Below are 113438 nucleotides of genomic sequence, written 5' to 3'. Positions count from 1 at the left end.
CGCTGGAGCGACTGCAGGCGCTCATCGATCCAGCGGCACCAAAAAAGGTAAAGGGCCCCATGTATGGCTAATCCGAACCTTGCCATGTTGATGGGCATGGCACAGGCCTTGGGGCCGCTGTGTGACCGGGTGGTTTTTGTGGGGGGCTGTGCCACGGGTTTGTTGATCAATGACCCTGCGCTACTCAATGTGCGAGCCACGGAAGATGTAGACGCCATCGTGGAGGTTGCGACACTGGTGGGCTACCACGCCTTGGCAGCAGAGTTGATGCAGCGCGGCTTCAAACAAACGATGGCAGACAACACGCCGCCATTTCGCTGGTACTGGAACCGCATGCAGCTGGACTTGGTGCCGTTGGATGAAAAGGTGCTGGGCTTCGCCAACCGCTGGTACCGCCCAGGGTTCGACGCCGCTGTACAAGCCGAGCTTGCGCCGGGAATGAAGCTGCGGCACCTCGCAGCTCCCTACTTCTTGGCAACCAAGTTTGAAGCCTTTCACGACCGCGGCAACAATGACGTGTATGCCAGCCACGATCTGGAAGACATACTCACCGTGGTGGAAGGAAGAGCGGAGCTGGTCGCGGAGCTATCTGTTTCAGCTGAGGATGTTCGCAACCATGTGGCGGCATGTGTCCTCAGACTTTTTGACCACCCGGATTTCGGCAACGCACTGGGCGGTCTCTTGAGTCAGCCCAACCGCGAGCCGCTGGTGCGCGCACGACTGCAACAATTCGCCGACCTGAGAACACTATGAACGCCACGACCAATACCCTGGTCCAGAAACTCTGGAACTACTGCAACGTGCTGCGCGACGACGGCATGAGCTATGGCGACTATGTGGAGCAGCTGACCTATCTGCTTTTCCTCAAGATGGCCGACGAGCGCGCCCAACCGCCGCACAACCAGGCCAGCATCGTGCCGGGCGCGTATTCCTGGCCCTCGCTGTTGGCCAAGGACGGCGACGAGTTGTTTGACCATTACCGCCATGTGCTGGAGGCTCTGGGCCAGCAGAAGGGCACGCTGGGCCTGATCTTCGGCAAGGCGCAGAACAAATTTCAGGACCCGGCCAAACTGCGCCGTGTGATCGTGGACCTGATCGACAGCGAGACCTGGACCATCCTCGGCGTGGATGTGAAGGGCGACGCCTACGAGGGCCTGCTGGAAAAGAACGCACAGGACACCAAGAGCGGCGCGGGGCAGTACTTCACGCCGCGCGCACTGATCCAGGCCATGGTGGACTGCATCGCGCCGCAGCCGGGCGAGCGCATCACCGATCCGGCTTGTGGCACGGGTGGCTTTCTGTTCGCCGCGCACAACTACATGGTGGCGCACAACAAGAACCTCACGCGCGACCAGCTCAAGCACCTCAAGGAAAAAGCCTTCACTGGTTACGAACTGGTGCAGGCCACCGCGCGCGTCTGCGCGATGAACCTGTTGCTGCACGGCATAGGCTCGGAGAAATCGGTGCCGGTGGTGGTGGGGGATGCCTTGGCCACCGATCCGGGTGAGCGCTTTGACGTGGTGCTGGCCAACCCGCCTTTTGGCAAGAAAAGCAGCACGGTGATCGTGGGCGAAGACGGCCGCACCAGCACCGAGAAGGACACCATCGAGCGCGACGATTTCTGGGCCACCACCAGTAACAAGCAACTGAACTTCGTGCAACACATCAAGACCCTGCTAGCCACCCATGGACGCGCGGCGGTGGTGCTGCCGGACAACGTGCTGTTCGAAGGCGGGGCGGGCGAGACCATCCGCCGCAAGCTGCTGCATGAGTGCGATTTGCACACCCTGCTGCGCCTACCCACGGGCCTGTTCTATGCCCAGGGCGTGAAGGCCAATGTGCTGTTCTTTGACAAGAAGCCGGCCAGCGAGACGCCGTGGACGAAGCAGCTGTGGATCTACGACCTGCGCACCAACAAGCATTTCACGCTCAAGACCAGCCCGTTGCAGCGTGCCGATCTGGACGAGTTTGTGGATCTCTACAACGTGGGCAAGCGCCAGAAGCGCAAGCCTACTTGGAGCGCCGAGAACCCGGACGGGCGCTGGCGTGCCTACAGCTACGACGAGCTGGTGGCGCGTGACAAGGCCAGTCTGGATATCTTCTGGCTCAAGGACGAATCACTGGCCGACAGCGACAACCTGCCGCCGCCCGAGGTGATCGCCCAAGAGATCGTCGAAGACCTGCAGGCAGCCCTGGAGCAGTTCCGTTTGATCGCAGCCGACCTGCAGTCCGAAACCACTGGGGGCTGACGCCCGAGCGCAGCGCGACCTTTACTTCGCTGCAGGCGCCGCCCCAATCATCGGCAGCCTGATCACCCCCACTGCCAGCGCGGTGCCCAGCAGCACGACGCCGCAGCCCAGCGCCATCGCCAGGTTCACGGTTTCGTCCAGCAGCAGCCAGCCCCACAGCAGCGCGAACACGGGGATCAGGAAGGTCACCGAGATGGTGTTGGTCGGTCCGACCCGCTTCATCAAGCGGAAGAACAGGATGTAGGCGACGCTGGTGCAGAGCAAGGCCAGCAGCGTGACCGCGACCCAGGCTTTGGCGCTGGGTAGCGTGGTCGGCTGCAGCGCGAGCGCGGGCAGGGCCAGCAGCAGGGCGGCGAAGAACTGGCTGCCGGTCGCGACCGCGAGCGGGCTGGCCGCGCCCAGGTAGCGCTTGGTGGCGCTGGCGGCGATGCCATAACAGAGTGTCGCGGTCAGGCAGGCCAGGATGGCCAAGCCGCCGCCGCCGGGCGTGAACGAGGCCTTGTCCCAGGCCAGCAGCACCACGCCGCCGAAGCCCAGCGCCAAACCGACCAGGCGCGAAGCGTCCAGGCGCTGCCCGAACCAGGCCCAGGCTACCAGCGCGCCCCACATCGGCGTGGTGGCGTTGAGGATGCTGGACAGGCCCGCGTTGATGGACAAGGCCGCGAAGCTGAACAGCGCGAAGGGGAAGGCGCCGTTCAAGAAACCGACCAGCAGCAGGCCCTTCCAATGGACGCGCAGGTCCGTGAGTCCTTCGCGCAAAGCCATCAGCGGCAGCAGGAGCAAGGATGCACCGGCCACGCGCACCGCGGCGGTGGCGACCGGGCCGAACTCCGGCGCGGCCACCCGCATGAACAGGAAAGACGCCCCCCAGATGGCGGCCAGCACCATCAACTCCAACACATCACGTTGCTTCAAACAATTGCTCCAAAGTTCATGGACGGCGACAGGACCGTCCGGGATCGTGCGCTGGAAGATACCGCAGTGACCGGACCGGTCGCCATGCTTGTGGGCCAGGCCCCTTCCAAGGTCAGCAGCGCCTGTTTGCGCGGCAGGCCACCGGCATAACCGGTCAGCGCGCCGTTAGCGCCGAGCACCCGATGACAGGGAATGATCACCGACACAGGATTGCGCCCCACCGCCGCAGCCACCGCGCGCGCCGCGTCCGGTCGGCCAAGCCGACGGGCCAGTTCGCCATAGCTCACCGTGGTGCCCGCCGGGATGGCGAGCAAGGCGCGCCAGACGGCTTGCTGGAATGGCGTGCCCGAGGGCGATACCGGCAGCGCGCGCAAGGGCTTGCCAGTGAAATAGTCGCACAGGTTTGTGACGGCGTCTGTCAACAGCGTGTCATCGTCGAGTCGCGGTGCCGACAGCGTGCCGGGATGGTATTTCTGGCCCTCGAACCAGAGGCCGGACAGGCCCTCTGCGTTGCGTGCGATCAGCACAGTGCCCAGCGGCGTGTTCAGGGTGGTGTGGCACAGGTGATTCATGAGAGAACTCCAGGTCGACGGGTGTTGGATGGGGTGCGCTGTTTGGGCGCTGTCTCACGTGCGGTTGACGGCGCGGTCGTCGGTGTGGCTTTGCGAGCGGTGGCTTGGCGGCTGCTGCGAGGGTCTGCGCTCTGTGCGGCTTCGCGCCACAGTTGCAGCACTGCGTAGCTGCGGTAAGGCGCGTAGGGTTCTGCCGCAGCGAGGACTTCCGACGGCTTGAGCGGCCGTTGGGCGCGTTGTTCCATGCGCTGCTTCAGCACCACGTCCGAGGGCGGGAAGGCATCGGGCCAGCTCCAGCCGCGCATCAGCATGTAGTGCGCGGTCCAGGGGCCCAGGCCGGGCAGCTCGGTGAGTTCGGCGATGGCCGTGGCCACCTCGCCGCGCCCCTGGGCAAACGCCAGCGTTGGCCAGCGTTGCGCCAGGGTGATCAGCGCCTGCGCACGCCGCGCCGGCAGGCCCAGCGAGGCGATGTCGTCCACGGTCGCGGCGGCGAGCCGCTCCGGGGGCGGGAAGGCGTGGGTCACGCCGTCGGGGGCGCCCAGCGTCGCTGGCAAAGCCTCGCCGAAGCGTGTGATCAGCCGTGTGGCCAGTGTGCGTGCCGCAGCCACCGTCACTTGCTGGCCCAGCACGGCGCGGATCGCGAGTTCGAAACGGTCCAAGGTGCCTGGCAGCCGCAGACCGGTCGCCGGGCTGCCCAGTTCCTCGCCGAGCGCGGTCGCGATCGCGGCCGGATCGGCGTCCAGGTCCAGCCAGCGGCGCAGTCGCGGCATCAGCGTGGCGATCGCCGGCCACAAGGAGGCGCTCAATCGCACCCGCAGCTGCGGGCGTTCGGCATCGTCGGGTGGCAGACGGACCTGGACCCAACCCAGCAAGTCCTCGGCGTTGGGGCGGCTCAGGCGCACGCTGCGCAGCACCGTCATCGCGTCGAGATCGACGTGTTCGACGCCCGGCACCGCGCGCGCCGCCAGGAACTGCAGCAGCGCATGGCCGAGCAAGGGCGGACGCAAGTCCAGCCGCAGTTCAACGGTGTCCGGCGTTGGTGCTGGGGCGTCGTCCAGGTGCCGGCGCAGGGCGCTGGGTTTGAGCTGGTAGTGCTCAGCGAAGGCCGCGTTGAAGCGTCGCAGACTGCCGAAACCGGCCGCCAATGCAACTTCGCCGACCGGTAGGGTGGTGTCCGTCAGCAGGTGCTTGGCGAGCAGCAGCCGGCGCGTCTGCAGGTACTGCAGCGGACCGACACCGTGCACGGCGGTGAAGACGCGCCGCACGTGCCGTTCGCTGACACCGAGATGGGCCGCCAAGGCGGGCAGGGCGGGCAGGGCGGGCAGCGACGCGGTCTCGGGCGCGCACTCGTCCAGCCAGCGGGCGGCCTCGCGGGCCAGCACCTCGGTGGCGTCCATCGCGCTCCAGCGGCGGGCGGCGGGCGCCAGCTCGGGGCGGCACTTCAGGCAGGGCCGGAAATGCGCCGCTTCCGCCAGCGCGGCGGTCGGGAAGAAGCTGCAGTTCTCGCGTTTCGGCGGGCGCACCCGGCAGATGGGGCGGCAGTAAACCCCGGTGGTGCGGACCGCGACGAACCAGACGCCGTCGAAGCGCGCGTCCCGCGCCAGCAGGGCCGGGTAGCAGCGGTCGGGGTCGAGTGCGGTGTGCATGGACTGGATCATAGGCAGTTGGCTTGGACTGGACTCGCCGTTTTCGGACCTGTTGCTGCTGAACCCCGGCGTGTTGCGTGAACCCGCGCCACTAGAATCAACCACGCTGTCTGGACGCGTGCCGCCATGCCTGCATCAGCACGTTCAAGCCCTTCACCTCCGTCCTCTACTTACGCCCCCATGAGCCCGCAATGGAAAAGCCTGGACCCCCGGTCCCTGCCCGGTCATCTCGCGCGGCGGCTGCAGCAGTTGGCCGTGGCCTTGTTCAACCAGGAGGTGGCGGAACTGGCGCTCACGCCCGTACAGTACTCGGCGCTGCATGCCATCTGCCAGCAGCCGGGCATCGACCAGAAAACATTGGCGCAATCCATCAGCTACGACGCGGCCACCATTGGCGGGGTGATTGACCGGCTGGAGGCTCGGGGTCTGGTGCTGCGCAACGTGAGCCCGGAGGACCGCCGCGTGCGCCTGATCAGTCCAACGGAGGAGGGCTTGCGCATCCTCAAGGCGGTGATCCCGCGCGTGCTCACCACGCAGGAGCGTTTGCTGGAGCCGCTCTCTGCCGCCGAGCGCAAGGAACTGGTGCGCTTGATGGCACTGATCATCGAGGCCCAGGCCGAGCTCAGCAGCACGCCCGAGCGCGACTGATCGATTCTTTCCAAGGTTCGGGCAGTCCCACGCCCACCGGTCCACGGTGGAGGTCCGACAGCAGGGACGCGTGCAAGGTCCTGGATGGCCCTCTTGACGGCAATTAAGATGCATGCATATAGTATGCATGCATATTAAATTGCCCGAATCATCTCGGGCCTGTCCGGAGATCCACCATGCAATTCCACCTCGACGGCTTTCGCGCCGGTGACCCCCACATCCATCCGGCTTCCCCCCTGGCGCTGCCGCGCACCGAGGCCCTGCCCGCGCAGGTGGACGTGCTGATCGTGGGCTGCGGTCCGGCGGGCCTGACGCTGGCCACGCAGCTGGCGGCGTTTCCGGAAATCCGTACCGCCATCGTCGAGCAGAAGGAGGGACCGCTGGAGAAGGGTCAGGCCGATGGCATCGCCTGCCGGACCATGGAGATGTTCGAGGCTTTCAACTTCGCTGAGCGGGTGTTGAAGGAGGCGTGCTGGATCAACGAGGTGACGTTCTGGAAACCCGATCCGCACCGCCCGGACCACATCGTGCGTCACGGCCGCGTGCAAGACACGGAAGATGGCCTGTCGGAGTTTCCTCACGTGGTGTTGAACCAGGCCCGCGTGCACGACTTCTACCTGGAGACCATGCGCCATTCCCCCAGCCGACTGGAGCCGCACTACGGCCGCAAATTGCTGGGTATCACGGTCGACGCGCAGGCGACGGACTACCCCGTCACCGTCACGCTGGAACGCGTCGATGACGTGCACGGGCGGCAGCGCGAGACGGTGCGCGCGCGCTACGTCGTGGGTTGTGATGGTGCGCGCAGCGCCACGCGCACGGCCATCGGCCGTGAACTGGTGGGCGAGGCCGCGCACCAAGCCTGGGGCGTGATGGACGTGCTGCCGCTGACGAATTTCCCCGACATCCGGCACAAGGTGGCCATCCAGTCGAACGAGGGCAGCCTGATGATCATCCCGCGCGAAGGCGGGCACCTGGTGCGTTTCTACGTGGAGATGGACAAGCTGGGCGAGGACGAGCGCGTGGCCCAGAAGCAAATCACGGTCGATCAGCTCATCGGCGCGGCCCAGCGCATCTTCCAGCCGCACACATTGGAGGTGAAGGAGGTCGCCTGGTGGTCGGTGTACGAAATCGGCCACCGCATCTGCGACAAGTACGACGATGTGCCCGCGGGGCGCGAGTCCGTGCAATTGCCACGCGTGTTCATCGCGGGGGATGCCTGCCACACGCACAGCCCCAAGGCGGGTCAAGGCATGAACTTTTCCATGCAGGACACGTTCAACCTGGGCTGGAAGCTGGCCGCCGTGCTGCGCGGTCTGTGCCCGCCCTCGCTGCTGCACAGCTACAACGCCGAGCGCCAAACCGTGGGCCAGCAGCTGATCGACTTCGACCGCGAGTGGGCCAAGATGATCAGCGAGAAGCCCGCTTCAGAAGACGCAGCCTCTGCCCCGGGTGCTGATCAAGGTCGGCGCGGCGGTGTGGACCCCAAGGAGTTCCAGAAGTACTTTGAGCAGCACCTGCGCTTCACCGCGGGCATGGGCACGAAGTACCGTCCCTCGCTGATCTGTGGTGATGGCGCGCACCAGGCCTTGGCCACGGGCTTCGAGGTCGGCACGCGCTTTCATTCGGCCGAAGTTCTGCGCATCACCGACGCCAAGGTCGTGCACCTGGGCCACGCGGGCAAGGCCGACGGGCGCTGGCGCCTTTACGCTTTTGCGGGCAAGGATGACGCGGCGGACGCGCAGACCGGCGTGCGCGCGCTTTGCCGTTTTCTGGAGACCGCGCCCGAATCACCGGTGCGGAGGTTCACTCCCGTGGGCCAAGACCCAGACGCGGTGTTCGACCTGCGCGCCATCTTCCAACCCAGCCACTGGGACCTGGCCATCGAGACCATGCCCGCGCTCTTGTGGCCGCGCAAGGGGCGTCACGGTCTGCGCGATTACGAAAAAGTGTTCAGCGCGCAAATCAAACCGGGCAAGCCCGCGCCCGACATCTTTGACTTGCGCGGCGTGGACCGCACGCGGGGCGCCCTGGTCGTGGTGCGACCTGATCAATACATTGCCTTGGTGCTGCCGCTGGACGCCCATGCGCAACTGGGCGAATTCTTCGCGGGTTTCATGCGGCCAGCTGCTTGAGCACAGGCAGCTCCTGCGGGGCTTTCAAGCCGGGATAGGGCGTCGAGACGCTGGGCATGTTGGCCGCGGCGACCGCCCGATCCGACGGCAAACGGAAGCTGGCCACGGTGCGCACCAGGGTCTGAGATTTTTCGTGGAGGCCGCGCGCCGAGACAGACATTTCTTCCACCATGGCCGCGTTGTCCTGCGTGACGCGGTCCATGAAGACGATGGCCTCGCTCACCTGCGTCACACCCACGCTTTGTTCCTTGCTGGCGCTGGCGATTTCTTCCACCACGGTGCTCACCTGACGGATGCTGCTGACCATGCGTTCCATGGTCGCGCCCGCAGTTTCAGCCAGCTCGGTGCCTCGCGTGATCTGCTCCACGCTGCCGGTGATCAGGGTCTTGATCTCCTTGGCGGCCTCGGCGCTGCGGCCTGCGAGGTTGCGCACCTCGCTGGCCACGACCGCGAAGCCGCGGCCCTGTTCACCCGCTCGCGCGGCTTCGACCGCCGCGTTCAGCGCCAGGATGTTGGTCTGGAAGGCAATGCCATCGATGACGCCGATGATCTCGGAGATCTTGCGCGAACTCTGGTTGATCCCCTGCATGGTTTGCACCACCTGGCCCACGACCTCTCCTCCGTTCATCGCGACGTCGCGGGCCTGGCGGGCCAGTTCGTCGGCGCGCGCGGCATTGTCGGCGTTCTGGCGCACGGTCGCGCCGAACTGCTCCATCGCCGCAGCCGTCTGCTCCAGTGAGCTGGCCTGGCTTTCGGTGCGCGAGGCCAGCTCGGCATTGCCTGCGGCGATCTGCTCGGAAGCCAAGGAGACTTCCCGGGCCTCTTCCCGGACCGTGGCGACGATGCCGCGCAGGCTGCTCTGCATGCGCGCGATGGTCGCGAGCACGCTGCGCTGATCATCTTCGCGCACCGCGAGGGACGTCGACAAATCACCCGCCGCCACCGTGCCGACGAGCTTGCGCATCTCCGCGGGCTCGGTGCCGAGGTCATGCTGCAGATTGCGCTCGATCAGCAGCCCAGCGACCACGGCCAGGGCGAGCACCAATCCGCACACCGCAATCAGCAGCGCACGTTGACTTTCATAGGCTTCGCGCGCGGCGGCCACCCGCTGCTCGGCGCGAGAGGCGGTGAACTTGGCATAGCTGTCGGTGGCCTCGATCAAGCTCGCGAGCAGCGGGCGGCATTCTTCGTTCATCTTGCGGATGGCCTCCTCGCGCTGGCCGCGCACGGCCAGGTCGACGATGTTCAGCGCCACGGGGGCGTAAAGCGCTTCCACCGCCGCGATGTTGCGGATGAATTCGCGCGCCTGAGGCGAGGCTTCAGGATCCTGCGCCAATTCCGTCAAGCGCTTGAGAGCGACGGTGGCTTCCTGGTGCGCTTGCTGAGCGATGCGCTGTTCTTCGTTGATGTCCTCGGTCCGGGTGACCAGAACGAGGTTGCGTGCGGCGATCGCGCGCTGGTCCACCGCCGCGCGGACCTGTGCGGCAGTGAGGGCCCGTGCGTTGATGCCAGACACGTAGTTGTCGAAGCGCGCGTTCGCCTCGGAGAGTAGATAGATGGCGAGCCCGACGGCCAGCAGAACGATGGCTACCACCGAGCCAAAGGCCAGCATGAGTTTGTTGCGTATGGACATGAAACGGAAGAGGGGAGGGCTGTGATGTGGCGGCACCTGCCTGAACAGTTTCACCGGGCGCCGGGCTTCGCGAGCAGCATGTGCACGTCGCCGAGGGCGCGCTCCTCAAAGCCGCCTTCACAGTAGCAGAGATAGAAATCCCACATGCGGATGAACGTGTCCGGATAACCGAGTAGGCGAACTTCGTCCAGCCGGGCCATGAAGCGCTCGCGCCAGTGACGCAGCGTGGTGGCGTAGTGGGGTCCGATGTCGTCGAGCCGCACCAGCTTCATGTCGGTCTTGGCCGTGATGGCGTTGAGCATGGCGGTGATGGACGGGATGGTGCTGCCCGGGAAGATGTGGCGCTGGATGAAGTCCACGGACTTGCGCGCGGCCTCATAGCGCTGGTCGGCGATGGTGATGGCCTGCAGCAGCATCAGTCCGTCGTCCTTGAGCAGGCGGGCGCATTGCGCGAAGTAGTCGCCGTAGAACTGGTGGCCCACGGCCTCGATCATTTCCAGCGACACCAGCTTGTCGTACTGGCCGGTCAGGTCGCGGTAGTCCTCCAGCAGCAAGGTGATGCGGTCCTGCAAGCCCGCGGCGGCCACGCGTTCACGCGCCAGTTCGTACTGCTGGCGCGAGATGGTCGTGGTCGTCACGCGGCAGCCGTAGTGCGTCGCCGCATGGATGGCCATGCCGCCCCAGCCGGTGCCGATTTCGAGCAGGTGGTCGTCGGGTCCCAGCTTCAGGTGCTGGCAGACCCGGTGCAGTCTCGCTTGTTGGGCCTGCTCGAGCGTGGTCTGCGGCGTCTCGTAGTACGCGCAGGAGTACATCATGGTCGGGTCGAGGAAAAGGGCGAAGAGGTCATTGCCCAGGTCGTAATGCGCCGCGATGTTGCGGCGCGAGCCGCTGCGCGTGTTGCGATTGGCCCAGTGCAGGACCTTTTGCAGCGGCGCGGTCAACCGGGCCAGCCCGCCTTCCATGCCGTCCAGCACGTCCCGGTTCTGCAGCATGATGCGCACCAGGCCGGTCAGGTCGTCGCAACGCCAGTAGCCCGCCATGTACGCTTCACCGGCTCCGATGGAGCCACCAAACGCCAGTTCGCCCCAGAAGCGCGGGTCCAGCACCTCGAGTTGCACGCTCAGCGGGCAGCGGGCGTCGGGCAGGCCGTAGTCCGTGCGCTCGCCCTGATGGATCAGGCTGACGCGGCCATGCCGCAGTTGCGCCAAGCGCTCGCGCACCCCGCGCTCGGCCAAGCCATCGAGGAAGTGGGGCTTGGGTGTGTAGCCGGCGATGGAGGCGGGCGCGCTGGGGGTGGCAGTGTTCGCGACGGTGTTCATGGCCTGGGTTCCTGTGGGGTGGCGGCGGGTGCCGAAACCGGATCGGGCACGCGCTTGCGGGGATGGATGTGAAAAGGTGTGCGCTTGAGCCAGAGCTTGAGCGCTTGCCAGTGGATGCCGACGATGACCTGCATGGTCATGGCCGGGTAAAACAACAGGGCGCGGGCGAGGTTGGCGCCGGTCAGCGGCTTGCGTTCAAGGGCCAAGGTCGCGTCGAAGACTTTCTGGCCTGCTTGCAGGTTCTCCATGTGCACCGAGAGGGTCTGGCCTGGCGACGTGAAGCGCCAGTCGTAGTCCTGCTCCATGGGCATGAAGGGGGAAACGTGGAAGTCCTTGGTGAAACGGTGGCGGTGCACGTCCGGTTTGAGCGTTTGCTCGTCCTGCGACAGCACGTAGCTGTGCCGTTCTTTCCAGGGCGTGTTGGTGATCTCGGCGACGATGGTCTCCACCCGCGTGTCGGCCGCGTCGTGCACGTAATAGAACGTCACCGGGTTGAAGACATACCCGAAGTAGCGCAGATGCGTGAGCATGCGGATCGGGCCGGTCGGACGTTGTCCCGTGGCCTGGGCCACGCGCTGTCGCACGGCCTCGTCCAGTGGGATGGCCGGATCGCCCAGGTAGTCCTCGCGCCGGTAGCGGGCCAAGGCCATGCGCCGCGTGGACCAGAACCAGCGGCCTGCGAACACGCGGTCGAGCTCGGCCAGGTCAAGGTAGACCATGAACAGACCGTAGCGGAACTCATGCGGTCGGGGTTGCAAACGCCGGTGCCGCACGCGACCCGCGTAAAGCGCGCTATGCATGGGCCCGAGCCTTGAAATGCTCCAGGGCCGCCAAGGCACTGACCACGCCGTCTTCGTGGAAACCATAGCGCCAGTAGGCGCCGCAGAAATAGGTGTTCAGCGGGCCGTTGATCTCGCCTTGGCGCGCCTGCGCGGCCACGCCCGCGCGGGTGTACAGCGGGTGCTCGTAGGGGATGCGCTTGATCACCTTGGCCGGATCAATCGCGTCGCCGTGGTTGAGCGTGACCAGGAAAGGCGTCGGCGCATCCAGCGACTGCAGGATGTTCATGTTGTAGGTCAGCGCGACGCGGCCGGTGTCCTTGGGCAGCACGTGGTAGTTCCACGCGGCCCAGGCGCGGCGTGTGCGCGGCAGCAGCCGGGCGTCGGTGTGCAGCACGGCCTCGTTGGGCTGGTAGCGGATGGCGCCCAGCACCTCGCGTTCGTCCGCGCTGGGGTCGGCGAGCAGGCGCAGGGCCTGGTCGCTGTGGCAAGCCAGAAACACCGCGTCGTAGCGCTCGGCGGCCTGGCCTCGCGCCTCCACCCAAGCGTGGTCACCCTCGCGGCGGATCGACTGCACCGGGGTGTTCAGACGGATGCGATCCCGGAAGGGAGCCACCAGGGCTTCAACGTAGCGCGCGGAGCCGCCGCGGATCACGCGCCACTGGGGGCGCTCGTTCACCGAGAGCATGCCGTGGTTGTGGAAAAAGCGCACGAAGTAGCGGGCTGGGAAAGCCAGCATGTTCACCGGGTCGGTGGACCAGATGGCCGCGCCCATGGGCACGACGTAGTGCTCGATGAAGCCGCGTGAGTAGCGGCCGCGTTCCAGGTAGTCGCCCAGCGTGATGTCTTCGGCCTCCTCCTGCAGCAGGGCCGGGGCCTCGCGGTTGAAGCGCAGGATGTCGCGGATCATGCGCAGGAAGGAGGGGCGCAGCAGGTTGCGCCGCTGCGCGAACAAGGTGTTGAGCGTGGTGCCGTTGTATTCCAGGCCGCTGCGCTCGTCGCGCACCGAGAAGCTCATGCTGCTGAGCTGCGTGGCCACGCCCAGTTCATTCAAGAGGGCGATGAAGTTCGGGTAAGTCCAGTCGTTGTAGACGATGAAGCCGGTGTCGACCTGGTAGCTGCGTCCGCCCTGCTGGACTTCGTGGGTGTGGGTGTGGCCGCCGACATGGGAACCCGCTTCGTACACCGTGATGTCGTGCTCGCGCGCCAGATGGTGGGCGACCACGTTGCCGGCGATGCCGGAGCCAACGATGGCGATCTTCATGCCGGGTCTCCCGCCTGGTCTTCGTGGTCGGGATGCGCCGTGCGCCCGCCAGCGCGGATGGCCGCAGGCACGGGACGCAAGTCGCGGATCAGGCCAACGGCGGCGAGCGCGCGCAAGCCGTAATAAGTGAGGTCGATTTCCCACCAGTAAAACCCCTGGCGCGCCGAGCCTGGGTAGCGGTGGTGGTTGTTGTGCCAGCCTTCACCGAAGGTCAGCAGGGCCAGCCAGAAGTTGTTGCGCGAGGTGTCGCGCACGGCGTAGCGACGGCTGCCGACCTTGTGCGCCATCGAGTTGACCAGGAAGGTCGCGTGGTAGAGCACGACGGTCGAAATGCAGAAGCCCCAGACCAGCAGCATGGGGCCATCCGTGCCCAGCGCGGGCCAGGCGGCGGCCAGCCATTCGCCCGTGCCGTAGAGGCTCACGGCCAGCAACACCGGAACCAGCACGTCGAAGCGGTCAAGGAAGCGCAGCTCGGGGTAACGCGCCAGGTCCGATACCTGCGCCATGCGGGTGGCGAAGTTCTCCCGCGCGAGGAACCAGCCCATGTGGGACCACAGCAGGCCGTGGTGGTGCGGGGAATGCGCGTCGGTGACCCGGTCCGCGTGCGCGTGGTGGTGCCGGTGGTGCGAGGCCCACCAAAGCGGTCCGCGCTGGGCGGCGCTGGCGCCGAGCAGGGCGAAGATCAGTTGCATCGCGCGCGAGGCTCGAAAAGCCTTGTGCGAGAAGTAGCGGTGGTAGAAGCCCGTGATGGCGAACATGCGCACGGCATACAGCGCCAGCGCCACGGCCACGGCAGTCGCGCTCACGCCAGTCCAGAACACGGCCACGCAACCCAGGTGCAGACCGATGAAGGGCAGCACGCGCAACCAGTCCACATGGCGCCCGGGGGCTCCCGCCGTGGGCAGACTCTCGGTGACGGATTGGTTGTCGAACCAGGCAAGCAGGCTGCGCATCATTGCTCCTTGGCCGAGGGCCAGCGCTGTGGCACCTTTTGCAGCCGGTTGACGTCGTAGCCCAGGTCGGCGACGTGACGCACGAGGGTAGCGTAATCGCTCTCTGAAATCGAGGGAGTGCGCGCCATGATCCAGACATAGTCGCGAGCCTGGCGCGCGATCACGGTCTGGCTGTAGTTGGCGTCCAGGTAAGTGATGCGGTAGTCGGCCTTGATCGGCCAGACGAAGCGCATGCCCCACAAGGCATTGCTGGCATCCAGCACGAAGCCGCGAGGGTTGTAGATCTTTTCAGTGCCGTCGAAGGCCTCGGCGCGGAATCGGAAGGTGGTCGCGATGGTGCCGTCCGAGTCCAGCCGATAACTTTCGACGGCGTTGTGCGCGCCGCGCTCGATGAAGGTCGGAATGTTGGCGATGACGTACCAGTCGCCCATGAAGCGTGGCAGGTCCACCTGAGGCACCGTGGGCATGGGCGCCACGGGGCTGCTTTGGCAGCCTGCCATCAAGCCGACGAGGCCGCTCAGGCCGAGCGTCGCGAGGAAGGGTTTGAGTCGTTGCAGCATGGTGGTGTCGTTTTGGGAGAGGTTTGCGTCACAGGCGCTGGTAGCGCAGGGTGCGGCCGCCAGCGACTCGGGACTCAAGCTGGACCCAGTCATCGGCGCTGGTGTACCAAAGGTCGATTTCCAGTTTTTCGCCGCGCAAGGCGTAGCGACGGGTGTTGGTGGGTGTGCCACGCACATTCAGCGTCTCCTCGCCCCGTGCTTCGATGCGCACCTCCTGCCACAAGCCGTTCTGGCTGTTGAGCAGTCGCGTCTGCTTCAGCATGCGCGGGTTCCAGTAGGCGAAGCTCATCACGCAGTCAGCCACTTGTTCGCGCCCCTTGGGGCCGTCCACGGCGAAACCGCCCGAGCGGCGTTCACCCTGAACGGAGAGGATGTCGCCATTGTCGTCGGTGCGTGCTTCGATGCGAGCCAGGCAATCCCCCTGCCAGACTTCACGCGCTTGGTGGTCGTAACGGTAGGCGTTCAGAAAAAGAAACCGAACGGTGAACTTCGCGTCGCTGCGAACCTCGCGCTCGCCGCGCTTGGTGTCGTCCGTGACGCGAAAGCTGTGGTTGCCGACTTCGTCACCATCGAGCAATACCCGAAACTGCCAGACGCGTTCGCTGGACCAGGCTGTGTTCGCGCCCAAACCGAGCCCAAGACCCAACAGCAGTGGCACGAGGGCCGAGCGCAGGCCCAACCGCAGCCTCATGGCCATCGCGCGCAAGGTGCGACATGCAGGCGCGTGCTTGGGCAAAGGCAGAGTCATGCGCGCTCCTTCGGAAACCATGGCAGGAAGGCGTTGGTGCGACGGATGTAGTCGGCATAAGCAGGCCGACGTTCAGCGATGTCTTGTTCCAGCAGGGCCACGCCCGAGACCTTGAGCAGCAGCACGGTCATGAGCAATGGGCCAAACACGGTCCACCAGCCGCCAGCGGCGACGGCGATCAGGAAGAAGCCCCACCACAGCAATGCTTCGCCGAAATAGTTGGGGTGGCGGGTGTAACGCCACAGGCCGGTGTCGAGCACGCGACCCCGCTGGGCCGGGTTGCTCTTGAAGCGCGCGAGTTGCGCATCGCCCACGGCTTCAAACAGCATGCCGATCAGCCAAGCGGCCGCGCCCAGGACGTCCAGCCAACCCAGCGGCGCGGAACTGCCCAGTGCCGAGAACAGCGGTGCGGCGATGATCCAAGCCAGCGCCACTTGCAAACCGAAGACCAGGTAGAGGCTCTTGACCGTGAAGCCCGGCTCATTGCGCGCGCGGATCACCTGGTAACGGTGGTCCTCAGGCTGGCCCCAGTTGCGCCAGGTCAGGTAGACCGACAGACGCAGTGCCCAGATCAGCAAGAGGCCCAGCAGCAGCAGGGCGCGTGGGCCAGGGCTGGCCATGCCGGTTTGTGCGATCACATGGACCCAAGCCCCAAGCAGGAAGAACAGGGGCCAAAGGCTGTCAACGATGCTGACGTCTCGCTTCACGAGGCTGAGCAGCCAGCCAGCAAAGCCCAGCAGGCTCATGGCGAGCAAAGCCCAGAGGGCGGCATTCCAGTCAAACATGAGAAGGCTCCAAGGGTTTCGTGGGTGTTGCGCCGAAGCCGTCGAAACGGCGCGCGAGCACGCACAGCAAGGGTGTGATGAGTGCCCATCCGATGGCCAGCAAGGGCAGGGCGAGATGGGAGTCAGGCAGGGACAAGGCGCCGAGCTTGGCGCCCCCCAGGTAAGCCAAGGGCCCGCCCACGGCGCCGAGAATGGCGGCCCCAAGCAGGTGTTGCTTGAGCCAGGCCAGGCTGACGTTGAGCGTCATGCCGAAGAGCACCCACAGCGCGACCATCCAGTAAGCTGCCGTGCCGTCGATCAGCACGCCGTTGGTGAACTGCACCAGACCGGTGGCCGCCAAGGCGGTATCCCAAGTCGCGCCGACCCCGGCCGCGATCAAGGCCAGGCGCAATTCAGCTTGTGGATGGTCGGCTTGGCGCAGGTGCCAGGCCAGGGCCAGCAGCACGAACACCACGCCCGCCCAGGGCCAGCCTCGCGCCGCGCCCAGCACGCAGACCAGCCAGCCGGTCTGATAGATCAGGAAGTTGATGATTTTGCGCACAAAGGTCTCGTCGTCGGGGTCAAGAAAAGAAGGCCGGTCCGGTGAACACCGTCATTTCACAGCTTGGCAGGTCATCGATCTTCGTGGCCGTCACGGACTCAGGCGGCGGGCCGTTCGAACAGGTAGTGGCTGACCCACCATTGCTGACCCTGTTCGTAGCCAAAGAGTTCCGCGCAGGCCATGAAGAAGATCCGCCAGCGCTGGAACCAAAGGGCCGCTTGATCCTGGCCATAGGTGGCGGCCAGCACAGGCATCACGTCGGCGCGTCGCTCGTCGATGTTGCGCAGCCAGGCGTTGGCGGTCTTCTCGTAATGGGTACCATCCCAGCGCCAGCGCTGAACCAGCCGCAAGTTGCGTTGGAAATGCAAGGCCATGTCATCGCTGGGCATCATGCCGCCGGTGAAGAAGAACTGGCTCATCCAGTCACTCTCGTCGCGCACTTCAAAAGCGTAGGGCACGGACCGGTGCACGAAGACGTGCATGAAGAAGCGACCTGCGGGCAGCAGCCAGTCGTGCACGCGACGGAAGATCTCGTCCCAGTTGCGCATGTGCTCCAGCATCTCGACCGAGACCACGCGGTCGTAGCGCTCCGGGGCCTCGAAACGGTTCATGTCGCAGGTGATGACGTTCACGTTGCCGAGCTGGCGGCGTTTCGCCTCGGCCATGATGTGCTCGCGCTGCGAATTGGAATTGGACACTGCGGTGATGCGCGCCTGCGGGTAGTGTTCCGCCATCCACAAGGTCAGCGAACCCCAGCCGCAGCCGAGTTCGAGGATGCGTTGGCCATCGGCCAGCCCGGCGTGTTCGCAGGTCGCGGCCAGGCCGCGTGCCTCGGCCTCATCCAGGGTGCTCACGCCCTCGGGCCACCAGGCCGAGCTGTACTTGCGGTGCTGGCCCAAGGCGTGGCGAAAGAACTCCGCGGGTACCTCATAGTGCTGGGCATTCGCGGCCTCGGGCACCAAGGCCACGGGCAGGTGGGGCAGGGCGGAGATGAAACGGGTCGCCCGTTCGGCGCTGGCCTCGGCGTCGTTGGCATCGATTTCCAGCAGGCGCTCGCGTGTCAGGCGGCGGATGCCATAGCGGATCAGCGCATCGGGCAGAAGGCCCTGTTCGGCCCAGCGCAGCGCGAGGGACACGGGCGCTTTGGAGGGCGGTACGTTCTGGGTCAGGGCGGTCATGGGTTTACTCCGTGGGGTTGAGGGTGAGGTGCAGCAGGCGCAGTCCGTGGGCGATGTCCGTGCCCAGGGGGATGGCGCCCGCGGCGCGCAATTCGTCATGCTGGTGCACCGAAGTCGGGCCACCGACGAAAACGGGGATGACGGCGTCGCGCACCAGCGCGGGCAGGGCTTCGACGAGCAGCGCCTGCGGTGCGTCGATGGAGCTGGACAGCACGATGCCTGCGGCCTGCGTGCGTTGGGCCGCGTGAGTCAGTTGGTCCAACGGCATGTTGGCGCCGAGCAGCACCATGCGGTAGCCCTGCTCGTGCGCGGCCAACGCGAACAGCAGCAAACCGATTTCGTGTTGTTCGCCCGGCAGGCAAGCGGCGACCAGCTTGGGCCCCAGCACCGAGCGGCTGCGGTGGTGCAGGCGCGCGCCGAGCTTGATGCGCATGTACATGCCAAAGAAATGTTCTTCCGCGATGCCGCCCGGCTGGTTGTTGTCCCAGCGTTGGCCCAGCTCGACCAGCAGCGGTAGCAGCAGCCGCGCCGTCACTTCCTCTATGGCATGCACCGCCAGCAGTTCGTTGTAGAGCGTTTCCAGCCGTGCTTCGTCGAAACGTGAAATGGCGTCCACCATCTGGGACCTTGCCCGAACCCAAGGGCCTTCATCGATGGCTGACGACGCGTTGGATTGCGCTTGCGCGGCCAGCGCCTCGCTCACGTGGCTGATCGTGACACCTGAGTCCACCAGGGCGAGGATGCGGCGCACCGTGTCGATGTCTGAACGGGTGTAGACCCGGTGTCCGGTGGCCGTGCGTGTGGGGCGGATCAGGCCGTGCCGGCGCTCCCAGGCGCGCAGGGTGATCGGATTCACACCGGTCAACGTGGACACGGTGCGGATCGGAAAAAACTCCTGGGCGGTGGGGTCCTGCGACGGATCGGTGGACATGCAGTTCTTGTACAAAAGTTGTACAGACTTTATCCGAATGCCGAAGCCGTAGGGTGATATGCGGGAATTTCGATCAAAAAGTTATACAAAAATGTTACAAATATGGATATGCATCCAGTTGTGAACGAGGGTCTTAGGGGCGCTTGTACAAGGCCTGCCATCCTTGGGCGGCGTGGCGGGGCCTCGGAAAGCCCCGCTGTGTGCGCTCCGGCAGGCGCGGGCTGCGCGCCTCAGAAGAACGCCAGTGTCAGTCCAGTGAGGCGCTCCAGCGCTCACCCCAGCCGCTGGCGCCCGATTGCAGTCCTCCGCGTTCAAGTTCGATCTGGCGTCGGTCGCGCTTGGTCGGTCGGCCTTGGGTCAGGGACAGCGCGGGCTCGACGGCGAGGCGCTGTTGCTCGGCGATGGCCGTGCGTTGGGCGATGGATTCGGGAGTCTCTTCGTAGAGCAAGGCGGCCACCGGGGCTGGACCGCGTTGCGCGCTCAAGGCCCGAACGCGCACGGTGCGTCCGATCGCGCCTTGGCGCAGTTCCACCGTGTCGCCCGGCTTGAGATCGCGCGCGGGTTTGGCGACCTGACCGTTCACGCGCGCCCGGCCCTTGCCGATTTCTTCCGCGGCCAGGGCCCGGGTCTTGTAGAAGCGCGCAGCCCAGAGCCACTTGTCCAGCCGCATCGTGTCCGGGCCCGCGCGTTCGGACGGTGATGGATCGGTGTGATGCGAGGCGCGATGGGGGGTCATGCGGGGGCGTGTCGGTGCTGCGCGCGATTCTAGGGCTCGCGCCACGAGCGGGGTGCTGGTCCCGATTTCTTGCTCGGTCTCTTCATTCCAGGCTCATGGTCCGTCGGAACGTCCGAGTGTTATGTCCGAGTGTCACGTCAGAGTGCGTGGCCTTCACGCGTCGGCAAGGACGATTACGTACAACTACGCAGGGCTGGAAAACCCTCTGGGGCGCCCGGGTGAAGCTCCAGACAATGCGGCGGCGCAAGAGGCGCGGTCTCGACCTGCGAGCCACATAAGGGTCGTGCCGAGAGATCAACCCACGCACAACAAGCACGAGAGGAGACATCCATGCAACGACGTACCCTGGCCGTGGTGGCCCTGCTGGCCACCCTGGTGGCCGCATCGGTCCAAGCGCAGACCGGTGAAATCCGCATCGCCCAGATCCACAGCAAGACCGGTCCGCTAGAGGCTTATGCCAAGCAGAGCAATGTCGGCCTGATGATGGGACTGTCCTACGCCACCGGCGGCACCATGACGGTGGCTGGCAAGAAGCTGGTCGTGATCGAGAAGGACGACCAGGGCAAGCCCGACGTGGGCAAGAGCTTGCTGGCCGCGGCCTACGCCGACGACAAGGTGGACATCGCCGTTGGCCCGACCGCCTCGCCCGTCGCGCTCGCCATGCTGCCCGTGGCCGAGGAGTATCAGAAGATCCTGCTGGTGGAGCCCGCCGTGGCCGACTCCATCACCGGCGACAAGTGGAACCGCTACATCTTCCGCACCGGCCGCAGCAGCAGCCAGGACGCCGCCGCCAACGCCATCGCGCTGGACGCACCAGGCAACGTGATCGCCACCCTGGCCAACGACAACGCCTTCGGTCGTGACGGCGTGAAGGCCAGCAAGGACTTCATCAAGAAGGCCAAGGTCGTGCACGAGGAATACCTGCCCGTGGGCACGACGGACTTCACGGCCGGCCTGCTGCGCATCGTGGACAAGCTCAAGAACGAGAAGGGCCGCAAGTTCATCTCCGTCATCTGGTCGGGCGCGCCCACGCCCTTCCCGAAGATCGCCGAGATGGATCTGAAGAACCGCTACGGCATCGAGCTCGCCACCGGCGGCAACATCCTGCCCGCCATGGTGGCCTACAAGCAGTTCCCTGGCATGGAGGGCGCGCTCTACTACTACTTCGGCATTCCGAAAAATCCGATCAATGACCACATGGTCAAAGAGCATCAGAAGCAATTCAACGCACCGCCGGATTTCTTCACTGCGGGGGGCTTCTCGGCAGCCATGGCCATCGTCACGGCGCTCAAGAAAACCAATGGGGATGCGAACGCCGAGAAGCTGATCGCCGCCATGGAAGGCATGAGCTTCGACACGCCCAAGGGCAAGATGACCTTCCGCAAGGAAGACCACCAGGCCCTGCAGAGCATGTACCACTTCCGCATCAAGGCCGACCCGGCCTATGCCTGGGGCGTGCCGGAGCTGGTGCGTGAGATCAAGGCAGAAGACATTGATCTGCCGATTCGCAACAAGCGCTGAGCGGCTACTGCGCAGGCCGATGGCGGCGTTGCAGTAGGGGAAAGGAAGGGGCCCATTTCCCTTCCTTGCTCGGAATCCTCACGTACCTTAAGTACGTTCCGGTTCCTGTGCTCCGTGCGCCTTGCCCTCGGCCTGTTCACTACGCCGCTTTTTGTTCTCGTTCCCATGCTTGAAACTCAAGACCTCACCGTCCGCTTCGGCGGTCATGTCGCGGTCAACGCCGTGTCCTGCGCCTTCGCGCCTGGCACGCTGACCGCCATCGTCGGCCCCAACGGCGCCGGCAAGACCACCTACTTCAATCTGATCTCGGGTCAGATTCCGGCCAGCGCGGGCCGGGTGCTGCTGGATGGGCGCGATCTGACCGCCTTGTCCGCGCCGCTGCGCACGCGGGCCGGCCTGGGTCGCGCCTTCCAGCTGACCAATCTCTTTCCCAAGCTCAGCGTGCTGGAGAACGTGCGCCTGGCGGTCCAGGCCAAGGCGGGCGCGGGCCTGGACTTCTGGCGCATCTGGAGCGACCGGCGCGATCTGCTGGAAAAGGCCGAGCAGATTCTGGAGACGGTGGCCTTGACCGCGCAACGCGACGCCAGCGCCGCCAGCCTGCCGCACGGTGACCAGCGCAAGCTGGAAGTGGCCTTGCTGATGGCGCTGGAGCCGAAGGTCTTCATGTTCGACGAACCTACGGCGGGCATGAGCGTGGACGAGGCACCCGTCATCCTGAACCTGATCCGACAGCTCAAGCAGGACAAGACCAAGACCATCCTGCTGGTCGAGCACAAGATGGACGTGGTGCGTGAACTGGCCGATCGCATCATCGTGCTGCACAACGGCGAACTGGTGGCCGATGGTGAACCGGCGGCGGTGATCGCCTCGCCCATCGTGCAGGAAGCGTACCTGGGCGTTGCCAAGGAAGAAAAATTATGAGCCCCCACGCTCATCACTTTGCGTATTCGCTGCCCCCCGAGGAGGTGCGAATCTCCCTTGGGGTGACCCGGTGGGAGATTCAATGACCAACCTGCTTGAACTACAAGGCGTGCACACCCACATCGGCGCGTACCACATCCTGCACGGCGTCGATCTCGCCGTGCCCGCGAACGAACTCACCCTGCTGCTGGGGCGCAATGGCGCGGGCAAGACGACCACGCTGCGGACCATCATGGGTCTGTGGCGCGCCAGCGCGGGCCGCATCACGCTCGCAGTGGACCAGGACAACACGCCGCGCGGGTTGGACATCACGCAGCATCGGACGCCAGAGATCGCCCAGAATGGCGTGGCCTACGTGCCCGAGAACATGGGCATCTTCTCCGACCTCAGCGTGAAGGAGAACCTGCTGCTGGCCGCGCGGGGCGCGCGCTCGGTGGACGACATCGACACCCAGCGGCTGGAGTGGATCTTCGGCTTCTTCCCCGCGCTGCGGAAATTCTGGAGTCACCCCGCGGGCAAGCTCAGCGGCGGGCAAAAGCAGATGCTGGCCGTGGCGCGCGCCATCGTCGAACCACGCCAACTGCTGCTGATCGATGAACCCAGCAAAGGTCTGGCGCCCGCCATCGTCCAGAACATGATCACGGCCTTCAAGGAGCTGAAGGCCGCGAAGACGACCATCCTGCTCGTGGAGCAGAACTTCAATTTCGCCAAGCAGCTGGGTGACAGCGTGGCCGTGATGGACGACGGGCGCGTGGTGCACAGCGGCAGCATGAAAGCCTTGGCGGAGGATGAAGCCTTGCAAGCGCGTCTGTTGGGTTTGTCCCTGGGAGCACACGCATGAACTGCCCCCACGCTCATCACTTCGTGTATCACTTCGTGTGTTTGCGACCCCCCGTTTCAGGTGGGTCCTGCGCTTCGCTTGGACCTGGGGCCTTCGCCTCCCTTGGGGCGGCCCGGCGGGAGGCTCAATGACCATGCTGAAAGACTTCGACTGGAAGCCCTTGGCCCTGGTCCCCGTGCTGTCGGTGCTCGCGCTGCCTGCCGTGGGTAGCCCGTCGACCTGGCTCACGCTGACGGTGGCGGGGTTGGCGATGGGCCTGATCATCTTCATCATCGCTTCGGGCCTGACCCTGGTGTTCGGCCTGATGGACGTGCTCAACTTCGGCCATGGCGTGTTCATCGCGCTCGGCGCCTTCATCGCCGTTTCGGTGCTGGGCGGCATGGGCAGTTATGTGCAGGCCGAGAGCCTGTGGCTCAATCTGCTGGCCTTGCTGCCCGCCATGCTGGTGGCCATGGCCGTGGCGGGCGCCCTGGGCTGGGCCTTCGAGCGCTTGATCGTGCGCCCCGTATACGGCCAGCACCTGAAGCAGATCCTCATCACCATGGGCGGCATGATCATTGGCGAGGAACTGATCAAGGTCATCTGGGGGCCACAACAGATCGCGCTACCGCTGCCGCCGGCCTTGAGCGGCGTGCTCTACGTTGGTGATGCGGCGGTGGAGAAATACCGCCTGCTCTGCGTGCTCGTGGGGCTGGCCGTGTTCGCGGTTCTGGCCTGGACGCTGAACCGCACCAAGATCGGCCTGCTGATCCGCGCTGGCGTGCAGGACCGCGAGATGGTCGAGAGCCTGGGTTACCGCATCCAGCGCCTCTTCATCGGTGTCTTTGTCGCGGGCAGCGCGCTGGCGGGCCTGGGCGGTGTGATGTGGGGCCTGTACCAGCAGAGCGTGACGCCGCAGATGGGCGCCCAGGTCAATGTGCTGATCTTCATCGTCATCATCATCGGCGGACTCGGTTCCACGCTGGGGGCCTTGATCGGGGCCTTGCTCGTGGGCTTGATGGCGAACTACACGGGTTTCCTCGTGCCCAAGGTGGCGCTGTTTTCCAATATCGCGCTGATGGTCGCCATCCTGTTGTGGCGGCCCCAGGGTGTCTACCCGGTGGCGAACAGATGATGCTGTCCCGTCTTCTTTCCAACGACCTGCCGCGCAGCCGCGTGCTGGCGGTGTTGCTGCTTGTCCTGGTGCTCGGTCTGGCCTTCGCGCCCTTCCTCGTGCCGGGTGTCAAGGCGCTCAACGTAGCGGCCAAGGTGCTGATCTTCGTCGCGCTCGTGGTCAGTTTCGACCTGCTGCTGGGCTACACCGGCATCGTGAGCTTCGCGCACACCATGTTCTTCGGCATCGGCGCCTATGGCGTTGCGATCGCTTTCACGCACCTGGGCGCGACCTGGGGCGCGCTGGCCGCAGGCGTCATCGGTGCCTTGCTGATTTCCTTGCTGCTGTCCCTGTTGATCGGCTTGTTCTCGCTGCGGGTCAAGGCCATCTTCTTCGCCATGATCACGCTGGCCGTGGCCTCGGCCTTCCTCACGCTGGCCTCGCAGCTGTCGGACATCACGGGTGGTGAAGACGGCCTGAGCTTTCGCGTGCCGCAGCTGCTCACGCCGGGCTTCCGTGTCTTCGAACAGGACGTGCTGGGCGTGGCGGTCAATGGGCGCATCGTCACCTATTACCTGATCTTTCTGACCGTGGCGCTGATGTTCCTGGCCCTGTTGCGCATCGTCAACTCGCCCTTTGGCCTGGTGCTTCAGGCCATCCGCGAGAACGACTTTCGTGCCGAGGCGCTGGGTTACCGCACCGTGGTCTACCGCACCCTGTCGAACGTGATCTCGGCCGGCTTCGCCACGCTGGCCGGTGGCCTGCTCGCGCTCTGGCTGCGCTACAACGGGCCGGACACTTCCCTGTCCTTCGAGATCATGCTGGACATCCTGCTCATCGTCGTGATAGGCGGCATGGGCACGCTGTATGGCGCCATCCTCGGCAGCACGCTCTTCCTGCTCGCGCAGAGTTATCTGCAGGACGTGCTCAAGGCGCTGGGTTCGGCCATGGAAGGTTGGCCGCTGCTGCCCGCCATCTTCACGCCCGACCGCTGGCTGCTTTGGCTGGGCCTGCTCTTCGTGCTCTCGGTCTATTACTTCCCGACCGGCATCGTGGGCCGGCTGCGGGAGCGCGCGAGTCTGCGCACTTTGAACAAGGCGCAAAAGGAGGAAAGCCAATGACCCAGCCCAGCTCCAACTACCTGCGCTGCGAAGGGCGTGAACTCCATTACATGGATTGGAACGCCTCCAGCGGACGGACCGCGATCGCCTGGCACGGCCTGGCTCGCACCGGTCGAGACATGGACGAACTGGCCGCGCACCTGAGCGCCAACGGCTATCGGGTGATCTGCCCGGACACGATAGGGCGTGGCCTGAGCCAGTGGAGCCCCGATCCCGTGCACGAATACTGTCTGAGCTTTTACGCCAAGCTCGCCCTGTCCTTGGCTGACCAGCTGGGCCTGAGCCACTTCGATTGGGTGGGCACCTCCATGGGTGGAGCCATCGGCATGGTTTGCGCGGCCGGGCCATTGAAGGGGCGCATCACACGCCTGGTACTCAACGACATCGGCACCGAGTTGGCCGAGGCCGCGGAGCAGCGCATCCGGGGGTATGCGGGCAAGCTGCCAGCCTTCGACACAGTGAGCGAGCTGGAAACTTACTTCCGCACCATCTACAAGCCCTATGGCTGGCTCAGCGACGCACAGTGGCGTCGCCTGACGGAAACCTCGGTCCGTCGCCTGCCCGATGGCCGTGTGACGCCGCACTACGACCCGGCCATGGCCGGGCAGTTCATCCATCATCCCGACGACTACAAGCTGCACGAGGAATACGCGCGCATCGAGGCGCCCGTGCTGCTGCTGCGTGGTGAGTCGTCCGACCTGTTGCTGCCCGAGACCGTGGCGGCCATGCGCCAGACCGGGCCCGGGTTGAACGGACGCCTGCAGGTCATCGAGGTGCCCGGCTGCGGCCACGCGCCCGCGCTCAACGTGCCGGACCAGTTGGGGGCCGTGCTCAAGTTCCTGCGCGCCTGAGGACCGGGACATCGTGGTCGTGCTTTGTGGACAATGCGCGCCAGGCCCGTTCCAGACCTTGGTGCATGCCGGTGGTCGCCGGCAGGTCAGGTTGGGCGTTTCTGAGAGGAACCCATGGCTTTGACCATCTACGGCATCCAGGCGTCACGCGCGCTGCGTCCCTTGTGGGCCGCGACCGAGCTGGGCCTGACCTTCGAGCATGTGCAGACCGACTACCGGCAAGGCAATAGCCGCACGTCGGACTTCCTGGCGCTCAACCCCAACGGGCGCGTGCCGGTGGTGGTGGACCATCGGCCCGAGAGCGAAGGCGGTGACATCGTCCTCTGGGAAAGCATGGCCTGTGCGCTCTACATTGCCCGTTACCACGGGCAGGCCGACGGCCGCAGCATCACCCCCGCCACGCCGCGCGAGGACGCCGAAGCCCTGCGCTGGTCCTTCTGGACCATGACGGAAGTGGAGAAGGATGCGCTCACCGTGCTCATGCACCGCCTCAGCATGCCCGAACCCCAGCGCAAGCCCGAGCTGGCCGACCAAGCCGAGCGCCGCCTGCATGTGCCCTTGCGCGTGCTGGAGACGCATCTGGCCGCGCAGCAGGCCAAGGGTGAAGCCCACATCGCCGCCGACCGCTTCACCGTGGCCGACCTCTGCGTGGCGAGCGTGCTGCTTTGGGTACGGGCGACGCGGACGCTGATGGACCAGTTTCCGCTGACGAGCGCGTGGCTCAAGGGGTGTTTGGCGCGGGAGGCCTACCAAGCCTTGAAGAAAAAGTAGGTACAGGGCATGGCACTGTGCCCACCAATCCCCAAGGCCAGACCAAGGCCACCTCGATGACACCCATGATCGCTCTCCTCATCATCGACATGCAGCGTGGCATGCGCGAACTCTCGGCCGGGTCTCGCAACAATCCGCAAGCCGAACTCGCCATCGCGACGATGCTGAGGGCCTGGCGCCAAGCGAAGGCCCCGATTGTTCATGTGCGGCATGTCTCAAGAACGCCCGGCTCTCCCTTCTGGCCGGGGCAGCCGGGAATTGAGTTCCAGCCCGATCTGCAGCCTCTGGATTCGGAGCATGTCGTCGAGAAGAACGTCCCGGATGCGTTCATCCACTCGGGGCTCGAACGCTGGCTCCATGTCAGGGGCATCGAGTCCGTGGCCATCGTGGGCGTGAGCACCAACAACTCCGTCGAAGCCACGGCACGGACCGCGGGGAATCTGGGGTTCACCACCTATGTGGCCTCCGACGCGACGTTCGCGTTCGCGAAATCCGACCACAACGGCGTCCTGCGCAGCGCCGAAGACGTGCATGCCATGGCCTTGGCGAATCTGAACGGTGAGTATGCGCGGGTCCTGACCAGCGTCGAGTTGCGAGAAAGGCTTCAGCGTTCCGGAGTCTCGCCCACTCCGTGAGACTCGCGTCTCGATGGCCTCATGGAGATCACATCCAGCCGCTAACGTGCCTTTGCGCAATGTGCCCCAAAGCCTTGATCCACTCCGCTTCATCATTCAGACAAGGGATGTAGCGGAACTCCTGCCCGCCCGAGGTCAAAAAGGCCTCCCGCACTTCCTGGTCGATTTCTTCCAGCGTTTCGATGCAGTCGCTGGTGAAACCGGGGCAGGCCACGTCCACGCGCTGCACGCCCGCGCGGGCCAGGGCCATGACCGTGGGTTCGGTGTAGGGCTGCAGCCACTTGGCCGCGCCGAAGCGGGACTGGAAGGTGACGAGGTATTGCTCGGGCGTCAGACGCAGCGCTTCGGCCAGCAGCCTGGCCGTCGTCTGGCATTCGTCGTAGTACGGGTCACCCAAGGTGCGGTTGCGCTCGGGCAGGCCATGGAAGCTCAGCACCAGTTTGCTGCTTGTTCCGTCCGGGCGACCGTGCTGCTGCCAATGGGCATCGATGCGCGCGGCCAGGGCGCTGATGTAGCCCGGGTCGTCGTGGTAGCGGTTGACGAAGCGCAGTTCGGGCAGGGAGCGGATCTTGCCGGTCCAGTGCGCCACCGCATCGACCACGCTGGCCGTGGTGGTGCCGGAATACTGTGGGTAGGCCGGCAGGATGAGGATGCGTTGCACGCCCTCGGCCTGCAGGGCGTCGAGCTGTTGCGCGATGGAGGGCGAGCCGTAGCGCATGGCGTAGCGCACGGTCACGTTCAGGCCAGCGGTCCGCAGCTGTTCATCCAAAGCGATGGCCTGCCGTTCGGTCCAGACCCGCAGGGGCGAGCCCGATTTGTCGCCGTCCCGCATCCAGATGCTGGCGTACTTCTTCGCCGACTTGCCCGGGCGCACGCGCAGGATGATGCCGTGCAGGATGGGCCACCACAGCAAGCGGGGGAGTTCCACCACACGCTGGTCACTGAGGAATTCGCCCAAGTAACGCCGCAGGGCTGCGGGCGTGGGCGCATCGGGTGTGCCGAGGTTGCAGAGCAGGACGGCGGTCTTGGGGCGGGACATGGAAGAGGGCGGCGGGGTCATGGTCGGGTTCAATCGTCGGGTTGCAGCAGCAGGATGCTGCGCGTGGACTTGCGCACGTCGTCGGCGTCCAGGTGCATGGTGTAGTAACGGCCGAGCACGTAGTCCACGGCTTGGTCCTTGTAGTGGGGGTCGAACAACACGCCGCTTTGGCCCACGGGGTTGATGCCTTGGGCTTGGCCTGGGGCGGCGAAATCGATCACGCGCCGCGTCGAGGGGCCGTGGTGCACGCTCCAGGGCGCCGGTCCGATCGGGTAATTGAGGTTGTTGGGTAGCTCGCGCCCGCCTGACACGGGGAAAGGGCCAACGTTGAACAGCAGGTTCAGCGGCTTCACCTGGCCCAGCGGGTGATTGTGGGTCAGCTGGTGGTTCGCGCTCCACGCCCAGTGGTTGATGGCTGACTTGCCGTGCAGCTTCACCAAATGGGTCAAGGTGGCCTCCCAGGCTTGCGCCACGATGTCGGCACGGGTTTCCTGGTCGGCCAGCGTGCTGCGGTCGTCCCACCACGGGGAGTTCTCTTCGGCGGCCAAGCGTGTCATCGCCACGTCGATCGCGCGGGTGCGCAGCAAGTTGTTGAACAGGGCAGGTCCCAATTCATCGGCCAGCGCTGCGCGCGCCAGTTCGTAGACGAACTGGTTGAACACCGTGGCCGCGATGCTGCCCGCCTCGTGTCGGCCGTCCCACTCGCTGAGCTGATTCAGCAGGACTTTTTGCTCGACGGTGTTGTCCTGTGAGTGCTCGGCCGCCGCGCGCAGCAAGGGCAGCAGCGGCCGCAGGATGCGTGCCGCGTAGCCACTCTGTTCATCCAGTTGCAGGGCTTGGCTGTCGGCCGTGGTCCAGCCGCTGCGTTTGCTGCTGAGCACGAAGTCCAGCCGACGCGCACGCTCCGGGTTGTTGTAGTAACCATAGACCGGCACCCCGCTGCGGGGCAGGGGCTGCTGGTTGCCCGAGACGATGTAGCCGCGAGCGGGATTTTCTTCCTGCGGGTTGTCAGCGAAGCGGTAGTAACCGGGCTTTTCGGCCTGGCCTTGCGTGCTGTCGAGGATGAAGTTGGGGTTGATGCCCGTAGGCCGCTGCACCAGCTTGGCGGCCGCCCACCAACCGATGTCTCCCGCCGCATTGGCCCACATGATGTTCAGGCCGGGTACGTGCAGCTTGCTGGCGGCCTGCCGGGCTTTGGCCAGGGTGTCCGCGCGGTTGAGCTCGTAGAAAGCCTCGAGGACAGGATTCTCGGCATCGTAGAAGGCCCACCAGAGCGCGATCGGTGTGGCCGAAGAGCTGGTGCCCAGCGTGTCCGCGAACACCGCGTTGATGATCGGACCGTAGGGGGACAGCCCCACCTGAACCGCCTCGGGTTCAGCGCCCTTGACCTCAATGACTTCCTGCCGGTTGCCCAGGTCCACCCATTGCCCCCGATACCAGATTTGGCGAGAGTTGGCTGGGTTGGAGCGCAAGGCCACCAAATCCATGTCGTCGTTCTGGAACATGGTCAGGCTCCAGCCGAAAGCACGGTTGTGGCCCAACAGGGCATAAGGGCTCAAGGCTTGGAAGTGGCCGTAGAGTTCGAAGCCGGGGGCGCTGAGGTGGGCTTCCCACCAAACCGCCGGCAGGCTGAAGGCAATGTGTGGATCGCCCGCCAGCATGGGCTTGCCGCTGGCGGTCCGCTGGCCGCCGATGGCCCAGGCATTGCTGCCTTCCATCAGCGGAACTCCGGCCAGTTCCAAGGCCTGCTGGCTGACCTCGCCCACGCGGGCCAGGGTCTGCCAGTCGGCGTCGCTCAAGGAGGCCAGACGGGGCGTCTGGTCCCGTCCTGACGCGTTCTTGGCGCCCGGGCGTGCCGGACTGGCCTGACCCAGCAATTGAGCCTGCGGGCTGAGCACGCCCAGCGGGTTCCAGTCCACATCGAAGATCCGCAGGTAGTCCGGGCCGAGCCGATCACGCACATAGGTCAGCACGGGCTCGGTGCGCAGAGCGGCGGCGAAGCTGTAGGCCAGGTAGCCGGTGACGGCCAGGGTGTCTTCGGGGGAATAGGGCAGCGGGTTGCGAATGCCCAGGATTTCAAACTCCAGCGGCAGCGGTCGCGTCTCCTGGAATTCGTTGATGCCGTCCAGGTAGGCCTGCAGCGCAGGCCAAGAAGGATGTCGCGGATTGATGGATTGCACCCGCGCCTCGGCCTGGGCGCGCAGGCCCAGGGTGCGGAAGAGCTTGTCGGTTTCCAACAGCTTGGGGCCCAGGATCTCCGACAACTCGCCCTTGGCCAGGCGGCGCATCAGCTCCATCTGGAACAAGCGGTCCTGGGCATGCAGAAAGCCCAGCGCGCGGTAGAGGTCGGTCTCGTTCTTGGCCTGGATGTGAGGCACGCCGCGCTCGTCCCAGCGCACCTGCACGGGGGCGGCGAGGCCACGCAGGTAGATTTCGCCATCGCGCTGTGGCAGCTTGCCGCGTGCATACCAATAGCCCAGGGCGCTCGCCAGCAGCAGGGCGATGAGCAGGGTGAGCAGGGAAACGGCGAGGAGCTTGAACAGGGTTTTCATGCGGAGCGTCGGGAGGAGGCCGTTGGCAACTCGGTGGGCCCTTGGGCGTTCGGACTGCGCGTTTGTATCACTCCGCAGCTACCCTGACAGCCCATGCGGTGACGCGGGGGCGCGGTCACAGGCCCCCGCCGCCGCGATGCCGCTGCGCACAGCGCCTTCCAGCGTGGCGGGATAAGGCCCCTCAACGTAGTCGCCGCAGGCATGTAGCCCGGCGGCGATCCGCGCGGGTGGCCGCGCCAGGCCAGGCGTGCAGGCGAAGGTCGCGCGTTTTTCCACGATGGTTCGCACGGCCTGCAGCGCCAAGCCCAGTTGTGCCTTCGCTTGTCTTAGCACCTGGGCCTCGATGTCCTCGCGCTCGCCCGTGCTGGCGCTGACCACGAAGGCGAGCAGACCCTGGCTCTTGCCCGAGGGGTCCAGCTGCCCACGGTCAAAAACGAACTGGGCCGGGCCTGTGGCGGCGCTGGGCAGGGCCAGCATGGGTGCGTGCAACCGAGCATCGGCGCCCCATGCGTAGACCGTGGCGATGGTGGTGTGCCGCAGTGCCTGGGCCTGCGCGGCCCAGTGGGGGTTGTAGGGGTGTGACAGCCGCGCCGCCTCTGGAGCCGGGCAGGCCAGGATGATGTGGTCCTGGCCCTGCAACGCGGCCAGATCCTGCACGCGCGCGCCCAGACGCACGGTGGCCCCCTGCGCCTGGAGCCAGCGTAGTGCAGGTTCGGGCAGCAGCGCGCCCAAGTCCCAGCGCGGCAGCAGCAGGTCGGCGCCCTGGGGTTCGGCAAACAGCGCGTCGCGCAGCACGCGCAAAAAGACCCGGGCGCTGGCTTCGTCGGCTGGGGTGTTGAGCGCGGACACGCACAGCGGTTCGATCAGTTCGGTCAGCACGCGCGGACCGATGGCGCCACGCGCCTGGGCGCAGAGTTCGGCCACGCTCAAGGTCTCATCACATTGGAAGCCCTGGGCTTGCCAGCGCAGCGCGGCGCGCAGCAGCGCCAGGCGCTCACGCCAGGGCCAGTCCGGATGCCGCAGCACGCCGGTCAGCACGGCCCAGGACGCTGGCATGAATCCCGGCAGGCGGGGCAAGCGCAGGCCTTGGCCGTCCGGACCGATCAGCGCCAGGGGCAGGCGCAGCAAGGGACTTTTGACCTGGGCCTCGGGGCCGGACTCCAGGTTCAAGCCCAGCGTGCGCAACAGCCGCAAGGTCTCGGTGTAGGCACCGATGAGGATGTGCTGGCCGTTGTCCAGCGTCAGTGTCTGGCCGTTGGGCAGGACCAAATCCACGCCGCGAGCCCGTCCTCCCGCCACGCGCGCGGCCTCATGCAGGGTGACGTGGTGGCCCGCTTGCGTGGCCGTGACGGCGGCAGCCAGACCGGCCCAGCCCGCCCCGACGATGCTGATTCTCACGGCCGCAGTGACCCTTGCGCACGCACGCTGCGCCAGGCCTGGCACTGAAGGAAAAGACTCACAGCCGGCCCAGGGCTTGGACTTTCCAAGCCAGCCAGAGCTTGCGCAAAGGTGTCAGGCTGATGCGCTGGTGCAGCACCTGAAAGCCATCGCGCGCGATTTCACGCAACAGGGTGCGGTAGATGCTGGCCATCATCAGACCGGGTTTCTGGGCCCGACGCTCCTCGGAGGGCATCTGGGCGTGCAGGCCGAGGGCTTCGTCGTACAAGGCCAGTGCGCGTTCTGTCTGGAAGCTCATGAGCGCTTTAAAACGCTCCGAGTACTGCCGGTTCAGGATTTCGTGCGCCTTGACCTCGAAGCGCTGCAGCTCGTTGATGGGCAGGTAGATGCGCCCCCGCAAGGCGTCCTCGCCCACGTCACGGATGATGTTGGTGAGCTGAAAGGCCAGGCCCAGGGTGTGCGCGTAGCGGGTGCGAAGCTCGTCCAGGGATGGGTCCACCCCGGCACGGCCAGAAAAAATGCCTGCGGCCACTTCGCCCACCACGCCCGCGACCAGATGGCAATAGCGTTGCAGGCCCGGGTAGTCCAGGTAGCGGCTCTGCTGCAAGTCCATTTCGCAGCCTTCGATGACGGCCAGCAAGTGCCGCGCCTCGATGCCGTAGGCGCGCACGTGCGGCATCAGCGCCTGCAAAGCGGGGTGGCTGGGCTGACCCTGCCAGGCGCGCGCCACTTCGGTGCGCCACCAGGCCAATTTGGCGGCGGCCACGCCCGGGTCGTTCACTTCGTCCACCACGTCGTCCACTTCGCGGCAGAAGGCGTAAAACGCGGTGATGGCCGCCCGACGGGCCGCCGGGAGGAACAGAAAAGCGTAGTAAAAGCTGCTGCCCGACGCTGCGGCCTTGTCCTGGACGTACTGCGCGGGGGAGGGAGACGAGGGAACGTGAACCGGCATGGCTCGGCATTCTCCCATGCCGAGCTTCATGGTTCGCACGCGGCTGGGTTTTGTGTGAAGTATGTTTAAGGGTTTTCCCTGGTGCCATCGCAGACGCAACGCGTTGTTAACAAGTGCCGGCCAATGCCGACAATCTATGTACTATCCGTAGGCGCCTGAAGCGTTGGCAGGCCCGGGCCGCAATCGGCCTCTTTTCCCTTGCTTGATCAGAAGAAAGACGATCCAGATGAGTCAACAGCTGTTCGCGCTGATGCGCCAATTCACCATTCGTTTCCGCATGTACGCCGCCATTGGTGTCGTGTTGGTGCTGCTGCTGCTGGTGGGGGGCGCGGGGATGTTCGGCATGTTCCGCATCCATCAGATCAGCGGCAAGGTCATCAACGAATCCCTGGATGCCGTGGATCGGGTGTCCAAGCTGCGCCTTGAAATGGCGCTGGCGCGCCAGCACGAGAAGGACATGATCATCCAGTACGAGCAGCCCGAGCGCGTGGGCGAGACCCGCACGCGATGGGAAGCCTCGGCAACCCGCATCGAGCAAGCCCTGAATGAGCTGGCCCAGACCCTGCAGGGCGAGCAAAAAGACCAGATCACCAAGGCGATGGAGCACTTCAAGCAGTACCACGCCCTGTTTGCGCACCTGTCGCGGCAGATCGAAAGCAGTGTGTACGACACCGCCACCGCCGCCAACCGCATGAGCATGCGCGCCGTGGGCGAACTGACCGCTACCGACAAGGCCCTCACGCAGCTGGACGAGGCCTTGCGCGTGGAAGCCAAGGAAGCCAACACCAACCGCAATGACCTGCTCGACAACATGCTGTTCATCTTCGCGGGGCTCGTGGTGATCAGCCTGCTGATCGTCGTGCCGCTGACGCTGCTGAACATGCGGGCCATCTGCCAGCCGGTCGAGCTGGCGCGTCAGCTGTCGCAGTCCATCGCCAGTGGCGACCTGACGCAGAGCCAGCAGGCCGTGGGCCGCGACGAGGTGTCGGATCTCTTGCGCGCCCTGGAACAGATGCGCTCCGAACTGGCCGGCATGGTGACCCAATTGCGCGATGCGGGCGAAAACATCGCGACGGCCAGCCGCGAGATCGCCACCGGCAACCACGACCTGTCCACACGCACGGAGCAGACCGCCAGCAATGTCCAGCAGACAGTGAGTTCCATCAGCGGATTGACGGGCCACGTCCAGCACACGGCCAGCGCCGCTCAAAACGCCAACCAACTGGTCGCCAGCGCCACGCAGTCGGCCCAGCGCGGTGGCAAGGAGATGGAAGAGGCCGTGCAGAGCATGTACAGCATCAGCACCAGCGGCAAGAAGATCGCCGACATCGTCGCAGTGATCGATGGCATCGCCTTCCAGACCAACATCCTGGCGTTGAATGCCGCCGTCGAAGCCGCGCGCGCGGGCGAGCAGGGTCGCGGCTTCGCGGTGGTTGCGGGCGAGGTGCGCAGTCTGGCGGGACGCAGTGCCGAGGCGGCGAAGGAAATCAAGCGTTTGATCGATGCCAGTGTCTCCGCCATCGACGGCGGTGCGCGTCAGGTGGAGGCCGCGGGCGCGGCCATGCAAGAGATCGTCTCGGGCGTGCAGCGTGTGCGCGACATCATGGGCGAGATCACCACGGCAGCTGACAGCCAGTCGCTCGGCATCGGTGAGGTGGATCAGGCGGTCCAGGAAATCGACCGCATGACGCAGCAGAACGCCGCGTTGGTGGAGGAGTCCACGGCGGCCGCTGAATCCATGCGCGAGCAAGCGGATCGCCTGGCCGACATCGTGCGTCAGTTCCGCTTGGCCACGTCGGGCACTGGCCGTTCCGCGTCGGGCGGGGCGGTGGCCGCCTCCGCGCGGCCCTTGCTGCTGACGTCTTGAGCGGCCGCGCGCGGCGCACACGCATTCTCAGGCTGAAGGGTTTCCGGTTCGCCGCATGGCACGGAACTCGCTGGGGCTCAGACCGGTGTGGTCTCGAAACACCCGGCTGAAGTGTGCGGGGTTGCTGAATCCCCAGGACAGCGCGATGTCGGTGATCGCGCGCTCTTTCATCACGGTGTCCGCCGCTGGGCGTGACAGCTCGCGGATGCAGCCCTCCAGGCGCTGCATCTGAATGTGGGTCGACAAGGTGCGCTCTTCGTCGGCCCATGCGTTGTAGAGATGACGCTTGCTGCAATGGAGTGCCACGGCCATGCGTTCCACCGTCAGCGCCGGATCACGCAGGTGCAAGGCGAGGTAGCCGCGTATCCGGTCTTTCAATGCCTCTCGCTGCGTGTGGTGGGTTTCCTGGCCGGATAACTCGATCAGTGACAGCCGCACGAGTTGAGCAATGAGTTCACCCGCGCCATGCGCGGCGTCCGCGCTCATGTGAGGCAATTCCTCGAACGTGCTGCGCATGGTGGAGAGCGCCACGCGGGCGATGCCGGTGGTCGCGCCTACCGGCCGCGCCACCAACGACTCCAATCTCAGCCCGCGCTCTGCGAGCTGAGCCTTGGGCAGCATCACGATCAGGTGTTCCACCTGGCCCGGGTTGTCGACGGTGTATCCCCGCGTGGTGTCGTAAAGCGTCCATGCACCGGGGCCCACCCAGGCTTCGCGGCCGTCCTGTTCCACGCGCGCGCGTCCTTGCAAGGGGGCGACGATCTTGAGGTACCCGGGTGCGATGTCGGCGCGTGCGAGTCGCGCGGTGCGATCCACGCGATGACGATGGGCTTCCAGCCGGGTCAGGATGATGTCGCCCGCGTGCGCGCGGGCGATGTGGCCGTCAAAGGCGCTGTCGCCATACAGGTCGCATTCGAGTCCACCGAACAGCGACCAATTCCAGTCGCGCCAGATGGAAGCCCGCTCGGTGGGGGCATAGGCATCGGTGCTCAAGGTCGCTGACTGCATCGTCGGATTATCGGATCGCCGTCCGAGTCGACAAGGGTCGCGCGGGTTAACCCCGATGCTTGTGCGCGCAGCGGCAATTACTTTGTGCACGCTCAGCAAAGCCCTGCTGCGGGCAGGTCCCTAGGATTGCAGAGCATCCAAGTTGGCGATCAGCCCCACACATCATAAGGAGACAAGCATGGCCCGAACCCAGGTTCAACAGAGCAAGCGCACCTTGATCAAAGGTGCCGCGGCCGCCGTCGGCGCCGCGACCTTCGCCCCGCAGTTGATGGCCCAGAGCGCACCCGTGCGCATCGGCTACACCATGGCGCGCACCGGGCCATGGACAGGTGGCGCGCAGACCAGCCAGGAGCCCAACTACCTTCTGTGGGCCGAGCAGCAGAACGCCGCGGGGGGCCTGGACGTCAAGGGGGTGCGTCGCAAGATTGAGCTGATCAGCAGCGACGACCAGAGCAATGTGGAAACGGTGGTGCGCACCTATGAAAAGCTCATGGGCAGCGACAAGGTGGATCTGGTCCTGCCGCCCTGGGGCAGTGGGGCTAACTTCGCCGTCGCGCCGCTGGCCAACCGCTACGGTTACCCCTTCCTCGCGCCCACCGCGCTGTCCAAGAAACTGGTGGACCTGAAGCTGCCTTACTTCTTCTTGCTGCTGCAGCAGCCAGCGCCGATGATCGGCGCGTTGGTCGACCTGCTCAAGGCGCAGGGCGTGAAGACCGCCGCAGTGATTTACGTCGACGACCTTTTCGGTCTCGAAAACTACGCCGCCTTGAAGGAGGCGGTGAAGGGCAGTGGCATCCGCTTGGTGGAGGAGAAAAGCTACCCGGGTAGCACCCAAGACTTGTCGCCTGTGCTGCGTTCCATCAAGGATAAGAACCCGGACGCCTTCATCGGATTCTCCTATCCGCCGGACACCATCCTGGCCAGCAAGCAGTCCAAGGAAGTCGGTTTCAATCCGAAGTTCTATTACGCCTCGGTGGGCACGGCCTTCCCGCTCTACACCAAGGTGATGACGGTCGCTGGTGCCGAGGGCGTGATGGGCATGGGCTCTTGGAACGCCAAGAGCAGTCCCGGCGCCAAGGCTTACTTCGACGCGCATGTCGCCAGCCAGAAGAAGGAGCCGGACCGCTGGGCCAGTGGCGCGGCCTGGGCCGGGCTGGAGATCTTGACCAACGCGGTCAAGAGCGTGGGCTTGGATCGCAAGGCCATCCGCGACTACGTGGCGAACACCACGCACCAGACCATCCTGGGCGAGATCAAGTTCTCCGGCAGCGAAAACGTGGGCACGCCCGGCACCGTGGGGCAATGGCAGAAGGGTGAGTTCGAGGTGGTGTGGCCGCCGGCGCGTGCGACGGCGAAGCTGATCTCCAAACCCAAGTGGTAAGCATCGAAGCACGACCGCAATCGCGGGGTGAAAGCTCCGCGAATGTCCATGGGCCCGGCCTATGCCGGGCCTCCTCCTTGATTTCGCTGCGCTTTCACCCCGCACTTCCGGTCTTTCAGCGCACAGGCGGCGCTCGCTAGTCCCATCCATCGTCATGTCATTCACCGCCTGGTTTGAACTCATCGTCTCCGGTCTGATCACCGGGGGCATTTATGCGCTGATTGCCCTGGGGCTGAACCTCCAGTACGGGCTCATGCGCATCCTCAACATCGCGCACGGCGAATTCCTGATGGTCGGCGCCTACCTCACCTGGCTGGTGCAGACGCAGTTCGGAATTTCGCCCTTGCTGATGGTCCCCGTGTCCTTTGCCGTGTTGATGGCCCTGGGCGTGGTGCTGCACTTTCTGTGCTTTCGGCGGCTGACCCGGACCTCGCCCAACCTTGATGTGTTCGAGGCGCGCAGCCTCATGGTGGCCTTTGGCCTGATGTTCCTGGTGCAGAACTTTGTGTCCTGGGTCTGGGGTGGGGATTTGCGCGGGTACGACTACCTGACCGAACCCGTCAAGTTCGGCGAGATGCAGTTCGCGGCCAACAAGTTGCTGATCTTTTTCCTCGCCCTGCTGTTCGCCGGCTCGCTGATCGTGTTGATGCGTCAGACCTTGCTGGGCAAGGGCGTCCGTGCCCTCATGCAATCGCCCACGGGCGCGCAGCTCATGGGCATCGACACGCAGAAGCTGCATCCGCTGATGTTCGGCATCGGACTGGGGCTCTCTGGCGTGGCGGGGGCCTTGTTGTCCATGGCCTACACCATCACGCCCTTCATGGGTCAGCCCTACACGGTCACGGCGCTCATCGTCATCACCCTGGGCGGCTTTGGCAGCATGGGCGGGGCCTTGGTGGGTGGATTGTTCCTGGGGGTGATCGAGGCACTGGGCATGCATTTCACGAACCCGTCCTTGAAAGCGTTGCTGTCCTACACGGTGTTCATCGCCGTGCTCTTGCTGCGGCCCGAGGGCCTGTTCACGCGCAAGAGCCGCAAGGCCTGACCTGTTGGCTTTCAATTCCTGATGCCTGTGATGACTTCAAGACACATCCTGATCCGTGACCTGCTGGTGTTGTTGACTTTCACCGGCTGGGCCCTGGCTCTACCGGCCTACGCCAGCGAATTCGTCGCTTCCATGGCGCTGACCTGCCTGATGTACGTGGCGCTCTCATCCAGCTGGGGCCTGTTCTGCGGCAGCACGCGTTACTTGTCACTCGCCACCTCGGCCTTCTTTGGCATCGGCGCCTACACCTCGGCCATCCTGCTGGGCGATTTCAACTGGATCACCGTCATCGCCATTGGCGCAGGCATCGCGGTGGTGGTGGCCATTCTCATGGGCGCGGCCGTGCTCCACCTGCGTGGAACCTATTTCGCGGTGCTGACTTTCGGCATGACGGAGCTCATCTTGCATGCGGTGACCTATTTCGAGAAGTCGGTCACCGGCACGGTGGGCCGGGTGCTGATGGTGGTGCCCGAGCGAGAGACCATTTACCTCACGGTGCTGACCTTGGCCGTGCTCGCGGTGGCCGCCTCCATCGTCGTGCGGCGCACGCGCTTCGGCCTCGCGCTGCTGGCCATCGGCGCGGACGAACAGCGTGCGCAGACCCTGGGCGTGAACACGCGGCTCGTCAAGATCGCGGGCTTCGCGCTGACGGCGGCGTTCGCGGGCGCCGTGGGCGCGGCCATGGCCGTGCGTTGGACGTACATTGATCCGCACACCGTCTTCAATCCCTTCATCGGCTTCCAGACCGTGCTGATCACCTTGATTGGCGGCGTGCTCACGCTGTGGGGGCCTTTGCTCGCGGCGATCATCTTCAGCGTGCTGGCCGAATCGCTGCGCCTACAGTTCCCGCAGATCTACCTGATGTCCTTGGGCCTGCTGCTCATTCTCTGCGTGCTCTACCTGCCCGGTGGACTGGCCTCCTTGCGCTGGACCACGTTCAAGAGCTGGTGGACCGACAGCCGCGATTGGGCCCGCGACCTCCGGCGCGATCTGTCGGGTGAAAAAGAACGTGAGAAGCAGCGCGCCGTGAAGCGCGCCCGGGAGAGCTACTTTGTCTAGCCTGTCGACACCGGCACCCGCGCTGTCCGCGCTGCGTGCCGCACATTCCACTGAGGTCACCTCGGCGGCCTTGGAGCATTCCGCTGGCGACCGAACACAAGAGTTCCTGCTCGAAGCGCAGGGTGTCACCGTGCGTTTCGGTGGCTTGACCGCCGTGGACTCGGTGAGCGCTTCTTTCGCGGCGGGCGAGTTGGTCGGCATCATCGGTCCCAACGGCGCGGGCAAGACGACGTTCTTCAACGCCATCTCGGGCGTGCAGCCGCCGACCGATGGGCGTTTGCTGTGCCAGGGTCATGACCTCACGGGCAGACGACCTCATCGCTACGCGGCACGCGGCGTGGCGCGCACCTTCCAGACGCCGCGTGTGTTCGGCGACATGACTGTGCTCGACAACATCGCCTTCGGCTTGAAGTTCGCGGGGCGTCGGCCGCGCAAGTACATCTTTTGGGGCGAGGAAAAGGACGTGCCCTGGGCGCTGCGTGACGCGACCAGCATCTTGCAACTGATCGGTTTGTCCGAGCAGGCCCGTTTGCCCGCGTCGGCCATCACGCCAAGCCAGCAGCGCTTGCTGGAAATTGGCATGGCGCTGGCCACGCGGCCCAGGCTGCTGTTGCTCGATGAGGTGGCGGCCGGTCTGACGGAGGCCGAAATCGAAGACATGGCGCGCCTGATCGGTCGCCTGCGCGACGAGCTGGACCTGACGGTGATCTGGATCGAGCATGCCGTGACCACCCTGTTGCGCCACGTGGAGCGGGTGATCGTCTTGCACCAGGGCAAGAAAATCGCCGACGACACGCCCGCGAACGTGGTGCGCAATCCCGAGGTCATCGAGGCTTACCTGGGCGATGAGATGGCCGAACCCGAGGCGAGTGAGGTAGCCGCATGATGTGGTACAGCGATACCCCCTTTGTGCTGGGTGACCAGAAACGCGCGCACCTGCAAGTGCGTGGACTGAGCGCGGGCTACGGCGCCTTCCTCGTGCTGCGTGATCTGCGTTTCGAGGTCAAGCCGGGACTGACTGTCATCCTGGGTCCCAACGGGGCGGGCAAGACGACGCTGTTGAAGTCCTTGATGGGATTGATCCCGCGTCAGGGTCTGGCGTTGCTCGACGGTGAGGAACTGCCCGACAAGACACACGAGGTCGTGCGGGGCGGCGTCACGCTGGTGGCCGAGGGTCGGCAGTTGTTTCCCCAGATGACCGTGCTCGAAAACTTGGAGCTGGGCGGATGGCTGATCTCCAAGCACGAGCGTGCGCGTCGCATTGAGCAGGTACTGGGTGACTTTCCCAAGCTGCGCGAGCGCGCTCAGCAGCTCGCGGGCACCATGAGCGGCGGCGAGCAGCAGATGGTGGCTGTGGCCCGCGCCATGATGTCTGCACCGCGCCTGCTGATGCTGGACGAGCCTTCGCTGGGCCTGGCACCGCGCATGGTCGATGAACTGCTCGCCATCGCCCGCCGCATCGCAGATTCCGGCACCACCGTCTTGATGGTGGAGCAAAACGTCAAGAAGGCGCTGGCCGTGGCCGACCGCGGGTATGTGCTGGAACGCGGCGTGCTGGTGGCCAGCGGTCCGGCTCGCCTGCTGGAGCGCAGCAACGTCATCCGAGAGGCCTACCTGGGGGCGGGTGCCGCCGACCAGACCACGGCGAGCGACGCCGTGCAGCGCCGCAAAACCCTGATCCATTCCGCCGCCGACGCCGCGGCCCCTGTTTAAGGAGAAACCATGTCCGATCTGTCCATGCTCATCAACGGCTTGAAAGTCACCGCCGAAAAAGGCGCCACCTTCGAGCGTCGCAATCCCCTGGATGGCACGGTGGCCACGCGCGCGCCTGCCGCGTCGGCCGCCGATGCCGTGATGGCCGTTGAGGCCGCGGCCGAGGCCTTCAAGACCTGGAGCCAGACCGGTCCGACCGAGCGACGCATGCTGCTGCTCAAGGCCGCGGATGCGATGGAGGCCAAGACGCCCAAGTTCATCGAGGCCGTGGGCGCTGAAACGGGCGGTACGGCCATGTGGGCCGGCTTCAACGTGCACTTGGCTGCGGGCATGCTGCGCGAGGCGGCGGGGTTGACCACGCAGATCGCGGGCGAGGTGATCCCCTCGGACGTGCCCGGCAGCCTGGCCATGGCCGTGCGCCAGCCCGCCGGCGTGGTGCTGGGCATCGCGCCCTGGAACGCGCCTGTCATCCTGGCCACGCGCGCCATCGCCGTGCCGCTGGCCTGCGGCAACACGGTGGTGCTCAAGGGGTCGGAGAACAGCCCGCGCACGCATCAACTCATCATCGAGTCCTTCATGGACGCGGGTTTCCCGCCCGGCGTGGTGAACTACATCACCAACGCGCCCGCTGACGCGGGTGCCGTGGTCGAGGCCATGGTGGCGCACCCGGCGGTGCGGCGGGTCAACTTCACGGGTTCAACCCGCGTGGGTCGCATCATCGCGATGACTTGCGCCAAGTACCTCAAGCCCGTGGTGCTGGAGCTGGGCGGCAAGGCGCCCATGGTGGTGCTGGACGACGCCGACCTCGACGACGCGGTCAATGGCGCGGCCTTCGGCTGCTTCGCCAACAGCGGGCAGATCTGCATGAGCACCGAGCGCCTGATCGTGGACGAGAAGATCGCCGACGCCTTCGTCAAGAAGTTCGCCGACAAGGCGAAGAACCTGCCCTTGGGCGACCCGCGCAAGCCCGAGCCCGTGGTGTTGGGGTCGGTTATCGGCATGAGCACGGTCGAGCACTGCAATGCCCTGATCGACGACGCGCTGGCCAAGGGGGCCAAGCTGCTGTGCGGCGGCAAGGCGACCAACACCCTGGTGCCCGCCACGCTGCTGGACCACGTGACCCCGGCCATGAAGATCTACCATGAGGAAACCTTCGGTCCGGTCAAGGCCATCGTGCGTGTCAAGGGCGTGGAAGAAGCCATCGCCTGCGCCAACGACAACGAGTACGGATTGTCTTCGGCGGTGTTCGGCGGCGACATCGCACGCGCCATGAACGTGGCGCGTCGCATCGACAGCGGCATCTGCCACGTGAATGGCCCGACCGTGCATGACGAAGCTCAAATGCCCTTCGGCGGTGTCAAGGCCTCGGGCATCGGGCGTTTCGGCGGTCGGCAGGGCATCAACGAGTTCACCGAACTGCGCTGGATCACGGTGCAGACGACCCCGCGTCATTACCCGTTCTAAGAAGATCAAGACCGAAGAACCACAAGAACTGCTTTTGACCTTCACCGCGCCCACCGGCAAGCCGGTGGGCGCGGTTTCTTTTTCAAATGGGCAGGCAAGCCCTCAGATCAGCATGCCACCCGAGGCTTCGACACGCTGCGCGTTGATCCAGTGGCTGCCGGGCGCAAGCAGAGCGGCGATGGCGCCGCCGATGTCGTCGGGCAGGCCGACGCGGCCCAACGCAGTCTGCGCGGCCAGGGCGCGATTGAGCGTGGCGTCATCACGCACCCTGCCGCCGCTAAAGTCGGTTTCGATGGCACCGGGCGACAGCGTGTTGACGGCGATGCCGCGCGATCCCAACTCCTTGGCCATGTAGCGGGTCATCACTTCGACGCCGCCCTTCATCATGGCGTAGGCCGAGCTGCCGGGGAAGCTGAAGCGCGCCAGCCCGCTGGAGATGTTGAGGATGCGGCCGCCGTCGGCGATCAGCGGCAGCAGAGCCTGAGTCAGGAAATACGGTCCCTTGAGGTGTACGCGGTACAGCGCGTCGAAGTCGGCCTCGGTCGTTTCCGCGAAGGCGGCGTGGTGGCCGAAGCCCGCGTTATTGATCAGATGGTCGAAGTGGGTCCGCTGCCATTGCGTGGCCAGCAATTCACGCAGACGGGTGGCGAAGGCTGGGAAGCTGGCGCTGTCACCCGTGTCCAGCTGCAGCGCTACGGCACGACGGCCCTCGTGTTGCACCTGGACCTGCGCCACGACGGCCAGCGCGTCGGCCTGCTGACGCTGGTAGGTGATGATCAGATCGCTGCCTTGGGCGGCCAAGGCGAAGGCGGCGTTGCGACCCAGTCCTCGGCTGCCGCCGGTGATGAGCGCGATGGGTGTGGATGTCTGTTTCATGGTCCTGCTCCTGGTGAGGTGGGTAAAGACAGGAGTGACTTTATTGATCGGCGATGATTTGATAAATCGTGGTGATTTGATAAATTTGTTCATCCAAATCGAACAATTGAGGGGTCGCTGATCCCGCCACACGCCCCCTCTCCCAAGGACCCCACCATGCTGCGTCCCGAACAATTGCAGATATACACCCGCGTGGCCGAGCTGGCCAGCTTCACCCAGGCGGCGGACAGCCTGGGCCTGCCCAAGGCCAGTGTGTCGCAGGCAGTGCAGCAACTGGAGGCCAGCCTGGGAACGCGGCTGCTGCACCGCACGACCCGCCGCGTGCAGACCACACAGGATGGCCAGGTGTTCTACGAGCGCTGCAAGGATCTGCTCGCGCAGCTGGACGACGCGCAATCCCTGTTCCGCACCGGTGGAGAGGCCTTGCGCGGGCGCCTGCGCGTGGACATGCCCAGTGGCGTCGCGCGCCAGCAGGTGCTGCCCCGGCTCGGGGAGTTCCTCGCGCTGCACCCCGAACTGGAACTGGAACTCAGCAGCACGGACCGGCGCGTGGACCTGGTGCGCGAAGGCTTTGATTGCGTGCTGCGCATCGGCACCTTGGACGACTCGGCCTTGGTGGCCCGGCCGCTGGGCTACATGGTTCAGCTCAATTGCGCCAGCCCGGCCTATCTGGCTCGGCATGGCACGCCCCAAACATTGGAGGATCTGGCGAACCACCGCGTCGTGCACTACCTACCGACATTGGGGGCTCGGCCCGTGGGGTGGGAGTACGTGGTGCAGGGCGACGTGCGTACCTGGCCCATGGCGGGTGCCTTGACGGTGAACGACACGGCGGCTTACTCGGCGGCTTGCGTGGCAGGTCTGGGCCTGATCCAGGCCCCGGCCATTGGCACGCGACCCTTGATCGAGCAGGGCTTGCTGGTCGAGGTGCTGCCGCAGTGGCGTGCGCCCGCCATGCCGGTGTCCCTGGTCTATGCGAACCGCAGGCAACTGCCGCGCCGCACGCAACTGTTCATGAATTGGTTGGCCGAGCTACTGGGGCCCAGGCTGGCGCGGACGCCCACCGATCCGGTGCCCGCCTAGCGCCTGCTCACGCTCACTTCTGTTGATGAATGAATGTGAGCAGGCCCTGGCTTCAGCAGACCCTGTTGGGGGGTGGGTCTCACAAGCCGCCTGGGTTAGCCCCGGCGCCAGAACGGGTGCCTCACGGCCCCGGGTTTGTGGCGCGCACGCGCATGACGAGGGCTCGCCACAGCAACGGCGCCGCGTCGATGGCGCTGATGCGTGGCCGCTGTCCCAGGGTGTCGTAGCCTTGGGACTCGATCTTGTCGAGGATGCGCAGGCCGCCTTGCACGACGAAGCGCAACTCCCACGCCATGCGGCCAGGGATGCGCTGCACCAGCGGGGCGCCTTGCTGCATCAGCCGCCGCGCCCAGGCGCAGCAGTCCGCGACCAGGGCCCGTGTTTGCGCCGTGCTGCGCAATGCTTGCAAGTCCGCATCAGTCACGCCATGGGCAAGGCGGTCGGCCGCCGTCAGATAGTGCCGTCCGCGCGGAATATCCCGGCTCAGGTCTTGCCAAAAATTGATGAGCTGCAAGGCCGTGCAGATCGCGTCACTCTGTGCCAGGGATGCCGGGTCGTCGATGCCATGCAAGTGCAGCACCAGTCGGCCCACGGGATTGGCGGACCGACGGCAGTAATCCAGCAACTCGGCACGGTCGGCATAGGCGGCGCCCGGCGGGTCGCCTTGGCGGATCGTCGCATCGGTTTTTTCCACGTCCTGCATGAAGGCTGACAGGAGGTCGGTCAGCGGCGTTTCTGGAAGCTGGAAATCATGGACGACGAGGCGCAGTGGGCCGAAGATGTGCGGCCAGCGTCCCTGCGTCGTCACGTTGGCGGCGGCTGAGTCAAAGCAGGTCAGCAGTTCGTCCCGGTAGGCGGTCAAATCCGCGAGCCGCTGCATGGCAGGGGCATCGCCCTCGTCTGCAATGTCGTCGGCTGTGCGGGCGTAGTGGTAGAGCGCCCGGATCGGCGCGCGCAGCCGAGGCGGACAAAGCAGCGACGCGACGGGAAAGTTTTCGTAGTGCTGTACGGAGGCAGTGGCGTTCACGACGGGTAGATGGCTTGACAAGCAGAATGGGTTTGAATAAATTACTGACTGGTCAGTCATTAGCAATCAAGCGACGGAATAATTCTCATGCGGTATCGTCTTTCACCTTCTTCGAGCCGAGTGGGCGGCATCGGCGTGACGCTGATGGCCGCGATTGTGCTTGCCGCCTGTTCCAAGCAGGCTCCGGTGGAAGAGCCGGTGCGTGCCGTCAAGGTGCTGACGGTGGGGGCCAGTCCCTTGCAGTCCACGCGTGAATTTGCTGGCGAGGTGCGCGCCCGCACCGAATCACGGTTGGGTTTCCGTGTCGCGGGCAAGATCGTTCAGCGTCAGGTGGATCTGGGCCAGCACGTGAATGCGGGCGATGTGCTCGCTCAGCTGGACGCGCAGGATTATCAGCTCACAGCCGACGCAGCACGCGCCCAGGCTGCCGCGGCCCGCACCAATCGCGATCTCGCCGCCGCCGACCTGCAACGCTACCGCGAATTGCGAGCGCAGAATTTCATCAGCGATGCCGAGCTGGACCGGCGCGAAGCGCAACTGAAAGCGGCTCAGGCGCAGCTGGATCAGGCCGAGGCCCAACTGACGACGCAAGGCAACCAGGCCCGCTACGCCAAGCTGGTGGCCGATGCGGCGGGTGTCGTCACCGCGATCGAGGCGGAGCCAGGGCAGGTGGTCGCCGCAGGCGCGCCGGTGTTGCGCATCGCTCAGGATGGCCCCCGCGATGTGGTCTTTTCCGTGCCCGAGGGGCAAGTGGCCATGATGGTCAATGGCATGCCGGTTCAGTTGCGCATCTGGGCCACAGGCGAAATGTTGCCCGGCCGCGTGCGTGAGGTTGCGGCCAGCGCGGACCCCGTGACCCGAACTTTCCTGGTGAAGGCCAGCATTGAAGCTGCGGACTCCGCTCGCAAGTTGCCACCCCTGGGGGCCACCGTGGCGGTACTTCCGTCCACTCCCGTTCCAGCGAAGAGCACTGGGACCAGCGCCACCACCATGCAAGCCATCAAGTTGCCCAGCAGCGCCCTGCGTCAGGATGGGCAAGTGACCGCCGTCTGGGTGTTGGACACGGCCAGCATGACGGTTCGTTCGCAGCCCGTCCAGGTTTCGACTGCCGATGGCAACGAGGCCGTGATTGCGTCTGGCCTGCAGCCGGGTCAACTGGTCGTGGCCACGGGGGTTCACGTGCTCTCGCCAGGTCAGAAGGTGACGATCTATCAACCGAAATCGGCTCAGGCTGCGGAGTGATGCGGTCATGACGCAGATGGAACCTAAAAAGGGCTTCAACCCCTCGCGCTGGGCTTTGGAGCATCCGGCGTTGACGCGCTACCTGATGGTGGTGCTCATGGTGCTGGGCCTGGCGGCCTATTTCCAGTTGGGACAAGACGAAGACCCACCCTTCACCTTCCGGGCCATGGTGGTGCGCACCAATTGGCCCGGTGCGACAGCTCAGCAGGTGGCCGAGCAAGTGACGGACAAGCTGGAGCGCACCCTGCAGGAAGTGCCTTACGCCGACAAGATTCGCAGCTATTCCAAGCCGGGCGAATCGCAGATCGTCTTCAACTTGAAGGATTCGATGCCGCCATCTGAAGTGGCGGATACCTGGTACCAGGTGCGCAAGCGGGTCAGCGACATGCGCCATACATTGCCAGCGGGCATCCAGGGGCCGTATTTCAACGACGACTTCGGTGATGTCTACGGGGTCATCTACGCGTTGGAGGCCGAAGGGTTCAGTTATGCCGAGCTCAAGGACTTCGCCAATGACGCCCGCCAGCAACTGTTGCGCGTGCCCGATGTGGCCAAGGTCGAATTGTTCGGCGCGCAGGACGAAAAGGTCTTTGTCGAGATTTCCCAGAAAACGGCGGCGCAACTCGGGCTGGACATGAACCAGGTGCTGGCCCAGCTGGGTCAGCAAAACGCCGTGGAGAGCGCGGGCGCCGTGCAAACGCCACTGGACGTGGTTCAGGTGCGCGTTGCCGGGCAGTTCAACGCGCTGGAAGAACTGCGCGAGATGCCGATCCGTGGCACCTCGGGCGCGCAATTGCGCATGGGCGATATCGCGACCATCACGCGCGGGTACGCCGATCCGCCATCGGTGAAGGTTCGCCATGACGGGCATGAAGTCATCGCCCTGGGTGTGTCCATGGTCAAGGGGGGTGACATCATTGCCCTCGGGAAGGCGCTCAAGTCGGTCTCTGCGCACATCGAAAAAACCTTGCCCGCGGGCGTGCGTCTGCTACAGGTGCAGGACCAGCCGAGGTCAGTGTCCGAATCGGTCAACGAGTTCGTGCACGTGCTGATCGAAGCCGTGGTCATCGTGCTCGCGGTGAGCTTCCTGAGCCTGGGCCTGCACAAGCGTGACAACCCCGTGGGGGGCACGTTGCCGCTGTGGCGCCGCTGGTACGTGGACATGCGCCCCGGCTTGGTGGTGGGCATCACCATTCCGCTGGTGCTGGCAGTGACCTTCCTGGCCATGCACTACTGGGGCATCGGCCTGCACAAGGTCTCGCTGGGCTCACTGATCATCGCACTGGGCCTGTTGGTGGACGACGCCATCATCGCCGTCGAGATGATGGTTCGCAAGATGGAAGAGGGCTATGACAAAGCCCGCGCCGCGACTTTCGCCTACGAAGTGACGGCCATGCCGATGCTGACCGGCACGCTGATCACGGCCACGGGCTTCCTGCCGATTGGCATGGCCAAGTCTTCGACCGGCGAGTACACATTCGCCATCTTCGCCGTCACAGGCATTGCCTTGGTGCTGTCTTGGCTGGCTTCGATCTATTTCGTGCCTTATTTGGGCAATGTGCTGCTCAAGGTCAAGCCCGCGGCGGCGGGGGCCGAGCATCATGAACACTTCGACACACCGTTCTACCAGGCTTTTCGACGCGCCGTCGACTGGTGTGTCCAACATCGTTGGCTGACCATCGGCGCGACCCTGCTGACCTTCGCACTCGGTCTGGTCGGAATGAGCCGTGTGCAGCAGCAATTTTTCCCTGATTCCGTGCGCCCGGAGATCCTGGTGGATCTGTGGCTACCCGAAGGGACCTCCTTCAAAGCCAACGAAGAGGTGACGCGCCGCGTCGAGCGCCGTCTGATGGCCGAGGAAGGCGTCACCGCCGTCAGCACCTGGGTGGGCTCGGGCGTGCCACGCTTCTACCTGCCGCTGGACCAGGTGTTTCCGCAGACCAATGTGTCCCAACTCATCGTCATGTCGAAAGATCTGAAGGTGCGCGAGTCGCTGCGGCTGAAGCTGCCGGTGGTGCTGGCCCAGGAGTTTCCCGAGGTGCGTGGGCGCGTCAAGCTGCTGCCCAACGGGCCGCCGGTGGCCTACCCCGTGCAGTTCCGCGTGATGGGGCCTGACCCGCTGGTGCTGCGCGCGCGCGCGGATGAGGTCAAAGCCCTCATGCGGGAGAACGCCAACACGCGCGGCGTCAACGACAATTGGAACGAGTCGGTCAAGGTGATTCGCTTGGAGGTGGATCAGGATAAGGCCCGAGCCCTGGGCGTGACCAGCCAGTCCATCGCGCAGGCCACCAAGACCACGCTGGTGGGTGCGACGGTGGGGCAATTCCGGGAAGGGGACAAGCTCATCGACATCGTGCTGCGTCAGCCGCTGGACGAGCGCGATGCCGTCACCGACCTGGGTAACGCCTACCTGCCCACGGCCAGTGGCCGGCAGATACCGCTGACCCAAATCGCCAAGCCCCAGTTCACCTGGGAACCGGGCGTGATGTGGCGGCAAAACCGTGATTACGCCATCACGGTTCAGAGCGACATTGCCGAAGGTCTGCAGGGGGCGACCGTGACGGCAGAACTGTTGCCCGCGCTCAAGACCCTGGAATCTCGCTGGCCCAACGGCTACCACATTGAGGTGGCTGGTACTGTTGAGGAGAGTTCCAAGGGGTCCAGCTCAATTGCGGCCGGTTTGCCCGTGATGCTGTTCATCACCTTCACCCTGCTGATGCTGCAGTTGCAGAGCTTCAGCCGGGCCCTGCTGGTTTACCTGACGGGTCCGCTGGGCATCGCGGGCGTGGCCGCGGCCTTGCTGCTGTTCAATCGGCCGTTCGGCTTCGTGGCGTTGCTGGGCGTGATCGCGCTCATGGGCATGATTCAACGCAATTCGGTGATCCTGATTGACCAGATCGAGCAGGAACGCGCGAATGGGGTGCCCGCCTGGGATGCGATCGTCGAGTCTGCCGTGCGGCGCTTGCGTCCCATCGTGCTGACGGCTGCGGCTGCGGTCCTGGCGATGATCCCCCTGTCGCGCAGCGTGTTCTGGGGGCCCATGGCGATTGCCATCATGGGCGGGCTGGTTGTGGCAACCGTCTTGACACTGCTGGCCTTGCCCGCCATGTATGCCGCGTGGTTCCGCGTCAAGCGTGACAAGCCGGCGCTGTACTGATCTTTCGCGGGCATGGCTACACCATGGCTTGACTTCGGCCGGTCGACGGCTGTGTATGGCACCACCCCTCTCCAAGGAATGTGAGGGTCGGCCCGGTTAAAATAGACGGTTCACCGATTTCGTAAGGCGGTGTTGCATGCTTTCGGGTCTGCGATCACCGCCTTTTGTCTTTCTTTGCGCGGGTGGCGAAATTGGTAGACGCACCAGGTTTAGGTCCTGACGCCCGCAAGGGTGTGGGGGTTCGAGTCCCCCCCCGCGCACCACACAGTGGCAATTCCTGGCGGCCCAAGCCGCTGCAGTTGCCCCGATCCGTCCGAATCGTCGATTTTTTGGAGTAGACCATGGCCGTTACCGTTGAAACCCTCGAGAAGCTCGAGCGCAAGATCACCCTGAACCTGCCTGTGGACGTGATCAAGACCGAGGTGGACGCGCGCCTCAAGAAGCTCGCGCGCACCGTGCGCATGGACGGCTTCCGTCCTGGCAAGGCGCCGATGAGCGTCGTGGCCCAGCGCTATGGTTTCTCCGTTCAGTACGAGGTCATGAACGACAAGGTGGGCGAGGCGTTCGCCGCTGCTGCCAACGAGGCCAAGCTGCGCGTGGCCGGTCAGCCCCGCATCACCGAAAAGGACAATGCGCCCGAGGGCCAAGTCAGCTTTGACGCGGTGTTCGAGGTCTATCCCGAAGTGAAGATCGGTGAACTCTCCGGCGCGCAGATCGAAAAGGTGAGCGCCGAAGTCAGTGATGCCGCGATCCAGAAAACCGTGGACATCCTGCGCAAGCAGCGCCGCACCTTCGCTCAGCGCGGCAAGGACGAAGCCGCGCAAGATGGCGACCGCGTGTCAGTGGACTTCGAAGGCAAGATCGATGGCGAACCCTTCCAGGGCGGCAAGGCTGACGGCTTCCAGTTTCTGGTGGGCGAAGGACAGATGCTCAAGGAATTCGAAGATGCTGTGCGTGGCATGAAGGCTGGCGAGAGCAAGACCTTCCCGCTGGCTTTCCCGGCCGACTACCACGGCCAGGACGTGGCAGGTAAAACCGCCGACTTCCTGGTCACGGTCAAGAAGATTGAGGCTGCGCACCTGCCCGAGGTGGACGATGCTCTGGCCAAGTCCCTGGGGGTGGCCGAGGGAACCGTGGCTGCCTTGCATGCCGACATCCGCAAGAACCTGGAGCGCGAGGTCAAGGCCCGTTTGGTGGCGCGCAACAAGCAAGCGGTGATGGACACCCTGATCGCCAAGGCTGAGCTCGACCTGCCCAAGAGCATCGTCGCTGCCGAGCTGGACCGCATGGTCGAGAGTGCCCGCGCCGACTTGAAGGCGCGCGGCATCAAAGACGCCGACAAGGCCCCCATCCCCACAGAGCTGTTCACGCCGCAAGCCGAGCGCCGCGTGCGCCTGGGCTTGGTGGTGGCCGAATTGGTGCGTGCCAACAAGCTGGAAGCGACACCCGAGCAAATCAAGGCGCATGTGGATGAACTGGCGGCCAGTTACGAGCGTCCGGAAGATGTCAAGCGCTGGTATTTCAGCGACAACCGCCGCATGGCTGAGGTCGAGGCCGTGGTGATTGAGAACAACGTCACGGAGTTCGTGTTGTCCAAGGCCAAGGTCACGGACAAGGCGATTTCCTTTGATGATCTGATGGGGCAGCCCGGCTGATCCCTGGCGTCGCATGCGGTTGGGGCCTGAGCCGGGGCTTGCAGTCCCGGCGGCAGGCCCCATTTGCTTGTAGGCGTGGTCTTTGCGCCGCGCCGTTCACGGCCCTTGCCGGATTTCCGTTATATAAATGGCGATAAAGTCCGGGTCTCTCATTTGGAGTCAACATGAATCTGCGCAACTCTGTCGCTCATCCCTCCGCCTACCACGGCGCCACCGAAACGCAAGCCCTGGGCATGGTGCCGATCGTGATCGAGCAGTCGGGGCGCGGCGAACGTTCCTATGACATCTACTCGCGCCTGCTGCGTGAGCGTGTGATCTTCCTGGTGGGGCCTGTGAATGACCAGACGGCCAATTTGGTGGTGGCGCAATTGCTGTTCCTGGAAAGCGAGAACCCTGACAAGGAGATTTCGCTCTACATCAACTCTCCCGGTGGCAGCGTGAGCGCCGGCATGTCGATCTTCGACACGATGAATTTCATCAAGCCTGACGTGTCCACCCTGTGCATCGGCATGGCGGCCAGCATGGGCGCCTTTTTGCTGGCGGCTGGCGCCAAGGGCAAGCGCTTTTCCTTGCCCAACTCCAAGATCATGATTCACCAGCCGCTCGGTGGTGCGCAAGGCCAGGCGACCGAAATCGAGATCCATGCCCGTGAAATCCTCAAGACCCGTGAGCAGTTGAACAAGATCCTGGCGGAGCGCACGGGCCAGCCACTGGAAAAGATCGAGCGTGACACCGAACGCGATTACTACCTCTCGGCTGACGAGGCCAAGGATTACGGACTGGTCGATCAGGTGATCGCGAAAAGGCCCTGAATTCCCGGGCAGCGCGGTTTTTGCGACGCCCATACCAGGTCCTTTTTCAAGGCCTGGGGGGCTCGTGTGAGCAGCTTGCGCGCTTGGTTATGATCTGCCCGGGAATCTCCCGGTGGGCAAGGAAGGTGATGAACATATGGCCGACAAAAAAAGCACATCCAGCGAAAAAACCTTGTATTGCTCTTTCTGCGGCAAGAGCCAGCATGAGGTACGCAAACTGATTGCCGGCCCCTCTGTATTCGTCTGCGACGAATGCATTGAGTTGTGCAACGAAATCATTCGTGATGAGCTGCCAGCGCCCAGCGACCAGAACGCAGGACGCGGCAGTTTGCCCACACCTGCGGAGATCAAGGCCAACCTGGACAATTATGTGATCGGCCAAGATGCCGCCAAGCGCACGCTCGCGGTTGCGGTGTACAACCACTACAAGCGTTTGCAGCACAAAGAGACCGCCCGCAAGGACGAGGTGGAGTTGGCCAAGAGCAACATCCTGCTCATCGGCCCCACCGGTTCGGGAAAGACCCTGCTGGCACAGACCCTGGCGCGCCAGCTCAACGTACCATTCGTGATGGCGGACGCGACCACGCTGACCGAGGCCGGTTATGTGGGCGAGGACGTCGAAAACATCATTGCCAAGCTGCTGCAGAACTGCAACTACGAGGTTGAGAAGGCTCAGCGTGGCATCGTCTACATCGACGAAATCGACAAAATCTCACGCAAGAGCGACAACCCGAGCATCACCCGCGATGTCTCCGGCGAGGGCGTGCAGCAGGCCTTGCTCAAGCTCATCGAGGGAACGATGGCCTCGGTGCCCCCGCAGGGTGGGCGCAAGCACCCGAACCAGGATTTCATTCAGGTGGATACCACCAACATTCTCTTCATTTGCGGTGGTGCGTTTGCTGGCTTGGAGAAGGTGATTGAGCGTCGCACGGAATCTTCGGGCATCGGCTTCGGCGCGGCGGTCAAAAGCAAGACCCAGCGCAGCCTGACGGAAGTTTTCAAGGAAGTCGAGCCGGAAGATCTGATCAAGTACGGACTGATTCCCGAACTCGTGGGGCGCATGCCCGTGGTCGCCACGCTGGCTGAGCTGAGCGAAGATGCCCTGGTGCAGATCCTGACTGAGCCCAAGAATGCGCTGGTCAAGCAGTACGCCAAGCTTTTCGGCATGGAGGGGGTGGAACTGGAGATCCGTCCCACGGCACTGGCCGCGATTGCCAAGAAAAGTCTGGCCCGCAAGACCGGCGCGCGGGGTCTGCGTTCCATCATGGAACAGTCCTTGATCGACACGATGTTTGATCTGCCGACCTTGAATAATGTGGAGAAGGTCGTCGTGGATGAGTCCACGATCGAGGAACACAAACCGCCTCTGTTGGTGTACCGCGAGGCTGCTAAGCAAGCCTGATTCAGAGGCCTGATTCCTTGGGACCGGCGAGCCGCCAATCCAAGGGGCGATCCAATCGGGGCAGTTTTTGCCCGAAAATCGCGCGAAAAGCTCAGGAATTGGGAAAGCTGTCGGTTTTCCATGGTTTCCTTCGTGGTTTCAGCAGGGCAAATCCTGCTTAACATCTCCTCAGCGGCTTAATATGCATCGCAGGGCTGGAAAAAGAGAATCATCCCCGCATCTATCCCTTCACAGCCTGCTCATCAAAAACATTGCGAGGACCCTCCATGTCCGGTCAAACTCATCTGCCGCCTGAACCCCTGGAATTGCCGCTGCTGCCCCTGCGCGACGTGGTCATCTTTCCCCATATGGTGATTCCGCTGTTCGTGGGGCGCCCCAAGAGCATCAAGGCCCTCGAAGCTGCGATGGAAGCGGAGCGCCGCATCATGCTCGTCGCGCAAAAAGCCGCCGCGAAGGACGAACCCCAAGTGTCGGACATGTTCGACGTGGGCTGCGTTTCTACAATTCTGCAAATGCTCAAGTTGCCCGATGGCACGGTGAAGGTGCTAGTTGAAGGGCAGCAGCGCGCGAGCGTTCAAAACATCACGGAAGGCGAAACCCATTTCACAGCGACCGTGGTGCCGGTGCAGGCCGCTGCCTCCGAGGTGATGGGTGAGAAGCTGAGCAGTGAAATCGAAGCGTTGCGCCGAGCCGTGATGCAGCAGTTTGACCAGTACGTCAAGCTCAACAAGAAAATCCCTCCCGAGATTCTGACCTCCATCTCCAGCATCGATGACCCCGGCCGACTGGCCGACACCATCGCTGCCCATCTCCCACTCAAGTTGGAGAACAAGCAGGCGGTGCTGAGTCTGTCCGAGGTGAAAGATAGGCTTGAGAATCTGTTTGAGCAGATCGAGCGCGAAGTCGACATCCTCAACGTGGACAAGCGCATCCGAGGCCGTGTCAAACGTCAGATGGAAAAAAACCAGCGCGACTTCTATCTGAATGAGCAGGTCAAGGCCATTCAGAAAGAACTGGGCGAGGGCGAGGACGGCGCGGACCTTGAGGAGATCGAGAAAAAGATCAAGCTCGCCCGCATGCCCGCCGAGGCGCGCAAGAAAGCTGAGAATGAGCTCAAGAAGCTCAAGCTCATGTCGCCCATGTCGGCTGAGGCCACCGTGGTGCGCAATTACATCGATGCGCTGGTCGGGTTACCTTGGAGCAAGAAGACCAAGATCAAGCACGACCTCGCGAATGCCGAAGAAGTGCTGAACCAGGACCACTTTGGACTGGAGAAGGTGAAGGACCGCATTCTTGAATACCTCGCGGTCCAGCAGCGCGTGGACAAGGTCAAGGCGCCAATTCTCTGCTTGGTTGGGCCGCCCGGTGTCGGTAAGACCTCGCTTGGGCAGTCGATCGCCAAGGCCACAGGACGCAAGTACGTCCGCATGGCCTTGGGGGGCATGCGCGACGAAGCGGAAATTCGCGGCCATCGTCGGACATACATCGGCGCCATGCCCGGCAAGGTGCTGCAGTCGCTGACCAAGGTCGGCACCCGCAATCCACTCTTCTTGTTGGATGAGATCGACAAGCTGGGCACGGATTTTCGGGGTGATCCATCGAGCGCCCTGTTGGAAGTGCTGGACCCAGAGCAGAACAACAAGTTCGGTGACCACTATGTGGAGGTCGATTTCGACCTGTCGGATGTGATGTTCGTCGCAACATCCAACTCCATGAACATTCCGCCCGCATTGCTGGATCGCATGGAGGTGATCCGGCTCTCAGGCTACACGGAGGATGAGAAAGTCAACATCGCTCAGCGTTACCTGAGCCCGAAGCAGCTCAAGAACAACGGCGTCAAGGACGAGGAGTTGCTGATCACGGAAGACGCGATCCGCGATATCGTTCGTTACTACACCCGTGAGGCGGGTGTCCGTTCTCTCGAGCGGGAGATCTCCAAGATCTGCCGCAAGGTCGTCAAGGGCTTGCAACTGAAGAAACTGACGCCCCAAGTTCAGGTCACCGCAGAGAATCTGCACGACTACCTGGGAGTGCGCAAGTTCACCTATGGCCGCGCTGAACAGCAAAACCAGGTGGGGCAGGTCGTTGGCTTGGCGTGGACGGAGGTGGGCGGCGATTTGCTGACCATCGAGGCCGCGCTCATGCCCGGAAAGGGCAATATCACCCGTACCGGTTCCTTGGGTGACGTGATGAAGGAATCGGTCGAGGCTGCTCGGACCGTGGTCCGCAGCCGAGCGCGCAGTCTCGGCATTCCCGACGAGTACTTCGAGAAGCGTGATCTGCATGTGCACGTGCCGGATGGTGCGACACCCAAGGATGGTCCCAGCGCCGGTGCCGCCATGACCACGGCCATGGTCTCCGCCATGACGGGCATTCCCGTGCGCGGTGAAGTGGCCATGACCGGTGAAATCACGCTGCGCGGCGAAGTCACCGCGATTGGCGGCTTGAAGGAAAAACTACTCGCGGCCTTGCGAGGTGGCATCAAGACCGTGTTGATTCCAGAAGAGAACGTCAAGGATCTTCAGGAGATTCCTGACAATGTCAAAAGTGGTCTGGACATCGTGCCGGTCAAGTGGATTGACAAGGTGTTGGAGATCGCGCTGGAGCGTCTGCCCACGCCATTGCCGGATGACGAACCCTCTGCCGCGGTGGAGGCTGGTGCGCCTGCCACTCCCGAGGCTGCTCAGGGCTCGATCAAACATTGAGTATCGGCCAGCGCGAAAAATTTCACGCTGGTCCACGTGATGTGGGGAAAATTCGTTCTATAATCATGGTCTCTTAACGCGGGAATAGCTCAGTTGGTAGAGCGCAACCTTGCCAAGGTTGAGGTCGCGAGTTCGAGCCTCGTTTCCCGCTCCAAGATTCCGAAAAGGGAAGCCCGATGCTTCCCTTTTTTATTCAGTCCCGGTGGCTCGGGGCTGGAAGTTTTGAAGGCGCGATAGCAAAGCGGTTATGCAACGGATTGCAAATCCGTCTAGTCCGGTTCGACTCCGGATCGCGCCTCCAGGTATTCAGCGCGGGAATAGCTCAGTTGGTAGAGCGCAACCTTGCCAAGGTTGAGGTCGCGAGTTCGAGCCTCGTTTCCCGCTCCATTTCTTTGGCCTCCCCGTGTTGCTGTTTGCTTCACAATCGGGCAGATCGCTCTGCCGCCTCGATGGTGAAATTGGTAGACACAGCGGACTTAAAATCCGCCGCAGCCTGAAAGGGCGCGTACCGGTTCGACCCCGGTTCGAGGCACCAAAAGCACCCACAACGACCCTCCCTATGGCCAGCAGCTACGACGCTCCGTTTGAAATTCATGTTCACGGTGATGTGCCTTTACGCGCAGACGTGGCTTTCGAGCAGATTCAGGATGCGCTCAAGCCCCTGTGGAAGTACGTTGGCGCTCGTACCTTGGCTGAAGGGGCGCACAGCCACTACGAGGATGAGCCGGGCATCCGTTTCGATGCTCAAGAGCACGTGCTGCGACTGTGCTGGACGGTGCTGGGCGACGAGAACTTTCGCCAGTCTCTTGACGAGATGTGCATGAGCCTCAACGAGTTGTCTCAAGCAGGCGCTGCGATTGAGATCACGTTCTACGATGTCGAGTTCGATGAGGAAGAGGCCGACCCAGAGACCGAGTCGCGTGACGACTTCCTCATGCTTTTCGTCGGCCCCAATCCTGGCGCCATCATGCAGGTTCAGCGCGACATCCTGGTGCAGGATGTGATCCATGTGATGGAGCGCCACTTCGACGCCTCTGAGTTGAGTGGCTTGGTCGGTGAAATCGACAACCTGTTCCGGGGCCGCTACGATGCCCTGGTCAATTCACTTGAGATCGGTAAACCCCCACGGGGTGCGGGCGGCCACGGCGGGGGGCGTAAGCCTCGGCACCTGCACTGATCCAAGGCGTCCCGGCTAGTCCTGCCTCCCAGGAGATTGCCGACGCGCGGTCCTCGCCCATATTGGTGATGCCGCCGCAAGAAGCTTGATGTTACGATCCTCGCAGGGTGCGTGGAGAACCTTTCATGCTCAAATGCATACGCGTCGAGTCGTTGAAACTGGGGATGTGGGTTGAAGAACTGCGGGGGTCCTGGCAGGAGCATCCATTCTGGCGCGACAGCTTTCTGCTGGCGGACCCCAAAGATCTGGAACGCATACTTGACAGTAGCATCCGCGAGGTCTGGATTGACAGCAGCAAGGGGCTCGACGTTCCCCCGGGGACGGAAGTTGAGACCGAGGAGCAGGTCGCCTTTGAGGCCCAGCTTGAGCTTAACGAAGTGGCTCGCCTTTCTCGGGTGACGGAGCCCTTGCCCATCAAAGAGGAATTGTCTCGAGCGGCCCTGATCTGTCAGCAATCCAAGCAAGCGGTGATGTCCATGTTCCAGGAAGCCCGCATGGGCAAGACGGTGGACGCGGCCCGTGCGCAACATCTGGTTGAAGAGATTTCCGACTCCGTTTCCCGTAACGCCAGTGCGCTGATCAGTTTGGCGCGGCTCAAGACCGCGGACGACTACACCTACATGCACTCTGTCGCGGTGTGCGCCTTGATGATCGCATTGGCCAGGCAGATGGGTCTGAGTGAGGGACAAACGCGATCCGCGGGGTTGGCGGGGTTGCTGCATGACCTGGGCAAGGCGGCGACTCCTCCCGGCGTGCTGAACAAGCCTGGCAAGCTGACGCCCGCTGAGTTCGAAGTGATGAAGCAGCACACCATCGATGGTTATCGCATGCTCCAGAACGTCGGCAACCTGGATCCGGTGGCTTTGGATGTTTGCCTACACCACCACGAGAAAGTCGACGGATCTGGCTATCCCAAGGGTCTGAAGGATTCGGAAATCAGCTTGTTCGCCAAGATGGGGGCCGTGTGCGACGTGTACGACGCCATCACCTCTGACCGTCCTTATAAAGCGGGCTGGGATCCCGCTCAGGCTTTGCATAAGATGGCCGAATGGTCTCGCGGACATTTTGATCAACGGGTGTTCCAGGCCTTCGTCAAGAGCCTGGGCATCTACCCGGTGGGGTCCTTGCTTCGCCTGACATCAGACCGCTGGGGGGCCGTGTTGGCGGTGGTGGTGGAGCAGTCCCCACAGGCTTTGACTAAACCGATCGTCAAAGTGTTTTATTCCGTGGACCGTACCGCTCATATCGCGCCTCAGACCGTGGACCTCTCATCTCCCCATGTGATTGAGCGCATTGTTGGACGCGAAGATCCCGTGGAATGGGAATTCGAGGGGCTGGATCAGTTCTGGGCTGTGGCGTGAGATGAAGGGCCGATTAGCCGGTTCCATCCCCTCGATGCGTCGTGCGTGGATGGAATCCACGACACCGGGGCGCTTGGGATAGCTTAACGACGTTGGTACTGCGTCGAGCCGTAAAGCACTTCCCGCTCCTTGGCACTGGGAGTCGGGGTCGGTTTGCGCAAATGTGCCAGGACTTCCAAGCCGCGTTGCACGGACGAGCGAGTGGCGATTTTGTTGAACCAGGCTTCCAAGTGAGGGTAGTCACTCAACGTAACGCCTTGGCCCTGCCAACCGCGTAGCCAGGGGAACACGGCGATGTCGGCGATCGAGTATTCGGAGCCGCCCAGCCAAGTGCTGTGCGCCAAGCGCTTATCGATCACACCGTAAATGCGCTTTGCCTCGTTGGTGTAACGGTTGATGGCGTACTCGACTTTCTCCGGAGCGTAGAGACGGAAGTGATGCGCTTGTCCCAGCATCGGGCCGACTCCTCCCATCTGGAACATCAGCCACTGCAGTACCTCGTATTTGCCACGTACATCGGCGGGCATGAACTTTCCGAACTTGCCTGCGAGGTAAAGCAGGATCGCCCCGGACTCGAACAAACTGATGGGCTCGCCGTCCGGTCCTTGGCTGTCGACCAGGGCAGGGATTTTGTTGTTGGGGCTGATCTTGAGGAATTCCGGCTTGAATTGATCGCCTTCGCCAATATTGATCGGGTGTGCCTGCCAGTCGCGACCCTCTCGCAGGCCGCACTCTTCCAACATGATGTGAACCTTGTGGCCGTTGGGCGTGGGCCAGGAATAGACGTCGATCATGAAAAACTCCAAGACTATGAAAGCACAAGCCGCGACTCGGCTCGGCTTGTGCGGAGAGCTAACTCCGCGATTGTGCTTCGTCTGAGCGATCTGCGTCAGCAACCCCGGGTGATGGGTGGCTCAATGGCCTTGGGTACAGGGGCGTACTTGCCCAGTTCCCACTTGGCGATGGCATTGCGGTGCACTTCATCCGGCCCGTCAGCGAAGCGCAGGGTGCGGGCGTTCGCCCAGCTGTAGGCGAGCGGGAAGTCTTGGCTGAGTCCCCCTCCGCCATGGACTTGCATCGCCCAGTCGATCACCTGGCAGGCCATGCTCGGAGCCACGACCTTGATCATGGCAATTTCCGTCTGGGCAACTTTGTTGCCCACCGTGTCCATCATCCAGGCCGCCTTGAGCGTGAGCAGCCGAGCCATGTCGATTTGGCAACGCGCCTCGGCAATTCTTTCCTGCGTCACCGTCTGGGCGGCGACGGGTTTGCCGAAGGCAACGCGCGAGGAGGCCCGCCTGCACATGTATTCGAGCGCGCGTTCCGCTTGGCCTATGAGCCGCATGCAGTGGTGGATGCGCCCTGGGCCCAGGCGCCCTTGCGCGATCTCGAAGCCGCGTCCTTCGCCGAGCAGTATGTTGGAAGCTGGGACACGCACATCTTTGAAGTCCACTTCCATGTGCCCGTGCGGTGCGTCGTCGTAACCCATGACGTTCAGCGCGCGCATGACGGTGATGCCCGGCGTGTTCGCGGGCACCAGCACCATGCTCTGTTGCGAATGTCGCGCCGCTTCCGGGTCGGTTTTGCCCATGACGATGTAGATGGCGCAGCGTGGGTCTCCGGCGCCAGAGGTCCACCATTTGCGGCCATTGATCAAGTAGTCTTCCCCCGTTGGGCCTCGGGCTCGCTCGATGCGCGTGGCGATGTTGGTCGCGTCGCTGGACGCCACGTCAGGCTCAGTCATCGCGAACGCGGAGCGGATCTTGCCCTCCAGCAGCGGCCGCAGCCATTGAGCGCGGTGTTCCGCGCTGCCATAACGTGCGATGGTCTCCATGTTCCCGGTGTCCGGCGCTGAGCAGTTGAAGACTTCCGAGGCCCAGGGCACCCGCCCCATGATCTCGGCCAGCGGCGCGTACTCTTGATTGGTGAGGCCGGCGCCACCCCAGTCGGTGCCGTTCACGCCTGCGATCTCCGCGCTGTCCCGGGGCAAAAAGAGGTTCCACAGCCCTTCGGACCGAGCTTTCTCCTTGAGTTGCTCGATCAGGGGCAGAGGAGTCCAGCGCTTGCCCGCTGCAGTGTGGGTCGCCAGTTCCGCGTGGTATGTCGGTTCATGGGGGTAGATGTGATCATCCATGAAGCGTTGCAGCCGCGCGCGCAAGGCTTGCGTGCGGGGAGAGTAGTCGAAATCCATGGCGTCTCCTTCGGAAGCGTGTGGCAGGTGAGTAGGGCGTCGGGTCAGCGCTGTTGGGTCACGAACTGCCAGGCCAGGGCGGCCATGGGGCGGGCGCCTGCGGCGGACTTGCGCGCCTGCGCGCTGGCGGCAGTGCCGTTTTCGACGCGCTTGGCGATGCCTTGCAGGATGGCGGCGATCCGGAACAAGTTGTAGGCCAGGTAGTAGTTCCAGTCCGCGCGCAGCGTCACGGGGCTGATGCGTCCGCCATGGTTGCCCGTGCGCGCGCAGTAAAGGGCGATGTACTCGTCTTCGAGCGGAATGCCCAGGGTCTGGAGGTCGAGGCCACCGATGCCGCGGAAGTCCCCTGGCGGGATATGCCAGGTCATGCAGTGGTACGCAAAGTCTGCGAGGGGGTGGCCCAGGGTGGACAGTTCCCAGTCCAGCACGGCGATCACCTTGGGCTCGACGGCGTCAAACATCAAGTTGTCGAGCCGATAGTCTCCGTGCACGATGCCGACCAGGCTGTCGTCGCGCGCACTGGCGGGAAGGTGAGCCGGGAGCCACTCCAGCAGTTGTTCCATTTCCTGGATGGGTTGGGACAGCTCACCCGCGCCATCCGCGGATGCGCGGTACTGCTTGCCCCAGCGTGTGATCTGGCGTTCCACGTACGCGCCTGGCCGGCCGTAGTCGCCCAGGCCTCGCGCGGTGAAATCCACCTTGTGCAGCGCCGCGATGACCCGGTTCATTTCCAAATAGACGGCGCGGCGCTCCGAGGGGGCCATGCCGGGCAGGGACTGGTCCCAGAGCACTCGCCCCGGCATGAAGGCCATGATGTAGAAAGCGCGCCCTATGACGGTTTCGTCCTCGCACAAAGCCAGCATCTCTGGCACAGGAACCTCGGTGCCAGCCAGGCCGCGCATCACCGCGTACTCACGCTCGATGGCATGGGCCGAGGGCAGCAGCTTGGCGACTGGCCCGGGTTTGGCCCTCATCACATAGCTGCGAGAGGGCGTGACCAGCTTGTACGTGGGGTTGGACTGTCCGCCCTTGAAGGACTCCACGGTCAAGGGACCGCTGAACCCGGGAAGGTGTTTCGCGAGCCAGGCTTGCAAGACGCCCGTGTCCAGGGCATGGGCAGGTGGCACGGGGCGCGTGCCGACATAGGGGTTGTCGCGTTCGCTATCGGTTGTCGGCATGGTCTCCTCGCTTGTTTGGGTGTGTGCGTCATGCCTGGTCTGCCGCAGCGCCTAGGGTTCCCTGGTCTGCTCCGCCTCGACGATGCGCATCAATGCTTCGCGGCTGCGCACCACCAAGCCCCCTGGTTCGATGCGTATCGCGTCCTCGCGTTCCATCGCCTTGAGTTCCTGGTTCACGCGCTGGCGGGACGCTCCAAGCAACTGCGCCAGTTCCTCCTGCGCCAAATGCAAGCCGATGCGGGTTTCGTGCGCTGCATTCAGAGAAGGTGTGCCATAGCTGCGCATCAGATGCAGCAGTTGCTTGGCCAAGCGCGCGCGCAAGGGCAGGGTGTTGAGGTCTTCCACCAAGCCGTAGAGTGAACGAATGCGCCGTGCCTGCAGGCGCAACAAGGCTGCGTACAACTCGGCATGCGTGTCCAGCAGCTTCTGGAAATCCGCCTTGGCCACGCGCAGTGTGCTGGTGTCCCCGTGCGCATACGCGTCGTGCGTGCGCAAGTCGCCATCGAACAGCGCGGTGTCGCCCAGCCAAACCCCTGGCTCCACGTAAGCCAGGGTGATTTGCTTGCCCGCCAGGGTGGTGGAGCTGACACGGATGGCTCCCTTGGCGCAGGCGATCCAGTCCTCGGGCGGGTCGCCGCGCGCGGCCAGCAACTCGCCGTCTTTGTGACGCATGACGTAGGCGCATCGGAGGATGTCGTGGCGTAGGGTGGGCGAGAGTGAAGAGAACCAGCGGCCCCCGTTGATGGCGGTCCGTTCCTCGATGGTAAGTTTGGGTTCGTCCATGGTCTGTCCGCTGGGTGACTCGTGCGGGTTCGTGGGCTGGGGGCCTGTCCGGTGCGCGACGGCCGGTGACTAAGGTGGGTAGAACGGCAGGTGCCGTCACTCAAACTCGGGCGTGCGGCGGCCCAGGAAAGCGGCGATGCCGATCCCCGCGTTCGGGTGGTGCAGATTGCGAACGAAGTGGTCGCGCTCTTCCGACAGCTGCGCATGCAGGCTGTTGCTGGCGGCGGCCTCCAGCAGCTCCTTGCCGCTGGCGAGCGCGTTCGGGGCTTTGGCGTTCAATTGCTCCGCCAGCGCTTGTGCCGTGTCCAGGGCATGTCCGGGCTCGCTCACGCGGTTGACCAAACCAAGCGCATGCAGGCGCGAGGCGTGGACGCGCTCCGCCCCCAGTAACAGCTCGCTCGCCAGTTGCCTGGGCAGGGCCTGTGCGAGGTGCCAGCTGGCCCCGCCATCCGGCGAGAGGCCGACTTGTCCATAGGACATCACGAAAACCGCGTCGCTGGCCGCGACGATGAAGTCGCAGGCCAGCGCCAGCGAAAACCCCGCCCCCGCCGCTGCGCCTTCGACCGCGGCGATGACCGGCTTGGGAAAGGTGCGGATGGCTTCAATGAAGCTGTGCAACTGATCGATGCTTTGCGCTTGCACCGCCGGAGCTTCCTGGCGGTTGGCTTGAAGGCGGTTCAGATCTCCCCCTGCGCAGAACATCGACCCCTCGCCGGTCAGGATGACGCTGCGGATGTCCGGGTTGCTCTCGGCGACGTTCAGCGCCTCGATGCCAGCGGCATAGATGGCCGGGCCCAAGGCGTTGCGCTGGCTGGGGTTGGAGAGGGTCAGCACCATGGTTTGGCCCAGGCTGCTGCTTTTGAGTTGCGCGCTCATTGCTTCTTTGCTTGAGGTGATTCGTGGGAGGTTTTCATTCTTCTTCGTGCAGCAGTGAGAGACCGATGGCGCCCCGTCGACGCAGCCAAGGGCTGGGACGGTAACGCGGGTCTCCATAGACCGTCTGCAGATTGAAAAGCACTTCCAGCACATTGGTCGGGCCGTAGCGGTCTCCCATGGCCAGAGGCCCCAGCGGGTAGCCCAGGCCCAAGGTGACTGCTGTTTCCAGATCGGCGGGTGTGCAGATGCGCTGCTGGCAGATGTCCGCGGCCACGTTGACGATGCCGGCGACCACGCGTTGGGTGACAAAACCGCCGCTGTCACGGATCACGCTGACGGCTTTGCCGTCGCGCGCGAAGAGTGCGTGCGCGGCGTCCCGCATGTCGCGCCGAGTGGCTGGGTTGGTCGCCAGCACGCGGCGCCGGGTCGCCGCATCCTCGACCAACAGGTCGATGCCGAGGGTGCGCGCGGGATCCAAGCGTTCGACCACGGCCACGGTGGTCACGTCATGGCCCAGCGGTGCGACCAGCGTGAGCGCGGCGGCCGAGGGTGATTGTCCGGTTTCGATCTTCGCACCCAGGTCTTTGAGCAACTGGTACAGCTCGGCGCGGCGCGCGGCGCGGGGGGATACCCAGACCGGCGGCAGCTCCGGGACTTCGGGGACGGCCGGTTCGGGGGGGAGCTCAGCCTGGCCCTCCCGGTAGCGGTAAAACCCTTCGCCGGTTTTGCGCCCCAGCAAGCCCCCAGCCAGGCGCTGAGCTGTGATGACACTGGGGCGATAGCGGGCTTCCTCGTAATACTGGTGGTAGATGGATTCCATCACCGGGTGCGACACGTCCAGGGCGGTCAAATCCATCAGCTCGAAAGGACCGAGCTTGAAGCCCACTTGATCGCGCAGGATGCGGTCGATCGTCGCGTAATCGGCCACGCCCTCGCTGGCGAGGCGCAGGGCCTCGGTCCCGTAGGCGCGCCCCGCGTGATTGACGATGAAGCCTGGCGTGTCCTGGGCCTGGACGGGCTGGTGTCCCATCTGGCGCGCATACGCTGCGAGTTGACTGCAGACGGCGTGTTCCGTCCTCAAGCCTGGGATGACCTCAACCACCCGCATCAGCGGGACGGGGTTGAAGAAGTGGTATCCCGCCAGCCGCTGTGGTTGACTCAGCGCTGCCGCAATCGCGGTGACGGACAAGGACGACGTGTTGGTGGCAAGCACCGTCTGCGAAGAGACCACGGCTTCCAGCGCCACGAAGAGCTTTTGCTTGACCTCGAGGTTTTCAATCACGGCTTCGATGACCAAATCGCAGTCGGCCAACTCTTGGATCTGCCTGGCTGCTCGCAGCCGGGACTTGCAGGCGCTGGCGGCCTGTGCCGTGAGCTTGCCCTTGGTCACCTGCCGGTCCCACTGCTCGCCGATGGAGTGCACGGCGCTGGCCACGGCCTCGGGGCTCGTGTCGTAGAGGGTGACGGTCGTGCCTGCCTGGGCCGCGATCTGCGCGATCCCTCGGCCCATGGCTCCCGCGCCGACCAGCGCGACGCGGGGGAAAACGGGTGAGGATTCCGAGGATGATGTACTCATGTCGAGGATTATCGGAGCGGTTCAGGAGCCCACGGGACGGCCGGGTGTCGCGTCGGACAGCTCACCGAGCCAGGGACTCGGGATTCACAATATTCGAGGGCTGACCTTGGATGTAGCGGAGCAGGTTGTCAAAGGCCGCTCCAAAGTACAGCTCGTAGTTGTCCCGTTCGACGTAGCCGATGTGGGGAGTGCAAATGCAGTTGCCCAGTCCGAGCAAGGGATGATCGGCCGCAATGGGCTCGGATTCGAACACATCAATGGCTGCCAGGCCGGGCCGCCCCTGACGCAGCGCGTGCAACAGGGCATCGGATTCGATCAGCTCCGCACGCGAGGTGTTGACCAGCAAGGCCGTGGGCTGCATGCGGGCCAGGTCCTGCGCGGTCACGATGCCGCGCGTGGCCTCATTCAGACGCAGGTGCAGGCTCAGCACATCGCTGCTGGAGAAAAACACCTCACGGCTGGTGGCGGCTTCGAAACCGTCCTGAGCGGCTTGGCGTCGGGACGCCTCGCTGCCCCAGACTTGGACCCGCATGCCAAAGGCCTGTCCATAGCCCGCCACCATCTGCCCAATCTTGCCGTAGCCCCAGACACCTAAGGTCCTGCCGCGCAAGGACACGCCCAGGCCCAAGGCTGGTGGCCAGGCAGCTTGACCCTCGGTGGCTCCAACTGCTTTGTCAAACCCTGTTCTTTGCCAGATGCCTTGCTTGAGGTTGCCGATGTAGTGAGGCAGCCGTCGTGTCGCGGCCATGATCAGCGCCCAAGTGAGTTCGGCCGGTGCAATGGGGCTACCGGAGCCCTCGGCCACGGCGATACCCCGTTCTGTGCAGGCTGCCAGATCAATGTGGGTCCCCATGCGCCCGGTCTGGCTGATGAACTTCAACTTGGGAAGTTTGTCCAGCAACGCGCGGTTGATGGAAGTGCGCTCTCGAATGAGTACCAGCGCCTCGGCGTCACGCAAACGGATGGCGAGTTGCCCGAGCCCCTTGACTGTGTTGTTGTAGACCTTCCAAGGCAGCCCCGCCAATTTCTCGGTGCACTGAAGGTGGCGGACGACATCTTGGTAGTCGTCCAGTATCACGGTGTTCATGCACCTTATTGTGCATGCGACAGCTGGCCTCGTCGGTCTTGCGCGGGACTGTCAGGGCTTGAGCCCGATGTGGGAACCCAAGAATGGATGCCCAAAAGTGGATGACCGAGATGCGGTGGGCTTGGCCTGCCCGTCCAAGCGAACCGAAGGTCAGCGATGCTGCCCGGCAAGGCCCGCAGTCATGCGTTCCAGTTCGGCACAGACCTCCGCCATCCTGCCCGAAATGACCATGCGCTGTGCGGTGGGCGAGGCGTCACTCGACAGCATGCTGGACCGGGCGCGCACCACGCGCACCGACGAGCGGTTGGGCGCATTCAGGGCGGGCCTGAGGGTCGACGCGCTAGCGAGGGAAAAGAGTCTGGGAGAAGACAAAGTCATTGCGGACATGGTGTGAGCCTCACATCAGCATGGTGTTGCGGATCAGGCCCACGGCCAAACCCTCGATTTCAAAGGCATCACCGGGCTCGACCACGATGGGCTGGTAGTCCGGGTTTTCTGGCAGTAGTTCCACCACGTCCTTGTTGCGGCGGTACCGCTTCACTGTGACCTCCTCGCCCAGGCGCGCCACCACGATCTGGCCATTCTTCGCTTCTTTGGCAGTCTGTACCGCGAGAAGGTCGCCGTCCATGATGCCCGCATCACGCATGGACATGCCGCGCACCTTGAGCAGGTAGTCCGGCTTGCGCTGGAACAGCGAGCTCTCGACGTAGTAGGTCTGGTCCACATGCTCCTGGGCAAGAATGGGTGAACCGGCAGCCACACGACCCACCAGGGGCAAGGCCAGTTGGGCAACGCCAGAGGCCACTTTTTCACCGATACTGGACAAGGACGAAGACAGGGTGTCGCGCAAGGCCTTGCCCTTGAGCCGGATACCGCGCGAGGTGCCGCTGACCAGCTCGATCACGCCCTTGCGCGCCAGCGCCTGCAAATGTTCTTCTGCCGCGTTGGCGGACTTGAATCCGAGTTCGGTGGCGATTTCCGCGCGCGTGGGCGGCGCGCCGGTGTTGGCAATCGCGCTCTGGATCAGGTCCAGAATCTGCTGCTGGCGGGCCGTGAGCTTGGCGGTGGGGGCGTCTTGCGGCAAGTCCATGGTGGTGCTCCTGTATTGCTATCCAACTGTCTTCATATCCAGTAACTGTATTTTTCAACAGTTTTTCAGAGAATGCAAGCAAAAACTTCCGACAAGGCGCAAAAAATCGTGGTTCTCGGCACCGGAGGCACGATTGCCGGGCTTTCCACGCCAGAAAGGGGCGCTGGGGCTTATGTGGCGGGCCAAAAGCCCATTGAGGACCTGCTGGCCGGCTTGACCATTCCCGCCGCGCTGACCGGGCTCGCGATCGAAAGCGAGCAGGTTGCCCAGATCGACAGCAAGGACATGGACGTGCCGGTTTGGCAAAACTTGCTGAGGCGGTGCCGCCACTGGCTTGAACAGGCCGAGGTGCGTGGTGTCCTCATCACCCATGGCACCGACACGTTGGAGGAAACCGCCTGGCTCCTGCAACTGGGGCTGGCGCCTCTGATGCAAGCACACGGTAAACCGGTCGTTCTCACCTGTGCCATGCGGCCTGCCGATGCACCGGACGCCGATGGCCCCGGCAATCTGCGTGACGCCTTGCAGGTATTGGTCGAACCGCCGGCGCAGGGCGTGTTGTCGGTGTGCGCGGGCCGTGTGATGAGCGCTCGGGCGGTGCGCAAAGTCCATGCAACCCGGCTCGATGCCTTTGACTCCAGCGGTGCACCTGATGTTGCGCGGCTCGTGGACGAACCCCCTGACTTGGGCGGTTCCTCGGTGCGTTGGTCGCTGGCGGAGGATCCTGGATCGGCTGCGCCACCGCCAGCGAACCGGCTGGCGAGCATGTTGGCTGCTGCAGCCTGGCCGCGCGTCGAACTTTTGCTCAGCCATGCGGGTGCCAGCGGTGCCCTGGTACGGACTCTCTGTGACCCCGACATGGCCATGCGCTCGGGGGCCTCCCCCTTGCGCGGCCTGGTGGTGGCTGCCACGGGCAATGGCACGCTCCATCGGGAGTTGGAAGCCGCTTTGCGCGAGGCGCAGTCGCACGGCGTGCGCGTGGTGATTGCCACTCGTTGTGCGGAAGGCGGGTTGAAAGCGGGGCATTCAGGGGCGGTAGGAGTTGACATGGGCTTCGCGACCACGGACCTGAGTCCAGTCAAGGCGCGCCTGTCCCTGATGCTGGAACTGCTGGATGAGCGCTGACCTCGCGGCAGGCATCGTGTCCAGCGCCTGGGCCTATCCAGCGCTGGAAGTCGTGCATTTGAGCGGTGTCGCCTTGCTGGTGGGCAATCTGGTGCTGCTGGAGATTCGGGTGTTTGGCTGGGGCGGCGGCTTGCCCGTGCGTGATCTCGCCCGATTGGCGCTCACGCTTGCGGTGGTCGGATTCGGCTTGGCCGCCGTCTCCGGACTGCTGATGTTTTTCACCCAAGCCGCCGAGCTGATCGCCAACCGCGCATTCACCTGCAAGATGCTGTTGTTAATGCTGGCGGCGTGTAATGCGGGCTGGTTTCACGGCCGGGCTTCCCTCGACAAGCTGGACGCACTCGCTCGAGTGCAGATGGTCTTGTCCACCTTGATTTGGCTGGCCGTGCTGGGCTGCGGCCGCTGGATCGCTTACGTGTGATTCACGGCATTGGTTCACAGCTGTTTGAAGGAGAGTTCCCATGCAACGCCGTCACTTTGTGCTCGCCACGCTCACGCTGCCCGCAGCCGCGCAGGCGCATCACGGTTGGAGCAGTTTTGACCAGCAGCGCCCGCTTTGGCTGCACGGCCGCGTGGTCAGCGTGCGCTGGCAGAACCCCCATGCTGAATTCGTGCTGGAGCGGCCCGCCACACCCAGTCTTCCCCCTGATTTGAAACAGCGCCGTCTGCCCGCCCAGAGCGCGCCGGTGGACGGTGCCGCCTTGCTGGCGCAGGCCCAGTTGCCGCGCCGCTCGGAACGGCGCTGGGAGGTCGAACTGGCCCCGCTCTCGCGCATGAACGCCTGGGGGGTCACTCCGCTCAAGGTGGGGGACGAGGTCGGCGTGCTGGGATTCACCTTCGCCGATGAGAAGGGTGATGCCCTTCTGCGGGCGGAATACCTGTTCGTGGGCGAACAGGTGTTTGGGTTGCGATCCAGTCCGACCTGAGCGTCTGTCAGGTGTCGTTGCCATGGGCGCGATCCTCGCGCGAGTTGCCCAAAATCCTGATTGCTGTATAAAATATCAGCCACTGATCAAAAAATCAGTGTTTGAATCTGGGCGAAATACTTTCGTGTCCAGCCGGCAACCCTTAGGAAGTCAACCCATGAGCCTTGAAATCAACGACCTGAGCCTGGAGCAATTGGAAGCGCAGAAGGCCAGCTACGAAAAACGCATCGCCGAACTCCGCCAGCAGGAGCGTGATGCAGCCCTCCTGACCGTGCGTGAGCTCGTGGCCAAGCACAAATTCACCGCGAAGGAGATCAGCCAAACCTCGTCCGGTGCTCAGCCCACCGACGCCGTCGAGGCAAAGTACAGGAACCCCGAAACCGGTGAAACCTGGTCCGGGCGTGGTCGTGCGCCGGCTTGGCTGGAAGGCGCAGCGAACAAAGCACAGTTTCAGATCGCCGCATCCTCCTGATGGTCACTTGTCATGGCAACGGTGCGCAGTGGCGTGACGTTGCCGTCGAGTCGTGGTGCCCACAGTCATCAGGTTCATGAACTGCGGGACCTCGGCACCCAAGAAAAAGGCCTGCATGGTGATACATGCAGGCCTTTTGCATAGAGTGCGCTTCATCAGCGCCGCAAGATTTCAGGCATCCAGCGCCTTCAACGCCCGTTGCGTGATCTCGTCCACGCTGCCCAGCCCGCTGATTTTGCGGTACTTGGGGGCGGCGCCTGCGTCCTTGGCGGCCCACTGGCTGTAGTAGTCCACCAGCGGACGCGTCTGCGCACTGTAGACGTCCAGGCGCTTCTTGACGGTTTCTTCCTTGTCGTCGTCGCGCTGCACCAAAGGTTCGCCCGTGATGTCGTCCTTGCCTGCCGCGATCGGCGGGTTGAACTTGATGTGGTAAGTGCGGCCTGAGGCCGGGTGCGAGCGGCGCCCGCTCATGCGCTCGATGATGGCGTCGAAGGGCACGTCGATTTCCAGCACGTAGTCCAGCTTGACGCCCGCGGCCTTCATGGCCTCTGCCTGCGGAATGGTGCGCGGGAAGCCATCGAACAGAAAGCCCGGCGCGCAGTCCGGCTGGGCGATGCGTTCCTTCACGAGGTTGATGATCAGGTCATCACTGACCAAACCACCCGACTCCATCACGGCCTTGGCCTGCAGCCCCAGAGGCGTGCCCGCCTTCACCGCCGCGCGCAGCATGTCGCCGGTCGAGATTTGCGGGATGCCGTATTTTCTGCAGAGAAAGGCCGCTTGCGTGCCCTTGCCGGCGCCGGGGGCGCCCAACAGGATCAGTCTCATGGGATGTCCTCGGGAAGAGTGATGACGCAGGCCGGGCACCACAAGGGTGCAGCCTGCGGGGGATGCTTGAGGATAGCATGGCGAACCCAGGTCACCGGGCTCGCGGGCCGCACTCAGGGTAATCCTCGGTGCGTAATCTCAATGTGCAAACAGGCGGCGGACGCGCTCCAGATCGTCAGGCGTGTCCACGCCCGGGCCAGGTGCGTCCTGCGTGATGTGCACGGCGATGCGATGGCCATGCCAGAGCGCACGCAACTGCTCCAGGGCTTCGCTGTTTTCAATCGGGGCGGCCGCGAGCTTGGGGAACTGGCGCAGGAAACCCACGCGGTACGCGTAGATGCCGATGTGGCGCAGCGGCGTAGCGAATTTGTCGCCTGCCGGTGGGAGCTCCCGCAGCCCCTGCGCGAAGCCATCACGCCACCACGCTATCGGGGCGCGGCTGAAATACAGCGCCAGGCCGCGTGCGTCGAGCACGACCTTGACCACGTTGGGGTTGCCGAACTCCGAAGCATCGTGGATGGGATGAGCCGCCGTGCTCATGCTGGCCTCGGGTCGTTGCACCAAAAGATCGGCCACGGCCTGGACCAACGCGGGGTCGATCAGGGGCTCGTCGCCCTGCACGTTCACGACGGTGGCTTCGTCGGGCAAGCCCAGCAGCTCGCAGGCCTCGGCGAGCCGGTCGCTGCCGCTGGGATGGTCCGCACGCGTGAGGATCGCCTGCACACCGTGCTGCGCGCAAGCCTGCTGGATGCTGGTGTGGTCCGTCGCCACAACGACGCGCACATGGCTCGGCAGGCCACCGCGCACACGCTGCGCCACGCGCACGATCATGGGCAGGCCAGCGATGTCGGCCAGGGGTTTGTTGGGGAGGCGCGACGAAGCGAGCCGCGCGGGAATCAAGACGGTGGTGTCAGACATCGGAACAAGGATCAGTGACGTGGCAATGCGTGCGGGTGCTCATCGTTCAAGCTCTTCGTCGGTCAGCGTCCGAGCTTCGCTCTCCAGCAGAACGGGGATGCCATCGCGGATCGGATAGGCCAAGCGCGCGCTGCGTGAACGCAGTTCCTGCTTGTCTCGGTCATATTCCAGTGCTCCCTTGGTCACGGGGCAGACCAGCAGTTCCAGCAAACGGGTGTCCAGGCTCATGGTGTGGGCGCGGCGATGGCGCGAGGTTCAGTGTGTGTAAGTGGATGATAGTTGCGCCGAGAAGGCCGCGTGAAGCAGGCGGTCGAACTCATCCAAGAAGGCTTGTGGCAGATCGAACACCAAGGGCACGGCCAGCGCTTCGGGGCAAACCGCCCACAGTTTCGCGGCGTCCTTTTCAGTACAGAGCACCGTGACTGGGCCGGTCCCGAATTCTTTGTGCAGCGTGGCGTGCCAGTTCTCGTAGTCTGGCAAGCCTGCGTGATCGGGCAGGGCGTCCGTGCGCGCCAATGCCAAGCCGCGGGTTTGCAGCATGTTGAAGAAGCCATGGGGTCGGGCCGTGCCTGCCACGGCCACCAGCGTGCCCTGCAGGCTGTCCAAGGCAACGCTGCGACCGCTCGCATCGACGGCCGTGTTCGCAAGCGCGCGCCGTGCCGCATGGCCCGTGAACGCTGGACGTTGCCCGGTGTGCAGCACCAAGTCCACATACCTCGGCCAGGGTTCACGCAGGGGGCCCGCGGGGAGCAGCAGTCCATTCCCCAGGCCCAGGTCACCAAAGACGCAAACTTCGATGTCTCGTGCCAGGGCCAGGTGCTGCAGGCCATCGTCGCTGACGAGGATGTTGACCTGTGGGTAAGCCGCCAGCAGGGCACGCGCCGCATCGATGCGCCGCCGTGCAACGAAGACGGGCACGTGGGTGCGTCGGCGCACCAAAGCGGGCTCATCGCCCACCTCTTCCACCGGGCTCTCAGGCCGAACCTCGCGACAATCTTCGCCGTCCTTGGCTTTTCGGCGCCCGTAGCCACGCGAGATCACGCCTGGTTTCAAGCCGCGCGCTCGCAAGTGCTCCACCAGGGCCATGACGGTGGGGGTCTTGCCGCCGCCGCCCGCGACCACGTTGCCCACCACCACCACCAGCACGGGCGCAGCATGACGTTTGAGCATGCCGCTCAGATACAAGCCCTGGCGCAGGCGCACCAGCAGCCGCATCAGCAGAGACAGCGGCCACAGCGCGAACATCGCGCAACGGTCTCGCCAAGGGCGTGGTTGACCGGTCACGGGGGCTTGCCAGAAGGCGGGCGCGCGCATGGTTTGGGGCGGGAAAAAGCGCGAGGGCGCAGGCGTTCAGCGTCCCGCCGATTGAGGGGATTGCGCCGCAAATGTGATTTGAGACAGCCCCACATAACGCGCCGCCTCCATCGCACTGACCACCGACTGGTGGCGCGCATTGGCGTCCGCGCTGATGATCAGCACGGCATCCTTGCCATTGGCGGCGCTGCCCATGGTCTGGCGCAGCGCGGTGATCAAGTCCTGCACATTGCGGCCCGGCAAAGGCGCGCGGTTGACGCTGTAGCCGCCGTCGCTGTTGATCGTGATCAGGATTTCCCGGGGACGGTCACGCGGGGTCTCGGCGTCCGCCGTGGGCAGGCGCAGGTTCATCTCGGTGAACTTGTTGTAGGTGGTCGAGAGCATCAAGAAAATCAGGATCACCAGCAACACGTCGATGAAGGCGATCAGATTGATTTCGGGCTCTTCGCTGGCGGAGCGCGAGTGACGACGCAGATGGATGCGCATGGCGGGCGTTTCTGTTTCCGAGGCGTTCGTGGTCAGACGCCGGTGTTGTGCGCGTTGCCCTGCCGCAAAGCAACCAGGTGCTGCACCAAGCGCTCGCCCGCGAGTTCCAGGGCGAGCAAATGAGTGTCCACGCGGGCCCGGAAATAACGCCAGAACACCAGGGTGGGAATCGCGATGACCAGGCCAAAGGCTGTGTTGTAGAGCGCGATGGAGATCCCATGCGCCAGTTGCGCTGGGTTGCCGCCACCGCTGGCATTGGTCGGGGCTTGCGAGCCAAAGATTTCAATCATGCCGATCACGGTGCCGAACAATCCCAGCAGGGGTGCGATGGACGCGATGGTGGCGAGCGCGGAAAGGTAGCGCTCCAGCTTGTGGGCGACCAGTCGGCCGCTGTCTTCCACGGCTTCCCGCAAGGCGGTGCGCAGCTCTTCCGCTGTGCTCGCATGCGATTGGGTGGCCTGGGCGGTACGCAGGCCGGCGGCCAGCATGGCACCCAGGGGAGAGTTTTGTTCGAGCTGCGCGATCACGTCACTGGAGGGCATGGTGCGGCGCGTGGCCCGCAGCACTTCGTTCAGCAGGTTGGGGGGGGTGACCTTCACGGTCTGCAGGCTGAGGGCCCGTTCGATGACCAAAGCGAGCCCGAGGATGGAGCACAGAATCAGCGGCCAGATCGGCCAGCCGGCGGCTTGTATGATCGAAAACAAAAGGGTTCTCCAACGAGGAAAGACACGGTGCACGGGCGTCGTGCTGGCTGCGCGCCAGCCGCATGAGGGCGCACCCGAGGCAATAAAGCTGCGCGATTATGGCCCACCTGCCTCAGGGCTCATGCCAGGCCTTTGCCGACGTGCAAAGGGTTGCCATGGGCGTCACGCCGAAGCGCGCGCCGTGGGACACGCCGTCTCCAGGTAGGGGCTGGACCTTGTGGCTTTTGGGTGGTCCGCGCCACCCACAGATTCTGTGGATAACTTTGTGGGCAAGCCCACGAGGAAGCGGCCCAAGCCGCGTAAATACGTGGCACGCGTCAAAACGATGACAAAACAGGCAGCAAAAAATCAAATGAAATCAATGGCTTGCACGGTGGATTCGTGTTCTGCGCGCCATGACTCAGGGGTTTTGCGGATGGCGGGCCATGCCCGCGCCGTGTGGAGTAGTCCTCGGCCGCGAGCCCGGGAATCGGTCCAGCACATTCAAGTTTCATGCGGTTTTGTGCGGCGCGTCAGGTGTTCAGAGGGCGTGCGCACTGATGTCTGAACCGGTATTTGCAGCATCCACGCCGCGTATCTGGCAGGTTGGGGCGCTGTGCCGCGCCGTTGCTGACACGCTGGACGCGCGCTTCAATCCCGTCGCGGTGCGCGGCGAGATCTCAGGCTACAACCTGGCCGCCAGTGGGCATGCGTATTTCACGCTCAAGGACCCGAATGGACGAGATGGCGGGCAACTTCGCTGTGCCATGTTCCGCCGTGCCGCCAGCCTACTGGACTTCTCGCCCCGCGAGGGAGACCAGGTCGAGGTCCGGGGGCGCCTGTCGGTCTACGAGGCCCGCGGCGATCTCCAATTGATCGTCGAAAGCATGGCGCGCGCGGGCGCGGGCACCTTGTTCGAGCAGTTCCTGCGCCTGAAAGCCAAGTTGGAAGCGGAGGGTCTGTTCGATGCCACACGCAAGCGGGAGTTGCCGCGCTTGCCCCGTGGGATCGGTGTCGTGACCTCCCTGGGCGCGGCTGCCCTGCGAGACGTCGCGACCGCCTTGCGCCGCCGAGCGCCCCACGTGCCCGTGTGCATCGCACCCGCCGCCGTGCAGGGAGCGGCGGCTCCCGCTGAGTTGGTCTCGGCCCTGCAGCGCTTGTATGCCTTGTCCGCGCGGGGAGAGATTGATGTGATCCTGTTGGTCCGCGGAGGAGGCTCCATCGAGGACTTGTGGGCCTTCAACGACGAGCACGTCGTGCGCACGATCGCCCGTAGCCCGGTGCCGGTGGTCAGCGGCGTGGGGCACGAAACGGACTTCACCTTGGCGGATTTCGTCGCCGACCTGCGCGCACCCACCCCCACGGCCGCGGCGGAACTGGCCGCTGAACCCCAGGCCAACTGGCTCGGTTCCTTGGCCCTGCTGCAGGAACAGTTGCGTGACGCCGTGCGGGACCGACTGGACTTGGCGGCACAGCGGCTGGACCTTGCCTTGAGTCGCCTTGGCAGACCTTCGACCCGCTTGGCACGCCAGCGTTTGCGTGTCAACGGCCTGGGCCAAAGCCTGCAGCATGCGGCGGCGCGTTTGTTGCTATTGCGACGACAGGCTTTGCTACGTCAGACCGAAGCTTGGCCACAAGTGATCCGGCGTGACGTGCAATCCTGCCGGCAGCGCCTGGACCAGGCCGCCCTGCGATTGCAACTCCTGGACCCCTCCCTGGTCCTTCAGCGGGGATATGCCTGGCTGACCGATGCCGATGGCCACGCCGTCACCCGAGCATCCCAGGCCAGCGTGGGCCAAGCGTTGCGCGCGACCTTGGCGGACGGGACGCTGTCCGTCACTGTGCAAGCCCACGATCACCTTGCTCGCACGCAGGCCGACCGCGATTCATGAGTAGCGCCGCTAGCAGGGTTATGGAGTGAGCCCTTCCTGAGTGCCGAAATTTATTTCCTACAATCAAACTCCGCTTTCGATCACGTTTCATCCACAACAACGCGAGGAACCACCATGGAACACACCCTGCCTCCCCTGCCTTATGCCATCGATGCCTTGGCACCGCATTACTCCAAGGAAACCTTGGAGTTCCACCATGGCAAGCACCACAACGCCTATGTGGTGAACCTGAACAACCTGCAGAAGGGGACGGAGTTTGAAAGCAAGACCCTGGAGGAAATCGTCAAGACGTCCAGCGGTGGCATCTACAACAACGCAGCCCAAATCTGGAACCACACTTTCTTCTGGAACTGCATGAAGCCCAACGGCGGCGGCGAGCCGACGGGCGCTCTGGCGGCAGCCATCACCAAGAAATGGGGCAGCTACGCGGCCTTCAAGGAAGCGTTCGTCAAGAGCGCCGTGGGCAACTTTGGCTCGGGCTGGACCTGGCTGGTCAAGAAGGCCGACGGTTCGGTGGACATCGTCAACACGGGCGCGGCCGGTACGCCCCTCACCACGGCTGACAAGGCCCTGTTGACCGTGGACGTGTGGGAGCACGCCTACTACATCGACTACCGCAACCTGCGCCAGAAGTTTGTCGAGACCTTCTTCGACAAGTTGGTGAACTGGGACTTCGCGGCCAAGAACTTCGCCTGATCGCGGCTGCCCCCGGGTGGGCGGACCCATCAAGGGCCTGCGGGGCAATCTCCGCAGGCCCTTTCTCTTGCCCGTTGAAGGCCGCGCGGCCAGGCCCTTTTACAATGCGGGCGTACATTCCTTCCTGGGAAAACCACCCGAGACATCTCCATGAGCACTCCGACCATCATCTACACGCTGACCGACGAGGCCCCGCTGCTGGCGACGGCTTCCTTCCTGCCCATCATCCGTACCTTCGCCGCGCCCGCAGGCGTGAAGGTTGAGACCAGCGACATTTCGGTGGCCGGGCGCATCATTGGCGAGTTTTCCGACTTCCTGACGCCCGAGCAGCGCACGCCCAACACCCTGGCCGAGCTGGGCAATAAGACCCTGGAGCCGGACGCGAACATCATCAAGCTGCCCAACATCAGCGCCTCGATCCCGCAGCTGAAGGCCGCGATCAAGGAACTTCAAGGCAAGGGTTACAAGGTGCCGGACTATCCGGACGAGCCCAAGACCGAGGAAGAAAAGAAGATCCGCCAGCGTTACGCCAAGGTGTCGGGCAGCGCGGTGAATCCCGTGCTGCGCGAGGGCAACTCCGACCGCCGTGCGCCGCTGGCCGTCAAGAACTACGCACGCAAGAACCCGCACAGCATGGGCAAGTGGTCTGCGACGAGCAAGAGCCATGTGTCGCACATGAGTAGCGGCGATTTCTATGGCAGCGAAAAGTCGGCCCTGATCGCCAAGGCGGGCAGCGTCAAGATCGAGTTGATCGCCAAGGACGGCAATCGCACCGTGCTCAAGGAAAAAACCCCGGTGTTGGCCGGTGAACTGATCGACGCCTCGGTCATGAGCAAGAAGGCGCTGGCCGCTTTCCTCGAAGCCCAAGTGGCCGACGCCAAGGCCCAGGGCGTGCTGTTCTCGGCCCACCTGAAGGCAACCATGATGAAGGTCTCCGACCCCATCATCTTTGGTCAAGTGGTCGTGGCCTATTACAAGGATGTGCTGGTCAAGTACGACGCCGACCTCAAGAAGATCGGCTTCAATCCCAACAACGGCATTGGTGACCTGTACGCCCGACTCAAAGACCTGCCCGAGGCGACCGCCAAAGCCATCGAGGCGGACATCCAGGCGCTGTACGCCAAGGGTCCGGGCCTGGCCATGGTCAATTCGGACAAGGGCATCACCAACCTGCATGTGCCCAGCGACGTCATCGTCGATGCCTCCATGCCGGCGATGATCCGCAACAGCGGCCAGATGTGGGGCGCGGATGGCAAGTCTTACGACACCAAGGCCGTGATCCCCGACCGTTGCTACGCCGGCATCTACCAGGCCACGATCGACGATTGCAAGGCCAATGGCGCGCTCGACCCGGTCACCATGGGTAGCGTGCCCAATGTGGGCCTGATGGCCCAGGCTGCCGAGGAGTACGGTTCGCACGACAAGACCTTCCAAATTCCCGCTGATGGCGTGGTGCGCGTGAGCGACGAGTCGGGCGCGGTGATTTTCGAGCACGCGGTGGAGGTGGGCGACATCTGGCGCATGTGCCAGACCAAGGATGCCGCCATCCAAGACTGGGTGAAGCTCGCGGTGTCGCGCGCTCGAGCGAGCAACACGCCCGCCGTGTTCTGGCTCGACGCCCAACGTGCGCACGATGCCAATGTGATCAAGAAGGTCGAGACCTACCTCAAGAACCACGACACGAAGGGGCTGGACATCCGGGTTCTGCCGCCCGTGGAAGCCATCAAGTTCTCGCTCGCGCGCATCCGCAAGGGCCAGGACACGATTTCCGTCACTGGTAACGTGCTGCGCGACTATCTGACCGACTTGTTCCCCATCATGGAACTCGGCACCAGCGCCAAGATGCTGTCCATCGTGCCGCTGATGGCCGGTGGTGGCATGTACGAAACCGGCGCGGGTGGCTCGGCGCCCAAGCACGTGCAACAGTTGGTCGAGGAAAACCACCTGCGCTGGGATTCGCTGGGTGAATTCATGGCGTTGGCGGTGTCCTTCGAGGACTTGGGCGTCAAGACGGGCAACACCAAGGCCAAGGTGCTGGCCAAGACCCTGGACATGGCAACAGGCAAATTCCTGGACAACGACAAGAATCCCAAGCCCAAGGCCGGTCAGCTCGACAATCGCGGCAGCCAGTTCTACATCGCGCTCTATTGGGCGCAAGCCTTGGCGGCGCAAACCGAGGATGCGGCTCTGGCTGCGAAGTTCGCGCCCTTGGCCAAGACCTTGGCCGAGAAAGAGTCCGCGATCATTCAGGAACTCACCGATGTGCAAGGTAAGCCCGTCGACATCGGCGGGTATTACAAGCCCGACATGACCAAGTTGGAGGCTGTGATGCGTCCGAGCGCGACCTTCAACGCGGCGCTCGCTGCGGCGGCCTGATCTCGCGCTGAATCTCGTGCGCCACTGGCCGGATGCCTAGCATCCGGCTTTTTCTTTTTTGGCCCGGGCAGGATTCTTGCTGTCATCCGCGGGGCGGAAAATTGGACAGGTCCCAATCCAGGAGGATTTCCATGTTGCGTCAGTTCAGAATTCGTTCCCGGCTTCAATTGGGTTTCGCGGTGCTGCTGCTTTTGTCGGCGATCGTGGTCGCCATCGGCGGCTTCGGCTTGCATGTCGCGCGCCAGGGCCTGGCTGGCATCACCCAGGAACTGCTGCCCATCAACACCATTGTTGGAAACGCGCGACTTGCCTTGTTGGAGAGCCATGGCGCTGCGGCTCAATTGGCCGCGTCGATATTTGAAACCCAGGACATCAAGGCCGCTCGGGCTCAGTGGGATCAGGCTCAGCGCACCATCGACCAAGCCATGCGCGAATTCGAGGCTCGCGTCAAAACCCAGAAATCCCGGGACGATCTCGCCAGCTTCGCGAACCACATGAAAAGCTACCGGGAGAAGCTGATCGTTTTCGCCAACAAGATGGCCGACAGCGGTTATGCCGATAGCAAGGAAGCTTTGCTAGACCTCAAAGCAGCGGAGGCAGCAGGCTGGACTCAAGCCTTCGAGCAACTCAGCTCCGTGGACGCCGTTTTGGCGCAGACCAGTGAGACTGTGTTCGCCAAAGTGAATGGCGCCGTGAGCCTGATCTTCCTGGTGTTCGTCGTCGCCTTCGCAGGCTCGTGCCTGCTGGGCATCTTCATCGCCAGTTGGCTAGGCCGTTCCATCGTGGCCCCCCTGCAGCAAGCCCAGGAGTTTGCAGGGCGCATCGCACAAGGCGACTTCACGACCCATCCATCGCTGATCGGCAAGGATGAAGCCACTGACATGATGCGCGCGCTTGACGGCATGCAAGCGGCGTTGACCCGCGTTGTCGCGGCCGTACGCCACGCCGCGGACGGCATCCAGGTCGCGAGCAGTGAGGTCGCCACCGGCAATCAGGATTTGTCCGCGCGTACCGAAAGTCAGGCCAGCGCGCTCAAACAAACGGCGGTTTCCATGGAGCGTCTTGGCGTTACCGTGGACCGCAATGCGGGCAGCGCAGGGCAGGCCAATGAGCTGGCGCGCAGCGCTTCGGGCGTGGCTGCCGAGGGCGGCGAAGTGGTTGCGCAGCTGGTTGCAACCATGCGTGGCATCAATGAAAGCTCGGCGAAGATCGCGGACATCATTGGTGTCATCGACGGCATCGCCTTCCAAACCAATATCCTGGCGCTGAACGCGGCGGTCGAGGCGGCACGAGCCGGTGAGTTGGGACGCGGTTTCGCGGTGGTCGCCGGCGAGGTCCGCAACCTCGCGCAGCGCAGCGCCGAGGCGGCCAAGGAAATCAAGGTGTTGATCGGCGATTCAGTCGGGAAGGTGGAGCAGGGGAGCGCACTGGCCGACCAAGCCGGGTCAACGATCAGTGAAGTCGTCGGCAGTATCCAGCGGGTCAGCAGCATCGTGGCGGAGATCACGGACGCCAGCCACGAGCAGAGCATGGGCGTGAGTCAAGCGACCCAGGCCATCACGCAAATGGATGGCGTGACTCAGCAGAATGCCGCCTTGGTCGAACAGATGGCCGCTGCTGCCGTCAGCCTGCGTGCGCAGGCGCAGGAGATGGTGCGCTCGGTCAACGTTTTTAAGCTTGCACCCGTCGATGCGCGCTCTGGCGAGCCGCTGCGTTTGACATGAATCTGCGTCGGTGTCCATGGGCATGCTGCCTGTGGCGGCCGTGCTCCGCTTGAAGCAGCTGGACCCTGGGCGTTTTCGGCTTGACCGAAGGATGGGGATCGGCCTCAGTTCTTCCCGAAGGGGCCGCCGGTGATGCGCTTGCCGGGGCCGATGCCATGTTGCGCCAACCAACCTTGGCGCACCTCGAGTACGTAACGCACGGGCTTGGTTGAGCAATGCGAATTGGTGGTTCTTGGTTGCATGTCAACGGTATTGACGACGGTGCCGTCATCTGCGATGAAGGCAGCAGTCAGGGGGATGAGGGTGTTCTTCATCCAGAAGCACTGCATTTGGGCTTTCTCAAAAATGAAGAGCATTCCTTCGTTGTCGCGCAGGTCCGTGCGGTACATCAGGCCGGTCGCACGTTGTTCGGGCGTGGAAGCGACTTGAGCATGGACCAAATACATGCCTGCGTTCAGGGTGGTGCGAGGCAAGTCGCGTTGGGCCACGCCCTGAGCTTGGCTGTAGCGCGAGAATAGGCCGATACACAGGGCCAAGACGAAGCAGAGCGCAAGTCCCGCCAGGCGCCGCGACGCGGGCACGAGGTGCTGCGGGAACGGTCTGCGTGTCAGATTTTGGAGCAGTGCGGGGCGTGAGGCCTTCATCTTGGGCGCTTCCTGTGGGCGGGATTTCAGACGGTGGGCGAATTGTGCCTCCTCGCCGTGGGTGGGCAAGGCCGCGAGCGGTGGCCGTGCAGTGAGGGGGCGAGGCTCCCAAGGGCCTTGAAGTCAGAGTATCCGACCCAAACTCCTGCCCTGTGAACTGTTCCCGTGAATGACAAGCCATGGAGGCGCTCGATAGAATGAAGCCATGGCGAAGAACATGGCAACCCAACCACCCGCTCCTCCCAAACTGCCTGTCGTCAAGCCCGATCGAGAGAATCAAGGCAACGGCGGAGACGCCGTTGTCCTGGAACGACGGCCCCAGAAAGTGCAGCCGCCGCAGATGTTCCAGGTGGTGATGCTCAACGATGACTACACCCCCATGGAGTTCGTGGTGGTGGTCATACAGGAATATTTCAACAAGGATTTGGAGACGGCGACCCAGATCATGCTCAAGATCCATCTGGATGGACGGGGCATCTGTGGCGTTTACACCAAGGACGTAGCAGCGACCAAGGTCGACCAAGTGCTGGAAGCGGCCCGCAAGGCCGGGCACCCGCTCCAGTGCGTGGCTGAACCAGTGGAATGAGAGAGTTGGTTTCTTTTTCTGTTTCTATTTCTAGCCAATTCTTCCGCCCTGTGGCTTGGATGGCTTTTGGAATCGGATTAAAGTTAGCCGCAGATCAACGAAGGATCCGGTCCCTGTGATACCGGGTCCAGCAAGGCAAAAGGAAGTCATATGATTGCCCAGGAACTGGAAGTCAGTTTGCACATGGCGTTCGTCGAGGCTCGGCAGCAGCGTCATGAGTTCATCACCGTGGAGCATCTGCTTCTGGCCTTGCTGGACAATCCCAGCGCTGCCGAGGTGTTGCGTGCCTGCGCGGCCAATATCGATGACTTGCGCAAAAGCCTGACCAATTTCATCAAGGACAACACGCCGCAGGTCGCGGGCACCGAGGAAGTGGACACTCAGCCCACGCTCGGTTTCCAGCGCGTGATCCAGCGCGCCATCATGCATGTGCAAAGCACAGGCAGCGGCAAGAAAGAGGTCACCGGGGCCAATGTGCTCGTGGCCATCTTCGGTGAGAAGGATTCGCATGCGGTGTACTACCTGCACCAGCAAGGCGTGACGCGTCTCGATGTGGTGAATTTCATTGCCCATGGCATCAAGAAAAGCGATCCACCAGAATCCAGCAAGTCCAACGACAACGCCGGTGAAGCCGAGGAGAACGCGGCCTCTGAGAAAGGCGAAGGTAAGGCGTCACCGCTGGAGCAGTTCACTGTCAACCTGAACCAGCAGGCCAAGGATGGCAAGATTGATCCGCTCATCGGTCGTGAGTACGAAGTGGAGCGCGTGATCCAGATTCTGTGCCGCCGTCGCAAGAACAATCCCCTGCTGGTCGGCGAAGCCGGCGTAGGCAAGACGGCCATCGCCGAGGGGCTGGCCTGGCGCATTGTTCAGAACGACGTTCCCGAGATTCTGGCCGAGGCCAACGTCTACTCGCTCGACATGGGTGCTCTGCTCGCCGGCACCAAGTACCGGGGCGACTTTGAGCAGCGCCTCAAGGGCGTGCTCAAGTCCCTCAAGGACAAGCCCAACGCGGTTTTGTTCATCGATGAGATTCACACTCTGATCGGTGCGGGCGCTGCCAGTGGCGGCACGCTGGACGCCAGCAACCTGCTCAAGCCTGCTTTGTCCAGCGGCCAGCTCAAGTGCATCGGTGCGACCACGTTCACCGAATACCGAGGCATCTTTGAGAAAGACGCTGCGCTGTCCCGCCGCTTCCAGAAGGTGGACGTGGTGGAGCCCAGCGTGCAGGAAACCATCGAAATTCTCAAGGGCTTGAAGTCTCGCTTCGAGGAGCATCACAACGTCAAGTACGCCAACGCGGCTTTGCAAGCGGCGGCGGAGCTGAGCGCCAAGTACATCAACGACCGGCATCTACCCGACAAGGCCATCGACGTGATCGATGAGGCTGGTGCCGCGCAGCGTATTCTGCCGCCCTCGAAGCGCAAGAAGACCATCAGCAAGAGTGAGGTCGAAGAAATCGTCGCCAAGATCGCGCGCATTCCGCCTGCGAACGTCAGCAATGACGATCGTGGCAAGTTGCAGACCATCGAGCGTGACCTGAAGAGCGTGGTTTTTGGCCAGGACAAGGCGCTGGAAGCCCTGGCTTCCGCCGTCAAGATGGCGCGTTCGGGTCTGGGCAAGCCCGACAAGCCGATTGGGGCCTTCCTGTTCAGCGGCCCCACCGGCGTGGGCAAGACGGAAGCGGCCAAGCAACTGGCCTACATCCTGGGCATCGAGCTGATCCGCTTCGACATGTCCGAATACATGGAGCGTCACGCGGTGAGCCGTCTCATCGGTGCGCCCCCGGGTTACGTCGGTTTTGACCAAGGCGGGCTTTTGACGGAGGCCGTCACCAAGAAGCCGCACTGCGTGCTGCTACTTGACGAAATCGAAAAGGCGCATCCGGACATCTTCAACGTGTTGCTGCAGGTCATGGACCACGGCACGCTGACGGACAACAACGGGCGCAAGGCCGACTTCCGCAACGTGATCATTGTCATGACGACCAACGCGGGCGCCGAGACCATGAACAAGGCCACCATCGGCTTCACCAACCCGCGTGCGGCGGGCGACGAAATGGGCGACATCAAGCGCTTGTTCACGCCCGAGTTCCGCAACCGTCTGGACGCGATCGTGAGCTTCAAGCCGCTGGACGAGCAGATCATCCTGCGTGTGGTGGATAAGTTCCTGCTCCAGTTGGAAACGCAGCTTGCGGAGAAGAAGGTCGAGGTCACCTTCTCCGACGCGCTGCGCAAGCATCTGGCGAAGAAGGGTTTCGATCCGCTGATGGGCGCGCGACCGATGCAACGCCTGATACAGGACACCATCCGTCGTGCCCTGGCGGACGAGTTGCTGTTTGGCCGTCTGGTCGATGGCGGTCGGCTGTCGGTAGACGTGGAGGTCGTGAAGGACGAGAAGGGCGAGGACAAGACCGACGTCAAACTCGATATCCAGCCCTTGCCGAAGAAAGAAGGCAAGGCCAAGCCCGAGGAGGCCACGGCGACCGACTGATTGACTGAGTGCCGTGTTTTGCGCAGGCCAATCGGTCAGCGCAAAGAAAAAGGCCGCTGCGGATGCAGCGGCCTTTTTTTGTCTGGTGCCCAGAAGAGGACTCGAACCTCCACGCCGTTAAGCGCTAGTACCTGAAACTAGTGCGTCTACCAATTCCGCCATCTGGGCTGCGCGTTTGGAATCACATCCAAACTTCGGTAAGCGCGCATTATAGGATGAACACGTGGTCTTTTCGGCTGTCGCCGCAAGAAAAAAGCCGCAGTCTAGGGTTGCGGCTTGTGTTCTGAAGTGTTTATGACGCCAAACGTGGATTGACCACGTTTTGCCTCTAAACTTGGTGCCCAGAAGAGGACTCGAACCTCCACGCCGTTAAGCGCTAGTACCTGAAACTAGTGCGTCTACCAATTCCGCCATCTGGGCATCTCAGGCAAGACCAAGATTGTATAACAAGAAAATCAGCCCATCCGGTTCCACGCACGCCACTGCGGCCCTGCTCGAGGAAATCGAGGGCACGGTCAGCGGCCACCGGGACGGTCACGGCTTCGTGGTTCGCGACGATGGCGAGGCGGACATTTATCTGTCGCCGAGCGAAATGCGTGCGGTGCTGCACAAGGACCGCGTCAAAGCGCGCGTTGTGCGTCATGATCGCAAAGGGCGGCCTGAAGGCCGCGTGGTTGAGATCATCGAACGTTCCAACCAACCGATCATCGGGCGCCTGCTGCAGGAAAACGGTGTTTGGCTGGTGGCGCCCGAGGACAAGCGCTACGGCCAGGATATATTGATTCCTAGAGGCGCGACAGGTCAGGCTCGGGTCGGGCAGGTCGTGGTGGTGGAGCTGGTCGAGCCGCCCGCTCTTTATGGACAACCCGTTGGGCGTGTCAAGGAAGTCCTGGGCGAAGTGGATGACCCGGGCATGGAGATTGAAATCGCGGTGCGCAAGTACAGCGTTCCCCATGAGTTTTCCGAAGCCTGTATTGCCCAAGCGCGTGGCCTGCCAGACAAGGTTCGTCCGCAAGACAAGAAAAACCGGGTCGATTTGACCGACGTGCCGCTGGTGACGATCGATGGCGAGGACGCACGTGATTTTGATGACGCTGTCTACTGCGAACCGGTCACACTAGGCCGAGGCAAGAGCGCCAGGAAGGGCTGGCGGCTGCTCGTTGCGATCGCTGACGTGAGCCACTATGTTGAAACCGGCGAGCCGATAGACGTTGATGCTTACGAGCGCGCCACCAGTGTGTATTTCCCGCGCCGTGTCATTCCCATGCTGCCGGAAAAACTGTCCAACGGTCTGTGTTCGCTCAACCCGGATGTGGACCGTCTTTGCATGGTTTGCGACATGCTGATCGAGGGTGATGGCATTGAACAAGGTGACATCAAGGCGTACCAGTTCTATCCGGCCGTGATGCACAGCCATGCACGCTTCACCTACACCGAAGTGGCTGCCATCCTGGCGAATACCCGTGGTGCGGAAGCGGCTCGGCGTAAAGAGCGTGTGGGCGATCTGCTGCATCTCTACGAGGTCTATCGTGCACTTCTCTCCGCACGGGCCAGGCGCGGGGCAGTCGATTTCGAGACCACCGAGACCCAGATCGTCTGTGATGAGAGCGGACGCATCGAGAAGATCGTCCCGCGCGTGCGCAATGAGGCGCATCGTCTCATCGAGGAGACCATGCTGGCCGCCAATGTCTGCAGTGCCGATTTCATCGGGCAGAGCAAGCACAGTGGCCTGTTCCGCGTGCACGAGGGACCCACGCCTGAAAAGAACGAGCTGCTGCGCAACTACCTCAAGGCGATGGGGGTGAGCCTGACCATCAGCGAGGACCCGCAGCCGGCTGAATTCCAACGCATCGCCGACGCCGTGAAAGACCGGCCCGACGCGCAGCAGATTCACACCATGCTGTTGCGCTCCATGCAGCAAGCCATTTACACCCCTTTCAACAGCGGACATTTTGGCTTGGCTTACGAGGCTTACACGCATTTCACGAGCCCCATACGCCGTTACCCAGACCTCCTGGTGCACCGCGTGATCAAGGCCATCCTCGGCAAGACGCGTTACCACCTACCTAATCTGCCCACGCCGGGGGAGGCGCATGCCAAACTCGCGCGCCGCCTGGAGAAGAACGACGCCGCGCGCAAGCCAGCCAGAGTTGCGGGCGAAAAAGCAAAAAAAGCCAGCGCTGAGTTATTGGCTTGGCAGGCCGCGGGCCTGCACTGCAGCGCCAACGAGCGTCGCGCGGACGAAGCCAGTCGTGATGTGGAGGCTTGGCTCAAGTGCAAGTACATGCGCGAGCACCTGGGTGAGGAATTCAACGGCTTGGTCAGCGCGGCGACCAGTTTCGGCATTTTCGTCACCTTGGATGCCATGTATGTCGAAGGTCTGGTGCACATCACCGAACTGGGAGGGGAGTACTTCCGTTTTGATGAGGCGCGGCAGGAGTTGCGCGGCGAGCGAACCGGCATTCGCTACGCGATCGGCTCGCGCGTGCGTGTACAGGTCAGCCGCGTTGACCTCGATGGTCGAAGGATTGATTTCCGACTGGTCAAGGGGGACGAACTGGGTTTGACTCGGGAGCCGGTTCGGGAAGCGCGGGAGTTCTCTGTCTCGAGGGACGATGGTGAGCAGGGACTGAGCGAGCCGAACGTGAACAAGAAGACGAGCCGGATTGCGTCAAATTCTCGAAAAGCAGGTATTGCCAAGACGCCAGCTCGCAAGACCAGCGCCAAGCGCGACAAGTTGGCACTGCTGAGCCCTATTCAAGCCCTCAAGGCTTCCGTCAAATCGGCCGTCAAAAAGGCGGCCGCGAAGACCAAGGCCCGCAAGTCAAAACGCTGATGCGTACCGGGCTCTAGTGTCCTCATGGGCCCAGCACGCGAGCCAGTCCTCCTGCTGTCAATGGTTGCTGAGGTGGCCAACTGTCCGCGGCAAGACCATGGGCGTACACAGCGGAGCAAGCTGCCTCAAACGATGTCGCATCTTGCGCTAGCCGGGCACCGATCAAACCCGCCAGAACGTCCCCGGTGCCCGCGGTGGCGAGTCGCCCATTGCCGGTTGGATTGATGCGAGGCGCAGTGCCTGGGGTGCTGATGACCGTGCCCGAGCCCTTGAGCACGATCGTGCAGCCCCATCGGTCGGCCATGGTTTGCGCGGCGGCTAGCCTGTCGGTCTGCACACTGTGGGCGTCGGTATTCAACAAGCGGGCGGCCTCCAGAGGGTGCGGAGTCAACACCGTGGAAAGAGCGCTGCCACTTCGCCCACGGTTCTGCAGCAGCGTCCGCAATGCTGGTTCCTTCGCTACCGCGTTGAGGGCATCGGCGTCCAGCACAAGGCGAGGCGCTTGGCTCAGCAAGTCCGGCAACAGTGCGCTCACCGCATCGTCGCCTCCACAACCGCAGACCACGGTCAGCCCTGACAACTGATTCATCAGCGCTTCCGGACGTCGCAACATCAGCTCCGGTTGGAGGGCGTCCATGAGAGCGCCCCCAGGGTCCAGCAGCCCCACGTACACCCGACCCGCGCCACTCTGCAGGGCTGCCCGGGCCGCCAGCAGCGCAGCTCCGCCCATGCCCGGCGCGCCGCCGATCACGGCGACATCGCCATAGCTGCCTTTGTGCGTCGCGTGCTTGCGGGCGTGCGTGGCAGGGGCTGGATTCAGCAGGGCTTGCGCGCTTTGCGGGGGAGAAAGTGAAACGTCAAGTTCATCGAACCAGATGTCCCCGGCGGCATCTCGTCCTTGCGCCGTGAACAGGCCTGGCTTGAGCGTCAGCAGAGCGAGGGTATGGCTGGCTTGCACGCAAGCCCCCGGCGCGTTGCCTGTGTCGGCCTGCAAACCTGTAGGCAAGTCCACGGACAGCACTGGCACGCCCCGCGAACGCAACCGGTTGAGTTCGGCAATGTGCTCTGCCATCTGCCCATCGGGGGGGCGCGTGACCCCCAAGCCCAGCAGGGCATCGATCGCGCAATCGCAATCCTCAGGCGGTGTCGCAGAGAAAACCACATTGGCAGCACGTGCCCATTCCAGCGCCAATCGCGCGTCCTCGGGCAGGCTGCCGGCATGGCCTAGCCAAGTGACAATCGGCGTTTTGCCATGCTGCAACAAGTGGGTGGCAGCCTCCAACCCGTCGCCGCCATTGTTGCCTGGTCCACAAGCGATCCAGTAGCGCCGCGCATGGGGCGCAATGGCCAGGGCGAGGCATGCCACTGCCCGGCCAGCGCGTTGCATCAGCGTGTGCGCGGGAAGGCTGGCTTGAGCGGCTTGTTCAATCCGTTGCGTCGCCGCGATGGTATGGAGTGCGTGGGCTTGGCCCGGTACAAAACGCTGCATGAATGGGACCGTGATGCCTCAGAAATCGTATACCTGACCTTCGACAGCCAGCCGAATGTCCAGTCCAGCGGCATGAGAATGCTCCGCCAGCGCCTGACGGAAGACGGCTTCCAAGGCGTCGTCGCTGCGAGTCGGTTCATGGTGAGTGCAGTAAAGAACCTTCGCGCCCGCACGCGAGGCGTAGTCGAAGCTGCTGGCATAGGTGCCGTGTCCCCAGCCGACCTTGGACGGATATTCGGCCGCTGTGTAGGACGTATCGATGATTAGAACATCCACGCCTCGCATGCTTTGCACGATGGCCGCATCCCTCTCATCGATGTGGTGTTGGTACTCGGCGTACTCCGGGTCGCCAGGCTGGTAGATGTTGTAAGGTGGTTCATGGTCTCCGGTGAAGAAGACGGACTTTCCATTCGACTCGATACGGTAACCGTAGTTGATCACCGGGTGATTCAGCAGGCAGGGTGTGATGGTGGCGCTGCCGACACGAACGCTTTCATCAGGTGTGAGCGTCACGTACTCGACGCGACCTCGCAACTCGGCCTCGCGCACTGGAAAGTAGCTGTATTGCAGCTGCACGGACATCACCTGTTCCACGCCCTGACCACTCACTGGGTCGTGGGCGCCATGCAGTCTCAGCACGTTGCCAGGGACGAAATTGGGGATGAAAAAAGGCAGGCCTTGAATGTGGTCCCAGTGCGAGTGCGTGATAAAGATATTGGCGTGCACGGGCTGCCGAGCCATCAAGCTCTGGGACAGTGGAAAGATCCCCGTCCCGGCGTCCAGGATGATGATGTCGTCATCGTCCGTGCGCACCTCGATGCAGGTGGTGTTGCCGCCGTAGCGCACTGTCTGCGGACCAGGCGATGCGATGGAGCCGCGCACTCCCCAAAACTTGATCTTCATGCCGCCTTCCTTGGGCTGGGTGTTGGTGCCAGGGTCTTCACGTTTCAAGTCGTGCGTACATCCTGGCTTCGTCCATCAACGGCTTGAGGTCGCCTAAATGCGCAATGACGGTGTCCAAATCGCCCCCCAAGCGACTTTCCATGGCCTCGGTCAAGGACTCCACGTACATATTTCCAGCGAATCCCATTTGCAACTTCTTGCTGATTTGATTGGCTGCGAAGACGCAGGCGATCATCGGCGTGTCCTTGACCTGGGGACCATGCATGTTCTGGATCGTTTCAACGAGACGCCATGCGAAGCGCCATCGTTCCAGAAGCAAAGCCCCCGTCACGGTGTGGTCAGCGCCCAGAGTCTGACGCAAGGCTTCATGCAAGGGGATGTGCAGCTGCTTGCTGGTTTGCAGTGCCAGCCTGAACTCATCAGGCATGTGTTGTGCATAGACCACCTTGCCGAAATCGTGAAGCAATCCCGCGATGAAGCATTCCAGCGGATCGGCCTCGGGATGCTTCATCCGGGTGGCCAACTCGCGCGCCAGGCAAGCGGTCGTGAGGGAGTGCAGCAGATACTGCTGCATGTCCAGACCTGCGGCCGTATGGCGCGGCAGCACGCCCATGGCCGCGATGCCCAACGCCAAGTGCTTGATGGTATTGAAGCCCAACAGCACCACCGCGTGGTTGATGGAGGCGACTTGCTTCGGAAGGTTGAATTGAGCCGCGTTGACGACTTTCAGGATCTTGAGGGTGACGACCGGGTCTTTTTCAATGACCAGCACCAAATCCTTGGGCGTGCAGTTCGGATCGCGTGTCAGGTCCAGGATGGACTGCACGCTCTTCGGAAACGCCGGCATCTTCTCGATGGCGGCGGTCAACCGTCGGGTCAGCTCAGGACTGAGTGTTTGCATGTTCGACGTGCGCGTGGCGGGTGCGGCCAGCTTCCCAGATTCCCCCGCGCACGTCAATGTCGAAGGTGTGCAGTATTTCAGCGTTTCAGCCGAGCAATGCTCAATTCAGTCGATGAGATGGCGCCACGCTCACCACGTATCTCGTCCGCCAACACGCGGGCCGCGCCACAACTGACCGTCCAGCCCAGAGCGCCGTGCGCGCAGTTGAGCCACAGACCTGGAATCGTGGTGGAGCCCAGCAAGGGTGCTTGGTCAGGCAGCATCACTTGGCCACCTCGCCAAGTCTGCACATTGCCGGAGAGCAGCGCCGCACCGGGGAACCAGTCGTGAAGCACGGTGTAAAGCTTTTGTACCAGCTTCGGATGTTGCTGGTCGGCGCGACCACCGAGCTCCACCGCCCCTCCGCCCACCCGGATGCGCTGGCCCATGCGAGTCAGTGCAATGTTGTGTCGCACATCGACGACGGCGCTGCGGGGAGCGTGCAAAGGCTCTCGCACCTGCGCGCTGATCGCATAGCTGTGCGTGGTGGCCAATGGCAATCTGAATCCCAGAGGGCGAAGCAAGGGCTTGAGCAGTTGACTGGCGCCCGCGCCAGCGCATATCACCACGGCGTCGAAGCGGCGAGGCTGCGATTCTCCGACGAGTTGCACCTGCATGTTGGCGAGCAGGCGCGCCGGGAGGTGGGTGACGTTGGCGCCAGCAGCTGGTAGCAGGTGCCTCACTTCCACGCCAAAGACGAATTGCGCTCCCCGTGCCTGTGCCTGGGCCTTGAGCATCTGCGCGAATTGACGGCAGTTGCCAGCTTCGTCGTTGGGTAGGTGAATGGCGCAGTGAAAAGCCGTCTCTTGATTCAAGGCAGGCTCAATCGTGCGCGCCTGTTCGGGGCTCAGTTCTTGAAAGGGGACCCCAAGCTCCCGCAATAGTTGCAGTCCCGGCTGCAGCGCAGTCATTTCGCGCGCGCTGCGTACCAGCAACAACACCCCCAGCGTGCGTTCGAAATCCAACTCCAGTTCAGCAACCAGGGAATGCAAGCGCTCATGGCTGTAACGTGCAAGCTCGCGCAACGCGCTCATGCGCCGGGCCATCGTGCTTGAACTCAGGAGCGCGCGCTTCCAGCGCCAAGCCCGTTCGCTCATCGCCAAAGGGCTTGTAAGGTGCAGCGGCGCCAGGGTGTCAAGTTGTTGACGGCGGGCTCGCCGTGGCATCTTCGGGTCGGCCCAAGGGATGAGACTGGAAGGCGCGATGAGCCCGCTATTGGCGAAGCTGCCTTCTTCCGCGACGGCGAGGCGCCGGTCGAACACGGTGACTTTGTGACCGTCCTGAACCAGTTCCCAGGCGGTGGTGACGCCAGCGATGCCGGCGCCGATGACTGCGATTTCCATGAAGGGATTTGGGAACCCGCCGAAAGCGGGAGTCTATGCAAAAAGTAGAGAGGGACGGATTATGGCTGGCGCGCCGGCGAGCATTCGGAGTCGGTGCTGGCGTCGATGCCAGGCCTCGCCTGGGCGCGGTCAAAGATGGGATTCAAGCTCCAGCGCGATGTTGAGCAGGGCATCGTCGCGCATTGCGCCATGCCAGAGCATCAAACCCACAGGGGATTCGCCGGGTGCTTGGCAGGGCAGGGAGATGGCACAGCCATCCAACATGTTGACCACGCTGGGGTTGCGCAGCAGTAGGCCGTTGGCGCGGAAGAAGGCGTCATCCCTTGCTGGTCCGGGGGCGACCTGGGCGATGGTCGGCGCGAGCATCGGGACTGTGGGGGAGAGCATCGCGTCATAGCTCTTGATCGCGTTGGTCATGCGCTCGATCCAGTCGTGTCGGGCCTGAATCAACTCGATGTACTGCCAGGCGCTCATGCCTGCGCCACGTTCCATCCGCAGCTTGACGCGAGGGTCGTAAAGGGCGCCTTGGGTCGTCAACAGCTTGCGGTGCCAAGCATAGCTCTCGGCGGCCGAAAAACCACCCGTCGCGTTGATGTCGCTCAGCTCCCCCAACTCAGGAAGCTTGATGTCGTCGATCTGGGCGCCCAAGCCGCGCAGCGTCTGCAGGGCGCGGTCGAATGCTCGTGCCACGGGGGGCTCTAGGTCGTCCAGCATAAGAGTGCGCGGAACAGCGAAGCGGCACTCTCGAAGCGCCTTTTTCGGCCGCGGCACGTTGCGTGCCGAAAGGATTTCGTGCGCGAGGATGGCATCTCGCACGCTGCGCGTGATGGCGCAGACCGTGTCCAGCGTGGTCGATAGCGGCAAAGTGCCATCCGTGGGCACGAGACGCGCGGTGCTTTTGAATCCGACCAAGCCCTGCAACGCGGCCGGGATGCGGATCGAGCCCCCAGTGTCCGAACCCAGGCCGATGAAGGCCGCCCCGAGAGCGACCGAGACAGCCGCGCCACTGGATGAGCCACCCGGGATGCGGGGCTGGTCCGTGTAGGCTGGATTGCTCGGTGTTCCGTGGTGTGGATTGATGCCCACTCCGGAGAACGCGAACTCGCTCATGTTCGTGCGGCCAATGAAGGCCGCACCCGCAGCCCTCAGGCGCGCCACCGCAGTGCTGTCCTCTTTGGCCACCGGGGCCGAGTGCAGCACCATGGAGCCTGCCGAAGTGGTCTGGTCTCGAACATCGAACAAGTCCTTCACCGAGACAGAGAGACCGGCGAGTTGCGAGTCAGCTGTCGCGGCGCGAGCTTGTCGACGTGCGCTTTCGACGTCCGTGGCGATGAAGGCATGCTTGCCCCTCTCGCTTTCTGCCGCGGCGATGGACTGCTCCATTTCCTCGATCGGTGTGGTCAGACCCTCTTGAAGACGTTTCAAGGTGGTATGGGCATCGGAGCGCATTGGAGCCATGTCAAAAAAACGAAAGATGGGTGCGCTATGTTAGTGCGCGTCACAGTCAATAAGACGCATCCCAATCCCGAAAGCCTCCACAACGATGAAAAACCGCTGGCTTCGAGGCTTGATGGTGTGTTGCTTGGCGCTGGCTTCCTACGCTTGTGCCGATGGAGCGAGAAGGTCTGGCGTGGAAGAGGCCGGGGACTTCCTGCAGCTGATGATTCCCAGTTACGCCTTGGGCATCGCGGTCAGCGAACACGAGCTCACGGGCCGAGGGGAGGGCGTTGCGCAATTTGGCATGACGATGCTGAGCACGGCGCTCGCGGCGCACTCGTTGAAAAGCACGACTCAGCAAAAGCGCCCGGACTACGATTCAGGAGATGATCGCGATTCATTTCCCAGCGGCCACACAGCGTCCGCGTTTGCTGGTGCAACATTCATTCATCGGCGCTACGGTTTTTCGCAAGCGGCCGTCCCTTACGCATTGGCGGCGTTTGTGGGTTATTCACGCGTCAAGGCGGATGCGCATCACCCCCGCGATGTGGCGGGTGGTGCCTTGATCGCCGGATTTTCTACGTGGCTGTTCGTGGATGAAGGGCAACAAACAGGTGCTTGCAATCGCATTGAGACTGATTTCGGCGATGGAAGGGTCCAGGTCAGCTGTAGCATGCGCTTCTGAAGCCATCGCCAGTTTGGGCTCAATGTTCTGTGTCAACCGGGAGATGTCATGAAGATGTCGCGCGCGATTTCAACGTTGCTGTTTGCCTGTGGTGCTTTTGTGCTCTCGGCTTCAGCGCATGCGGAGTTCGAGTTCCGCTTCTACACCGGAATTCAAGGAGCCTCGGACAGTCAAGTCAAAGGCGATGACCCTGACGGCGTTGGCAAATTCAATTTCAATGCGGGATGGAGAGGGGACTCGCTGAGCCGCAAGCCACCCTACTATGGTTTGTCTTTGACTTGGTGGCGCGAGGATGACTGGGGGCTGTCGCTCGACTTCACTCACGCCAAGGTGTACGCCGACGACAAAACCTTGCGCAAAAGTGGCTTCGAGGTGCTGGAGTTTTCTGATGGGCTGAACCTGCTGATGCTCAATGCCTTGCGCCGGTTTCCAGATGTCATGCCAGGCTACGCCCCTTATGTTGGCGCGGGTGCCGGGTTGGCCATCCCCCATGTGGAGGTGCAGACCCGCGATGGGAGTCGGGAGACGTTTGAATACCAACTCGCCGGCCCGGCCGTTCAGCTGATCGGCGGGGTCAGCTACGCCATGTCAACCAAATGGTCGGCGTTCACCGATTTCCGGGTGAGCTATTCACAAAATTCAACCCGCCTTGATGGAGGGGGTGAGTTGAAGACCAATATCGTCACCCAAGCCTTGAATGTCGGTGTGGGATACAGGTTCTGAGTTGGCGGGCTGCCATGACCTCTTTTGGCGCAACCTCGTCCTCTCGTCGCCTGCGACCCATAGTGCGGCTGTTATTGGCTGCGTTGGTGGTCTGCATGTTCAGGCCCGCCCTGGCCCTCGATTGGCAACTGGGCTTGGGCATGGCCAATTTTGCGGAGGACGAAGGCAGCAGTGCGACCCTTGATGTCGGGCAGGGACATTGGCAGATCGGCTTGAGCTACAGCCAAGCCTACACGTCTTCGCGCAATGAGCCGGTTTGGCGTGGCTATGAGATCGCCATGGTTGGCTTGGGCTACCGCAATCAGATGGAGAACCTCACGACGTATGTTCGCGGCGGGGTTCTCTGGCTGATGGACACCGAGCAAATCTTTGCGAAGGACTCCAATCCGGGACGCTTTCTGTTGATTGGCGTCGAGGCCCCTTTGTTGCGCACGCCTTCGAATGGGGTGCTGAAGGTCGCGATGGAGGGAGGCAGTATGGGGAAGGGGGCTGAGTTGCGCACCGGGGAAGAGGTGGCGCATGGCTTTATGAGCCAAGTCCTCCTGAAGTGGGCGTTCTAGGTGCCTCGCCCAGTTTTGGGTCTTTGCTATAATCCCGAGGCTTTGCCAAATGCAAGTCCATTGTTGCGCACTGATCTCAGTTTGAGGGGTGCGAAATCATGGTCTTTGTCGGGAAAGCGAATCGCAAACCGGCCTATCAAAGGTGTTGCGCCCCTGATGGGGTCGCAATAGGGGCCGGATTTAAGTCCTAACCTTCGGAGTTAACAATCATGTCCGTGACCATGCGTCAAATGCTGGAAGCCGGTGTCCACTTTGGCCACCAGACCCGCTTCTGGAACCCCAAGATGGCCCCTTTCATCTTTGGCCATCGCAGCAAGATTCACATCATCAACCTGGAAAAGTCGCTGCCGATGTTCCAGGAAGCCGCGAAGTTCGCAAAGCAGTTGGCGGCCCGTCGCGGCACCATTCTGTTCGTAGGCACCAAGCGCACTGCCCGTGAAATCGTGGCCGCTGAAGCCCAGCGTGCTGGTGTGCCTTATGTCGACCAGCGTTGGCTGGGCGGCATGCTGACCAACTTCAAGACGGTCAAGACTTCGCTCAAGCGCCTGAAGGACATGAAGGTCCAGCAGGAAGCTGGCTTGGACGCGATGTCCAAGAAGGAGCAGCTGATGTTCCAGCGCGAACTCGAAAAGCTCGAGAAGGACATTGGTGGCATTCAAGACATGGCGACCCTGCCGGACGCGATTTTCGTGATCGACGTCGGCTACCACAAGATCGCTGTTGCCGAGGCCAAGAAGCTGGGCATTCCCCTGATCGGTGTCGTCGACTCCAACCACTCGCCCGAGGGCATCGACTACGTGATCCCCGGCAACGATGATTCCTCCAAGGCCGTCACGCTGTACGCCCGCGGCATCGCCGATGCCATTCTCGAAGGCCGCGCCAACGCGGTCGAGGACGTGGTCAAGGCCGTGTCTGCTGAAGGCGACGACGAGTTCGTCGAGGTGGAGAACGCCGCCTGATCTCAGGCCCTGCGCCCCTTTACCAGGGACGGGAAGAAAGGGGCGTGTAAGCCCCTTTTTTTTAGCCCCGGTTTGAACCGAACCTAACAAATTCAAGACGGAGTAAACAAATGGCTGCAATCACCGCAAGCATGGTCGCCGAACTGCGCGCCAAGACCGATGCCCCCATGATGGAATGCAAGAAGGCGCTGACCGAAGCGGACGGCGACCTGGCTAAGGCCGAGGAAGTGTTGCGCGTCAAGCTGGGCACCAAGGCTGGCAAGGCTGCCTCCCGCGTGACCGCCGAAGGGGTGGTCGCTTCCGCCATCGAGAGCGGCGTGGGTTCGCTGATCGAAATCAATTGCGAAACCGACTTCGTGACCAAGAATGACAGCTTCCTGGCCCTCGCGAATGCCGCCGCGCAGCTGATCGTGAAGAACAACCCTGCTGACGTGGCAGCCCTGGGCGCCCTGGCCTACAGCCAGGACGGTTTCGGCCCCACCCTGGAAGACGTGCGCAAGGGCCTGATCGGCAAGATTGGCGAGAACATGAGCTTCCGCCGCTTCAAGCGTTTTGCTTCCGGCGCCAAGTTGGCGTCCTACCTGCATGGCACGCGCATCGGCGTGGTCGTGGAGTTCGACGGTGACGAGGTCGCCGCCAAGGACGTGGCCATGCACGTCGCCGCCATGAAGCCGGTGGCCTTGACCTCCGCCGATGTGCCGGCCGCGCTGATCGAGACCGAGCGCCGCGTCGCCGCCGAGAAGGCCGCTGAGTCCGGCAAGCCCGCTGACATCGTGGCCAAGATGGTCGAGGGCTCGGTGCAGAAGTACCTCAAGGAAGTCTCGCTGTTCGACCAAGTTTTCGTGAAGGCCGCGGATGGCAAGCAGACCGTCGGTGCCTACGTCAAGAGCAAGAACACCACGATCAAGAGCTTCACTCTGTATGTCGTGGGCGAAGGCATTGAGAAGAAGGTGGACGATTTCGCCGCCGAGGTGGCAGCCCAAGTGGCGGCTGCTAAACAAGCTTGATGCTCTTGTGAAGCATTGCCATCCATCGCCGCGCAAAGGGTCAGGCGGTGGATGGCAGCCGGCTTAAATCCGGCAAAATTCCCGTTCGCGCCCCGCTTCTTTCCTTTCTGGAGTCTCTCATGTCCACCCCGCAGCCGGCTCACAAGCGCATTTTGCTCAAGCTGTCCGGTGAAGCTTTGATGGGTGACGATGCCTTTGGCATCAACCGCGCCACCATCGTGCGCATGGTCGAGGAAGTGGCCGAGGTCACCCGCATGGGCGTCGAAGTGGCCGTGGTCATTGGAGGCGGCAACATCTTCCGCGGCGTCGCGGGGGGCTCGGTTGGCATGGATCGCGCCACGGCCGACTACATGGGCATGCTGGCGACCGTGATGAATGCCTTGGCCCTGGCCGACACGATGAACAAGGCCGGGCTCACGGCGCGCGTGATGTCGGCGATTGCCATCGAGCAGGTGGTGGAGCCTTATGTGCGTCCCAAGGCCTTGCAGTACCTCGAGGAAGGCAAGGTGGTCATCTTCGCCGCGGGAACGGGCAACCCGTTTTTCACGACGGACACGGCCGCGGCCCTGCGCGGCGCTGAAATTGGCGCCGAGGTGGTGCTCAAGGCCACCAAGGTAGACGGTGTCTACACCGCCGATCCCGCCAAAGACAAGAACGCGACACGCTACAGCCGTCTTTCCTTTGACGAGGCCATCCAACGCAACCTGGGCATCATGGACGCGACGGCTTTTGCCCTCTGCCGTGACCAGAAGTTGCCGATCAAGGTGTTCTCGATCTTCAAGCACGGCGCCCTCAAGCGCGTGGTGCAAGGGGATGACGAGGGTACCTTGGTGAGTCTTTGAGATCGACTCAGACCTCATTTTCAGGTGCTGAGCCGTAAGTTCTGATTTTTTTGCCTGTCCGTGCAGGAGTTCCACATGACCACGATCGCAGACATCAAGAAAAACGTCGAAGGCAAGATGGACCAGTCCATCGAGGCATTGAAGAACAACTTGTCCAAGATCCGGACCGGCCGCGCCAATCCTGCCTTGCTCGACGCCGTGCAGGTGGAGTACTACGGCTCCATGGTTCCCTTGAGCCAAGTCGCCAATGTGGCGCTGCTGGATGCCCGCACGATCAGCGTTCAGCCCTGGGAAAAGGGCATGGGCGCCAAGATTGAGAAGGCGATTCGCGAGAGTGATTTGGGTCTGAATCCCGCGTCCATGGGCGACCTGATCCGTGTCCCCATGCCGCCCATGAGCGAGGAGCGCCGCAAGGAAATGACCAAGCTCGTGCGCAACGAAGGCGAGGCGGCCAAGATCGCCGTGCGCAACCTGCGCCGAGACGCGAACGAAGCCGTCAAGAAGCTGGTGAAAGACAAAACGGCCTCCGAAGATGATCAGAAGCGTGCCGAGGCCGATATCCAGAAGTTCACGGACAAGCATGTCGCAACCATTGACCAGCTGGTCGCCGCCAAGGAGCAAGAGGTCATGGCCGTTTGAGCGGCCGTGCCCCTTGTTCCAATAGCAGACGCGCATGAAAGCCATCCTCAGCCGTGATCCTTCTCCTGGGGTGCCCGCGCACATCGCCATCGTCATGGATGGAAACGGGCGCTGGGCCACGCGACGTCTGCTGCCGCGCTTGGCGGGGCATCGGCAAGGGATGGAAAGTCTGCGCCGTTGTATACGCGCGTGTTTGGAGCGCGGCGTGGCGGTCCTGACGGTCTTCGCTTTTTCTTCCGAGAACTGGAGCCGTCCCGCTGAAGAAGTGTCCGGCCTCATGGAGTTGCTCGCCGGCGCTTTGGCCAAGGAAGTGCCCCAGATGCACTCTGACGGCGTGCGTTTGTACTTCGTGGGCGAGCGTGCGAATCTCTCGGAAAAGGTTCGGACCGGACTGAGTGCGGCCGAACAGGCGACTGCGGCCAATGACCGTCTGATCCTCAATGTTTGTTTCAACTATGGGGGGCGCTGGGACTTGGTCCAGGCCGCAGCGAAACTGGCCGCGGAGCAGGTCGAGGTCACCGAGGCCACGCTGAGCGGCGCCCTGGCCCTGGCCCACGTGGCTGACCCTGATCTGTTGATACGCACGGGCGGCGAGTTACGCCTTTCCAACTTTCTGCTCTGGCAGGCTGCCTACGCCGAGTTGTACTTCAGCGATCTGCTCTGGCCCGACTTCGACGAAGCGGAACTGGATCGTGCCATTGCTGCCTACGCTAAGCGTGAGCGGCGCTATGGCCGTGTTCCCGCGCCAGCCTCGCCGTCACCCTCGGCGTCCGACTCGAGACAGTCCCAGGCGGCTTGAGCCTCGGGCATGATGCAACCCCCCGCACTCCGACGGAGTCGGTACCGTACCAGTCAGGAGACCCGGACCCATGCTCAAGCAACGCATCATCACCGCCATCGTCCTCCTGGCGCTTTTGCTGCCCGCGCTCTTTCACCCGGACACCACCTATTGGCGGGCCGTGACCCTGGTGCTGATTGCCGGTGGAGCGTGGGAGTGGGGGCGATTGAATGATCCAAGGCAGCGGCGCGTGGGGCTGCTCACTTGGGCGGGCGTTCTCCTTTGCGTATGCGCGTGCCTGCTGAGCTGGATCGGCGGCGGATTCCGCGCGACGCCGGTCTGGGTATGGACTCTGGGAGGGCTGCTGTGGGTGGTCTTGGGGGCCGCCCTGTTGCAAGCGGGGGTGGCTCGTTGGGCTAGCGTGCCGCGCGCCTTGCGCTTGATCGCTGGCTGGGCGGCGCTCTGGCTGACTTGGCTCGCCGTGGTGCGGGCCCGTGAATTGGGTGTCACATTTCTGCTGTCGGTGCTTGTGCTCGTTTGGGTGGCCGATATCGCAGCGTACTTCGCTGGCAAGGCCTTTGGCGGGCGTTACACCCGCAAGCGTCTTGCCCCCAGCATCAGTCCGAACAAAAGCTGGGAGGGTGCCTGGGGTGGCTTGCTGGGGGTCTTCGTGGTGGCCTTGGTGTGGCTGGCCCTGGAGCGCTCTGCCGTGCTGCCTGGCCCCAGTCTCTATGCGGTGCTTGGCGCATCGAGCGCCGGGGCGGTCGGCTTGGCCTTGGCATTGGTTTTCCTGACAGCGATGAGCGTCGTGGGGGACCTCGTGGAATCTCTGGTCAAGCGCAGCGCGGGCATGAAGGACAGCAGTGGTCTGTTGCCTGGTCATGGCGGCGTGTTGGACCGCGTCGACGCGCTTCTGCCCACCTTGCCGCTTGCCCTGATGTTGCACGGTTGGGCGCGGTGAGCCTTCATTTTTCCCCGGAACTCTCATCATGACAAAGCAGCGCGTCGCCGTCCTTGGCTCCACGGGCTCCATTGGCGTCAATACCCTGGATGTCTTGGCCCGTCACCCTGAGCGGTTCGAAGTTTTTGCATTGACTGCCGCCAGCCGGGTTGATGAGATGCTGGCGCAGTGCGCGCGTTTCAAACCTGCCTACGCGGTCATGGCCAACGAGGCGGCGGGGCGCTTGTTGGCCACTCGGATCAAAGCCGAGGGGCTTTCCACGCGGGTGCTCAGCGGCGAACAGGCCTTGAGTGAAGTTGCCTCGCATGAGTCAACGGATGTGGTCATGGCCGCCATCGTTGGCGCTGCCGGCCTGGCGCCCTGCTTGGCCGCGGCGCGCGCTGGCAAGCGTTTGTTGCTGGCGAATAAGGAAGCCATCGTCGTCGGTGGAGCCTTGTTCATGGACGCAGTGCGTGAGGGTGGGGCATTGCTGCTACCCATCGACAGCGAGCATTCGGCCATCTTCCAGTGCTTGCCCGAGGACCGCTCGACTTGGTCTCAGCGCGTGGACCATATCCTGCTGACTTCCTCCGGTGGGCCGTTCCGGGAGCGGGACCCCGCCACTTTCTCCGCTGTCACGCCCGAACAGGCCGTGGCGCATCCCAATTTCGCGATGGGGCGCAAGATCTCCGTCGATTCCGCCACCATGATGAACAAGGCGCTGGAGGTGATCGAAGCCAAATGGCTGTTCGATCTTGCGCCAGAGCAGGTTCGAGTCTTGGTCCATCCGCAACAGATCGTGCATTCCATGGTGGTCTGCCGCGATAACTCGGTGCTGGCCCAGCTGGGCACGCCTGACATGCGCGTGCCAATTGCCTATGGCTTGTCTTTCCCAGAGCGCATCGAGTCAGGGGCCGCAGCGCTCGATTTCGCGAAGCTGGTTGGCCTGAGTTTCCAGTCACCGGATCACCAGCGCTATCCGGGCCTGGCGCTGGCTTGGGAGACCTTGCGGGCGCCGGCGGGCTCAACGGCCGTGCTGAACGCTGCCAATGAAATCGCGGTGGCCGCCTTCCTGGAGCGGCGCATCCGTTTCGACCAAATCCACGCAGTGAACTTTTCAGTGCTGGAAAGCATCTCACCCAGGTTGTCCGCGGCGGCCCCCCCCGCCGACTTGGAGGATCTGCTGGCCTTGGACGAGCGCTCGCGTGCCGTGGCCGAGCAGTGTGTGCAGCGCCTGTCCTTGCAGGCGGCCTGAGGAATCCATCTTGCTGACGATCGCCGCATTTGTTCTCGCTCTCAGTCTTCTGATCGCCATTCACGAGTACGGCCACTACCGCATGGCGGTGGCGTGCGGCGTGAAGGTGCTGCGTTTTTCGATCGGTTTTGGCCCCGTCGTATTACGTTGGACCTCGCGCAAATCGGGCACTGAGTTTGCGCTCAGTGCACTGCCGCTCGGCGGCTACGTGAAGATGCTTGATGAGCGGGAGGCACCCGTGGCCGCTCAGGAGCGTCATCGGGCATTCAATCTTCAGCCTTTGCGGTCACGGGTTCTGATCGTCGCTGCGGGGCCCCTCGCCAACCTCGGCTTGGCCGTGCTGCTCTATGCGGCGCTCAATTGGAGCGGTGTGCAAATGGCCGCCCCAGTGCTCGGTGCGCCAGTGCCGGGGTCCGTCGCCGATCGCGCTGGGCTGTTAGGTGGCGAACGCGTGGCGCGAGCAGGCTTTGACGCGGCCGACCTCGACGTTGACGATCTCCGCCCGGTGCAGTCCTTTGAGGACTTGAGTTGGCTATTGAGCCAAGCCGCCCTCAATGGACGTGATGCGCGCTTGCAGCTCGACGACGGGACTCAGGTTCGGCTCGAACTGGCCGCTCTGGACGCGCGCGAAGCCGCTCCAGAACTGATGGAGCGCATCGGACTCATCGCACCCCTGAGCAAGCCTGAAATCGGTGATTTGCTGGCCGATGGCGCGGCCCAGGCTGCCGGTCTGCGCAAGGGGGATCATGTGCTGAGCGTCGACGATGTCGCGTTGCGGGACGGTCGCCAGCTTCGTGAGCTGATCCGTGCCAGCGCCGCCGATGGCGTCGCGAAAGTTCAGCGCTGGCGCATCGAACGTTCGGGCCAGATCCTCGTGGTGGACGTTCGGCCTGAAGTCGTGGTGCAGGACACTGCGGCCGAGGGATCCTCGCGGCTCACCGGGCGCACCGTCGGAAGAATCGGTGCCTACATAGGCGCCCAGCCCGAGATGCGCTTGGTGCAGTACGGCTTGTTCGAAGGACTGTGGCTGGGCATCGTCAAGACCTGGGATGTTTCGGTCCTGACACTCAAGACGCTGGGGCGGATGGTCATTGGAGAGGCATCGCTCAAGAACCTGAGCGGTCCGCTGACCATTGCAGATTACGCGGGGCGTTCTGCGAGCTTGGGCCTTTCGGCTTACCTGATCTTCCTGGCGCTGATCAGCGTGAGCCTCGGTGTGCTCAATTTGCTGCCCTTGCCACTGCTTGACGGTGGACACCTCATGTATTATCTCTGGGAGGGTCTGACGGGCCGTCCTCTATCCGAAGCCAGCCAGGCTCGGCTTCAGCGATTCGGCGTTGTCGTGCTGGCGCTCATGATGTCCATTGCCCTCGTCAATGACGTCACCCGTTTATTTGGCTGATAACCACGGGTTGATTCCACCAAGGCCACCCCATCCCCTGACTGCGCTGTTGATGCTGTTTCCTCGTTTTCGTTTGATGGTCCGGTTCTTGCCGGTGGCCATGGTGGCCCTGATGTCTGCGCTGTTGACCGTGACGCCTGCGCGAGCCGTCGAGCCGTTCACTGTCCGTGACATTCAGGTCGAGGGCTTGCAGCGCGTCGAGCCGGGCACGGTGTTCGCCTCGCTGCCGTTGCGCATCGGCGACCGTTATGACGACGACAAGGGTGGGGCGTCCATACGGGCACTTTTCGCTTTGGGCTTGTTCACCGATGTCCGTCTCGAAGTGAAGGGCGATGTGCTCGTGGTTGTCGTCGAGGAGCGCCCGACCGTGGTGAGCCTGGAGTTCAACGGCGTGCGCGAGTTTGACCAGACAGTGCTCACCCAAGCGCTCAAGGACATTGGTCTGGCGGAGGGACGCCCATTTGACAAGGCGCTTTTGGATCGGGCCGAGCAAGAGCTCAAACGTCAATACATCAATCGCAGCCTTTACGCTGCCGAGGTGGTCAGCACCGTCACTCCAGCGGAACGCAACCGCGTGGCCTTGAGCTTCACCGTGACCGAAGGTGAACCCGCCAAAATCAGCGAGATTCGCATCGCTGGCAACAAGGTGTACTCGGAAGCGACGCTGCGCAACTTGTTTGACTTGGATACTGGCAACTGGATGAGCTGGTACACCAAGTCCAATCGGTACTCGCGCGCCAAGTTGAACGCAGACATGGAGACCTTGCGCTCCTACTACCTGGCGCGGGGCTATCTGGAGTTCCGCATCGATTCGACCCAGGTGGCCATGGCACCTAATAAGCAGGACATGAGCATCACCATCAATGTGACCGAAGGTGAGCGTTTCGTCGTGTCCGCGGTGCGCCTGGCAGGCAACTACCTCGGGCGTGAGGACGAATTCAAGACCTTGGTCTCCATTCGACCTGGGGAGGCTTACAACGCGGATCAAGTCGCCGAGACCGTGCAGGCTTTCACCGAGCATTTTGGTCGTTTTGGCTACGCCTTCGCGCGCGTGAATTCGCAACCCGAGATTGATCGCGCGACCAATCGGGTCGCTTTGGTGCTGAACGCGGAACCCGCGCGGCGTGCCTATGTCCGCCGGGTCAACATTGCTGGCAACACACGAACGAGAGATGAAGTCATCCGCCGGGAATTGCGGCAATACGAATCAGCGTGGTATGACGGTGACAAGATCCGCTTGTCACGCAACCGTGTCGACCGTTTGGGCTATTTTGACCAGGTCAGCATCGAAACCAGCGAAGTTCCGGGCACCTCCGATCAGGTAGATCTGAACCTCAACGTCAAGGAGCGCCCCACAGGTAGTTTGACGTTGGGCGCGGGGTATTCCACCAGCGAAGGCCTGGGTTTGCAGTTCGGCATCAACCAGCGAAATGCGTTCGGCAGCGGTAACTCGCTGGGTATCCAGCTTGACACGAGCAAGGTCAATCGCACGGTGGTGTTGAACACCACCGATCCCTATTTCACTCAAGATGGTGTTTCGCGGAGCTTTGATTTGTATGACCGGATTTCGCGGCCTTACACCGACACCGACGCTTACTCGGTCGAGACGCAGGGCGGCAGCGTGCGCTTCGGCTTGCCGGTGAGTGAGCGTGATACGGTTTACGTGGGTGTTGGTATTGAGAGCACAACCATCGTCCCAGGAGATTACCTGCCGGCAGCCTATGAGCGGTACATCGACGAGTTTGGCCGTACCAGCATTGGTTACCCATTGACGCTGGGATGGGGGCGAGATAACCGTGACAGCGCCTTGGTTCCGACCCAGGGCAACTATCTGCGCGCCTCGCTTGAATGGAGTCCGAGCTACTTCGGTGGAGAGCTGCAGTACCTTCGCAGCACATACCAATACCAGCACTACATTCCGTTGACCAAGCAGTACACCCTCGCCATGAACAGCGATCTGGGCTGGGGCTTCGCGCTCGGCGACCGGCCCTATCCGATGTTCAAGAATTACTACGGCGGAGGGCTGGGCTCGGTGCGAGGTTTTGAGCCTGGCAGCCTGGGGCCGCGGGATGCGGATTCAAATCGCAGCTACGGTGGTTCAAAGAAATTCAATCTGAACTTTGAACTGCAAGCACCGTTCCCAGGTGCGGGCAACGACCGGACCTTGCGCGTCTACGCGTTCTATGACACCGGCAACGTCTACGGCCCGGATGAGGACATCAGCCCCAGTGACTGGCGTTCTGGCGCAGGCTTGGGGCTGAGCTGGATTTCGCCGATGGGGCCCTTGCGTTTGGCCTACGCCTGGCCGGTGCGCAAGTTCGATGGCGATAGAATCCAGCATCTCCAATTCCAGATCGGGACCACATTCTGATGAAGCTGCGCAAATCCTTTGTTGCCTATTGGCTGGCTGTCAGCGCGGGTCTTTTGGCGCTGTTCAGCTCGCCCGTTTCCGCTCAACAGTTTCGCCTGGGTTACGTGAGCCTGGATCGCATCATCAAAGAGGCTGCGCCTGCAAAGAATGCCCAGGTCCGCCTTGAACAGGAATTCTCCAAGCGCGAGAAGGAGCTGCAGACGCAAGGCGCCGCGCTCAAGACCAAAGCCGACCAGTTCGAAAAAGACGCCCCCACCTTGTCGGAAAGCCAGCGTTCGACGCGGCAGCGGGAGCTTGTGGATCTCGACCGTGATTTCCAACGCAACCGCCGTGAGTTCCAAGAGGATCTCAGCCGTCGGCGCAACGAAGAATTGCAGCAGGTCTTTGAGCGTGCGAATCGCGTGGTCAAGCAGGTGGCGGATGCCGAGAAGTACGACCTGATCCTTCAGGAAGCGGTGTATGTCAATCCCAAGCATGACATCACCGACAAGGTGATCCAGGCGCTGAACGCCAGCGCCAAGTGATACTCAGCGCATAAGCGTCACGCATGGGGCATGTTGTACTGCGTCTTGGTGCCATCGTCGAGCAACTTGGAGGTGAGTTGCTCGGTGATGCGCAGTTGCAAATCGAGCGCCTTGCTCCGATTGAATCGGCCGACGCCCATTCCCTGAGCTTCCTCAGTAGCGCCAAGTACCGCGCTCAACTGGCGACGAGCCAAGCGGCCTGCGTGATCGTCGCACCCGCCTTGCGCGACGAGGCGATGGCTCGATCAGTGCCGGGTCTTCCCGGCGGCCCAGCTTGCATTGTCACCGCCGACCCGTATCTTTATTTTGCCCGCCTGACCCAGCTTTGGCAGCGTGCACGCAGAGCGTCCGCGTCGGCCGGTCCGCGCATTCACCCCAGTGCGGTCGTGGATTCCCAAGCCGACGTCGACCCCAGTGCGGTGATTGGCCCTCTTTGCGTGGTGGAGCGTGGCGCTAAGGTTGGCGCGCACACGTGGTTGAAGTCCCGTGTGACGGTGGGTGAGGACTGCGTGATCGGCGCGCGCTGCATCTTGCACTCGGGCGTGGTCATCGGGGCGGACGGCTTCGGTTTCGCCCCTGTTCGTGCCGAGGATGGCACGCGTTGGGAAAAGATCGAGCAGCTTGGCGCCGTGCGCATTGGCGATGACGTGGAGATCGGCGCGAACACGTGCATCGACCGGGGCGCCTTGGCGGACACGGTGATCGAGGATGGCGTCAAGCTCGACAACCTGATTCAGATCGCGCACAACGTGCGCGTGGGCCGCAACACCGCCATGGCGGCCTGTGTCGGTGTGGCAGGCAGCGCCGTGATTGGTGCCAACTGCACCATAGGTGGAGGCGCGGGCATTGCTGGACATTTGACCCTGGCCGACAACGTGCATGTGTCCGCGTTTTCGCTGGTTTCACGATCCTTGCACAAGCCGGGGCATTACACAGGGGCCTTTCCCCTGGATGACCATGCTTCCTGGGAAAAGAATGCCGCCACACTCAAACAACTCGCCGGTTTGCGCGAGCGGTTGCGTGCCTTGGAGAAGGTGCGTGACCCCGAACCGAGCGACAAGCATTGACTGAACCTGAGAGGAAATAAAAAATGAGCGCATCCACGACCGACCTGACCCGGCTGGACATCCACCAGATTCTCAAGCTACTGCCGCATCGCTATCCCATCTTGCTGGTGGACCGCGTGCTTGAACTTGAAAAAGGCAAGCGCATCAAGGCGCTCAAGAACGTGACCATGAACGAAGAATTCTTCAATGGCCACTTCCCCAGCCGTCCGGTCATGCCAGGGGTGTTGCAGATCGAGGCTTTGGCACAAGCTGCGGCCCTGCTCTCGTTCGTGTCCAACGACATCGAACAGGATGGCAAGAGCATCTACTACTTCGCGGGTATCGATGCCGCGCGCTTCAAGCGTCCGGTGGAGCCAGGCGATCAATTGATTTTGGAGGTCGAGCTGGAGCGTGCCAAGGCCGGTATCTACAAGTTCAAATCCTGGGCCACCGTGGATGGCGAACGCGCCGTCGAGGCTGACATCATGTGCACGATGCGTCGTGTCGATTGAGTCTCCGGTAACCAGCAGGAACAACGAGTCGCCATGAGCCGTATCCATCCCACAGCCATCGTCGATCCGAAAGCCGAGTTGGACGCCACGGTCGAGGTTGGAGCCTATGCTGTCATCGGGCCGAACGTGAAGATTGGAGCGGGGACCCAGGTGGGCCCGCATTGCGTGATCGAGGGACACACCACGGTAGGTCGCGACAATCAGTTTTTTCAGTTCTCTTCCATCGGTGCCGCGCCGCAAGACAAGAAATACGCGGGCGAGCCTACCGAGTTGCGGATTGGTGACCGCAATCTGGTTCGTGAATTCTGCACGTTCAACACGGGCACCACGCAGGATGCAGGGCTCACGCAAATTGGCAGCGATAACTGGATCATGGCCTACGTGCATGTCGCGCACGATTGCGTCATCGGAGACCACACCACCATCGCCAACAACGCCACGTTCGCCGGACACGTGCGGGTCGGTGACTGGGTGACGGTGGGGGGACTCACCGGTGTGCTGCAGCGCATGCGCATCGGTGCGCACGCGATGGTTGGCTTTGCCAGCCACATCAACAAGGATGTGCCCCCTTTCATGGTGGTGGATGGTCATCCACTTGAGGTGCGTGGCGTCAATCTCACGGGCTTGAAGCGTCGTGAGTTTTCGGAAGCGCGTATCCGCGCCATACGTGAGATGCACAAGCTGCTCTACCGACAAGATCTCACCCTGGAGCAGTCGCGTGCGGGCATCCTGGCCTTGTCCGCGAACTCACCGGAAGTGGCCGCCGACGTGGCCTTGATGGATGCGTTCTTGGCCACCAGCGTCGCGGGGATCGCCCGTTGAAGACCCTGGCCATGGTGGCTGGGGAAGCCTCTGGGGATTTGCTCGCTGGCTTGTTGCTCGATGGTGTGCAGGCCCGTTGGCCGAGGGTGCTCGAGCCGGGCAACATGGTGGGTATTGGCGGACCGCAGATGCTGCGACGCGGCTTTCAGGCCTGGTGGCCCAGTGAGAAGCTGGCCGTCAGTGGTTATGCCGAAGTGCTGCTTCGTTATCGCGAACTGGTGGGCATCCGTGATCAGCTGCGACAACGGCTGCTGCGCGATCGACCCGACGTCTTCATCGGTGTGGACGCGCCGGATTTCAACCTTGATCTCGAACGTAGCCTTCGTGAGGCTGGCATCAAGACCGCTCACTTTGTTTGTCCCTCCATATGGGCTTGGCGTCCGGAGCGGGTGCACAAGATCAAGGCCAGTGTGGACCATGTGCTTTGCATTTTTCCCTTCGAGGTTGAATTGCTCGCACAGCATGGCATTGCCGCGACCTATGTTGGGCATCCACTCGCCAATGTGATTCCCCGGATGCCCGACCGCGCAGCCGCGCGGTCCACGCTGGGACTACCGCACGATGTTCCCGTGGTCGCGGTCCTGCCCGGTAGCCGGGCCAGCGAGGTCAAGCATTTGGTCGGTCGCTTCCTTCAGGCGGCTGCGCTGATGCGGCGGGTACGGCCCGATTTGCACATCGTCGTGCCTGCCGCGCCGGGTCGCCGGGCAGCGATCGAGCAGGCGGCGCAGGAAGTCTTTGGTGCGAGAGGGGGGGCGAGCTTCCAAATCCTGGACGGTCGATCCCATCAAGCCCTGGCTGCTTGCGACGTGACCTTGATCGCCAGCGGAACGGCCACACTGGAAGCGGCCTTGTTCAAACGCCCCATGGTCATCGCCTATGCTGTGCACTGGCTCACAGCCTGGATCATGAGGGGGAAGAAGTTGCAGCCTTGGATTGGCCTGCCGAATATCCTCTGCCGCGATTTTGTCGTCCCCGAATTGCTGCAAGAAGATGCGCAACCGGAATCACTCGCGGCTGCCTGCCTGGCATGGTTGGACGACCCGGCACGTGTCGCGGCGCTGCACACCCGCTTCGACGCCTTGCACGCTGAATTGCAGCGCGATACCCCGACGCTGGCTGCCGATGCGATTGCCCAGATCCTCCCGGCCTGATGGCGCGCTGGCTGCACAGGCCGCTCAGTCCCGCCTGATGTGGGACACGCCCGGCCTGCTGGCTGGGGTGGACGAAGCCGGCCGAGGTCCGCTGGCCGGGCCTGTGGTGGCCGCTGCAGTGATCTTGGACGAGTTGAACCCGATTGAGGGGTTGGCCGATTCCAAGAAGCTCACCGCCGCGCGACGTGAACGGCTTTACGACGAAATCCGTGCCAAGGCCTTGTGCTGCGCCGTGGCCGAGGCCAGCGTGGAGGAAATCGACGACCTGAATATCTTGCAGGCCACCTTGCTGGCCATGCGGCGCGCCGTCGAGGGCCTGCGCTTGAAGCCATCCAAGGTGCTGGTGGATGGCAATCAGTTGCCCCGCCTGTCTGTGCTGTCCGAGGCGGTGGTCAAAGGCGACGCCCTGGTGCCGGCCATCTCCGCGGCGTCCATCCTGGCCAAGGTGCACCGTGATCGGTGGTGTCTCAGCTACGACCGTGAATTCCCGCAATATGGTTTCGCCGCGCACAAGGGCTACGGCACGGCGGTGCATCTGGCCGCCTTGCGCGCGCATGGCGCCTGTCCCCAGCATCGGCGTTCCTTCGCACCGGTGGCGCAGGTGATGCGCGACGGGAGCGCATCGTGAGTCTGCCCCAGGTCCAGCACATCAGCTCGCGGGACAATCCTCTATTGAAGGAGTTGCGTCGACTGTCGCAGGACAACACGGCGTATCGAAAATCCGGCACCGCCGGGCGGGTCTGGGTCGAGGGCGACCACTTGGCCCGCGCAGCCTTGCTACGTGGTTGGCGGCCCGCCTTGGCCGTGCTGGCCGAATCGGCATGGCCGCGTTGGGGCGGTGAATTCGGCGATGCGAGTCGCACCGGTGCTGAACGGACCGTGCTGTTGCCTGATGCCCTGTTTGCAGGCATCAGCGGCATGGACTCGTTCGCGCCCGCACAGGGCCTGGGCCTGGTGTTTAACCTGCCCGCCGAGGGGGCCCTCCAGCCAGGGCTGTCTGCCGTCGTCCTGGACCGCGTGCAAGACGCCGGCAACGTTGGCTCCATCCTGCGCAGCGCCGCCGCCTTCGGCTGCGCGCAGGTGCTGGCGCTCAAGGGCACGGCGGCGCTGTGGAGCCCGAAAGTGTTGCGCGCCGGCATGGGCGCGCACTTTGGCCTGCGCCTGGTCGAAGGTCTGATGGCGGACGATCTGGCCGCCTTGCAGGTCCCGCTGCTCGTGACCAGCTCCCACGAGGGGGAGCTTTTGCATCGTGCCCGCTTGCCTTGGCCGTGTGCCTGGGTCCTTGGGCACGAAGGGCAGGGGGTGGGTGAGCCCTTGATGGCGCGCGCCGCGCTGAAACTGCGCATTGCCCAACCGGGTGGCGAAGAGTCACTCAATGTCGCAGCCGCTGCGGCCATCTGCTTGCACGCCAGCGCATTGGCAGGGACCGCGCTGTACTGAGCCATGCCCGTTTTCACGGGCGCGCAAGTTTTCCCGTCTTGTGAAAATGGCCAGTGCTGCGCCGCAGCATTTTTTCTTGATATGAGATATTTAGTTTCTCATCGAGAAATTTATTACCTAAGCCCATGACTTTAAAGGAATAAAAAAAACTCCTGTGCGCTGTGTCCGGTGGGCATCGCAAGGATGGTCACACCTACATTGAAGTCGTCGCAAGCGTCATCCATGGCCTGCGCCATTCCGTGTATCAACCATGACCCAAGGAGCTTCAACATGCCCCAGACCCTGACCGAACAACTCAGCCGTGAGCAACAAGCCGCCGCCCTGGAGAAAGACTGGACGAGCAACCCGCGCTGGAAAGGCATTGAGCGCGGTTACAGCGCGGCCGATGTCGTGCGACTGCGTGGATCCTTTCCCATCGAGCACACCGTTGCGCGCCGCACGGCGGAGAAGCTCTGGGATCTGCTGCACAGCACGCCTTACGTGAACTGCCTGGGCGCGTTGACGGGCGGCCAGGCCATGCAGCAGGTCAAGGCTGGCGTGAAGGCCATCTACCTTTCGGGCTGGCAGGTCGCGGCCGACAACAACACATACGCGTCCATGTACCCGGACCAGTCTCTGTACCCCGTGGACTCCGTGCCCAAGGTGGTGGAAAGCATCAACAACACCTTCCGCCGCGCCGATGAGATCCAGCACGCCAAGGGCGTCAACCCGGGTGACAAGGACTACATCGACTACTTCGCGCCCATCGTGGCGGACGCCGAGGCGGGCTTTGGGGGTGTGCTCAATGCCTTTGAACTCATGAAGGCCATGATCCGAGCGGGCGCGGCAGGCGTGCACTGGGAAGACCAGTTGGCCTCGGTCAAGAAATGCGGCCACATGGGCGGCAAGGTGTTGCTGCCCACGCGCGAGTCCTGCCAAAAGCTGATCGCCGCGCGCATGGCTGCGGACGTGATGGGTGTGCCGACGCTCGTGATCGCGCGCACCGATGCCGAGGCCGCCGATCTGCTGACTTCCGACTACGACGAGATCGACCAACCCTTCCTGACCGGTGAGCGGACCGCAGAGGGCTTCTTCAAGACCCGCAAGGGACTGGACCAAGCCGTGGCCCGCGCGAACGCCTACGCCCGCTACGCTGATCTTGTTTGGTGCGAGACTGGCACGCCCGACCTGAGCTTCGCGCGCAAGTTTGCCGAAGCCGTGCACAAGGTTCACCCGGGCAAGATGCTGGCCTACAACTGCTCGCCGTCCTTCAATTGGAAGAAGAACCTGGACGACGCGACCATCGCCAAATTCCAGCGTGAACTCGGAGCCATGGGCTACAAATACCAGTTCATCACCCTGGCCGGCATCCACAGCATGTGGTTCAACATGTTCGACCTCGCGCAGGACTATGTGCAACGCGGCATGACGGCTTACGTGGACCGCGTGCAGGAACCCGAGTTCGCGGCGCGCGAGCGTGGCTATACCTTCGTTTCGCACCAGCAGGAGGTCGGTACAGGTTACTTCGACGAGGTGACCACGGCGATCCAGGGCGGTCGTTCCAGCGTGACGGCGTTGACCGGATCCACC

At 63.3% G+C, this 113438-nt stretch carries 103 protein-coding genes and 7 tRNA genes (2 of these 110 only partly in view); 66 read left to right on the top strand and 44 right to left on the bottom strand.

The features are described 5' to 3' along the window. The 3 genes in view from ACLBKS_RS12825 to ACLBKS_RS12815 are tightly spaced (each overlapping or abutting the next) and all read left to right on the top strand, a layout consistent with a single transcriptional unit that may run on beyond the window. Positions 1-71: the final stretch of a hypothetical protein gene (locus ACLBKS_RS12825; protein ID WP_410193193.1), read on the top strand. Its footprint begins 613 nt before the window's first position; only the last 71 of its 684 coding nucleotides appear in the window; its start codon lies off the left edge, out of view; it ends in the stop codon at positions 69-71. Then, complete coding sequence (locus ACLBKS_RS12820) at positions 64-753, top strand: hypothetical protein (protein ID WP_410193192.1); 690 nt, start codon at positions 64-66, stop codon at positions 751-753. The genes ACLBKS_RS12825 and ACLBKS_RS12820 overlap by 8 nt, the downstream gene beginning before the upstream one ends. Further along, positions 750-2249, top strand: coding sequence for an N-6 DNA methylase (locus ACLBKS_RS12815; RefSeq protein ID WP_410193191.1), 1500 nt, complete (start codon positions 750-752; stop codon positions 2247-2249). Before ACLBKS_RS12820 ends, ACLBKS_RS12815 begins: the two co-directional genes overlap by 4 nt. Positions 2250-2270: 21 nt before the next feature. Here ACLBKS_RS12815 and ACLBKS_RS12810 read toward each other — a convergent pair whose 3' ends face one another. The 3 genes from ACLBKS_RS12810 to ACLBKS_RS12800 are packed head-to-tail and all read right to left on the bottom strand — an operon-like array spanning position 2271 to position 5382. Next, positions 2271-3164, bottom strand: coding sequence for a DMT family transporter (locus tag ACLBKS_RS12810; RefSeq protein WP_410193190.1), 894 nt, complete (start codon positions 3162-3164; stop codon positions 2271-2273). Continuing rightward, positions 3161-3736 carry a methylated-DNA--[protein]-cysteine S-methyltransferase gene (locus ACLBKS_RS12805; RefSeq protein WP_410193189.1) on the bottom strand — a complete coding sequence of 192 codons (576 nt, stop codon included), beginning with the start codon at positions 3734-3736 and terminating at the stop codon, positions 3161-3163. The genes ACLBKS_RS12810 and ACLBKS_RS12805 overlap by 4 nt, the downstream gene beginning before the upstream one ends. Further along, positions 3733-5382 (bottom strand): DNA-3-methyladenine glycosylase 2 family protein, encoded by a 1650-nt coding sequence (locus ACLBKS_RS12800; RefSeq protein ID WP_410193188.1) that lies wholly within the window; start codon positions 5380-5382, stop codon positions 3733-3735. The genes ACLBKS_RS12805 and ACLBKS_RS12800 overlap by 4 nt, the downstream gene beginning before the upstream one ends. Positions 5383-5562: 180 nt before the next feature. Between ACLBKS_RS12800 and ACLBKS_RS12795 the strand changes: the two genes are divergently transcribed. Beyond that, the gene (locus ACLBKS_RS12795) at positions 5563-6030 is read left to right on the top strand and encodes a MarR family winged helix-turn-helix transcriptional regulator (RefSeq protein ID WP_410193187.1); all 468 of its coding nucleotides are present in this window, start codon (positions 5563-5565) and stop codon (positions 6028-6030) included. 176 nt (positions 6031-6206) lie between these two features. Continuing rightward, positions 6207-8165, top strand: coding sequence for an FAD-binding monooxygenase (locus ACLBKS_RS12790; protein ID WP_410193186.1), 1959 nt, complete (start codon positions 6207-6209; stop codon positions 8163-8165). On the opposite strand, the gene ACLBKS_RS12785 is transcribed toward ACLBKS_RS12790, so the two are convergent. From ACLBKS_RS12785 to ACLBKS_RS12730, 12 genes are all read right to left on the bottom strand, one after another. Continuing rightward, positions 8146-9798, bottom strand: a complete 1653-nt coding sequence (locus ACLBKS_RS12785; RefSeq protein ID WP_410193185.1) for a methyl-accepting chemotaxis protein — start codon at positions 9796-9798, stop codon at positions 8146-8148. The two genes, ACLBKS_RS12790 and ACLBKS_RS12785, sit on opposite strands and share 20 nt — an antisense overlap. 50 nt (positions 9799-9848) lie before the next feature. After that, the gene (locus ACLBKS_RS12780) at positions 9849-11117 is read right to left on the bottom strand and encodes a class I SAM-dependent methyltransferase (protein WP_410193184.1); all 1269 of its coding nucleotides are present in this window, start codon (positions 11115-11117) and stop codon (positions 9849-9851) included. Further along, positions 11114-11917, bottom strand: coding sequence for a DUF1365 domain-containing protein (locus ACLBKS_RS12775; protein WP_410193183.1), 804 nt, complete (start codon positions 11915-11917; stop codon positions 11114-11116). The genes ACLBKS_RS12780 and ACLBKS_RS12775 overlap by 4 nt, the downstream gene beginning before the upstream one ends. Further along, complete coding sequence (locus tag ACLBKS_RS12770) at positions 11910-13160, bottom strand: NAD(P)/FAD-dependent oxidoreductase (RefSeq protein WP_410193182.1); 1251 nt, start codon at positions 13158-13160, stop codon at positions 11910-11912. Before ACLBKS_RS12770 ends, ACLBKS_RS12775 begins: the two co-directional genes overlap by 8 nt. After that, positions 13157-14113, bottom strand: a complete 957-nt coding sequence (locus ACLBKS_RS12765; protein ID WP_410193181.1) for an acyl-CoA desaturase — start codon at positions 14111-14113, stop codon at positions 13157-13159. The genes ACLBKS_RS12770 and ACLBKS_RS12765 overlap by 4 nt, the downstream gene beginning before the upstream one ends. Continuing rightward, entirely contained in the window at positions 14113-14673 is a 561-nt protein-coding gene (locus ACLBKS_RS12760) for a lipocalin family protein (RefSeq protein ID WP_410193180.1), read from the bottom strand. The genes ACLBKS_RS12765 and ACLBKS_RS12760 overlap by 1 nt, the downstream gene beginning before the upstream one ends. Positions 14674-14701: 28 nt before the next feature. Further along, on the bottom strand, positions 14702-15421 hold the full coding sequence (locus ACLBKS_RS12755) for a DUF6134 family protein (protein WP_410193179.1): 720 nt from the start codon (positions 15419-15421) through the stop codon (positions 14702-14704). Next, positions 15418-16206, bottom strand: coding sequence for a DUF1295 domain-containing protein (locus tag ACLBKS_RS12750; protein ID WP_410193178.1), 789 nt, complete (start codon positions 16204-16206; stop codon positions 15418-15420). Before ACLBKS_RS12750 ends, ACLBKS_RS12755 begins: the two co-directional genes overlap by 4 nt. After that, entirely contained in the window at positions 16199-16747 is a 549-nt protein-coding gene (locus ACLBKS_RS12745; RefSeq protein WP_410193177.1) for a DUF2878 domain-containing protein, read from the bottom strand. Before ACLBKS_RS12745 ends, ACLBKS_RS12750 begins: the two co-directional genes overlap by 8 nt. 98 nt (positions 16748-16845) lie before the next feature. Then, on the bottom strand, positions 16846-17925 hold the full coding sequence (locus ACLBKS_RS12740) for an SAM-dependent methyltransferase (protein WP_410193176.1): 1080 nt from the start codon (positions 17923-17925) through the stop codon (positions 16846-16848). Between the two features lie 4 nt (positions 17926-17929). Next, positions 17930-18856 carry a MerR family transcriptional regulator gene (locus tag ACLBKS_RS12735; protein WP_410193175.1) on the bottom strand — a complete coding sequence of 309 codons (927 nt, stop codon included), beginning with the start codon at positions 18854-18856 and terminating at the stop codon, positions 17930-17932. A 247-nt stretch (positions 18857-19103) separates the two neighbouring features. Beyond that, positions 19104-19592, bottom strand: a complete 489-nt coding sequence (locus ACLBKS_RS12730; RefSeq protein ID WP_410193174.1) for an RNA-binding S4 domain-containing protein — start codon at positions 19590-19592, stop codon at positions 19104-19106. A gap of 330 nt (positions 19593-19922) precedes the next feature. On the opposite strand from ACLBKS_RS12730, the gene ACLBKS_RS12725 reads away from it, so the two are divergent. The 8 genes from ACLBKS_RS12725 to ACLBKS_RS12690 all read left to right on the top strand — a co-directional run bounded on the left by ACLBKS_RS12725 (position 19923) and on the right by ACLBKS_RS12690 (position 27346). After that, complete coding sequence (locus tag ACLBKS_RS12725; RefSeq protein ID WP_410193173.1) at positions 19923-21113, top strand: substrate-binding domain-containing protein; 1191 nt, start codon at positions 19923-19925, stop codon at positions 21111-21113. A 165-nt stretch (positions 21114-21278) separates the two neighbouring features. Further along, positions 21279-22034, top strand: coding sequence for an ABC transporter ATP-binding protein (locus ACLBKS_RS12720; RefSeq protein WP_410193172.1), 756 nt, complete (start codon positions 21279-21281; stop codon positions 22032-22034). Between the two features lie 82 nt (positions 22035-22116). Next, entirely contained in the window at positions 22117-22875 is a 759-nt protein-coding gene (locus ACLBKS_RS12715; protein WP_410193171.1) for an ABC transporter ATP-binding protein, read from the top strand. 127 nt (positions 22876-23002) lie between these two features. Continuing rightward, positions 23003-23989: a branched-chain amino acid ABC transporter permease gene (locus ACLBKS_RS12710; RefSeq protein WP_410193170.1), complete on the top strand. Its 987-nt coding sequence runs from the start codon at positions 23003-23005 to the stop codon at positions 23987-23989. After that, a complete protein-coding gene (locus ACLBKS_RS12705) occupies positions 23989-25089 on the top strand; it encodes a branched-chain amino acid ABC transporter permease (protein WP_410193169.1) in 1101 nt (366 codons plus the stop codon). Before ACLBKS_RS12710 ends, ACLBKS_RS12705 begins: the two co-directional genes overlap by 1 nt. Beyond that, positions 25086-25940 carry an alpha/beta fold hydrolase gene (locus ACLBKS_RS12700; protein ID WP_410193168.1) on the top strand — a complete coding sequence of 285 codons (855 nt, stop codon included), beginning with the start codon at positions 25086-25088 and terminating at the stop codon, positions 25938-25940. Before ACLBKS_RS12705 ends, ACLBKS_RS12700 begins: the two co-directional genes overlap by 4 nt. 114 nt (positions 25941-26054) lie before the next feature. After that, entirely contained in the window at positions 26055-26711 is a 657-nt protein-coding gene (locus tag ACLBKS_RS12695; RefSeq protein WP_410193167.1) for a glutathione S-transferase family protein, read from the top strand. A 65-nt stretch (positions 26712-26776) separates the two neighbouring features. Further along, complete coding sequence (locus tag ACLBKS_RS12690; RefSeq protein ID WP_410193166.1) at positions 26777-27346, top strand: cysteine hydrolase family protein; 570 nt, start codon at positions 26777-26779, stop codon at positions 27344-27346. Between the two features lie 28 nt (positions 27347-27374). Here ACLBKS_RS12690 and hemH read toward each other — a convergent pair whose 3' ends face one another. From hemH to hpnD, 4 genes are all read right to left on the bottom strand, one after another. Next, positions 27375-28406 (bottom strand): ferrochelatase, encoded by a 1032-nt coding sequence (gene hemH / locus ACLBKS_RS12685; RefSeq protein ID WP_410193165.1) that lies wholly within the window; start codon positions 28404-28406, stop codon positions 27375-27377. A gap of 8 nt (positions 28407-28414) precedes the next feature. Further along, positions 28415-30937, bottom strand: a complete 2523-nt coding sequence (locus tag ACLBKS_RS12680; RefSeq protein ID WP_410193164.1) for a penicillin acylase family protein — start codon at positions 30935-30937, stop codon at positions 28415-28417. 78 nt (positions 30938-31015) lie between these two features. Continuing rightward, on the bottom strand, positions 31016-32335 hold the full coding sequence (gene hpnE, locus ACLBKS_RS12675; protein WP_410193163.1) for a hydroxysqualene dehydroxylase HpnE: 1320 nt from the start codon (positions 32333-32335) through the stop codon (positions 31016-31018). Between the two features lie 58 nt (positions 32336-32393). Then, on the bottom strand, positions 32394-33287 hold the full coding sequence (gene hpnD / locus ACLBKS_RS12670) for a presqualene diphosphate synthase HpnD (protein ID WP_410193162.1): 894 nt from the start codon (positions 33285-33287) through the stop codon (positions 32394-32396). Positions 33288-33513: 226 nt separating this feature from the next. Between hpnD and ACLBKS_RS12665 the strand changes: the two genes are divergently transcribed. Then, positions 33514-35154 carry a methyl-accepting chemotaxis protein gene (locus ACLBKS_RS12665; RefSeq protein ID WP_410193161.1) on the top strand — a complete coding sequence of 547 codons (1641 nt, stop codon included), beginning with the start codon at positions 33514-33516 and terminating at the stop codon, positions 35152-35154. Positions 35155-35181: 27 nt separating this feature from the next. Here ACLBKS_RS12665 and ACLBKS_RS12660 read toward each other — a convergent pair whose 3' ends face one another. Then, positions 35182-36162, bottom strand: a complete 981-nt coding sequence (locus ACLBKS_RS12660) for a helix-turn-helix domain-containing protein (protein ID WP_410193160.1) — start codon at positions 36160-36162, stop codon at positions 35182-35184. 178 nt (positions 36163-36340) lie between these two features. Here ACLBKS_RS12660 and ACLBKS_RS12655 point away from each other — a divergent pair, with 178 nt between their 5' ends. The 6 genes from ACLBKS_RS12655 to ACLBKS_RS12630 all read left to right on the top strand — a co-directional run bounded on the left by ACLBKS_RS12655 (position 36341) and on the right by ACLBKS_RS12630 (position 42824). After that, the gene (locus ACLBKS_RS12655) at positions 36341-37543 is read left to right on the top strand and encodes an amino acid ABC transporter substrate-binding protein (protein ID WP_410193159.1); all 1203 of its coding nucleotides are present in this window, start codon (positions 36341-36343) and stop codon (positions 37541-37543) included. 154 nt (positions 37544-37697) lie between these two features. Beyond that, entirely contained in the window at positions 37698-38588 is an 891-nt protein-coding gene (locus ACLBKS_RS12650) for a branched-chain amino acid ABC transporter permease (RefSeq protein WP_410193158.1), read from the top strand. A gap of 30 nt (positions 38589-38618) precedes the next feature. Then, complete coding sequence (locus ACLBKS_RS12645; RefSeq protein WP_410193157.1) at positions 38619-39647, top strand: branched-chain amino acid ABC transporter permease; 1029 nt, start codon at positions 38619-38621, stop codon at positions 39645-39647. A 106-nt stretch (positions 39648-39753) separates the two neighbouring features. Beyond that, a complete protein-coding gene (locus ACLBKS_RS12640) occupies positions 39754-40533 on the top strand; it encodes an ABC transporter ATP-binding protein (protein ID WP_410193322.1) in 780 nt (259 codons plus the stop codon). Next, on the top strand, positions 40530-41360 hold the full coding sequence (locus ACLBKS_RS12635) for an ABC transporter ATP-binding protein (RefSeq protein ID WP_410193156.1): 831 nt from the start codon (positions 40530-40532) through the stop codon (positions 41358-41360). Before ACLBKS_RS12640 ends, ACLBKS_RS12635 begins: the two co-directional genes overlap by 4 nt. 9 nt (positions 41361-41369) lie before the next feature. After that, the gene (locus tag ACLBKS_RS12630) at positions 41370-42824 is read left to right on the top strand and encodes an aldehyde dehydrogenase (protein ID WP_410193155.1); all 1455 of its coding nucleotides are present in this window, start codon (positions 41370-41372) and stop codon (positions 42822-42824) included. A 102-nt stretch (positions 42825-42926) separates the two neighbouring features. On the opposite strand, the gene ACLBKS_RS12625 is transcribed toward ACLBKS_RS12630, so the two are convergent. After that, positions 42927-43700: an SDR family NAD(P)-dependent oxidoreductase gene (locus ACLBKS_RS12625; protein WP_410193154.1), complete on the bottom strand. Its 774-nt coding sequence runs from the start codon at positions 43698-43700 to the stop codon at positions 42927-42929. A gap of 156 nt (positions 43701-43856) precedes the next feature. Here ACLBKS_RS12625 and ACLBKS_RS12620 point away from each other — a divergent pair, with 156 nt between their 5' ends. After that, positions 43857-44783, top strand: a complete 927-nt coding sequence (locus ACLBKS_RS12620; RefSeq protein WP_410193153.1) for a LysR family transcriptional regulator — start codon at positions 43857-43859, stop codon at positions 44781-44783. 121 nt (positions 44784-44904) lie between these two features. Here the strand turns inward: ACLBKS_RS12620 and hpnC are convergent, their stop codons facing one another. Then, entirely contained in the window at positions 44905-45831 is a 927-nt protein-coding gene (gene hpnC / locus ACLBKS_RS12615) for a squalene synthase HpnC (RefSeq protein WP_410193152.1), read from the bottom strand. Between the two features lie 66 nt (positions 45832-45897). On the opposite strand from hpnC, the gene ACLBKS_RS12610 reads away from it, so the two are divergent. The 13 genes from ACLBKS_RS12610 (at position 45898) to ACLBKS_RS12550 (ending at position 59321) form a co-directional block, all read left to right on the top strand. Next, on the top strand, positions 45898-47052 hold the full coding sequence (locus ACLBKS_RS12610; RefSeq protein ID WP_410193151.1) for an efflux RND transporter periplasmic adaptor subunit: 1155 nt from the start codon (positions 45898-45900) through the stop codon (positions 47050-47052). Positions 47053-47059: 7 nt separating this feature from the next. Beyond that, positions 47060-50209 (top strand): efflux RND transporter permease subunit, encoded by a 3150-nt coding sequence (locus tag ACLBKS_RS12605; RefSeq protein WP_410193150.1) that lies wholly within the window; start codon positions 47060-47062, stop codon positions 50207-50209. Positions 50210-50385: 176 nt separating this feature from the next. Next, positions 50386-50472, top strand: a tRNA-Leu gene (locus ACLBKS_RS12600). Positions 50473-50550: 78 nt separating this feature from the next. Next, positions 50551-51864, top strand: coding sequence for a trigger factor (gene tig, locus ACLBKS_RS12595; RefSeq protein WP_410193149.1), 1314 nt, complete (start codon positions 50551-50553; stop codon positions 51862-51864). A 164-nt stretch (positions 51865-52028) separates the two neighbouring features. Beyond that, positions 52029-52676 carry an ATP-dependent Clp endopeptidase proteolytic subunit ClpP gene (gene clpP / locus ACLBKS_RS12590; protein WP_050797397.1) on the top strand — a complete coding sequence of 216 codons (648 nt, stop codon included), beginning with the start codon at positions 52029-52031 and terminating at the stop codon, positions 52674-52676. Between the two features lie 136 nt (positions 52677-52812). Further along, positions 52813-54078 (top strand): ATP-dependent Clp protease ATP-binding subunit ClpX, encoded by a 1266-nt coding sequence (clpX, locus tag ACLBKS_RS12585; RefSeq protein WP_410193148.1) that lies wholly within the window; start codon positions 52813-52815, stop codon positions 54076-54078. A 266-nt stretch (positions 54079-54344) separates the two neighbouring features. Continuing rightward, the gene (lon, locus tag ACLBKS_RS12580) at positions 54345-56783 is read left to right on the top strand and encodes an endopeptidase La (RefSeq protein ID WP_410193147.1); all 2439 of its coding nucleotides are present in this window, start codon (positions 54345-54347) and stop codon (positions 56781-56783) included. A 78-nt stretch (positions 56784-56861) separates the two neighbouring features. Next, a tRNA-Gly gene (locus tag ACLBKS_RS12575) sits at positions 56862-56937 on the top strand. A gap of 73 nt (positions 56938-57010) precedes the next feature. Then, positions 57011-57084: transfer RNA gene (locus tag ACLBKS_RS12570), tRNA-Cys, on the top strand. A gap of 10 nt (positions 57085-57094) precedes the next feature. After that, a tRNA-Gly gene (locus tag ACLBKS_RS12565) sits at positions 57095-57170 on the top strand. A gap of 56 nt (positions 57171-57226) precedes the next feature. Then, positions 57227-57318 (top strand) — tRNA-Leu (locus ACLBKS_RS12560). A 24-nt stretch (positions 57319-57342) separates the two neighbouring features. Then, positions 57343-57960, top strand: coding sequence for a DUF6806 family protein (locus ACLBKS_RS12555; RefSeq protein ID WP_410193146.1), 618 nt, complete (start codon positions 57343-57345; stop codon positions 57958-57960). Between the two features lie 125 nt (positions 57961-58085). Next, positions 58086-59321, top strand: coding sequence for an HD-GYP domain-containing protein (locus ACLBKS_RS12550; protein ID WP_410193145.1), 1236 nt, complete (start codon positions 58086-58088; stop codon positions 59319-59321). 83 nt (positions 59322-59404) lie between these two features. Here ACLBKS_RS12550 and ACLBKS_RS12545 read toward each other — a convergent pair whose 3' ends face one another. The 7 genes from ACLBKS_RS12545 to ACLBKS_RS12515 all read right to left on the bottom strand — a co-directional run bounded on the left by ACLBKS_RS12545 (position 59405) and on the right by ACLBKS_RS12515 (position 67012). After that, positions 59405-60115, bottom strand: a complete 711-nt coding sequence (locus ACLBKS_RS12545; RefSeq protein WP_410193144.1) for a glutathione binding-like protein — start codon at positions 60113-60115, stop codon at positions 59405-59407. A gap of 95 nt (positions 60116-60210) precedes the next feature. Further along, a complete protein-coding gene (locus ACLBKS_RS12540; RefSeq protein WP_410193143.1) occupies positions 60211-61512 on the bottom strand; it encodes an acyl-CoA dehydrogenase family protein in 1302 nt (433 codons plus the stop codon). Between the two features lie 44 nt (positions 61513-61556). Next, the gene (locus ACLBKS_RS12535) at positions 61557-62690 is read right to left on the bottom strand and encodes a phosphotransferase (protein ID WP_410193142.1); all 1134 of its coding nucleotides are present in this window, start codon (positions 62688-62690) and stop codon (positions 61557-61559) included. Between the two features lie 51 nt (positions 62691-62741). Further along, entirely contained in the window at positions 62742-63473 is a 732-nt protein-coding gene (locus ACLBKS_RS12530) for a Crp/Fnr family transcriptional regulator (protein WP_410193141.1), read from the bottom strand. Positions 63474-63569: 96 nt separating this feature from the next. Next, complete coding sequence (locus ACLBKS_RS12525) at positions 63570-64349, bottom strand: oxepin-CoA hydrolase, alternative type (RefSeq protein WP_410193140.1); 780 nt, start codon at positions 64347-64349, stop codon at positions 63570-63572. 34 nt (positions 64350-64383) lie between these two features. Further along, a complete protein-coding gene (locus ACLBKS_RS12520; protein ID WP_410193139.1) occupies positions 64384-65925 on the bottom strand; it encodes a 3-hydroxyacyl-CoA dehydrogenase in 1542 nt (513 codons plus the stop codon). 61 nt (positions 65926-65986) lie between these two features. Next, a complete protein-coding gene (locus ACLBKS_RS12515) occupies positions 65987-67012 on the bottom strand; it encodes a D-2-hydroxyacid dehydrogenase family protein (protein WP_410193138.1) in 1026 nt (341 codons plus the stop codon). 181 nt (positions 67013-67193) lie between these two features. Between ACLBKS_RS12515 and ACLBKS_RS12510 the strand changes: the two genes are divergently transcribed. Further along, on the top strand, positions 67194-67406 hold the full coding sequence (locus ACLBKS_RS12510; protein WP_410193137.1) for a hypothetical protein: 213 nt from the start codon (positions 67194-67196) through the stop codon (positions 67404-67406). Positions 67407-67409: 3 nt separating this feature from the next. Here ACLBKS_RS12510 and lexA read toward each other — a convergent pair whose 3' ends face one another. Then, positions 67410-68102 (bottom strand): transcriptional repressor LexA, encoded by a 693-nt coding sequence (lexA, locus tag ACLBKS_RS12505; protein ID WP_410193136.1) that lies wholly within the window; start codon positions 68100-68102, stop codon positions 67410-67412. Positions 68103-68174: 72 nt separating this feature from the next. On the opposite strand from lexA, the gene ACLBKS_RS12500 reads away from it, so the two are divergent. The 4 genes from ACLBKS_RS12500 to ACLBKS_RS12485 are packed head-to-tail and all read left to right on the top strand — an operon-like array spanning position 68175 to position 70625. Continuing rightward, on the top strand, positions 68175-69227 hold the full coding sequence (locus ACLBKS_RS12500; RefSeq protein WP_410193135.1) for an asparaginase: 1053 nt from the start codon (positions 68175-68177) through the stop codon (positions 69225-69227). Further along, positions 69217-69648 (top strand): hypothetical protein, encoded by a 432-nt coding sequence (locus ACLBKS_RS12495; RefSeq protein WP_410193134.1) that lies wholly within the window; start codon positions 69217-69219, stop codon positions 69646-69648. The genes ACLBKS_RS12500 and ACLBKS_RS12495 overlap by 11 nt, the downstream gene beginning before the upstream one ends. Before the next feature lie 40 nt (positions 69649-69688). Beyond that, positions 69689-70153, top strand: a complete 465-nt coding sequence (locus ACLBKS_RS12490) for a DUF6152 family protein (RefSeq protein WP_410193133.1) — start codon at positions 69689-69691, stop codon at positions 70151-70153. A gap of 22 nt (positions 70154-70175) precedes the next feature. Next, positions 70176-70625: an H-NS family nucleoid-associated regulatory protein gene (locus ACLBKS_RS12485; protein ID WP_410193132.1), complete on the top strand. Its 450-nt coding sequence runs from the start codon at positions 70176-70178 to the stop codon at positions 70623-70625. A gap of 171 nt (positions 70626-70796) precedes the next feature. Here the strand turns inward: ACLBKS_RS12485 and adk are convergent, their stop codons facing one another. The 6 genes from adk to ACLBKS_RS12455 form a co-directional block, all read right to left on the bottom strand. After that, on the bottom strand, positions 70797-71453 hold the full coding sequence (adk, locus tag ACLBKS_RS12480; protein ID WP_410193131.1) for an adenylate kinase: 657 nt from the start codon (positions 71451-71453) through the stop codon (positions 70797-70799). A 138-nt stretch (positions 71454-71591) separates the two neighbouring features. Beyond that, a complete protein-coding gene (gene kdsB, locus ACLBKS_RS12475; protein WP_410193130.1) occupies positions 71592-72371 on the bottom strand; it encodes a 3-deoxy-manno-octulosonate cytidylyltransferase in 780 nt (259 codons plus the stop codon). Between the two features lie 39 nt (positions 72372-72410). After that, positions 72411-72593 (bottom strand): Trm112 family protein, encoded by a 183-nt coding sequence (locus ACLBKS_RS12470; protein ID WP_410193321.1) that lies wholly within the window; start codon positions 72591-72593, stop codon positions 72411-72413. 33 nt (positions 72594-72626) lie between these two features. Continuing rightward, the gene (gene lpxK / locus ACLBKS_RS12465; RefSeq protein WP_410193129.1) at positions 72627-73685 is read right to left on the bottom strand and encodes a tetraacyldisaccharide 4'-kinase; all 1059 of its coding nucleotides are present in this window, start codon (positions 73683-73685) and stop codon (positions 72627-72629) included. Between the two features lie 36 nt (positions 73686-73721). Beyond that, positions 73722-74171, bottom strand: coding sequence for an ExbD/TolR family protein (locus ACLBKS_RS12460; protein ID WP_410193128.1), 450 nt, complete (start codon positions 74169-74171; stop codon positions 73722-73724). A gap of 32 nt (positions 74172-74203) precedes the next feature. Continuing rightward, complete coding sequence (locus ACLBKS_RS12455; RefSeq protein ID WP_410193127.1) at positions 74204-74875, bottom strand: MotA/TolQ/ExbB proton channel family protein; 672 nt, start codon at positions 74873-74875, stop codon at positions 74204-74206. Between the two features lie 539 nt (positions 74876-75414). Here ACLBKS_RS12455 and xseA point away from each other — a divergent pair. From xseA to ACLBKS_RS12435, 4 genes are all read left to right on the top strand, one after another. Next, on the top strand, positions 75415-76746 hold the full coding sequence (gene xseA / locus ACLBKS_RS12450; RefSeq protein ID WP_410193126.1) for an exodeoxyribonuclease VII large subunit: 1332 nt from the start codon (positions 75415-75417) through the stop codon (positions 76744-76746). Positions 76747-76860: 114 nt separating this feature from the next. Beyond that, the gene (locus ACLBKS_RS12445) at positions 76861-77442 is read left to right on the top strand and encodes a superoxide dismutase (RefSeq protein ID WP_410193125.1); all 582 of its coding nucleotides are present in this window, start codon (positions 76861-76863) and stop codon (positions 77440-77442) included. A gap of 150 nt (positions 77443-77592) precedes the next feature. Next, the gene (locus tag ACLBKS_RS12440; RefSeq protein WP_410193124.1) at positions 77593-79818 is read left to right on the top strand and encodes an NADP-dependent isocitrate dehydrogenase; all 2226 of its coding nucleotides are present in this window, start codon (positions 77593-77595) and stop codon (positions 79816-79818) included. Between the two features lie 131 nt (positions 79819-79949). Further along, on the top strand, positions 79950-81542 hold the full coding sequence (locus tag ACLBKS_RS12435) for a methyl-accepting chemotaxis protein (protein WP_410193123.1): 1593 nt from the start codon (positions 79950-79952) through the stop codon (positions 81540-81542). A 104-nt stretch (positions 81543-81646) separates the two neighbouring features. Here the strand turns inward: ACLBKS_RS12435 and ACLBKS_RS12430 are convergent, their stop codons facing one another. Further along, positions 81647-82186, bottom strand: coding sequence for a DUF192 domain-containing protein (locus ACLBKS_RS12430; RefSeq protein WP_410193122.1), 540 nt, complete (start codon positions 82184-82186; stop codon positions 81647-81649). A gap of 217 nt (positions 82187-82403) precedes the next feature. Between ACLBKS_RS12430 and clpS the strand changes: the two genes are divergently transcribed. Beyond that, positions 82404-82772, top strand: coding sequence for an ATP-dependent Clp protease adapter ClpS (clpS, locus tag ACLBKS_RS12425; RefSeq protein ID WP_039853502.1), 369 nt, complete (start codon positions 82404-82406; stop codon positions 82770-82772). A 150-nt stretch (positions 82773-82922) separates the two neighbouring features. Further along, positions 82923-85265, top strand: a complete 2343-nt coding sequence (gene clpA, locus ACLBKS_RS12420) for an ATP-dependent Clp protease ATP-binding subunit ClpA (RefSeq protein WP_410193121.1) — start codon at positions 82923-82925, stop codon at positions 85263-85265. Between the two features lie 83 nt (positions 85266-85348). On the opposite strand, the gene ACLBKS_RS12415 is transcribed toward clpA, so the two are convergent. Next, positions 85349-85433: transfer RNA gene (locus ACLBKS_RS12415), tRNA-Leu, on the bottom strand. Positions 85434-85600: 167 nt separating this feature from the next. Continuing rightward, positions 85601-85685, bottom strand: a tRNA-Leu gene (locus ACLBKS_RS12410). Between the two features lie 19 nt (positions 85686-85704). Between ACLBKS_RS12410 and rnr the strand changes: the two genes are divergently transcribed. Continuing rightward, positions 85705-88101 carry a ribonuclease R gene (rnr, locus tag ACLBKS_RS12405; protein ID WP_410193120.1) on the top strand — a complete coding sequence of 799 codons (2397 nt, stop codon included), beginning with the start codon at positions 85705-85707 and terminating at the stop codon, positions 88099-88101. A 22-nt stretch (positions 88102-88123) separates the two neighbouring features. On the opposite strand, the gene ACLBKS_RS12400 is transcribed toward rnr, so the two are convergent. From ACLBKS_RS12400 to ACLBKS_RS12380, 5 genes are all read right to left on the bottom strand, one after another. After that, the gene (locus ACLBKS_RS12400) at positions 88124-89590 is read right to left on the bottom strand and encodes an NAD(P)H-hydrate dehydratase (protein ID WP_410193119.1); all 1467 of its coding nucleotides are present in this window, start codon (positions 89588-89590) and stop codon (positions 88124-88126) included. A gap of 18 nt (positions 89591-89608) precedes the next feature. Next, complete coding sequence (locus tag ACLBKS_RS12395) at positions 89609-90493, bottom strand: MBL fold metallo-hydrolase (protein WP_410193320.1); 885 nt, start codon at positions 90491-90493, stop codon at positions 89609-89611. A gap of 37 nt (positions 90494-90530) precedes the next feature. Continuing rightward, on the bottom strand, positions 90531-91394 hold the full coding sequence (locus tag ACLBKS_RS12390; RefSeq protein WP_410193118.1) for an HDOD domain-containing protein: 864 nt from the start codon (positions 91392-91394) through the stop codon (positions 90531-90533). Between the two features lie 77 nt (positions 91395-91471). Beyond that, positions 91472-92776 carry an FAD-dependent oxidoreductase gene (locus tag ACLBKS_RS12385; RefSeq protein WP_410193117.1) on the bottom strand — a complete coding sequence of 435 codons (1305 nt, stop codon included), beginning with the start codon at positions 92774-92776 and terminating at the stop codon, positions 91472-91474. Between the two features lie 129 nt (positions 92777-92905). Further along, complete coding sequence (locus tag ACLBKS_RS12380) at positions 92906-94225, bottom strand: amidase (RefSeq protein ID WP_410193116.1); 1320 nt, start codon at positions 94223-94225, stop codon at positions 92906-92908. A gap of 94 nt (positions 94226-94319) precedes the next feature. Here ACLBKS_RS12380 and ACLBKS_RS12375 point away from each other — a divergent pair, with 94 nt between their 5' ends. The 20 genes from ACLBKS_RS12375 to aceA form a co-directional block, all read left to right on the top strand. Then, positions 94320-94898 (top strand): phosphatase PAP2 family protein, encoded by a 579-nt coding sequence (locus tag ACLBKS_RS12375; RefSeq protein WP_410193115.1) that lies wholly within the window; start codon positions 94320-94322, stop codon positions 94896-94898. A 48-nt stretch (positions 94899-94946) separates the two neighbouring features. Then, entirely contained in the window at positions 94947-95621 is a 675-nt protein-coding gene (locus ACLBKS_RS12370; RefSeq protein WP_410193114.1) for an outer membrane protein, read from the top strand. A gap of 14 nt (positions 95622-95635) precedes the next feature. Beyond that, positions 95636-96181, top strand: coding sequence for a hypothetical protein (locus ACLBKS_RS12365; protein ID WP_410193113.1), 546 nt, complete (start codon positions 95636-95638; stop codon positions 96179-96181). A gap of 209 nt (positions 96182-96390) precedes the next feature. Then, the gene (gene rpsB / locus ACLBKS_RS12360) at positions 96391-97140 is read left to right on the top strand and encodes a 30S ribosomal protein S2 (protein ID WP_006298655.1); all 750 of its coding nucleotides are present in this window, start codon (positions 96391-96393) and stop codon (positions 97138-97140) included. 110 nt (positions 97141-97250) lie between these two features. Next, positions 97251-98147, top strand: coding sequence for a translation elongation factor Ts (gene tsf, locus ACLBKS_RS12355; protein WP_410193112.1), 897 nt, complete (start codon positions 97251-97253; stop codon positions 98145-98147). 119 nt (positions 98148-98266) lie between these two features. Continuing rightward, positions 98267-98989, top strand: a complete 723-nt coding sequence (gene pyrH / locus ACLBKS_RS12350) for a UMP kinase (protein ID WP_410193111.1) — start codon at positions 98267-98269, stop codon at positions 98987-98989. A 75-nt stretch (positions 98990-99064) separates the two neighbouring features. Further along, positions 99065-99628 (top strand): ribosome recycling factor, encoded by a 564-nt coding sequence (gene frr, locus ACLBKS_RS12345; RefSeq protein WP_410193110.1) that lies wholly within the window; start codon positions 99065-99067, stop codon positions 99626-99628. Between the two features lie 34 nt (positions 99629-99662). Continuing rightward, positions 99663-100427 (top strand): polyprenyl diphosphate synthase, encoded by a 765-nt coding sequence (gene uppS, locus ACLBKS_RS12340; protein WP_410193109.1) that lies wholly within the window; start codon positions 99663-99665, stop codon positions 100425-100427. A 70-nt stretch (positions 100428-100497) separates the two neighbouring features. Further along, positions 100498-101367, top strand: a complete 870-nt coding sequence (locus tag ACLBKS_RS12335; protein ID WP_410193108.1) for a phosphatidate cytidylyltransferase — start codon at positions 100498-100500, stop codon at positions 101365-101367. Positions 101368-101395: 28 nt separating this feature from the next. Continuing rightward, positions 101396-102601 carry a 1-deoxy-D-xylulose-5-phosphate reductoisomerase gene (gene ispC, locus ACLBKS_RS12330; protein WP_410193107.1) on the top strand — a complete coding sequence of 402 codons (1206 nt, stop codon included), beginning with the start codon at positions 101396-101398 and terminating at the stop codon, positions 102599-102601. Between the two features lie 7 nt (positions 102602-102608). After that, a complete protein-coding gene (rseP, locus tag ACLBKS_RS12325) occupies positions 102609-104003 on the top strand; it encodes an RIP metalloprotease RseP (RefSeq protein ID WP_410193319.1) in 1395 nt (464 codons plus the stop codon). Between the two features lie 52 nt (positions 104004-104055). After that, positions 104056-106374 carry an outer membrane protein assembly factor BamA gene (bamA, locus tag ACLBKS_RS12320; protein WP_410193106.1) on the top strand — a complete coding sequence of 773 codons (2319 nt, stop codon included), beginning with the start codon at positions 104056-104058 and terminating at the stop codon, positions 106372-106374. Next, positions 106374-106898, top strand: a complete 525-nt coding sequence (locus tag ACLBKS_RS12315) for an OmpH family outer membrane protein (RefSeq protein ID WP_410193105.1) — start codon at positions 106374-106376, stop codon at positions 106896-106898. The genes bamA and ACLBKS_RS12315 overlap by 1 nt, the downstream gene beginning before the upstream one ends. Before the next feature lie 23 nt (positions 106899-106921). Beyond that, the gene (lpxD, locus tag ACLBKS_RS12310) at positions 106922-107965 is read left to right on the top strand and encodes a UDP-3-O-(3-hydroxymyristoyl)glucosamine N-acyltransferase (RefSeq protein ID WP_410193104.1); all 1044 of its coding nucleotides are present in this window, start codon (positions 106922-106924) and stop codon (positions 107963-107965) included. A 23-nt stretch (positions 107966-107988) separates the two neighbouring features. Next, a complete protein-coding gene (fabZ, locus tag ACLBKS_RS12305; protein ID WP_410193103.1) occupies positions 107989-108456 on the top strand; it encodes a 3-hydroxyacyl-ACP dehydratase FabZ in 468 nt (155 codons plus the stop codon). A gap of 33 nt (positions 108457-108489) precedes the next feature. Beyond that, the gene (gene lpxA / locus ACLBKS_RS12300) at positions 108490-109278 is read left to right on the top strand and encodes an acyl-ACP--UDP-N-acetylglucosamine O-acyltransferase (RefSeq protein ID WP_410193102.1); all 789 of its coding nucleotides are present in this window, start codon (positions 108490-108492) and stop codon (positions 109276-109278) included. A gap of 11 nt (positions 109279-109289) precedes the next feature. Next, positions 109290-110429 (top strand): lipid-A-disaccharide synthase, encoded by a 1140-nt coding sequence (gene lpxB / locus ACLBKS_RS12295; protein WP_410193318.1) that lies wholly within the window; start codon positions 109290-109292, stop codon positions 110427-110429. A gap of 37 nt (positions 110430-110466) precedes the next feature. Next, entirely contained in the window at positions 110467-111057 is a 591-nt protein-coding gene (gene rnhB, locus ACLBKS_RS12290) for a ribonuclease HII (RefSeq protein ID WP_410193317.1), read from the top strand. Next, complete coding sequence (locus ACLBKS_RS12285) at positions 111054-111869, top strand: TrmH family RNA methyltransferase (RefSeq protein ID WP_410193101.1); 816 nt, start codon at positions 111054-111056, stop codon at positions 111867-111869. The genes rnhB and ACLBKS_RS12285 overlap by 4 nt, the downstream gene beginning before the upstream one ends. Positions 111870-112139: 270 nt before the next feature. Then, positions 112140-113438 carry the 5' portion of an isocitrate lyase gene (gene aceA, locus ACLBKS_RS12280; protein WP_410193100.1) on the top strand. Its footprint extends 21 nt past the window's final position, so the window shows 1299 of its 1320 coding nt (coding positions 1-1299); it begins with the start codon at positions 112140-112142; the stop codon falls past the right edge of the window.

The organism is Hylemonella sp. W303a (assembly GCF_046452315.1).
Lineage (GTDB): Bacteria > Pseudomonadota > Gammaproteobacteria > Burkholderiales > Burkholderiaceae_C > Hylemonella.
Note: the sequence above shows the minus strand (reverse complement) of the source record. Positions and strands in the feature narration are given on the sequence as shown.

Coding starts and splice junctions, on each gene's coding strand:
- ACLBKS_RS12820 (WP_410193192.1), top strand. CDS start 64: ATGGCTAATCCGAACCTTGCCATGTTGATGGGCATGGCACAGGCCTTG.
- ACLBKS_RS12815 (WP_410193191.1), top strand. CDS start 750: ATGAACGCCACGACCAATACCCTGGTCCAGAAACTCTGGAACTACTGC.
- ACLBKS_RS12805 (WP_410193189.1), bottom strand. CDS start 3,736: ATGAATCACCTGTGCCACACCACCCTGAACACGCCGCTGGGCACTGTG.
- ACLBKS_RS12800 (WP_410193188.1), bottom strand. CDS start 5,382: ATGCACACCGCACTCGACCCCGACCGCTGCTACCCGGCCCTGCTGGCG.
- ACLBKS_RS12795 (WP_410193187.1), top strand. CDS start 5,563: ATGAGCCCGCAATGGAAAAGCCTGGACCCCCGGTCCCTGCCCGGTCAT.
- ACLBKS_RS12790 (WP_410193186.1), top strand. CDS start 6,207: ATGCAATTCCACCTCGACGGCTTTCGCGCCGGTGACCCCCACATCCAT.
- ACLBKS_RS12785 (WP_410193185.1), bottom strand. CDS start 9,798: ATGTCCATACGCAACAAACTCATGCTGGCCTTTGGCTCGGTGGTAGCC.
- ACLBKS_RS12780 (WP_410193184.1), bottom strand. CDS start 11,117: ATGAACACCGTCGCGAACACTGCCACCCCCAGCGCGCCCGCCTCCATC.
- ACLBKS_RS12775 (WP_410193183.1), bottom strand. CDS start 11,917: ATGCATAGCGCGCTTTACGCGGGTCGCGTGCGGCACCGGCGTTTGCAA.
- ACLBKS_RS12770 (WP_410193182.1), bottom strand. CDS start 13,160: ATGAAGATCGCCATCGTTGGCTCCGGCATCGCCGGCAACGTGGTCGCC.
- ACLBKS_RS12765 (WP_410193181.1), bottom strand. CDS start 14,113: ATGCGCAGCCTGCTTGCCTGGTTCGACAACCAATCCGTCACCGAGAGT.
- ACLBKS_RS12760 (WP_410193180.1), bottom strand. CDS start 14,673: ATGCTGCAACGACTCAAACCCTTCCTCGCGACGCTCGGCCTGAGCGGC.
- ACLBKS_RS12755 (WP_410193179.1), bottom strand. CDS start 15,421: ATGACTCTGCCTTTGCCCAAGCACGCGCCTGCATGTCGCACCTTGCGC.
- ACLBKS_RS12750 (WP_410193178.1), bottom strand. CDS start 16,206: ATGTTTGACTGGAATGCCGCCCTCTGGGCTTTGCTCGCCATGAGCCTG.
- ACLBKS_RS12740 (WP_410193176.1), bottom strand. CDS start 17,925: ATGACCGCCCTGACCCAGAACGTACCGCCCTCCAAAGCGCCCGTGTCC.
- ACLBKS_RS12735 (WP_410193175.1), bottom strand. CDS start 18,856: ATGTCCACCGATCCGTCGCAGGACCCCACCGCCCAGGAGTTTTTTCCG.
- ACLBKS_RS12730 (WP_410193174.1), bottom strand. CDS start 19,592: ATGACCCCCCATCGCGCCTCGCATCACACCGATCCATCACCGTCCGAA.
- ACLBKS_RS12725 (WP_410193173.1), top strand. CDS start 19,923: ATGCAACGACGTACCCTGGCCGTGGTGGCCCTGCTGGCCACCCTGGTG.
- ACLBKS_RS12720 (WP_410193172.1), top strand. CDS start 21,279: ATGCTTGAAACTCAAGACCTCACCGTCCGCTTCGGCGGTCATGTCGCG.
- ACLBKS_RS12715 (WP_410193171.1), top strand. CDS start 22,117: ATGACCAACCTGCTTGAACTACAAGGCGTGCACACCCACATCGGCGCG.
- ACLBKS_RS12710 (WP_410193170.1), top strand. CDS start 23,003: ATGACCATGCTGAAAGACTTCGACTGGAAGCCCTTGGCCCTGGTCCCC.
- ACLBKS_RS12705 (WP_410193169.1), top strand. CDS start 23,989: ATGCTGTCCCGTCTTCTTTCCAACGACCTGCCGCGCAGCCGCGTGCTG.
- ACLBKS_RS12700 (WP_410193168.1), top strand. CDS start 25,086: ATGACCCAGCCCAGCTCCAACTACCTGCGCTGCGAAGGGCGTGAACTC.
- ACLBKS_RS12695 (WP_410193167.1), top strand. CDS start 26,055: ATGGCTTTGACCATCTACGGCATCCAGGCGTCACGCGCGCTGCGTCCC.
- ACLBKS_RS12690 (WP_410193166.1), top strand. CDS start 26,777: ATGATCGCTCTCCTCATCATCGACATGCAGCGTGGCATGCGCGAACTC.
- hemH (WP_410193165.1), bottom strand. CDS start 28,406: ATGACCCCGCCGCCCTCTTCCATGTCCCGCCCCAAGACCGCCGTCCTG.
- ACLBKS_RS12680 (WP_410193164.1), bottom strand. CDS start 30,937: ATGAAAACCCTGTTCAAGCTCCTCGCCGTTTCCCTGCTCACCCTGCTC.
- hpnD (WP_410193162.1), bottom strand. CDS start 33,287: ATGCCGGTTCACGTTCCCTCGTCTCCCTCCCCCGCGCAGTACGTCCAG.
- ACLBKS_RS12665 (WP_410193161.1), top strand. CDS start 33,514: ATGAGTCAACAGCTGTTCGCGCTGATGCGCCAATTCACCATTCGTTTC.
- ACLBKS_RS12660 (WP_410193160.1), bottom strand. CDS start 36,162: ATGCAGTCAGCGACCTTGAGCACCGATGCCTATGCCCCCACCGAGCGG.
- ACLBKS_RS12655 (WP_410193159.1), top strand. CDS start 36,341: ATGGCCCGAACCCAGGTTCAACAGAGCAAGCGCACCTTGATCAAAGGT.
- ACLBKS_RS12650 (WP_410193158.1), top strand. CDS start 37,698: ATGTCATTCACCGCCTGGTTTGAACTCATCGTCTCCGGTCTGATCACC.
- ACLBKS_RS12645 (WP_410193157.1), top strand. CDS start 38,619: ATGACTTCAAGACACATCCTGATCCGTGACCTGCTGGTGTTGTTGACT.
- ACLBKS_RS12635 (WP_410193156.1), top strand. CDS start 40,530: ATGATGTGGTACAGCGATACCCCCTTTGTGCTGGGTGACCAGAAACGC.
- ACLBKS_RS12630 (WP_410193155.1), top strand. CDS start 41,370: ATGTCCGATCTGTCCATGCTCATCAACGGCTTGAAAGTCACCGCCGAA.
- ACLBKS_RS12625 (WP_410193154.1), bottom strand. CDS start 43,700: ATGAAACAGACATCCACACCCATCGCGCTCATCACCGGCGGCAGCCGA.
- ACLBKS_RS12620 (WP_410193153.1), top strand. CDS start 43,857: ATGCTGCGTCCCGAACAATTGCAGATATACACCCGCGTGGCCGAGCTG.
- ACLBKS_RS12610 (WP_410193151.1), top strand. CDS start 45,898: ATGCGGTATCGTCTTTCACCTTCTTCGAGCCGAGTGGGCGGCATCGGC.
- ACLBKS_RS12605 (WP_410193150.1), top strand. CDS start 47,060: ATGACGCAGATGGAACCTAAAAAGGGCTTCAACCCCTCGCGCTGGGCT.
- tig (WP_410193149.1), top strand. CDS start 50,551: ATGGCCGTTACCGTTGAAACCCTCGAGAAGCTCGAGCGCAAGATCACC.
- clpP (WP_050797397.1), top strand. CDS start 52,029: ATGAATCTGCGCAACTCTGTCGCTCATCCCTCCGCCTACCACGGCGCC.
- clpX (WP_410193148.1), top strand. CDS start 52,813: ATGGCCGACAAAAAAAGCACATCCAGCGAAAAAACCTTGTATTGCTCT.
- lon (WP_410193147.1), top strand. CDS start 54,345: ATGTCCGGTCAAACTCATCTGCCGCCTGAACCCCTGGAATTGCCGCTG.
- ACLBKS_RS12555 (WP_410193146.1), top strand. CDS start 57,343: ATGGCCAGCAGCTACGACGCTCCGTTTGAAATTCATGTTCACGGTGAT.
- ACLBKS_RS12550 (WP_410193145.1), top strand. CDS start 58,086: ATGCTCAAATGCATACGCGTCGAGTCGTTGAAACTGGGGATGTGGGTT.
- ACLBKS_RS12545 (WP_410193144.1), bottom strand. CDS start 60,115: ATGATCGACGTCTATTCCTGGCCCACGCCCAACGGCCACAAGGTTCAC.
- ACLBKS_RS12540 (WP_410193143.1), bottom strand. CDS start 61,512: ATGGATTTCGACTACTCTCCCCGCACGCAAGCCTTGCGCGCGCGGCTG.
- ACLBKS_RS12535 (WP_410193142.1), bottom strand. CDS start 62,690: ATGCCGACAACCGATAGCGAACGCGACAACCCCTATGTCGGCACGCGC.
- ACLBKS_RS12530 (WP_410193141.1), bottom strand. CDS start 63,473: ATGGACGAACCCAAACTTACCATCGAGGAACGGACCGCCATCAACGGG.
- ACLBKS_RS12525 (WP_410193140.1), bottom strand. CDS start 64,349: ATGAGCGCGCAACTCAAAAGCAGCAGCCTGGGCCAAACCATGGTGCTG.
- ACLBKS_RS12520 (WP_410193139.1), bottom strand. CDS start 65,925: ATGAGTACATCATCCTCGGAATCCTCACCCGTTTTCCCCCGCGTCGCG.
- ACLBKS_RS12515 (WP_410193138.1), bottom strand. CDS start 67,012: ATGAACACCGTGATACTGGACGACTACCAAGATGTCGTCCGCCACCTT.
- ACLBKS_RS12510 (WP_410193137.1), top strand. CDS start 67,194: ATGCGTTCCAGTTCGGCACAGACCTCCGCCATCCTGCCCGAAATGACC.
- lexA (WP_410193136.1), bottom strand. CDS start 68,102: ATGGACTTGCCGCAAGACGCCCCCACCGCCAAGCTCACGGCCCGCCAG.
- ACLBKS_RS12500 (WP_410193135.1), top strand. CDS start 68,175: ATGCAAGCAAAAACTTCCGACAAGGCGCAAAAAATCGTGGTTCTCGGC.
- ACLBKS_RS12495 (WP_410193134.1), top strand. CDS start 69,217: ATGAGCGCTGACCTCGCGGCAGGCATCGTGTCCAGCGCCTGGGCCTAT.
- ACLBKS_RS12490 (WP_410193133.1), top strand. CDS start 69,689: ATGCAACGCCGTCACTTTGTGCTCGCCACGCTCACGCTGCCCGCAGCC.
- ACLBKS_RS12485 (WP_410193132.1), top strand. CDS start 70,176: ATGGGCGCGATCCTCGCGCGAGTTGCCCAAAATCCTGATTGCTGTATA.
- adk (WP_410193131.1), bottom strand. CDS start 71,453: ATGAGACTGATCCTGTTGGGCGCCCCCGGCGCCGGCAAGGGCACGCAA.
- kdsB (WP_410193130.1), bottom strand. CDS start 72,371: ATGTCTGACACCACCGTCTTGATTCCCGCGCGGCTCGCTTCGTCGCGC.
- lpxK (WP_410193129.1), bottom strand. CDS start 73,685: ATGCGCGCGCCCGCCTTCTGGCAAGCCCCCGTGACCGGTCAACCACGC.
- ACLBKS_RS12460 (WP_410193128.1), bottom strand. CDS start 74,171: ATGCGCATCCATCTGCGTCGTCACTCGCGCTCCGCCAGCGAAGAGCCC.
- xseA (WP_410193126.1), top strand. CDS start 75,415: ATGTCTGAACCGGTATTTGCAGCATCCACGCCGCGTATCTGGCAGGTT.
- ACLBKS_RS12445 (WP_410193125.1), top strand. CDS start 76,861: ATGGAACACACCCTGCCTCCCCTGCCTTATGCCATCGATGCCTTGGCA.
- ACLBKS_RS12440 (WP_410193124.1), top strand. CDS start 77,593: ATGAGCACTCCGACCATCATCTACACGCTGACCGACGAGGCCCCGCTG.
- ACLBKS_RS12435 (WP_410193123.1), top strand. CDS start 79,950: ATGTTGCGTCAGTTCAGAATTCGTTCCCGGCTTCAATTGGGTTTCGCG.
- ACLBKS_RS12430 (WP_410193122.1), bottom strand. CDS start 82,186: ATGAAGGCCTCACGCCCCGCACTGCTCCAAAATCTGACACGCAGACCG.
- clpS (WP_039853502.1), top strand. CDS start 82,404: ATGGCAACCCAACCACCCGCTCCTCCCAAACTGCCTGTCGTCAAGCCC.
- clpA (WP_410193121.1), top strand. CDS start 82,923: ATGATTGCCCAGGAACTGGAAGTCAGTTTGCACATGGCGTTCGTCGAG.
- ACLBKS_RS12400 (WP_410193119.1), bottom strand. CDS start 89,590: ATGCAGCGTTTTGTACCGGGCCAAGCCCACGCACTCCATACCATCGCG.
- ACLBKS_RS12395 (WP_410193320.1), bottom strand. CDS start 90,493: ATGAAGATCAAGTTTTGGGGAGTGCGCGGCTCCATCGCATCGCCTGGT.
- ACLBKS_RS12390 (WP_410193118.1), bottom strand. CDS start 91,394: ATGCAAACACTCAGTCCTGAGCTGACCCGACGGTTGACCGCCGCCATC.
- ACLBKS_RS12385 (WP_410193117.1), bottom strand. CDS start 92,776: ATGGAAATCGCAGTCATCGGCGCCGGCATCGCTGGCGTCACCACCGCC.
- ACLBKS_RS12380 (WP_410193116.1), bottom strand. CDS start 94,225: ATGCGCTCCGATGCCCATACCACCTTGAAACGTCTTCAAGAGGGTCTG.
- ACLBKS_RS12375 (WP_410193115.1), top strand. CDS start 94,320: ATGAAAAACCGCTGGCTTCGAGGCTTGATGGTGTGTTGCTTGGCGCTG.
- ACLBKS_RS12370 (WP_410193114.1), top strand. CDS start 94,947: ATGAAGATGTCGCGCGCGATTTCAACGTTGCTGTTTGCCTGTGGTGCT.
- ACLBKS_RS12365 (WP_410193113.1), top strand. CDS start 95,636: ATGACCTCTTTTGGCGCAACCTCGTCCTCTCGTCGCCTGCGACCCATA.
- rpsB (WP_006298655.1), top strand. CDS start 96,391: ATGTCCGTGACCATGCGTCAAATGCTGGAAGCCGGTGTCCACTTTGGC.
- tsf (WP_410193112.1), top strand. CDS start 97,251: ATGGCTGCAATCACCGCAAGCATGGTCGCCGAACTGCGCGCCAAGACC.
- pyrH (WP_410193111.1), top strand. CDS start 98,267: ATGTCCACCCCGCAGCCGGCTCACAAGCGCATTTTGCTCAAGCTGTCC.
- frr (WP_410193110.1), top strand. CDS start 99,065: ATGACCACGATCGCAGACATCAAGAAAAACGTCGAAGGCAAGATGGAC.
- uppS (WP_410193109.1), top strand. CDS start 99,663: ATGAAAGCCATCCTCAGCCGTGATCCTTCTCCTGGGGTGCCCGCGCAC.
- ACLBKS_RS12335 (WP_410193108.1), top strand. CDS start 100,498: ATGCTCAAGCAACGCATCATCACCGCCATCGTCCTCCTGGCGCTTTTG.
- ispC (WP_410193107.1), top strand. CDS start 101,396: ATGACAAAGCAGCGCGTCGCCGTCCTTGGCTCCACGGGCTCCATTGGC.
- bamA (WP_410193106.1), top strand. CDS start 104,056: ATGCTGTTTCCTCGTTTTCGTTTGATGGTCCGGTTCTTGCCGGTGGCC.
- ACLBKS_RS12315 (WP_410193105.1), top strand. CDS start 106,374: ATGAAGCTGCGCAAATCCTTTGTTGCCTATTGGCTGGCTGTCAGCGCG.
- lpxD (WP_410193104.1), top strand. CDS start 106,922: ATGGGGCATGTTGTACTGCGTCTTGGTGCCATCGTCGAGCAACTTGGA.
- fabZ (WP_410193103.1), top strand. CDS start 107,989: ATGAGCGCATCCACGACCGACCTGACCCGGCTGGACATCCACCAGATT.
- lpxA (WP_410193102.1), top strand. CDS start 108,490: ATGAGCCGTATCCATCCCACAGCCATCGTCGATCCGAAAGCCGAGTTG.
- lpxB (WP_410193318.1), top strand. CDS start 109,290: ATGGTGGCTGGGGAAGCCTCTGGGGATTTGCTCGCTGGCTTGTTGCTC.
- rnhB (WP_410193317.1), top strand. CDS start 110,467: ATGTGGGACACGCCCGGCCTGCTGGCTGGGGTGGACGAAGCCGGCCGA.